This is a genomic window from Onishia taeanensis, from assembly GCF_003268885.1.
Lineage (GTDB): Bacteria > Pseudomonadota > Gammaproteobacteria > Pseudomonadales > Halomonadaceae > Onishia > Onishia taeanensis_A.
In genome coordinates this window covers 171,564-286,906 of record NZ_QLSX01000004.1, presented here as the reverse complement: position 1 = coordinate 286,906, position 115,343 = coordinate 171,564, and the positions used below count along the sequence as shown (strand labels likewise).

94 protein-coding genes and 1 tRNA gene (2 of these 95 cut by a window edge) are annotated in these 115,343 nt (G+C 63.0%); 76 read left to right on the top strand and 19 right to left on the bottom strand.

What is annotated here, in order from left to right; translation table 11 throughout:
- On the top strand, positions 1-26 hold the 3' portion of the coding sequence (locus BCL93_RS07915) for a TRAP transporter small permease subunit (RefSeq protein ID WP_112054730.1). It extends 592 nt beyond the left edge of the window; only the last 26 of its 618 coding nucleotides appear in the window; its start codon lies beyond the left edge, outside the window; the stop codon is at positions 24-26.
- Positions 26-1,327, top strand: coding sequence for a TRAP transporter large permease (locus BCL93_RS07910; RefSeq protein ID WP_112054729.1), 1,302 nt, complete (start codon positions 26-28; stop codon positions 1,325-1,327). The genes BCL93_RS07915 and BCL93_RS07910 overlap by 1 nt, the downstream gene beginning before the upstream one ends.
- Before the next feature lie 473 nt (positions 1,328-1,800).
- Here the strand turns inward: BCL93_RS07910 and BCL93_RS07905 are convergent, their stop codons facing one another.
- Entirely contained in the window at positions 1,801-2,412 is a 612-nt protein-coding gene (locus BCL93_RS07905) for a gluconokinase (protein WP_309251219.1), read from the bottom strand.
- A 259-nt stretch (positions 2,413-2,671) separates the two neighbouring features.
- Here BCL93_RS07905 and BCL93_RS07900 point away from each other — a divergent pair, with 259 nt between their 5' ends.
- From BCL93_RS07900 to BCL93_RS07860, 9 genes are all read left to right on the top strand, one after another.
- Positions 2,672-3,547: an HAD-IIB family hydrolase gene (locus BCL93_RS07900; protein ID WP_112054727.1), complete on the top strand. Its 876-nt coding sequence runs from the start codon at positions 2,672-2,674 to the stop codon at positions 3,545-3,547.
- A 79-nt stretch (positions 3,548-3,626) separates the two neighbouring features.
- Positions 3,627-4,847: a glycosyl transferase gene (locus tag BCL93_RS07895; protein ID WP_112054726.1), complete on the top strand. Its 1,221-nt coding sequence runs from the start codon at positions 3,627-3,629 to the stop codon at positions 4,845-4,847.
- 86 nt (positions 4,848-4,933) lie between these two features.
- Positions 4,934-6,370, top strand: a complete 1,437-nt coding sequence (locus BCL93_RS07890; RefSeq protein ID WP_112054725.1) for an MBL fold metallo-hydrolase RNA specificity domain-containing protein — start codon at positions 4,934-4,936, stop codon at positions 6,368-6,370.
- 268 nt (positions 6,371-6,638) lie between these two features.
- On the top strand, positions 6,639-7,505 hold the full coding sequence (locus BCL93_RS07885) for an MBL fold metallo-hydrolase (protein WP_112054724.1): 867 nt from the start codon (positions 6,639-6,641) through the stop codon (positions 7,503-7,505).
- A gap of 57 nt (positions 7,506-7,562) precedes the next feature.
- Positions 7,563-8,828, top strand: a complete 1,266-nt coding sequence (locus BCL93_RS07880) for an NAD(P)/FAD-dependent oxidoreductase (RefSeq protein ID WP_112054723.1) — start codon at positions 7,563-7,565, stop codon at positions 8,826-8,828.
- Between the two features lie 28 nt (positions 8,829-8,856).
- Complete coding sequence (locus BCL93_RS07875) at positions 8,857-10,632, top strand: SulP family inorganic anion transporter (protein WP_112054722.1); 1,776 nt, start codon at positions 8,857-8,859, stop codon at positions 10,630-10,632.
- Positions 10,629-10,820, top strand: coding sequence for a YgaP family membrane protein (locus tag BCL93_RS07870; RefSeq protein WP_112054721.1), 192 nt, complete (start codon positions 10,629-10,631; stop codon positions 10,818-10,820). Before BCL93_RS07875 ends, BCL93_RS07870 begins: the two co-directional genes overlap by 4 nt.
- A 165-nt stretch (positions 10,821-10,985) precedes the next feature.
- A complete protein-coding gene (locus tag BCL93_RS07865) occupies positions 10,986-11,444 on the top strand; it encodes a YeeE/YedE family protein (protein ID WP_112054759.1) in 459 nt (152 codons plus the stop codon).
- A complete protein-coding gene (locus BCL93_RS07860; protein WP_112054720.1) occupies positions 11,441-11,860 on the top strand; it encodes a DUF6691 family protein in 420 nt (139 codons plus the stop codon). Before BCL93_RS07865 ends, BCL93_RS07860 begins: the two co-directional genes overlap by 4 nt.
- 212 nt (positions 11,861-12,072) lie before the next feature.
- On the opposite strand, the gene BCL93_RS07855 is transcribed toward BCL93_RS07860, so the two are convergent.
- On the bottom strand, positions 12,073-13,857 hold the full coding sequence (locus BCL93_RS07855; protein ID WP_112054719.1) for a sugar phosphorylase: 1,785 nt from the start codon (positions 13,855-13,857) through the stop codon (positions 12,073-12,075).
- 164 nt (positions 13,858-14,021) lie between these two features.
- Here BCL93_RS07855 and nrdR point away from each other — a divergent pair, with 164 nt between their 5' ends.
- From nrdR to BCL93_RS07785, 14 genes are all read left to right on the top strand, one after another.
- Positions 14,022-14,501: a transcriptional regulator NrdR gene (gene nrdR / locus BCL93_RS07850; RefSeq protein WP_092522115.1), complete on the top strand. Its 480-nt coding sequence runs from the start codon at positions 14,022-14,024 to the stop codon at positions 14,499-14,501.
- A 42-nt stretch (positions 14,502-14,543) separates the two neighbouring features.
- Positions 14,544-15,677, top strand: coding sequence for a bifunctional diaminohydroxyphosphoribosylaminopyrimidine deaminase/5-amino-6-(5-phosphoribosylamino)uracil reductase RibD (ribD, locus tag BCL93_RS07845; protein ID WP_112054718.1), 1,134 nt, complete (start codon positions 14,544-14,546; stop codon positions 15,675-15,677).
- Positions 15,678-15,867: 190 nt separating this feature from the next.
- On the top strand, positions 15,868-17,049 hold the full coding sequence (gene ribBA, locus BCL93_RS07840; protein WP_112054717.1) for a bifunctional 3,4-dihydroxy-2-butanone-4-phosphate synthase/GTP cyclohydrolase II: 1,182 nt from the start codon (positions 15,868-15,870) through the stop codon (positions 17,047-17,049).
- A 119-nt stretch (positions 17,050-17,168) separates the two neighbouring features.
- On the top strand, positions 17,169-17,651 hold the full coding sequence (gene ribH / locus BCL93_RS07835; RefSeq protein WP_092522121.1) for a 6,7-dimethyl-8-ribityllumazine synthase: 483 nt from the start codon (positions 17,169-17,171) through the stop codon (positions 17,649-17,651).
- On the top strand, positions 17,648-18,157 hold the full coding sequence (nusB, locus tag BCL93_RS07830) for a transcription antitermination factor NusB (RefSeq protein WP_112054716.1): 510 nt from the start codon (positions 17,648-17,650) through the stop codon (positions 18,155-18,157). The genes ribH and nusB overlap by 4 nt, the downstream gene beginning before the upstream one ends.
- 40 nt (positions 18,158-18,197) lie before the next feature.
- Positions 18,198-19,151, top strand: a complete 954-nt coding sequence (gene thiL, locus BCL93_RS07825; protein WP_112054715.1) for a thiamine-phosphate kinase — start codon at positions 18,198-18,200, stop codon at positions 19,149-19,151.
- Positions 19,148-19,621 (top strand): phosphatidylglycerophosphatase A family protein, encoded by a 474-nt coding sequence (locus BCL93_RS07820; protein WP_112054714.1) that lies wholly within the window; start codon positions 19,148-19,150, stop codon positions 19,619-19,621. The genes thiL and BCL93_RS07820 overlap by 4 nt, the downstream gene beginning before the upstream one ends.
- 100 nt (positions 19,622-19,721) lie before the next feature.
- On the top strand, positions 19,722-20,969 hold the full coding sequence (locus tag BCL93_RS07815; protein ID WP_112054713.1) for a DUF945 family protein: 1,248 nt from the start codon (positions 19,722-19,724) through the stop codon (positions 20,967-20,969).
- 128 nt (positions 20,970-21,097) lie between these two features.
- A complete protein-coding gene (gene lon / locus BCL93_RS07810) occupies positions 21,098-23,530 on the top strand; it encodes an endopeptidase La (RefSeq protein WP_112054712.1) in 2,433 nt (810 codons plus the stop codon).
- Between the two features lie 101 nt (positions 23,531-23,631).
- Complete coding sequence (gene thiB, locus BCL93_RS07805) at positions 23,632-24,657, top strand: thiamine ABC transporter substrate binding subunit (RefSeq protein WP_112054711.1); 1,026 nt, start codon at positions 23,632-23,634, stop codon at positions 24,655-24,657.
- A gap of 42 nt (positions 24,658-24,699) precedes the next feature.
- Entirely contained in the window at positions 24,700-26,415 is a 1,716-nt protein-coding gene (gene thiP / locus BCL93_RS07800; RefSeq protein WP_112054710.1) for a thiamine/thiamine pyrophosphate ABC transporter permease, read from the top strand.
- Positions 26,415-27,113: an ATP-binding cassette domain-containing protein gene (locus BCL93_RS07795; RefSeq protein WP_112054709.1), complete on the top strand. Its 699-nt coding sequence runs from the start codon at positions 26,415-26,417 to the stop codon at positions 27,111-27,113. Before thiP ends, BCL93_RS07795 begins: the two co-directional genes overlap by 1 nt.
- A gap of 278 nt (positions 27,114-27,391) precedes the next feature.
- A complete protein-coding gene (ilvD, locus tag BCL93_RS07790) occupies positions 27,392-29,236 on the top strand; it encodes a dihydroxy-acid dehydratase (RefSeq protein WP_112054708.1) in 1,845 nt (614 codons plus the stop codon).
- A 416-nt stretch (positions 29,237-29,652) separates the two neighbouring features.
- Positions 29,653-30,720: an oxidoreductase gene (locus BCL93_RS07785; protein ID WP_112054707.1), complete on the top strand. Its 1,068-nt coding sequence runs from the start codon at positions 29,653-29,655 to the stop codon at positions 30,718-30,720.
- A gap of 36 nt (positions 30,721-30,756) precedes the next feature.
- Here BCL93_RS07785 and nudE read toward each other — a convergent pair whose 3' ends face one another.
- Positions 30,757-31,347, bottom strand: a complete 591-nt coding sequence (nudE, locus tag BCL93_RS07780; protein WP_112054706.1) for an ADP compounds hydrolase NudE — start codon at positions 31,345-31,347, stop codon at positions 30,757-30,759.
- A 73-nt stretch (positions 31,348-31,420) separates the two neighbouring features.
- Here nudE and yrfG point away from each other — a divergent pair, with 73 nt between their 5' ends.
- From yrfG to msrB, 5 genes are all read left to right on the top strand, one after another.
- Positions 31,421-32,104, top strand: coding sequence for a GMP/IMP nucleotidase (yrfG, locus tag BCL93_RS07775; RefSeq protein ID WP_112054705.1), 684 nt, complete (start codon positions 31,421-31,423; stop codon positions 32,102-32,104).
- A gap of 2 nt (positions 32,105-32,106) precedes the next feature.
- The gene (locus BCL93_RS07770) at positions 32,107-32,493 is read left to right on the top strand and encodes an RNA-binding S4 domain-containing protein (RefSeq protein WP_112054704.1); all 387 of its coding nucleotides are present in this window, start codon (positions 32,107-32,109) and stop codon (positions 32,491-32,493) included.
- A 61-nt stretch (positions 32,494-32,554) separates the two neighbouring features.
- Entirely contained in the window at positions 32,555-33,436 is an 882-nt protein-coding gene (gene hslO, locus BCL93_RS07765) for an Hsp33 family molecular chaperone HslO (RefSeq protein WP_112054703.1), read from the top strand.
- A 241-nt stretch (positions 33,437-33,677) separates the two neighbouring features.
- Positions 33,678-35,258, top strand: coding sequence for a phosphoenolpyruvate carboxykinase (locus BCL93_RS07760; RefSeq protein ID WP_112054702.1), 1,581 nt, complete (start codon positions 33,678-33,680; stop codon positions 35,256-35,258).
- A gap of 224 nt (positions 35,259-35,482) precedes the next feature.
- Positions 35,483-35,980 carry a peptide-methionine (R)-S-oxide reductase MsrB gene (msrB, locus tag BCL93_RS07755; protein ID WP_112054701.1) on the top strand — a complete coding sequence of 166 codons (498 nt, stop codon included), beginning with the start codon at positions 35,483-35,485 and terminating at the stop codon, positions 35,978-35,980.
- A gap of 82 nt (positions 35,981-36,062) precedes the next feature.
- Here the strand turns inward: msrB and BCL93_RS07750 are convergent, their stop codons facing one another.
- Positions 36,063-37,799 carry a methyl-accepting chemotaxis protein gene (locus tag BCL93_RS07750; protein WP_112054700.1) on the bottom strand — a complete coding sequence of 579 codons (1,737 nt, stop codon included), beginning with the start codon at positions 37,797-37,799 and terminating at the stop codon, positions 36,063-36,065.
- A 217-nt stretch (positions 37,800-38,016) separates the two neighbouring features.
- On the opposite strand from BCL93_RS07750, the gene BCL93_RS07745 reads away from it, so the two are divergent.
- The 4 genes from BCL93_RS07745 (at position 38,017) to rsd (ending at position 43,426) form a co-directional block, all read left to right on the top strand.
- A complete protein-coding gene (locus BCL93_RS07745) occupies positions 38,017-40,380 on the top strand; it encodes a Tex family protein (RefSeq protein WP_112054699.1) in 2,364 nt (787 codons plus the stop codon).
- Between the two features lie 172 nt (positions 40,381-40,552).
- Entirely contained in the window at positions 40,553-42,160 is a 1,608-nt protein-coding gene (gene gshA / locus BCL93_RS07740; protein ID WP_112054758.1) for a glutamate--cysteine ligase, read from the top strand.
- An 89-nt stretch (positions 42,161-42,249) separates the two neighbouring features.
- Entirely contained in the window at positions 42,250-42,780 is a 531-nt protein-coding gene (locus BCL93_RS07735; protein WP_112054698.1) for a disulfide bond formation protein B, read from the top strand.
- Between the two features lie 139 nt (positions 42,781-42,919).
- Positions 42,920-43,426, top strand: coding sequence for a sigma D regulator (gene rsd / locus BCL93_RS07730; RefSeq protein WP_112054697.1), 507 nt, complete (start codon positions 42,920-42,922; stop codon positions 43,424-43,426).
- Positions 43,427-43,664: 238 nt separating this feature from the next.
- Here rsd and BCL93_RS07725 read toward each other — a convergent pair whose 3' ends face one another.
- Both BCL93_RS07725 and BCL93_RS07720 read right to left on the bottom strand, forming a co-directional pair.
- On the bottom strand, positions 43,665-45,059 hold the full coding sequence (locus tag BCL93_RS07725) for an FAD-dependent oxidoreductase (RefSeq protein WP_112054696.1): 1,395 nt from the start codon (positions 45,057-45,059) through the stop codon (positions 43,665-43,667).
- Between the two features lie 540 nt (positions 45,060-45,599).
- On the bottom strand, positions 45,600-46,253 hold the full coding sequence (locus tag BCL93_RS07720) for an HAD family hydrolase (RefSeq protein ID WP_112054695.1): 654 nt from the start codon (positions 46,251-46,253) through the stop codon (positions 45,600-45,602).
- A gap of 224 nt (positions 46,254-46,477) precedes the next feature.
- Between BCL93_RS07720 and BCL93_RS07715 the strand changes: the two genes are divergently transcribed.
- Together BCL93_RS07715 and ptsP are read left to right on the top strand one after the other, a co-directional pair.
- Complete coding sequence (locus tag BCL93_RS07715; RefSeq protein WP_092522785.1) at positions 46,478-46,969, top strand: RNA pyrophosphohydrolase; 492 nt, start codon at positions 46,478-46,480, stop codon at positions 46,967-46,969.
- A 66-nt stretch (positions 46,970-47,035) separates the two neighbouring features.
- On the top strand, positions 47,036-49,297 hold the full coding sequence (gene ptsP / locus BCL93_RS07710; protein WP_112054694.1) for a phosphoenolpyruvate--protein phosphotransferase: 2,262 nt from the start codon (positions 47,036-47,038) through the stop codon (positions 49,295-49,297).
- Positions 49,298-49,389: 92 nt separating this feature from the next.
- Here ptsP and BCL93_RS07705 read toward each other — a convergent pair whose 3' ends face one another.
- Positions 49,390-50,187 carry an NRDE family protein gene (locus BCL93_RS07705; protein WP_112054693.1) on the bottom strand — a complete coding sequence of 266 codons (798 nt, stop codon included), beginning with the start codon at positions 50,185-50,187 and terminating at the stop codon, positions 49,390-49,392.
- Positions 50,188-50,548: 361 nt separating this feature from the next.
- On the opposite strand from BCL93_RS07705, the gene BCL93_RS07700 reads away from it, so the two are divergent.
- The 9 genes from BCL93_RS07700 to BCL93_RS07655 all read left to right on the top strand — a co-directional run bounded on the left by BCL93_RS07700 (position 50,549) and on the right by BCL93_RS07655 (position 60,953).
- A complete protein-coding gene (locus BCL93_RS07700; protein ID WP_181463057.1) occupies positions 50,549-51,850 on the top strand; it encodes an ATP-binding response regulator in 1,302 nt (433 codons plus the stop codon).
- Between the two features lie 102 nt (positions 51,851-51,952).
- The gene (gene lgt / locus BCL93_RS07695; RefSeq protein ID WP_092522170.1) at positions 51,953-52,762 is read left to right on the top strand and encodes a prolipoprotein diacylglyceryl transferase; all 810 of its coding nucleotides are present in this window, start codon (positions 51,953-51,955) and stop codon (positions 52,760-52,762) included.
- A gap of 225 nt (positions 52,763-52,987) precedes the next feature.
- Complete coding sequence (locus BCL93_RS07690) at positions 52,988-53,761, top strand: thymidylate synthase (RefSeq protein WP_258396123.1); 774 nt, start codon at positions 52,988-52,990, stop codon at positions 53,759-53,761.
- Positions 53,758-54,315 carry a dihydrofolate reductase gene (locus BCL93_RS07685; protein ID WP_112054691.1) on the top strand — a complete coding sequence of 186 codons (558 nt, stop codon included), beginning with the start codon at positions 53,758-53,760 and terminating at the stop codon, positions 54,313-54,315. Before BCL93_RS07690 ends, BCL93_RS07685 begins: the two co-directional genes overlap by 4 nt.
- 281 nt (positions 54,316-54,596) lie before the next feature.
- Positions 54,597-55,805, top strand: a complete 1,209-nt coding sequence (locus BCL93_RS07675; protein ID WP_258396099.1) for a ProQ/FINO family protein — start codon at positions 54,597-54,599, stop codon at positions 55,803-55,805.
- 387 nt (positions 55,806-56,192) lie between these two features.
- Positions 56,193-57,260, top strand: coding sequence for a porin (locus BCL93_RS07670; RefSeq protein WP_112054689.1), 1,068 nt, complete (start codon positions 56,193-56,195; stop codon positions 57,258-57,260).
- A 95-nt stretch (positions 57,261-57,355) separates the two neighbouring features.
- Positions 57,356-58,372, top strand: a complete 1,017-nt coding sequence (locus BCL93_RS07665; protein WP_112054688.1) for a hypothetical protein — start codon at positions 57,356-57,358, stop codon at positions 58,370-58,372.
- A 309-nt stretch (positions 58,373-58,681) separates the two neighbouring features.
- Positions 58,682-60,643, top strand: coding sequence for a diguanylate cyclase domain-containing protein (locus tag BCL93_RS07660; RefSeq protein ID WP_146742469.1), 1,962 nt, complete (start codon positions 58,682-58,684; stop codon positions 60,641-60,643).
- 100 nt (positions 60,644-60,743) lie between these two features.
- Complete coding sequence (locus BCL93_RS07655; RefSeq protein ID WP_112054686.1) at positions 60,744-60,953, top strand: hypothetical protein; 210 nt, start codon at positions 60,744-60,746, stop codon at positions 60,951-60,953.
- Between the two features lie 36 nt (positions 60,954-60,989).
- Here the strand turns inward: BCL93_RS07655 and BCL93_RS07650 are convergent.
- Together BCL93_RS07650 and BCL93_RS07645 are read right to left on the bottom strand one after the other, a co-directional pair.
- Positions 60,990-61,066, bottom strand: a tRNA-Arg gene (locus BCL93_RS07650).
- Positions 61,067-61,125: 59 nt separating this feature from the next.
- Positions 61,126-63,204, bottom strand: a complete 2,079-nt coding sequence (locus BCL93_RS07645; RefSeq protein WP_181463056.1) for a putative bifunctional diguanylate cyclase/phosphodiesterase — start codon at positions 63,202-63,204, stop codon at positions 61,126-61,128.
- 231 nt (positions 63,205-63,435) lie between these two features.
- On the opposite strand from BCL93_RS07645, the gene BCL93_RS07640 reads away from it, so the two are divergent.
- From BCL93_RS07640 to BCL93_RS07630, 3 genes are read left to right on the top strand one after another with little or no spacing between them, the layout of a single operon-like run.
- Positions 63,436-64,296, top strand: a complete 861-nt coding sequence (locus tag BCL93_RS07640; protein ID WP_112054684.1) for a methyltransferase domain-containing protein — start codon at positions 63,436-63,438, stop codon at positions 64,294-64,296.
- Between the two features lie 18 nt (positions 64,297-64,314).
- The gene (locus tag BCL93_RS07635; protein ID WP_112054683.1) at positions 64,315-65,349 is read left to right on the top strand and encodes a methyltransferase; all 1,035 of its coding nucleotides are present in this window, start codon (positions 64,315-64,317) and stop codon (positions 65,347-65,349) included.
- Between the two features lie 41 nt (positions 65,350-65,390).
- A complete protein-coding gene (locus tag BCL93_RS07630) occupies positions 65,391-66,104 on the top strand; it encodes an SIMPL domain-containing protein (RefSeq protein WP_220086250.1) in 714 nt (237 codons plus the stop codon).
- Between the two features lie 98 nt (positions 66,105-66,202).
- Here the strand turns inward: BCL93_RS07630 and greB are convergent, their stop codons facing one another.
- Positions 66,203-66,745, bottom strand: coding sequence for a transcription elongation factor GreB (greB, locus tag BCL93_RS07625; RefSeq protein ID WP_112054682.1), 543 nt, complete (start codon positions 66,743-66,745; stop codon positions 66,203-66,205).
- Positions 66,746-67,026: 281 nt separating this feature from the next.
- Between greB and BCL93_RS07620 the strand changes: the two genes are divergently transcribed.
- The 7 genes from BCL93_RS07620 (at position 67,027) to cysN (ending at position 74,592) form a co-directional block, all read left to right on the top strand.
- Complete coding sequence (locus tag BCL93_RS07620; protein ID WP_245696302.1) at positions 67,027-67,749, top strand: hypothetical protein; 723 nt, start codon at positions 67,027-67,029, stop codon at positions 67,747-67,749.
- Between the two features lie 134 nt (positions 67,750-67,883).
- Entirely contained in the window at positions 67,884-69,959 is a 2,076-nt protein-coding gene (locus BCL93_RS07615) for an alkaline phosphatase family protein (RefSeq protein WP_112054755.1), read from the top strand.
- 85 nt (positions 69,960-70,044) lie between these two features.
- Positions 70,045-70,686: an NUDIX domain-containing protein gene (locus BCL93_RS07610; RefSeq protein WP_112054681.1), complete on the top strand. Its 642-nt coding sequence runs from the start codon at positions 70,045-70,047 to the stop codon at positions 70,684-70,686.
- Between the two features lie 4 nt (positions 70,687-70,690).
- Positions 70,691-71,137 carry a DUF1249 domain-containing protein gene (locus BCL93_RS07605; protein WP_112054680.1) on the top strand — a complete coding sequence of 149 codons (447 nt, stop codon included), beginning with the start codon at positions 70,691-70,693 and terminating at the stop codon, positions 71,135-71,137.
- Positions 71,137-71,871 carry a metallophosphoesterase gene (locus tag BCL93_RS07600; RefSeq protein ID WP_112054679.1) on the top strand — a complete coding sequence of 245 codons (735 nt, stop codon included), beginning with the start codon at positions 71,137-71,139 and terminating at the stop codon, positions 71,869-71,871. Before BCL93_RS07605 ends, BCL93_RS07600 begins: the two co-directional genes overlap by 1 nt.
- A gap of 234 nt (positions 71,872-72,105) precedes the next feature.
- Complete coding sequence (gene cysD, locus BCL93_RS07595) at positions 72,106-73,023, top strand: sulfate adenylyltransferase subunit CysD (RefSeq protein ID WP_112054678.1); 918 nt, start codon at positions 72,106-72,108, stop codon at positions 73,021-73,023.
- A gap of 126 nt (positions 73,024-73,149) precedes the next feature.
- Entirely contained in the window at positions 73,150-74,592 is a 1,443-nt protein-coding gene (gene cysN, locus BCL93_RS07590; protein WP_112054677.1) for a sulfate adenylyltransferase subunit CysN, read from the top strand.
- Between the two features lie 136 nt (positions 74,593-74,728).
- Here the strand turns inward: cysN and norR are convergent, their stop codons facing one another.
- Complete coding sequence (norR, locus tag BCL93_RS07585) at positions 74,729-76,306, bottom strand: nitric oxide reductase transcriptional regulator NorR (RefSeq protein WP_112054676.1); 1,578 nt, start codon at positions 76,304-76,306, stop codon at positions 74,729-74,731.
- 302 nt (positions 76,307-76,608) lie between these two features.
- Here norR and hmpA point away from each other — a divergent pair, with 302 nt between their 5' ends.
- The 6 genes from hmpA to BCL93_RS07555 all read left to right on the top strand — a co-directional run bounded on the left by hmpA (position 76,609) and on the right by BCL93_RS07555 (position 82,553).
- Entirely contained in the window at positions 76,609-77,793 is a 1,185-nt protein-coding gene (hmpA, locus tag BCL93_RS07580) for an NO-inducible flavohemoprotein (RefSeq protein WP_112054675.1), read from the top strand.
- Positions 77,794-77,966: 173 nt separating this feature from the next.
- On the top strand, positions 77,967-80,102 hold the full coding sequence (locus tag BCL93_RS07575) for an LTA synthase family protein (protein ID WP_112054674.1): 2,136 nt from the start codon (positions 77,967-77,969) through the stop codon (positions 80,100-80,102).
- Between the two features lie 129 nt (positions 80,103-80,231).
- Complete coding sequence (locus tag BCL93_RS07570) at positions 80,232-80,687, top strand: globin (protein ID WP_112054673.1); 456 nt, start codon at positions 80,232-80,234, stop codon at positions 80,685-80,687.
- A 5-nt stretch (positions 80,688-80,692) separates the two neighbouring features.
- Complete coding sequence (locus BCL93_RS07565; protein ID WP_258396089.1) at positions 80,693-80,905, top strand: hypothetical protein; 213 nt, start codon at positions 80,693-80,695, stop codon at positions 80,903-80,905.
- A gap of 11 nt (positions 80,906-80,916) precedes the next feature.
- A complete protein-coding gene (locus BCL93_RS07560; RefSeq protein ID WP_181463055.1) occupies positions 80,917-82,149 on the top strand; it encodes an NnrS family protein in 1,233 nt (410 codons plus the stop codon).
- Between the two features lie 17 nt (positions 82,150-82,166).
- The gene (locus BCL93_RS07555; RefSeq protein WP_112054671.1) at positions 82,167-82,553 is read left to right on the top strand and encodes a SirB2 family protein; all 387 of its coding nucleotides are present in this window, start codon (positions 82,167-82,169) and stop codon (positions 82,551-82,553) included.
- Between the two features lie 116 nt (positions 82,554-82,669).
- On the opposite strand, the gene BCL93_RS07550 is transcribed toward BCL93_RS07555, so the two are convergent.
- From BCL93_RS07550 to BCL93_RS07540, 3 genes are all read right to left on the bottom strand, one after another.
- Entirely contained in the window at positions 82,670-83,374 is a 705-nt protein-coding gene (locus BCL93_RS07550) for a succinate dehydrogenase iron-sulfur subunit (protein WP_304526642.1), read from the bottom strand.
- 177 nt (positions 83,375-83,551) lie between these two features.
- Positions 83,552-84,205, bottom strand: coding sequence for a two-component system response regulator NarL (gene narL, locus BCL93_RS07545; RefSeq protein WP_112054670.1), 654 nt, complete (start codon positions 84,203-84,205; stop codon positions 83,552-83,554).
- Positions 84,192-85,544 (bottom strand): histidine kinase, encoded by a 1,353-nt coding sequence (locus tag BCL93_RS07540; protein WP_181463054.1) that lies wholly within the window; start codon positions 85,542-85,544, stop codon positions 84,192-84,194. The genes narL and BCL93_RS07540 overlap by 14 nt, the downstream gene beginning before the upstream one ends.
- 231 nt (positions 85,545-85,775) lie before the next feature.
- On the opposite strand from BCL93_RS07540, the gene BCL93_RS07535 reads away from it, so the two are divergent.
- From BCL93_RS07535 to BCL93_RS07510, 6 genes are all read left to right on the top strand, one after another.
- Positions 85,776-88,460 carry a nitrate/nitrite transporter gene (locus tag BCL93_RS07535; RefSeq protein ID WP_112054668.1) on the top strand — a complete coding sequence of 895 codons (2,685 nt, stop codon included), beginning with the start codon at positions 85,776-85,778 and terminating at the stop codon, positions 88,458-88,460.
- Between the two features lie 31 nt (positions 88,461-88,491).
- Positions 88,492-92,256, top strand: a complete 3,765-nt coding sequence (locus BCL93_RS07530) for a nitrate reductase subunit alpha (RefSeq protein ID WP_112054667.1) — start codon at positions 88,492-88,494, stop codon at positions 92,254-92,256.
- Positions 92,253-93,836, top strand: a complete 1,584-nt coding sequence (narH, locus tag BCL93_RS07525) for a nitrate reductase subunit beta (protein WP_112054666.1) — start codon at positions 92,253-92,255, stop codon at positions 93,834-93,836. The genes BCL93_RS07530 and narH overlap by 4 nt, the downstream gene beginning before the upstream one ends.
- The gene (gene narJ / locus BCL93_RS07520; protein ID WP_258396088.1) at positions 93,829-94,611 is read left to right on the top strand and encodes a nitrate reductase molybdenum cofactor assembly chaperone; all 783 of its coding nucleotides are present in this window, start codon (positions 93,829-93,831) and stop codon (positions 94,609-94,611) included. Before narH ends, narJ begins: the two co-directional genes overlap by 8 nt.
- A complete protein-coding gene (gene narI / locus BCL93_RS07515) occupies positions 94,608-95,285 on the top strand; it encodes a respiratory nitrate reductase subunit gamma (RefSeq protein ID WP_112054665.1) in 678 nt (225 codons plus the stop codon). Before narJ ends, narI begins: the two co-directional genes overlap by 4 nt.
- A 137-nt stretch (positions 95,286-95,422) precedes the next feature.
- Positions 95,423-96,244: a peptidylprolyl isomerase gene (locus tag BCL93_RS07510; protein WP_112054664.1), complete on the top strand. Its 822-nt coding sequence runs from the start codon at positions 95,423-95,425 to the stop codon at positions 96,242-96,244.
- A gap of 35 nt (positions 96,245-96,279) precedes the next feature.
- Here BCL93_RS07510 and cmoB read toward each other — a convergent pair whose 3' ends face one another.
- Together cmoB and cmoA are read right to left on the bottom strand one after the other, a co-directional pair.
- Positions 96,280-97,272: a tRNA 5-methoxyuridine(34)/uridine 5-oxyacetic acid(34) synthase CmoB gene (gene cmoB / locus BCL93_RS07505; protein WP_112054663.1), complete on the bottom strand. Its 993-nt coding sequence runs from the start codon at positions 97,270-97,272 to the stop codon at positions 96,280-96,282.
- Entirely contained in the window at positions 97,273-98,016 is a 744-nt protein-coding gene (gene cmoA / locus BCL93_RS07500) for a carboxy-S-adenosyl-L-methionine synthase CmoA (protein ID WP_112054662.1), read from the bottom strand. It abuts the gene before it with no gap.
- A 164-nt stretch (positions 98,017-98,180) separates the two neighbouring features.
- Here cmoA and pgi point away from each other — a divergent pair, with 164 nt between their 5' ends.
- The 5 genes from pgi to serB are packed head-to-tail and all read left to right on the top strand — an operon-like array spanning position 98,181 to position 106,059.
- Positions 98,181-99,947 carry a glucose-6-phosphate isomerase gene (gene pgi, locus BCL93_RS07495; RefSeq protein WP_112054661.1) on the top strand — a complete coding sequence of 589 codons (1,767 nt, stop codon included), beginning with the start codon at positions 98,181-98,183 and terminating at the stop codon, positions 99,945-99,947.
- Positions 99,948-99,975: 28 nt separating this feature from the next.
- Positions 99,976-100,626 carry a YqiA/YcfP family alpha/beta fold hydrolase gene (locus BCL93_RS07490; protein ID WP_112054660.1) on the top strand — a complete coding sequence of 217 codons (651 nt, stop codon included), beginning with the start codon at positions 99,976-99,978 and terminating at the stop codon, positions 100,624-100,626.
- Positions 100,627-100,681: 55 nt separating this feature from the next.
- Positions 100,682-102,562 carry a DNA topoisomerase IV subunit B gene (parE, locus tag BCL93_RS07485; RefSeq protein ID WP_112054659.1) on the top strand — a complete coding sequence of 627 codons (1,881 nt, stop codon included), beginning with the start codon at positions 100,682-100,684 and terminating at the stop codon, positions 102,560-102,562.
- Positions 102,563-102,569: 7 nt separating this feature from the next.
- Positions 102,570-104,822: a DNA topoisomerase IV subunit A gene (gene parC, locus BCL93_RS07480; RefSeq protein WP_112054658.1), complete on the top strand. Its 2,253-nt coding sequence runs from the start codon at positions 102,570-102,572 to the stop codon at positions 104,820-104,822.
- A 10-nt stretch (positions 104,823-104,832) separates the two neighbouring features.
- Positions 104,833-106,059: a phosphoserine phosphatase SerB gene (gene serB, locus BCL93_RS07475; protein WP_112054657.1), complete on the top strand. Its 1,227-nt coding sequence runs from the start codon at positions 104,833-104,835 to the stop codon at positions 106,057-106,059.
- Positions 106,060-106,217: 158 nt separating this feature from the next.
- On the opposite strand, the gene BCL93_RS07470 is transcribed toward serB, so the two are convergent.
- Positions 106,218-108,221, bottom strand: coding sequence for a sensor domain-containing diguanylate cyclase (locus BCL93_RS07470; protein ID WP_146742468.1), 2,004 nt, complete (start codon positions 108,219-108,221; stop codon positions 106,218-106,220).
- A gap of 388 nt (positions 108,222-108,609) precedes the next feature.
- Between BCL93_RS07470 and BCL93_RS07465 the strand changes: the two genes are divergently transcribed.
- Positions 108,610-108,867, top strand: a complete 258-nt coding sequence (locus BCL93_RS07465; RefSeq protein WP_112054655.1) for a TIGR02647 family protein — start codon at positions 108,610-108,612, stop codon at positions 108,865-108,867.
- 76 nt (positions 108,868-108,943) lie between these two features.
- Here BCL93_RS07465 and BCL93_RS07460 read toward each other — a convergent pair whose 3' ends face one another.
- The gene (locus tag BCL93_RS07460; RefSeq protein ID WP_112054654.1) at positions 108,944-110,623 is read right to left on the bottom strand and encodes a sensor domain-containing diguanylate cyclase; all 1,680 of its coding nucleotides are present in this window, start codon (positions 110,621-110,623) and stop codon (positions 108,944-108,946) included.
- 326 nt (positions 110,624-110,949) lie between these two features.
- Here BCL93_RS07460 and BCL93_RS07455 point away from each other — a divergent pair, with 326 nt between their 5' ends.
- Both BCL93_RS07455 and leuA read left to right on the top strand, forming a co-directional pair.
- A complete protein-coding gene (locus tag BCL93_RS07455) occupies positions 110,950-111,777 on the top strand; it encodes an ion transporter (RefSeq protein WP_112054653.1) in 828 nt (275 codons plus the stop codon).
- Positions 111,778-112,127: 350 nt separating this feature from the next.
- Positions 112,128-113,843 (top strand): 2-isopropylmalate synthase, encoded by a 1,716-nt coding sequence (leuA, locus tag BCL93_RS07450; RefSeq protein ID WP_112054652.1) that lies wholly within the window; start codon positions 112,128-112,130, stop codon positions 113,841-113,843.
- A gap of 135 nt (positions 113,844-113,978) precedes the next feature.
- Here the strand turns inward: leuA and epmB are convergent, their stop codons facing one another.
- Entirely contained in the window at positions 113,979-115,022 is a 1,044-nt protein-coding gene (gene epmB, locus BCL93_RS07445; RefSeq protein WP_112054651.1) for an EF-P beta-lysylation protein EpmB, read from the bottom strand.
- A 100-nt stretch (positions 115,023-115,122) separates the two neighbouring features.
- On the opposite strand from epmB, the gene efp reads away from it, so the two are divergent.
- A protein-coding gene (efp, locus tag BCL93_RS07440) for an elongation factor P (RefSeq protein WP_112054650.1) crosses the window boundary here: on the top strand, positions 115,123-115,343 show its start. 346 nt of this gene lie beyond the right edge of the window; 221 of the gene's 567 nt are visible here — the first part of the coding sequence; the start codon lies at positions 115,123-115,125; its stop codon lies off the right edge, out of view.

Below are 115,343 nucleotides of genomic sequence, written 5' to 3'. Positions count from 1 at the left end.
CCACGAACGCTGAGGGGAGCCGGTAATGGATATCGCCGACGGAACGCTGTTATTGGTTACCGCCATCTTTGCGCTGCTGGTGACGGGCCTGCCGCTGGCCTTCATCACTGGCCTGGTGGCCCTCGTTTTCACCTTCGGCTGGTTCGGCGGCAACGCCTTGCCGCTGGTCACCAGCCGGGTATTTGGCTTCGTTACCGAGTATTCGCTGGTGGCAGTGCCGATGTTCGTGTTGATGGCCTCGTTACTTGACCGATCGGGGATCGCCAAGGATCTCTTCAACGCCATGCGGGTCTTTGCCGGCCGCCTGCCTGGCGGGGTCGCCGTTCAGACCATCGTGGTGGCTTTCTTCCTGGCGGCGCTGTCCGGCATTATCGGCGGCGAGATCGTGCTGCTGGGTATTCTGGCCTTGCCGCAGATGCTGCGACTGGGCTATGACAAGCACCTGTCGATCGGTGTGGTCTGTGCGGGCGGTGCCCTCGGCACCATGATGCCGCCCTCGATCGTGCTGATCATCTATGGCCTGATTGCCAGCGTATCGATCGCCGATCTGTTTACCGCCGCGATCACGCCCGCGGTGATCCTGATGGGCTCCTACATCGCCTATGTGCTGGTGCGCTGCATGCGCAACCCGGCGATGGGGCCACCGATGACCGATGCTGATCGTGAAGACGGCTTCTCCAATCGTTGGCAGGCACTCAGGGCCATCATGGTGCCGGGGCTGATCGCCTTCATGGTGCTTGGCACGATCTACGGCGGTGTGGCCTCGGTCACCGAAGCGGCGGCGATGGGCGTGTTCGGGGTGCTGCTGGCGATCGTGCTGCGCGGTGAGTTTTCCTTCAAGACCTTGCACGCAAGCCTCGGCCAGACCATGACCACCTGTGGCATGATCATCTGGATCGGTATCGGTGCCGCGGCGCTGGTTGGGGTCTATAACCTGATGGGCGGTAACCGTTTCATCTCGCAGGTGATCCTCGGCATGGACGTTGAGCCGATCGTGATCCTGCTGGTGATGATGGCGATCCTGCTGGTGCTGGGCATGTTCCTCGACTGGATCGGGGTGGCGATGCTGGCCCTGCCGATCTTCGTGCCGATCGTCGTGCAGTTGGGCTATAGCCCGATCTGGTTCGGCATCCTGTTCGCGGTCAATATGCAGGTTTCCTTCCTGTCGCCACCGTTCGGCCCAGCCGCCTTCTACCTGAAGGGGGTGGCGCCACCCAGCATCAGCCTCAAGGACATCTTCGTATCGCTGCTGCCGTTCATCGCCATTCAGCTGTGCGTGCTGTTCCTGCTGCTGTTCTTCCCCGATCTGGCCATGTGGCTGGTCTGATTCACGACACTTCGTTCGTGATTGTCATGGAATACGCCTGAGCGAACGCCCCGACCATGCGAATGGTCGGGGCGTTTTTCATTTAAGGCTCTGCGGGGGCGCTGTTATCAATCAGTGATAACAAAAGACCAAGTTGATCAGCCGAAGGTGCATCAGTTGGGCAGCGAAAAATCATGCCTGGTGAAGCGTCGATGGCATGATATTAAGCACAGAATGAAGAGCCACATAAAGAGTGAAATCAGGAACGATTATTAAGAATAAGGCAAAGCAGCGTGCCGATAGAGACGTATTGCCTAAGAGGGTGCAGATCTATGAGGAAAATATCAGGTGGGAGGTGAAAAAGAGTAGGGAGTTGATGCCAAAAATTGAAGGTAAGCGCCATGTCGAGACTCATGGCACTTGGGCTTGAGGTTGTCTTTCGAGGTGCTTGTTTCGAGGATTTTCTTTTGAGGTTCTTCTTTCGAAGTGCTCGCTCAGCGCTGAATGCCGGATCGCGACAGAAAGTCCGTCACAATGCCTTCAGGCGACTGACGGATATCCAGGCGAACGGCCTCGGCTTCTTCCGGCATCTCGAGATCGGCAAGCTGGCTGTTCAGCATGTGTTCACCGGTAAAGAAGTGGCCGCTACGACCGCCCAAGCGCTCCATCAATACTTCCCGTGAGCCATGAAGATAAAGGATTTTCAGTTCGGGAGCGCCTTGGCGCAGCACGTCACGGTAGCGGTGTTTCAGTGCCGAGCAGCCGATGACGACATCTTTCCCCTGTTCGCGATAGTCGCGGTAAAGATTCGCAAGCGTCAGCAGCCAGCCTTGACGATCGTTATCATTCAGCGGCTCTCCTCGCGCCATCTTGGCGATACTGTTCTCGCTGTGATGGTCGTCGGCATCAATGAAGTCGGCATGGATTGCCTGGGCAAGCAGGTGTCCGATATGCGATTTACCCGAGCCGGAAACGCCCATGACGAGTAGAGTGAGTGGCGAGGTATTCATGCGTTTTTCTCGATAAATAGAACAGTGAACTTCAGGGGATAATAGCGAAAATAAGCCATTGATGGCCAGTAATAATATGGCGATATATTGTATCAATGTGGTGGCGTTATGATGGCCATTCAGCTCGTCATGTAGGCGTCTTTTGTGTCGACCAACGGCGCTCAGGTATATCCTGACCTAAAATGGTGCAAGGTGGCGGTGTGTTGCTGAAAGAATGCCTCATCGTGGTGCTAAAGGCCTCTGTCAGGACCCACAACACCCAGCGTTGCGCCACGCGTCATGGCGAATGCAGTAGTCTGGCACGCTGCGTGCTAGGGTTTTTTCATATTGGCACGCTCATGCCAGCCAGCAGGTAATGCCCATGTCCTCTGCCACGCCCTCCCTGCCTCGCCTGGTCTTCACCGACCTCGACGGCACCCTGCTCGACCACGACAGCTACGAGTGGCAGCCGGCCGTACCCTGGCTTGAACGTCTCCGTCACGCTGGAGTGGCGGTGATTCCGGTTACCAGCAAGACGCGAGCCGAGCTCATGCCGCTGCGTCGGGAGCTGGGCCTGAAAGATACTCCCTTCATTGCCGAAAACGGTGCGGTGATTGGCCTGCCACCCGCCTGGCAGCACGCCCGCCTGGATCGTGATCCGAACTTTGTCGATGGCCTGGCGGTCAAGACGCCGGGCATCGATATCAGTTTCCTGCGCACTCGGCTGGGCGTGATGCGCGAGCGCCTCGGCGTTCGCTTTCGCAGCATGGGTGAACTCAGCATCGACGAGATCATGTCGCTGACCGGCCTGTCGGAACCCCAGGCCCGTCTGGCCAGGGTGCGTGAGGGCTGCGAGCCGCTGGTGTGGGACGACACCGAGATGGCGCTCGTAGATTTTCGCCAGGCGCTGGAGGCGGACGGGCTATGCCTGCTTCGCGGCGGGCGCTTCTGGCATGCCATGGGACAGCTCGACAAAGGCGACGGCGTTCGCTGGCTAGTGGAGCGCTATCAGGCGCTGCGTGGCCGCCGGCCTCTGACCCTGGGGCTCGGCGACGGGCCTAACGATGTGCCGCTGCTCGAGGCAGTGGATCGCGCCGTGCTGATCCCGGGCCACCATGGTCATACTGTGAATCTTGGCAATGCCCACCAGTTTCACGCACGCCAGCCGGGACCCACGGGCTGGGCCGAGGGGCTTGATTACTGGTGGGGAGACGAGCTCCCCACGCCGTTCGACGAACAGTCGCCGCCATGACAAGACTCGATCACACAACACGATGACAAGACACGCTTACTGGAAACAGTGACAAGCACGATGATCAGGAGAGCCCCGGATGAGCGACTTTTACCAGAACGGTATCATCACCAACTTCCATAACCTGATGCGGCGCCCGGTGGAGGACATCGAGGCCGATCTGGTGCGCTTTTCCCGGCGCCGTCCGATGGGGCTGATTCTGCCTTCCTTGTACTCCGAGCTAGAGGGCCCGGCGCTTTCCCATATCGTCGATGAGCTGGCCAAGGTGCCCTACCTCTCAGAGATCGTGATCGGGCTTGATCGGGCCGATCGGGAGCAGTTTCTGCACGCGCGGGAATTCTTTTCGCGCTTGCCTCAGCACCACCGCATCCTGTGGAACGATGGCCCCCGGCTCAAGGCACTGGACGCCGAGCTGGCCGAGGAGGGCATCTCGCCCCAGGAGCCGGGCAAAGGGCGCAACGTCTGGTTCTGCGGTGGCTATGTCCAGGCCTCGCGGCGCACCGAAGCGGTCGCCCTGCATGACTGTGACATCGTTACCTACGATCGTGGCCTGCTGGCGCGGTTGATCTATCCGGTGGCGCACCCGCAGTTCAACTACGAATTCTGCAAGGGCTACTACTCGCGCATCGCCGAGGGCAAGCTCAATGGCCGGGTCTCGCGGCTGATGGTCACGCCCTTGATCAGGGCGCTGAAAAAGATCTACGGCCCGCTGCCCTATCTGGACTACCTCGACAGCTATCGCTATCCGCTGTCCGGGGAGTTCTCGATGCGCACCGATGTGCTCGATGGCATTCGTATTCCCAGCGATTGGGGGCTCGAGATCGGCGTGCTCTCCGAGGTGCATCGCAACTACTCCACCAAGCAGCTTTGCCAGGTCGACATCGCCGATGTCTACGACCACAAGCATCAGACGGTCTCTGCAGAGGATGCCACCACCGGACTCAACCGCATGAGCCTGGATATCGCCAAGGCGCTGTATCGCAAGCTGGCGACCCTGGGAGTGGAGATTCATGCCGAGACCTTCCGCACCATCAAGGCGACCTACTATCGCATCGCGCTGGACCTGATCGAGGCCTACGACAACGATGCCGCCATGAATGGCCTGAAACTCGACCGGCACAGCGAGGAACAGGCGGTGGAACTGTTTGCCTCCAACATCATGGAGGCGGGGGCGGCCTTCCTCGACAATCCCCGCGACAAGCCGTTCATCCCCAGCTGGAACCGGGTGCAGGCGGCGATTCCCGATCTTCTGGAGCGCATGCATGCGGCAGTGGAGCTCGACAATCAGGGCAAGGTCTAGCCGCGTCAAGGCGGTTGACTGACCTGGCCTGGCGGCGTCCTGCGACTATGCTGAAGGCGTGACCCCAGCAGCTGGAGGCAGGCCCGATGTCGACACTGACGTTTCTGGGTGCGGTCGGTGAGGTGACCGGTTCGCGCTATCTGATCGAAGTCGATGGCGATGATGATGTCATCGAGCCGGGCGAGAGCAGCGCCTCTCGGCGGCTGCTGCTCGAGTGCGGCATGCATCAGGGCGCAGAAGAGGCGGAGCGGGTCAATTCAGCCCCCTTCGGTAGCCTAGCCAAGACCCTCGATGAGGTCGTGATCTCCCACGGCCATCTGGATCACTGTGGGCTACTGCCCAAGCTGGTGCGCGAGGGCTATCGAGGCCCCATCCACTGCACGCCCGGCACCAAGGCGCTGCTGGAGATCACGCTGGCCGACTCCGCTTTCATCATGGCCAAGGATATCGAGTGGGAGAACCGCTGGCGGCATCGGGCCGGCAAGCCACTCCTCGAACCGCTCTACGACATCGATGACGTCGAGAGGACGCTCGATCTCTGCCAGGCCCATCCTTTCGGTCAGCCGGCGACCCTCGCCGGCGGCGTCGTCCTCGTGTATCACGATGCTGGCCATATCCTCGGTTCGGCGATCGTCGAACTGGCGGTTCCCTCGGGCGGGCGCACCCGGCGCCTGGTGTTCTCCGGAGACCTTGGCAATCCCGAGTCGGCGCTGATGAAGGACCCCGAAATCCAGCGTGACGCCGACCTGGTGTTGATGGAAAGCACCTATGGTGACCGTGATCATCGTCCGCTCAAGGAGACCATCGAGGAGTTTGCCCAGGTGCTCGCGGCGGCCTTCGAAGAGGGTGGCAATGTGCTGATTCCTGCTTTCGCCATCGGTCGCACCCAGGAGATTCTCTATCACCTCAGCATGCTCTATCACCAGGGCCGACTGCGCCAGCAGCGCATCTTCCTGGATAGCCCGATGGCGATCCGGGTGACCGAACTCTACGAGCGTCGCCGTTCTACCCTCGACCCCGAAGACCTGCATGCGCTCAACGTGGCGGCCCATGGCGACCCCGAACAATACTTGCCCGGGCTGCGACTGACCCGCAGCGTCGAGGAGTCCATGGCCATCAATCGGATTCGGGGCGGGGCGATCATCATCGCTGGCGCCGGTATGTGCAACGGTGGCCGCATCCTGCATCACTTCCGCTACAACATTGAGTATCCCAGTACCCGGGTCGTCATCGTCGGTTTTCAGGCCGCGGGTACCAACGGAAGGCGCCTGGTTGATGGCGCTAACCACCTCAAGGTGTTGGGAAAGGACCTGAAGGTGAGGGCGCACATCCACACCATTGGCGGCTTTTCAGCCCATGCCGGCCAGACCGAGCTGGTCGCCTGGGCCAGCGCCTTTCGTGATCGTCCACGGTTCTATCTGGTGCACGGCGAGCCTAAGGCACAGCTGGCCTTGCAGCAGATCCTTGCCACCACCGGCATTGATGCCGAGATTCCCGCCTACCAGCAGTGCATTGAGCTCTAGCGCGGCTCGCGCACGTCCTCTATTCCTTCATTCCTTCCGCCGCTTGACGCAGGTCAAGCGGCGCCTGCGATTGCCCGGTGATGTCGCCGCCGTTGCCTATGCTGATCGAAAGCCCGCCGATTTGCCGCAAATCCCAGCTCGGGGTAGCCTTCCTTTTATATATTAAAATGGTATAACGTTAGAACGTTATTTGCGTTATGCTGAGGCCAGTTGCGCTATCCATGCTCTTTTGGTTTCCCCATGTTTTTTGGTTGCAGAGGTATCCGCGATGAAAAGCCCGATCGTCACGTCTTTCTTTGACGAACCCACCAATACCTTTAGCTACGTGGTCCAGGATCCGGCGAGCCGGGCCTGTGCGATTCTCGACTCGGTGCTGGATTTCGATTACCCCGCTGGGCATACCGATGTGAAAAGCGCCGATGAGATCATTGCCTTTATCCAAGAACATCAGCTCGAGGTTGCCTGGATTCTTGAGACCCATGTCCACGCCGATCACCTATCGGCGGCCCCTTATCTGCATCGGAAGCTCGGCGGGCTGACCGGCATCGGTGCGCGCATCACCGAGGTTCAGGAGATCTTCGGTAAGGCCTTCAACGCCGGGACCGACTTCGCCCGGGATGGCAGTCAGTTCGATCGCCTGTTCGAGGAAGGCGATACCTTTGCCATCGGTGGCCTTGAGGGGCGAGTGCTGCACACCCCGGGGCATACCCCGGCCTGCCTGACCTATGTGATCGGCGATGCCGCCTTCGTCGGCGATACCCTGTTCATGCCCGATTACGGCACAGCCCGCTGCGATTTTCCCGGCGGCGATGCCGCTACGCTCTTCCGTTCGATTCAGAAGGTGCTGGCCCTGCCCGGTGAGACGCGGCTTTTCCTTTGTCACGACTACAAGAGCCCGGATCGCGATACCTATCATCACGAGACCTCGGTGGCCGAGCAGCGCGCCGATAATATTCATGTCCATGAGGGCGTGAGCGAGGAGGACTTCGTCAAGCTGCGCACCGAGCGTGACGCCACCCTGGGCATGCCACGCCTGATCCTGCCTTCTGTTCAGGTCAATATGCGCGCCGGCGAGATGCCACCGGCCGAGGAGAATGGACAGGTTTACCTCAAGGTGCCGATCAACCTGTTGTGAGGCGGTTGGCCCCGCAGCTCGGCGCTGCCTTCATGAATCGCTGTTCTGGAGTATGTAATGACCGATCACTCTTCTGAGGTTTCCCCCGCCGGCCAGGTTCGCCGCCATACGGTGCTGATCATCGGCGGTGGCGCCGCCGGCATCTCGGTGGCCGCGAGTCTGCTCAAGCGCCGGTCGAGTCTGGATGTCGCCATCATCGAGCCCGCCGAGGAACACTATTACCAGCCGGGCTGGACTATGGTCGGCGGCGGTGTCTTTACGCCGGAAGTGACGCGTCGCCCGATGCGTGAAGTGATGCCCGACGCTGTGACCTGGCACGCCAGTCGGGCCGAGCATATTGACGCAGAGGCCCGCCTGGTCCGCCTGGAGAGCGGCGAGTCGGTAGCTTACGAGCGGCTTGTAGTGGCGCCGGGACTGGTCTGTGATTGGTCCGCCATCGAGGGCCTCGAGGAAGCGCTGGGTCAGAATGGCGTCACCTCCAATTATCGCTATGATTTGGCGCCTTACACTTGGTCGCTGGTGCAGTCGCTTGAAAAAGGCAAGGCACTGTTCACGCAGCCACCGATGCCCATCAAGTGCGCCGGCGCGCCGCAGAAGGCGATGTACCTGGCCTGCGACCACTGGCGCCGCGAGCAGCGTCTGAACGATATAGACGTGAGCTTCTGTAACGCCGGCGGGGTGCTGTTCGGAGTGGCCGACTACGTGCCAGCGTTGCAGCGTTATATCGAGCGCTATGACATCGAGACGGCCTTCGGGCATCGCTTGGTGGCGGTGGACGGTCCGTCGCGTACCGCCCGCTTTGCGGTGAGCGATAAGGACGGTGAGCGCGAAGAGGAGCGGGGCTTTGACATGCTGCACGTCGTGCCGCCCCAGAAGGCCCCGGCCTTTATCGCCCAGTCGCAGCTGTCGAACGAGGCCGGCTGGCTGGACCTGGATCCGGCCACACTTCAGCACAGGGCATACGCCGACATCTTCGGCCTGGGTGATGCCAGCGGCACCGCCAATGCCAAGACTGCCGCCGCCGTGCGCAAGCAGACCCCGGTGGTGGCAGAGAACCTGTTGGCCTCGCTGGACGATACCCCGCTGACGGCAGCCTATCTGGGCTATGGCTCCTGCCCCCTGACAGTGGAGCGCGGGCGAATCGTGCTGGCCGAATTTGGCTATGACGGCGTGCTTCAACCGACGTTCCCGCGTTGGCTCAACGACGGCACGCGCCCCACGCGACTGGCCTGGTGGCTCAAGGCCAGTCTGCTGCCCTGGATCTACTGGAACGGCATGCTCAAGGGACGCGAATGGCTGGTGCGTCCCGCTCGCCGTGATTGAGCAGGATGCCCCAGGTAATGAGACGCTCATGACCCCTTCACGCTGGATTCCCCTGATCGGCTGGTTGCACGGCTACCGCCGGGACACTCTGGCCCGCGATTTGCTGGCAGCGGTGATCGTGACCCTGATGCTGGTGCCTCAGGCGCTGGCCTATGCCCTGCTGGCGGGCCTGCCGCCGGAAGTGGGGCTCTACGCCAGCATGTTGCCGCTGGTCTTCTATGCCGTCTTCGGCACTAGCGCCACCCTGGCAGTGGGGCCAGTGGCGGTGGCATCGCTGATGACCGCCGCGGCGCTGTCGGGCATCGCCGCGCCGGGCAGTGCCGAGTATGTGGGGGCGGCGCTGGTGCTGGCCGCGCTATCGGGGCTGTTGCTGGTGGCCATGGGGCTGCTGCGGCTGGGGTTTCTGGCCAATTTTCTGAGCCATCCGGTGATCTCGGGGTTCGTCACTGCCTCAGGCATCCTGATCGCGGCGAGTCAGCTGCGTCATCTGCTGGGCGTGAAGGCCGCTGGCGACAACCTGGTGGAGATGGTCACGTCGCTGGTCGCTTCGCTTGGCCAGGTCAGCCTCATCACGCTGGCGATCGGCCTCGGCGTTTGGGGCTTTCTGCTGTGGTGTCGGCGCCGGCTCAAGGGCATCCTGCACCGCCTGGGGCTGTCGGCCACAGCGGCCGATCTGGTCGCCAAGGCGGCGCCGGTCTCGGCGGTGATCGTGACCACGCTGCTGGCCTGGTCCCTGGGGCTCGGCGCCCGAGGCGTGGCCTTGGTCGGCGAGGTGCCAAGCGGGCTGCCCAACCTGGCCTTGCCGAGCCTCGATTCGGGACTGTGGACGAGCCTTGCTCCTGCGGCGGTGCTGATCAGCCTGGTGGGGTTCGTGGAATCGGTCTCGGTGGCCCAGACGTTGGCCGCCAAACGCCGCCAGCGCATTGATCCCAACCAAGAGCTGATCGCGCTGGGGCTTGCCAACCTCGGCGCGGGTGCCAGCGGCGGATCGCCGGTATCTGGCGGTTTCTCCCGTTCGGTGGTCAACTTCGAAGCCGGCGCCGCTACGCCACTCGCCGGTGCCTTCACCGCGCTTGGCATCGCCCTGGCGACGCTGACCCTGACCACCCCACTGGCGTTCCTGCCCAAGGCGACGCTGGCCGCCACCATCATCGTCGCCGTGGGTACCCTGATCGACCTGCCGGCCATCAAGCGCACCTGGGCGTATTCCCGGGCCGACGGCGTGGCCATGCTGGCGACCCTGGTGCTGACCCTGCTGCAAGGGGTGGAGAGCGGCATTCTGGTCGGCGTCGCGCTGTCGCTGGGGTTGCATCTGTATCGCACCAGCCGGCCGCACAGTGCCGTGGTGGGCCGGGTGCCGGGCAGTGAGCACTTTCGCAACGTCAAGCGCCACGAAGTCGAGACTGACGAGCACTTGGCGATACTGCGCGTCGACGAGAGCCTCTACTTCGCCAATGCCCGCTACCTGGAAGACACCGTGATGGCGCTGGCCAGCCGCCAGCCCGATCTCAAACACATCGTGCTGGCCTGTCAGGCGGTCAACGTGATCGACGCTTCCGCCCTGGATAGCCTGGAGGCCATCAATGGCCGGTTGAAGGACTCAGGCGTCTGCCTGCATCTGGCCGAGGTCAAGGGCCCGGTAATGGATCATCTCAAGGGCACGCATTTGATCAAGGCGCTGACAGGACGTGTGTTCCTGAGCACCTTCGATGCCTGGCACGTGCTTCACGGCGATGCCGCCGGGGTTTTACACGCACCGGGCGAGACGCCCGACGCGTCCCTCAAGCAAGGAGTGGGACCATGAAGAAGAACATAGGCAGTATCGACAAGATCGCTCGCATCGTGATCGGCGCCATCCTGATCGGCCTGGCCGTCACCGGCACCATCGGCGTCTGGGGTTGGATCGGTGTGGTGCCGGTGGTGACCGGGTTGTTGGGCAGTTGCCCGCTCTATTCGATGCTGGGCATCCGTACCTGCAAGCCGGGGCCCTGAGTCGAGCTGGTGATTGACCCTCGCTAGGCCACGCGTTAGGGCAATCACCTGGCGCAGCCGCTTGGAGCAAAGCAGTAGTACAGCTGCTTAAAGCACCGAAGTAGCGCAATGACCCAGGGAAATCAGTTACGGCAACCTATGACGGAAACCACGGAGGAGACGATGTTGGATTGGACTTCGAGTCTGTATGGCCTGGCCGGTGGCGTATTGATCGGCCTCTCGGCGGTGTGGTTGATGGCCACCCTTGGCCGCATCGCCGGGATCAGCGGCATTCTCTCGGCGCTGGTACTGGAACGGCCCAAGGGAGATACCGCCTGGCGCCTGACCTTTCTGCTGGGGCTGGTCAGCGGGCCGCTGATCTTGATGGCGCTCGGCGGACAGGGCAACGTCGCCGGCGAGCCGGGAGCCGTGATCGGCGCACCCGCCGGCGGGGTGGGGCTGATGCTGATCGCCGGACTGCTGGTGGGGTTTGGTACCGGTATCGGTAGCGGCTGCACCAGCGGCCATGGCGTTTGCGGCCTGTCGCGGCTCTCGCCGCGCTCGATGGCGGCGACCCTGACGTTTCTGGTCACCGGTATCGTCACTGTCTATGTGGTGCGGCATCTGCTGGGAGGTGGGGCATGAAGACAGCGATGCTCAAGCCCGTCGCGGGCTATCTCGCCGGCCTGTTGTTCGGCCTGGGGCTGGCGCTTGGCGGTATGACGGACCCTGCTCGGGTGATCGGTTTTCTCGATCTGGCCGGCGGCTGGGACCCGACGCTGATGTTCGTACTCGGCGGGGCGGTGGTGACCACCTTCATCGGTTACCGGTGGGTGCTGCGCCGTCCCGCGCCACTCTTCACGGGCGCCTTCCAGCTTCCGACGCGCCGCGACCTGGATACCAAGCTGCTGGGCGGTGCGGCGCTGTTCGGCATCGGCTGGGGGCTCTCCGGCTACTGCCCGGGGCCGGCTTTCGCATCGCTTTCGGGCCTGAGCCTACCGCTTGCGGCCATGCTAGCCACGATGGTAGCCGGCTGGTGGCTTGCCCGGCGCCTGGGGTGATTGATAAGCGCTACGTGCTTTCGGCCTAGTTTAGTCCAGCCTCGCCTTAATTTGGCTTAATTTGGCTGAGCCAGGCTTATTGCGCCTCAGTTAGGGTCAGATTGGCGCTGTTCGGACTGGCACCGCCCTTCAGGCGTGGCTCAGTCCGCTTTGCCTAGTTCTTTTGGCTTAGTTCTTTTGGCCTAGTTCCCTTGGTTCAGTCTGCTTGGGGCTCAGTTATGGCCCGGCTGCACCAGCCACAGACTGCGGTAAGGGCGCAGTATCTCGCGCTCTTCCGGTGCCCAGACCGCGCCGTCGGCGAGCACGTCGAGCCATTGGCCCTGATCCAGCTCAGGCATGCTGAGCGGCTGGCGCTGGTCGCTGATGTTGTAGATCGCCAGCAGCCGGCGGCCATCCGGCAGTGGGCCGCGCTCGATGGCGAAGAGCCCCGGCGGCGTATCGAGAACCCGCTGAGGCGCCTCGGGGTGGAAGCAGGGTTCCGCGGCGCGCAGCTTGAGGCGCTCCTTGAGCGAGCCGAAGGCCTCGCGGGTCGGGGTGCTACGGCTGTCGATCAGTTCGTTGAGCTCGGAAAGCTGCCAACGGCGGCGGTTGATGGCCCGCAGCTGGCCCTTGCGCTCCACGCCCTCGTTGTCATTGAGTGTCGCGGTCAACGAGTGCAGGTAGATACCGGGGATGCCCTGCAGGGCTAGCAGCAGGTTCTGGCTCAGCAGGAAGCGTTCGACCTGCCAGGCATCGGCGCCGCGTCGGGTGCCCTTCATGGCGTCGAAGTAGGCGATGTTGATTTCGTAGGGGGAGTCCTGGCCGTCCGGGTTGGTCTTCATGCTGACGAAGCCGCCGAAGCGGTGCATGAGATCCAGCATCACGTCGACCTCATGCTGCGGGAGCAGCCCTTCCAGGGCGCGCACGCCGATGCCGTCGTGGCTGGCCGTGAAGTTGAAGTAACTGCAGCCCGGCGGTAGCGACGGCAGGCTGCTGGCCCACTGGGTTAGCGCCGTGGCATCGCCGCTGGTCAGGGTATGCACCAGCAGCGGTGGCAGGGTGAACTGATAGATCAGGTGCGCCTCGTCCGGTGACATGCCTTCCATGGTTGCCCGCTCGAGCCCCAGGTAGCTCATGTTCTCGCGGTGCGGCACATTGGTCTCGGTGATCAGCCGCGTGCCCGGCGCCACGTAATCGACGACTGCCCGCAGCAGTCGCACGATGGCGTGGGTCTGGGGCAGGTGAATGCAGGAGGTGCCGACTTCCTTCCACAGATAGGCGATGGCATCCAGGCGAATGGTGCGGGCTCCCTGCTGCAGGTAGAAGAGCAGGATGCCGACGAACTCGATCAGTACGTCCGGGTTGTCGAAGTTGAGATCGATCTGGTCTTCCGAGAAGGTGGCCCACAGGTGGCGGGTGCCGCGGCGGGTGCTGACCGGCACCAGCAGCGGCGAGTTGCGCGGCCGCGTGACCTGAGACAGGTCGGTCGCCGGGTCCATTTCGATGAAGTAGTCGCGCCCGGGCTGGCTGTCGGCCAGGTAGTCGACGAACCACAGCGAGTCCCGAGATACATGGTTGATCACCAGGTCGACCATCAGGTCCCGGCGCTCGGCCAGCGAGCGGATATCCGGCCAGTCGCCGAGCTCCGGGTTGACCTCCCGGTAGTGCACGACCGAGAAACCATCGTCGCTGCTCCACGGAAAGAAGGGCAGCACATGCACCCCGCTGAAGGTGTCTTCCATGCGCTCATCGAGAAATCCCTTCAGCACCTCCAGCGGCGCGCGATCACCGTCAAGCAGGCTGTCGCCGTAGGTGATCAGCCACTGGTCACGCTCGCTCCACAATGGACGCGGCGTGGCATCGATGGCACCACGCTGGTGCGAAATCAGGGTGACCAGGCGGCGCATGATCGCCTCGCTGCGGGGGCCGTAGACTTCCTCCAGTCGTGCGCGAGCGGCGTTGACGAAGCCGGCTTCGTCCAACTGGCGTGGGGGCGTGGGGGGCAGGGATGAGCTCATGGTCAATTCCTCGAGGGGCCGAAACGCGCACCTGGCCGGCGGCGGGGCATATCCTTGGCATCATGCAGGGCTCGTGCCAATCGTGAAGAGTGACTGGGCGCCATGCGGCCAAATCGTTACAATAGAGCAATAGTTGTTGTGTCGAACAGGCCGGAATCCAGCCGATGCATTGTCCTTTCTGCGGTACCCATGACACCAAGGTCACCGATTCGCGCCTGGTCGTCGAGGGCGACCAGGTTCGTCGTCGACGTCAGTGCGCCGCCTGCGGTGAACGATTCACGACCTATGAGACCGCTGAGCTGGTCATGCCGCGGGTCGTCAAGGCGGACGGTTCGCGGGAAAGTTTCGATGAGGCCAAGCTGCGCGCCGGCATGCTTCGGGCGCTGGAGAAGCGCCCGGTGAGCGCCGAATCGATCGAGGCCGCCGTCGAGCGGATTCGCCAGCGCCTGCGGGCACGGGGCGAGCGTGAGATCAAGGCCATTGAGGTCGGCCAGGAAGTGATGGATGCCTTGAAGCGTCTGGATCAGATCGCCTATATCCGCTTCGCCTCGGTCTATCGCCGCTTCCAGGATATCGACGAGTTTCGTGCAGAAATCGACCGCCTGGCCCAGGAGCCGAGCTTCTCGCCTCAGGACGATCACTGACGCCGCACACTTCTCTTGCCTGCTCAATTGCATAGGATGCTCATGGCCACTGCGACCCCGGAAGCCTTCATGGCCCGTGCCCTGACCCTGGCACGCCGCGGCCTCTATACCACCGACCCGAATCCTAGGGTCGGCTGCGTGCTGGTCAAACGCCGCCAGATCGTCGGCGACGGCTATCATGTCCGCGCCGGCGAGCCCCATGCCGAGATCCATGCCCTGTCTGACGCCGGCGACGCCGCGCGGGGCGCCACTGCCTATGTGACTCTGGAACCCTGCGCTCATCACGGCCGCACCGGGCCCTGCGCCCAGGCGCTGATCGAGGCCGGCGTCAATAAGGTGGTGGCCGCCATGCAGGACCCTCATGCGGCGGTGGCGGGGCAGGGCTTCGCCATGCTGCGCGAGGCCGGTATCGAGGTGGAGTGCGGGCTACTCGAGGACGAGGCGAGGGCGCTGAACCCGGGCTTTGTGTCGCGCATGACCCGCGGGCGACCCTTCGTGCGCATGAAGATGGCGATGAGCCTCGATGGGCGCACCGCGATGCGCTCCGGGGAATCACAATGGATTACCGGGCCTCGCGCACGCACCGAGGTGCAGCGTCTGCGCGCTCGTTCCAGTGCGGTGATCAGCGGCGTCGACTCGATCATCTTCGACAATTCACGCCTGACGGTGCGCGCCTCCCAGCTCGACCTCGAGGACGGCGAGGCGATCGCCCGCCGCCAGCCGCTGCGGGTCATCGTCGACACCACCCTGCGCCTGCCGCTGGCGGCGGCCTGTCTGAGCGAACCGGGGCGCACGCTGGTCGCCACCTGTTCCCGGGACGGCGAGCGCCGGACAAGACTCGAGGCGGCCGGCGCCGAGGTGTTGTGCTTGCCGTCAGGCGTCGATGGCCGAGTGGACCTGGTCGCGCTGCTCGAGTATCTGGCCCGCGAGGAGCAGGCCAACGAGGTGCTGCTCGAGACTGGGGCGACGCTGGCCGGCGGCATGCTTGATGCCGAGCTTGTCGACGAGATGCAGCTGTTCGTTGCGCCGACCCTGCTTGGCGGCGAGGCACGCCCGTTGGTGGCACTGCCCGGGCTCGAGCGCATGGCGCAGCAGCGGCCGCTGGATATACTCGACATGCGTGCCGTGGGACGCGACTGGCGGATCATCGCTCGCCCCCAGCGCCAGTCATCCTGAGGGTGGGCTTGAGAGTAGCGCCGGGCTGCGGCCCAATGCTGGCGCCGCGCGGCTTGCCAAGGTACCCTGAGCGCCGATCTGCTGCCGGCATCATTCATCGGCAGCCCGTCGGCGCCAGCTTTCTATTAGCGGCGCCCCGGTATGCGGCGCCTACCGTTGACGCCAGCACGCACAGTAATTCGGAGATCCCATGGCGCTTTCCAATGACCTGACCAAGGACCTGTCTGCTCAGACCGCGGACGACCAGAGCGAGTCGGCCAGCGATCTGGCGCGTATCGAGGACCTGATCGAGGACATCCGTCAGGGCAAGATGGTGATCCTCATGGACGATGAGGATCGCGAGAACGAAGGCGACATCATCATGGCCGCCGAGAAGGTCGAGGCCGAGCACATCAACTTCATGGCTCGCCACGCCCGCGGCCTGATCTGTTTGCCGATGACCCGCGAGCGCTGCGAGCGCCTGCAGCTGCCGCTGATGGTGCACGACAACGGCTCCGGCTTTGGCACCAAGTTCACGCTGTCCATCGAGGCCGCCGAGGGCGTGTCCACCGGGATCTCTGCCGCCGATCGCGCCCGCACCGTGCGCGCGGCCTCGGCTCGGGATGCCAAGGCATCCGATATCGTCCAGCCGGGCCATATTTTTCCGCTGATGGCCGAGCCAGGTGGCGTGCTGCGCCGCGCCGGCCACACCGAAGCGGCCTGTGACCTCGCGGCGATGGCCGGGCTCGATCCCAGTGGCGTGATCTGCGAAGTGATGAACGACGACGGCAGCATGGCGCGTCGTCCGGAGCTCGAGCGCTTCGCCGCCGAGCACGGCCTGAAGATGGGTACCATTGCCGATCTGATCCACTATCGCATTCACACCGAGCAGACCGTGGATCACCTCGAGGCGACGCCCGTGGAGACCGCCTTCGGTGAGCTCACTCTGCACGTCTTCCGCGACAGCATTCAGGGCGCCCATCATATGGCGCTGGTCAAGGGTACGCCCCGCGCCGAGGAACCAACCACGGTGCGCGTGCACCTGGCCGACACCCTGCGCGACATCCTGACGCTTACCCGTCCGGGCAGCCAGAGCTGGACCGCCCAGCAGGCGCTGGCCGAGATCGCCGACGCCGAGAGCGGTGTCTTCGTGCTGCTTGACGATGCCCGCCAGGCTTCTGACCTCAAGGATCAGCTCGATGTGCTGCTCGAGCGCAAGCGCGCACCGCGCTCGAGCGACTCCGATGGCGCCGGCAATTATCTGACCATCGGCACCGGCTCACAGATCCTGCGTCATCTGGGCGTCGGCAAGATGCGCCTTTTGAGCTCGCCCTGGAAGTTCTCGGCCCTTTCCGGCTTCGATCTGGAAGTGGTCGAGCGGTTGAGCCCCTGAGCCCTTGATATCGTAATATCCGGGGCGTCCGCTCGAGGCGAGCGGACGCCCCGGCGACGAACGCAACACCCGAGAAGCGCCCTCCCGGGCGCGTAGAAGATTCAAGCAGGAAGACAAGCATGCAACCGATCTCCCAAGTCGAAGGTAACTTCACCGACGTCGATGGCCGCTACGTGATCGTGGTCGGCCGGTTCAACCACCATGTGGTCGACAGCCTGGTCGAAGGTGCCGTGGACAGCCTGGTTCGCCATGGCGTGGACGCCGAACATATCGACATCGTCCATGTGCCGGGCGCCTGGGAGCTGCCGCTGGCGGTCAAGCGTGCCCTCCAGGTGGCGAGTCCGGATGCGGTGATCGCTCTCGGCGCGGTGATTCGCGGCGGCACGCCGCACTTCGAGCATGTCGCCGGCAGCTGCAACACCGCTCTTGGCTCCTTGCAGCTGCAGTTCGATACCCCGATCGCCAATGGCGTGCTGACCGTCAACTCCATTGAGCAGGCCATCGAGCGAGCCGGTACCAAGGCCGGCAACAAGGGCGCCGAGGCCGCCATGGCCGCCATGGAAATGGTCTCGCTGCTCAAGCATTTCGGAGGTGAAGAATGAGCCGTTCCTCGGATAACGAGCGTCGGGCGCCGTCGAAGAGCCAGATCTCCCGCCATGCGGCTCGCGAGCTGGCGGTGCAGGCCATCTACACTTGGCAGATGACCGGCAAGCCGGTCAGCACCATTGAGGCTGAGTTCCGCAGCCAGATCGCCGATGAAGATCTCGAGGACCATGAAAACTGGCACAAGGTCATGGAGATCGCCGACCTGGCGCTGTTCCATGAGCTGGTCCACAACGTGGTGCGCTTCCAGGCGGATCTGGATGCGTCGCTGACCCCGCTGCTCGACCGTCGCCTCGAAGATCTCGACAGCATCGAACTGGCGATCCTGCGCCTGGGTACCTACGAGCTGTCCCGGCGCCTCGAGGTCCCGTATCGGGCCGTGATCAATGAGGGTGTGGAGCTCGCCAAGTCCTTCGGTGCCACTGATGGTCACAAGTACATCAATGGTCTGCTCGACAAGCTCGCGGCGCGTCTGCGCTATGCCGAGGTCAGCGCCCGCCGCTGAAATGTCACTCGCGATGCAAAAGCCGACGCCAGGCCAGTCCATGGGTGCCTCGCCGAGCGAGTTCGACATGATCGCCCGCCACTTCACGCGGCCTGCGCGCAGCGCCGGCGTGGTGCTGGGCGTAGGCGATGATTGCACCCTGCTGACGCCTACCCCCGGCCACCAGCTGGCGGTCAGCGTCGATACGTCGGTGGCCGACGTCCACTTTCCCCACGCAGCGCCCGCCGCGGCCATCGGCCATCGGGCGCTGGCGGTCAGCCTGAGCGATCTGGCGGCCATGGGCGCCGCCCCCCGCTGGTGCCTGATGGCGCTGACCCTCGACCATGCCGACGATGCCTGGCTCGAGCCTTTCGCTCAGGGCTTCGATGCCCTTTGCGCCCGCGCCGGGGTCGATCTGGTCGGTGGTGATGTGACCCGCGGCCCGCTTTCGGTTAGCGTCACCGTGCAGGGTGAGGTTCCGCCCGGCGAGGCCCTGACCCGCGATGGTGCCGGTGAAGGTGACCTGCTCGCCGTCACCGGCTCGCTGGGTGGCGGGGCCGGCGGTCTGGCCGCCTGGCAGTCAGGCGAGCGCTCGCTGGATGATCCGCTGCTGGCCGCCTACCTGCTACCCGAGCCGCGGCTGGCTGCCGGGCAAGCGCTGCGTGGCTTGGCCAGTGCGGCAATCGACGTCTCCGATGGTCTGCTCGCCGACCTTCAGCATCTCTGCGATGCCTCGGCGCTTGGCGTGGAGTTGGATCTTGAGGCGCTGCCGCTGGCCGAGGGCCTGGTCGAGCGGCTGGGAGAGGGCGCCCGCCAGGCAGCGCTTACCGGAGGTGACGACTATGAGTTGCTGGTCGGCCTGCCGGCGGAGGCCCTTGAATCGGCTCGCCAGGCGCTCGGCACTCTTGGGGTGCCGCTGACGGTCATCGGACGCTTCACTATTACACCCGGCATTCACGGTGTGGAAGCGAACGGCCCAGGGGGCTGGCAACACTTTTCAGGAGCAACGCCATGAATCGTGCACCGGGCAGCGTCTGGCGACGCCCCAGCCATTTCCTGGCTTTTGGTCTGGGTAGCGGCGTCGTCCCCTTCGCCCCTGGCACCTTCGGGACCCTGGCGGCGATCCCTTTCTATTGGTTGATGACGGATCTGCCGCTGTCCTGGTACCTGGGCGTCGTGGTGGTGGCCTATTTCCTGGGGATCTGGCTGTGCGATCGCACCTCGCGGGATCTCGGCGTCCACGACCATTCCGGTATCGTCTGGGACGAGTTCGTCGGCTACTGGATCACCATGGCGGCGGTGCCGTTTTCCTGGGAAGCGGCGCTATGGGGCTTCGCCATCTTTCGGGTCTTCGATATCTACAAGCCTTGGCCAATCCGCTGGGCCGACCGGCGAGTGGCCGGTGGCTTCGGCATCATGATCGATGACGTGCTGGCCGGCATCTATGCCTGGAGCACCATCCACCTTTGGCTGTGGTTGCACTAGACCCGTACCGGTGGGTGACCAGGGCGGCTTGCCAATATAGCGTTTGATAAAAATTCATTCATCATCGCCAAGCGATGATCATTGCCAGTGAGTGAGCACGATGCGCAAGGGACTGTTGGCCGTGACCGCGGTTGTACTAGTGGGGGGCGGCTATGTCGCCGCTCAGGTCTACTCGAGCGAACGATTCGACGACGAGCTGACGCGGGGCCTGAAGTCCCTCGAGGAAAGCGATGATGTCACGATCGAGCGCCAGAACATCAAGCAGGGCTGGTTTACCTCCAGCGGTGAGATCGTCATCACGCCCAAGCTCGACGAGGGCTGGAACCTGAGTCTTCCCTACAGTGCCCGCCACGGGCTTTCCAGCACGCGGCTTTCGGGAGAGCTCGAGCTTGCCATGAGCGACCAGGCGCTGTTCGCCGACAAGCTCGAAGCGGCGCCCCCGCGCTGGCATGCCGAGATCGAGACCCTGAGCGGCAACTTCACCGGGCGGCTCGATCTCGCCGCTATCGATAGCCAGGTCACCGATAGCCGGCTGATCAGCGAAGGCGGCTTCCTGACCCTCGAGGGGCAACCCGACGACGTGCGTCTGGCCGGTGAGATTTCGCCCTGGGAGCTTCGTGGAGAGGAGGGGGATCTCAAGGTGGGACGCCTGACGCTGTCTTCTCGCTACCAGCAGGACGAAACGGGCCAGGAACGTGATCAGCAGGCGAGTTTCGCACTGGATAGCCTGATGATGGCTCGTGATTACAACCCCACGGTCGAACTCGCCGACCTGAGTTATCAGGGCGACCTGAGTCTCGGTGCAGAGGAGTTGCAGCTGGGCGGCACCCTAAAACTCGGCGAAGCGCGGGTCGACGATGAACCCCTTCTCTCCGGTGAGCTTGCTTTCTCGCTGTCGCATATTAACGCTGAAGCGGTCCGCACCCTCGAAGCGGCCATCGATGATGAGACAGCCCGCGGCACGCCTATCGAAGAGCTCAGCGATGCCGAATTCTCCGCTCTGCTTGAACGCCTTGAGCCCCAGCTGCTGGCGCTGTTCGTTGATTCGCCAACACTGACGCTCGATCATCTCGCCGTGCAGAGCGACATGCTCTCCATGGACACCGAGCTGAGTGGTGAGCTGACCTTCGATGGCGAAGGCGCCGAGAACCTGTCGCTCGAGGATCTCGGCCAGACCAAGCAGCGCCTGCGCTGGGTGCGGCGACTCAATGGCCAGTTTGACTGGCAGGGTGTGCCGCCGATGGCGGTGATGCAGCTGGGCCTGCCGATGACCACCGAACGCCTGAATATCCTTATCGAAAACGGACGGCCGACCGTCAACGGCCGCCCCCTGCCGCCGCTGCTGTGAGGCACTCGGGCCCAGCTCATTGGCTGGGCCCGGTTCGTTCTCGACGCAGAGCATGACTTGAAGTTCGTCACCGCCGCCCGCATTCCATGGCCTAGGGTCATTCGGCCAACCGGATCACAGGATGGATCATGAGCGAGCGCGACGACGATCTTCAGCAAGTCTTTTACGAACGCGATGACCGGGCCTCTGACGAGGAGGCGCCGGACGAAGATGCTCACATCGAAAGTGGCGCAGTGGTGCCGACTCGGGACTATCTTCCCGAGCGGATCTATCTGTTGCCGATTCACAACCGTCCCTTCTTTCCGGCTCAGGTACAGCCGCTGGTGATTCATCGCCCGCGCTGGGAAGAGACCATCAAGCGCGTGGGCAATACGCCGCATCATACGGTTGGCCTTGCCTATGTGGGCGATACCGAGATCGACGAACTGGACTACGGCCACTTCCCGGTCACCGGCACCGCCGTGCGCATGCACAAGGTGCAGGGCGAGGATGATCAGATTCAGTTTATCGCCCAGGGCATGCGGCGCTTTCGCATCCAGCGCTGGCTGTCGAAAAAGCCGCCCTACCTGGTCGAGGTCAGCTATCCCAAGGAGCCGGTCAACGCCGACGAGGACGAGACCCGCGCCTACGCCATGGCGATGATCAACGGCATCAAGGAACTGCTGCCCATCAACCCGCTCTACGGCGAAGAACTCAAGCACTATCTCAACCGCTTCAGCCCCCATGAGCCGGGGCCGCTGACCGATTTCGCCGCCGCCATGACCTCCGCCAAGGGCCCTGAGCTGCAGGCCATTCTCGAGACCTGGCCGGTGATGGAGCGCATGCAGAAGGTGCTGCCGCTGCTGCGCAAGGAGATCGAGGTCGCTCAGCTACAGAGCGAGATCAGCGACCAAGTCAACGCCCAGATGCAGGATCGCCAGCGCGAATTCTTCCTGCGCGAGCAGCTGAAGGTCATCCAGCGCGAGCTGGGAATTTCCAAGGACGACCGCGACAACGACGTCGATACCTTCAAGAAGCGCCTCACCGAGCTCGAGGTGCCCGAGCGGGTGATGCGCCGCATCGACGATGAGCTCGACAAGCTCTCGGTGCTCGAGACCGGCTCGCCGGAATACGGCACAACCCGCAACTACCTCGACTGGCTTACCTCGCTGCCCTGGGGCATCACCAGTCAGGATCAGCTCGATCTGAAGCACGCGCGCACGGTGCTGGATCGCGACCATGACGGCCTTGCTGACGTGAAGGAGCGCATCGTCGAGTTTCTCGCCGAAGGCACCTTCAAGGGCGACGTGGGCGGCTCGATCCTGCTGCTGGTGGGGCCTCCAGGGGTCGGCAAGACCTCGGTGGGACGCTCCATCGCCGAGGCGCTGGGTCGCGAGTTCTATCGCTTCTCGGTGGGCGGCATGCGCGATGAGGCCGAAATCAAGGGCCACCGCCGCACCTATGTGGGCGCTATGCCGGGCAAGCTGGTTCAGGCCATCAAGGAAGTGGAAGTCGAAAACCCGGTGATCATGCTTGACGAGATCGACAAGCTTGGTCAGTCGTTCCAGGGCGACCCGGCCTCGGCGCTGCTCGAAGTGCTCGACCCGGAGCAGAACGTCGACTTCCTTGATCACTATCTCGACGTGCGGCTGGATCTGTCGAAGGTGCTGTTCGTCTGCACCGCCAACACCCTGGACTCGATCCCCGGGGCGCTGCTCGACCGCATGGAGCAGATCCGCCTGTCCGGCTATATCGCAGAGGAAAAGATGGCCATCGCCAAGCACCACCTCTGGCCGAAGCTGCTCAAACGCGACAGGATCCCCAAGAAGCGCATCAACCTCACCGATGCGGCGCTGCGCCAGGTGATAGAGGGCTATGCCCGCGAGGCCGGCGTGCGCCAACTGGAGAAACAGCTGCACCGCATCGTACGCAAGGCGGCGGTCAAGCTGCTCGAGCACGACCAGCAGACGGTCAAGGTATCGGTCAACAACCTCGAGGAATTCCTTGGTGCGCCGCCGTTTCGCAAGGAGACGGTGCTCAAGGGCGAGGGCGTGGTCACCGGACTTGCCTGGACCTCGATGGGCGGCGCGACCCTGCCGGTGGAAGCCGGCAAGGTCCATGCCTTGGATCGCGGCTTCAAGCTTACCGGCCAGCTCGGCGATGTGATGAAGGAGTCCGCCAACATCGCCTACAGCTATGTGCAGGGCCATCTGGGTGAATTCGGCGCCGATGCCGACTTCTTCAACGACGCCTTCATTCATCTGCATGTCCCGGAAGGGGCGACGCCCAAGGATGGCCCCTCAGCGGGGGTGACCATGGCCACGACGCTGCTCTCGCTGGCGCGCCATCAGTCCATCGATCGCTCGCTTGCCATGACCGGTGAGCTGACCCTGACCGGCCAGGTGTTGCCGGTGGGCGGTATCCGCGAGAAGATCATCGCCGCACGGCGCAGCGACATCTTCGAGGTGATCCTGCCCGAGGCCAACCGGCGTGACTACGACGAGCTGCCGGACTATCTGCGCGAGGGCATGACGGTTCACTTCGCCAAGCAGTACAAGGACGTGGCCAAAGTGGTCTTCTAGACACCGGCGTCCTTGTCGGTGCCTGAGTGAGGCACCGGTCACGCTTTCATCACGGCAGGGCCCCGATCTCGGGGCCCTGCGCATGAGGGGACACTACCATCATGAACGCCAAGGCGATCCGCACGGCACTGGGAGTCACGGCAGGCCTTGCGGCAGGGCTGGCCGCCGCTTCGGCGATGGCCGACGAGCCGCGCACCCTGACGGTCTACACCTACGATTCCTTTGTCGCCGAATGGGGCCCGGGCCCCGGTATCAAGGAAGCCTTCGAGGCGCGCTGCGGCGATTGCCGGCTCGAGTTCGTAGCACTCTCCGGCGGCGTCGATATTCTGCAGCGGCTGCGCCTGGAAGGCGAGGGCAGTGCCGCCGATCTGGTGCTGGGTCTCGACATGAACCTGATGGCAGAGGCGCGTGACCTGGACCTGCTGGCCCCGCACCAGGCGGATCTGTCGCGCCTGGAACTGCCGATCGCCTGGGACGACCCCGTCTTCCTGCCCTATGACTGGGGGCGCTTTGCCTTCGTCTATGACAGCGAGGCCCTGCCCAACCCACCAACAAGCTTCGCCGAGCTGCTGGCGGCGCCTGACGATCTCAAGGTGATCATTCAGGACCCACGCACCAGCGTTACCGGTCTTGGGCTCCTTTTGTGGATGAAGCGGGTCTACGGCGACGAGGCGCCTGCGGCCTGGGAAAAGCTCAACGATCACGTGCTGACCGTCACCGGCGGCTGGAGCCAGGCCTACTTCTCGCTGTTCATGAACGGCGAGGCGCCGATGGTGCTCTCCTACAGCACCTCGCCGGCCTACCACATGGCCGTCGAGGACACCGATCGCTATCAGGCCGCCGAATTCGCCGAGGGGCATTACCTGCAGGTAGAAACCGCCGCGATGCTCAAGACCAGCGAGCACTCGGCGCTCGCGAGAGAGTTTCTCGATTTCGTGCTGACCCCGGACTTCCAGCGCCATATACCGCTTGGCAACGTCATGTATCCGGCCATCGAGCTCGGCGAGGAGCGCCCCGCGGTCTTCGATCGACTGATCGAGCCTGAGAGCTTCACCTTCACCCCCGACGAGGTGCAGGCCCATCGCCGCGAATGGATCCGTGAATGGCTCAATGCCAGCACCCGATGACGCAGGTAAAGCGCACCTATGCTCAGGTCTTGGCCGTGCGCCATGGCGTCTGAGGCGCTAACGGCGAGCGAGGCGACCCCATATGGCCGCCGGCGGCTGACCCGCCTGCCACTTTGGGCGGGGCTCGCGGCCCTGACGGCGCTGGTCGGGCTGGGGCTTGGCAGCCTGGGGGCGTTGCTGGTGCAGGCGCCCGGTATCTCGCCGTCGAGCCTGTGGCGGGAACCGTATCTGGCCGGCGTGCTGCGCTTCAGTCTCTGGCAGGCCAGCTTATCGACGCTTGCCTCGCTTGCCCTGGCGGTGCCAGTGGCGGCGGCCCTGGCCCGGCGACCGCGTTTTGTCGGGCGTCGCCTGTTGCTGCGGGCCATGGAGCTGTCGCTGGTGATCCCCAGCCTGATCGCGCTGTTTGGACTGGTGGCGGTGCATGGCCGTCAGGGCTGGGCGTCGCCGCTGTGGGAGGCACTGACGGGGACGCCGGCGGGCTATCTCTATGGCCTCTCCGGGATCGTGCTGGCGCATGTCTTCTACAACCTGCCGCTTGCCGCTCGGCTATTGCTGCAGGAGCTCGAACGCGCCCCCGCTGCCCATTGGCGCCTGGCGGCGCAGCTTGGCCTGTCGCGCTGGGCCATCTGGCGCACCCTCGAATGGCCGGCGCTCAAGCGGCTGCTGCCGCGACTCGCCGCGCTGATTTTTACCCTGTGCTTCACCAGCTTTGCCATCGTCATGACCCTGGGCGGTGGGCCTTCTTCGACGACGCTCGAGGTCGCCCTCTATCAGGCCCTCAAGTTCGACAACGACCTAGCGCTGGCGGCGCTCTTGGCGCTGACTCAGCTGACGATCTGCCTGGGACTCTGGGCCCTGGCGCTGAGCCGTGGCGGAGCCCCCTCGCTGGTGGCCGGCGACGGCGCAATGCCGATCAAGGGGCGCTGGCAGCGCCGCGACGCCCTGGGTGTCTCACGGATCACGGATAGCGTCTGGCTCTTGGGCCTGGCCTTACTGTTGCTGCCGCCCCTGGCGGCGGTGGTGCTGGCGGGGCTCGGCGGGGTGACCGATCTCGCCGGTCAGTCGAGCCTGTGGCCGGCGTTGGGGCGAAGTCTTGTCATGGCCGCCGGGGCGGGGAGCCTGGCGCTGATGCTGGGGCTTGCTCTGCTCGCCGGTCGCGGCTGGCTGGCCGCACGCGAGCGTCGCCTGGCGGCGGGGCTGATGGAGGGCAGCGGCCAGTTGATCCTGGTGCTGCCGGCGCTGGTGCTGGGTACCGGGCTCTTCTTGTTGCTGCGCCCGCGGCTCGGCGGCGGCTGGCAGGGCTATGGTCTGGTGATGCTGGTCAACGGCTTCATGGCACTGCCGTTTGTCATGCAGGTGCTGCGCGGGGCGCTGCTCGGCCTGCCGCTGGCCCAGCGGCGACTCGCCGACCAGCTTGATATTCAAGGCCTGGCGCGCTTTCGCTGGCTGCTGTGGCCGCGGCTGCGACGCCCGGCGGCGCTGGCCCTTGCGTATGCGATGACCCTGTCGCTTGGGGACTTCAGCGTTATCGCCCTGTTCGGCAGCCCCTCGGCGCCGACGCTACCGATGCTGCTCTACCAGCAGCTCGGCAGCTACCGCTGGCAGACCGCCGCGGCCACAGCGCTGGTGCTGCTGACAACGGTGGCGGCGCTGTTCGTGCTCTTGTCCTGGCTGACGCGTCGCCTGCCGCGCTATCCATTTCCTTATCCGCATAGACCTCATTCCCGTAAGCCTCACGCGGACCGACCGGAGCCTTGATGCTTTCCGCCGATTACCTGAGTTTTCACTACACCCGCTGCGATCCGGGCGAGACCCCGGACTTCGCCTTCACCTTCCGCCTGGCGCCGGGGGAGTGCCTGGCCGTATCCGGGCCCTCCGGGGCGGGCAAGAGCACCCTGCTTAATCTGTTGGCGGGGTTTCTTACCCCAAGCGATGGCCGGCTCTCATGGTTGAGCGAGGGGCAGGGCGAGCGCCTGACCAAGGGCCTGAACGAGGAGATAGGCGAAAACCTGATCGAGCAACCGCCCTGGGCCCGGGGCATGACCACGGTTTTTCAGGATCACAACCTTTTCGAACATCTGCCGGTCTGGATCAACGTCGGCCTGGGGCTAGCTTCGGACCTTCGCCTCTCGGAGGCCCAGCGTGGTCGCATCCTCGATGGCCTCGCCGAGGTCGGCTTGGACGGACTGCATGATCGGTTACCCGGCGAGCTCTCTGGCGGTCAGCAGCAGCGAGTGGCGCTGCTGCGCTCGCTGTTGCGCGAGACCCGCGTGCTGCTGCTCGATGAGCCCTTCAGCGGTCTGGATCGCGGTAATCGCGAGGCGCTCTGGGGCCTGGTGCGCCGCCAGCAGGCCATGGGTGTCGCGGTGCTGCTGGTCAGTCACGATCCGGAAGACGTCGAAGCCCTGGCCCAGCGCCGTCTGCAACTGCTGGATGGCCGCCTGGAGGCGTTGTAGCGCTGGTCGAAGGCCGTCGTTGCCCAGGGCGTCGCGGCGAGCGTCGTTGAGATCGTCGTTGAGGACGTCGTTGAGAACGTTGCTGAGAGCGTTACGGAGAAGTGCAGCGGAGAATGTGGCGGAGAGCGCTGCGGGAAGGGGCGGGCGCTTCCATGCCAACCGGGCTCATGTAAGAATCGTCGGTTCACTGGACACCGAGCGCCCGGCAACGACCGTGGCGCCAGGACGACGAAAACGACGTCTCGAGACACGAGACGCGCAAGAAGACAGAGGATCGCATGCCCGAATATCGCTCTCGCACCACCACCGCCGGTCGCAACATGGCCGGCGCCCGGGCCCTGTGGCGCGCCACCGGAATGAAGGACGACGACTTCCACAAGCCGATCATCGCCGTCGCCAATTCCTTCACCCAGTTCGTGCCGGGCCATGTGCATCTCAAGGACATGGGCCAGCTGGTGGCTCGCGAGATCGAGAAGGCCGGGGGCGTGGCCAAGGAATTCAATACCATCGCGGTGGATGACGGCATCGCCATGGGCCATGACGGCATGCTCTATTCGCTGCCGAGTCGCGACATCATCGCCGACAGCGTCGAGTACATGGTCAACGCCCACTGCGCCGATGCCCTGGTGTGTATCTCCAACTGCGACAAGATCACGCCGGGCATGCTGATGGCCGCCATGCGCCTCAACGTGCCGGTGATCTTCGTCTCCGGCGGGCCTATGGAAGCCGGCAAGACCAAGCTGCTGGATCACGGCCTGGACCTGGTCGATGCGATGGTCATGGCCGCCGACGATAGCGTTGACGACGAGACGCTGAACGAAGTCGAGCGCAGCGCCTGCCCGACCTGTGGCAGCTGCTCAGGCATGTTCACCGCCAACTCGATGAACTGCCTGACCGAGGCTCTGGGTCTGGCGTTACCCGGCAACGGCACGGTGCTGGCCACCCACGCCGATCGCCGGCGGCTGTTCGAGACTGCCGGGCATCGCATCGTCGAGCTGGCCAAGCGCTACTACGAGGGCGACGAGGCACATCTGCTGCCCCGCGCCATCGGTGCCAAGGCGGCGTTCAAGAACGCCATGACCCTGGATATCGCCATGGGCGGCTCCACCAACACCATCCTGCACCTGCTGGCCGCAGCGCAGGAGGCCGAGGTCGACTTCACCATGGACGACATCGATCGGCTGTCCCGGGAAGTGCCGCAGCTGTGCAAGGTCGCGCCCAATACCCAGAAGTACCACATCGAGGACGTGCATCGGGCCGGCGGCATCATGGCGATCCTCGGCGAGCTGGACCGGGCCGGCGTGCTGGATACCCGGGTGCCGACCGTCTATGGCGATAGCCTGGCCGCGGCACTCGATGAGTGGGACATCATGCGCTTACCGAGCCCCGAGGTGGTGGAGTTCTTCCGCGCCGGCCCCGGCGGTATTCCCACCCAGACCGCGTTTTCCCAGAGCGCCCGCTGGCCGAGCCTGGACGGTGATCGTGCCACCGGCTGCATTCGCGATCTGGCCCATGCCTTCTCTACCCAGGGCGGGCTTGCGGTGCTCAAGGGCAACATCGCCGTCGATGGCTGCGTGGTGAAGACCGCCGGCGTCGATGACGCCATTCTGGTCTTCGAGGGCCGCGCCCATGTGGTCGAGTCACAGGATCAGGCGGTCGAGCATATCCTTGCCGACAAGGTCAGCGAGGGCGATGTGGTGGTGATCCGCTACGAGGGCCCGAAGGGCGGCCCGGGCATGCAGGAGATGCTCTATCCGACCTCGTATCTGAAGTCCAAGGGGCTGGGCAAGGCCTGCGCGCTGCTGACCGACGGGCGCTTCTCTGGGGGTACGTCGGGACTCTCCATCGGCCACGTCTCGCCGGAGGCGGCCGCTGGCGGTGCCATTGGCCTGGTCGAGCAGGGCGATCGCATTCGCATCGACATCCCCAATCGCCGCATCGACGTGCTGCTGGATGACGCCACCCTGGCGTCGCGTCGCGAGGCGATGGAGGCGCGCGGCAAACAGGCCTGGAAGCCTGCCATCGAGCGCGTTCGCAAGGTGTCGGCGGCACTGAAGGCCTATGCGCTGCTGGCAACCTCCGCCGACAAGGGCGCGGTGCGCGATCTCGACAAGCTGGACTGAGGCGCTCGCGAACCATCAATGCGCTTGACATCAGTGATAAGGCCCGCGCCTTTCGGCGCGGGCCCCAATGAAATCCGGCAGTTCCTGGCTTTCCGCCGCCAGGGGGCGCCTACGCCGCCTCGAGAATCTTCTCTTCCTCATTGAGTGGCGCATACAGTTCACATTCCAGTTCATACCACAGCATCAGCTGTGCAAGACTTTCTTCGCTGTAACACATCAAACCAACCTCCCTCGATCATGGGCAACCACCATGGTGGAACAGAACAGCCACACTTCAGTATGGTTGACTCGACCAAGGTCGATATGACGTTTCTCTGACCGTTTGATGATATGCATGGGCGCGACGGCTCTATAGGTCGCGACATCTTCAGGCCCATGAGGGCCCTTATCTTCTCGACATACCTCAAGGATCCTCGATGAAGCAGAAGTTTACGGTCGGCGTGGTGGGCTTCGGCTTTGCCAGCCAGACCTTTCACGTGCCATTGATCCAGGCTACGCCCAATCTGGAACTGGTGGCGATTTCCTCGAGTGACGCCGACAAGGTGCACGCAAGGCTGCCCGAGATGGACGTGGAGGCTAAGCCTCAGGCGCTGTTTTCGCGCAGTGACATCGACCTGGTGGTGATTCCAACGCCCAATCAGAGCCACTTTCCGCTGGCCAAGGCAGCACTCGCCGCCGGCAAGCACGTGGTCGTCGACAAGCCGTTCACGGTGACCCTGTCAGAGGCGAAGGTGCTGCGTGGGTTGGCCGAAGAGAGCGATCGGCTGCTGTCGGTATTCCACAACCGCCGCTGGGACAGCGATTATCTGACCCTCAAGGCGCTGCTGGATGCTGGCGAGCTCGGTCGTCTGGTCTCACTTGAATCACGCTTCGATCGCTTTCGCCCCGAGGTGCGCGATCGCTGGCGGGAACAGGCCCAGCCCGGCGGCGGCATCTGGTATGACCTGGGGCCGCACCTTCTCGACCAGGCGCTGGAGCTGTTTGGCATGCCGCGGGGCATTCTGCTCGACCTGGCGGTGAGTCGTGACGGTGCCCAGACCGATGATGACTTCGTGGCCCTGCTCGATTACGACGAGCGCCGCGTGACGCTCAAGGCCAGTGCGCTGATCGCCGAGCCGACGCCACGCTTCGCCGCCCACGGCACGAAGGGCAGCTATGTGAAGTATGGCCTCGACCCCCAGGAAGATCGCCTCAAGGCCGGCGATACGCCGGGGCCAGAGTGGGGTGTCGATACGAACCGCGGCACCTTGCGGACCTGGGACGAAGCATCGCAGGAACTGGTTTCCCGGGAGCATCCGACGCTGCCCGGTGACTACCTGGCCTACTATCAGGGCATTGCCGATGCGCTGGCGGGTCAGGCGGCGAATCCTGTCGATGCCGGTTCGGCGATCAAGGTGATGACGCTGCTGGAGGCGGGCCTCGACAGCTATCGCCAGCAGCGCTGGGTCAAGTTGCGCGAGGGTAATGGCATGCGCCAGCGCTAGTCTGCGGGCAGCCGTCGCCGCCCTGTGAAGCCAGGGCTACCAGAGATCCATCGACGGGCTGGCCTCGCGCAGCCGGTCTCTGGCGATGTAGAGCGCGGCGATGGCGCGGGCCTCGTGGAAGTCTTCACGGGCGAGCAGGCTCGGTAGTGATTCGATGGCGTGAGTCTCGACGATCAGCGGCTCCGGCTCGTCGCCGGGCAGGCGCTGGGGGTAAAGGTCACTTGCCAGCATCACCTGCATGCGGTGATGCATGTAGTTGGGCGCCAGCGACAGCTCCACCAGCGGTTCCAGGCGATGGGCGCCGAAGCCGCATTCCTCCATCAGCTCGCGATTGGCCGCACCGACGATATCCTCGCCGGGGTCGACCACCCCCTTGGGCAGCGTCAGCACGTAGTCGTCGAATCCGGCGGCATACTCGCGAATCAGCAGCACATGCTCGGGGTCGGGCATGGCCACGATCATCACCGCGCCCACGCCGTTGCCGCGTGGCATCAGGCGCTCGAAGGTGCGCTCGGCGCCGTTGGCAAACCGCAGCTCCATTTCCTCGATGGCGAACAGTCGGCTCCTGGCCACCTCGCGGCGTGCCAGGGTGCGGGGTTTCTGTGGCCAGTCGGCGTCTTGTGGCATGGGGGCTCCGTGGGCAGCGATGGCATGAAGGGGTACAATAGCACTCTATTCATTGCTGCGGAGCCCTTGGCCGATGATCGACTGGCGCGCCATCGATACCGTGTTGCTGGACATGGACGGTACCCTGCTGGACTTGCATTTCGACAGCCACTTCTGGCTTGAGCACCTGCCACGCCGCTATGTCGAGTTGCACCGCCTGGATGCCGCCAGCCAGGAGGAAATCCGCTCGCGCATCATCTCGGAGCAGGGCACTCTCAACTGGTACAGCCTGGCCTACTGGAGCCGCGAACTGGGCGTCGATATTGTCGCCCTGAAGCGTGAGGTGCAGCACCTGATCGGTCTGCGTAGCGACGCTCTGGACTTTCTTACCTGGCTCAAGCATGCCCATCCGCGGGTGGTGCTGGCGACCAATGCCGACCGCGAGAGCCTGGCGCTGAAGCTGCCGCTGACGGGGCTCGAGGATTTCCTCGATGCCATTGTCTCCTCGGCGGATGTCGGCGTTCCCAAGGAGGCGCAGGAATTCTGGTTCGCCCTGCAGGAAATCGAGCCCTTCGATCCCGCCCGGACGCTCTTTATCGATGATAATCCGGCGGTGCTCGAGAGCGCTCGTGAGTTCGGCATCCGCCATTTGCTGGGCATCAAGCAGCCCGACAGCCGACGCCCGGAACGCGATCTCGAGGAGTTTATCGCCCTGGATCGCTTCGCGAGCATCCTGCCAAACGAGCGGCCCGGCGATCAGCAAGACGAGGAGGGGTAAGCATGGGCGACGTACGACTCGACAAGTGGCTGTGGGCGGCGCGCTTTTTCAAGACCCGCCAGCTCGCCAAGAAGGCGGTCGAGGGCGGCAAGGTGCACTACAACGGTGGCCGCGCGAAGACCAGCAAGACGGTGGAGGTGGGCGCCCTGGTTCGCGTACCGCAGGGCTTCGACACCTACGAAGTCGAGGTGCTTGATCTCTCTGGCCAGAGACGCGGCGCCCCGGAGGCGCGCACCCTGTACCGCGAGACCGAGGAGAGCGTCGCGCGCCGTACTAAGGAAGCCGAGCAGCGTCGGCTGGCCAACCAGGCCATGCAGCACCCCCTCAAGCGGCCCGGCCGGCGCGATCGGCGCGAGATCAAGCGCTTCATGCGTGACTCGGGCGACTAGGCGCCGACAGCGCTCTGCAGAGCCCGCATTCCCCAGATTCGACGTTACCGGAAATCTTCACATGACCGACCAGATCCAACGCTTCCTGCTCGACGACACCAACGTTCGCGGCGAGCTGATGACCCTCGACGCTGCCTATGCGGCGGTGCTCGATACCCAAACCTACCCAGCGCCGGTTGCCCGGCTGCTGGGCGAACTGCTGAGCGCCGCTGCGCTGCTCACCGAAACCGTCAAGCTCGACGGCACCCTGAGCCTCGAGGTGCGCGGTAACGGGCCGCTGGGCCTGCTGATGGCCGAGTCCAACCCCGGTGGTGAGCTGCGGGGCATCGCGCGCCTGGCCGAGGATCAGTCCCTGCCCGATGACGGCGCCGGCTTCCGCGAGCTGCTGGGCGATGGCCGCATCGTGATCACCCTCGACCCTAAAGAGGGCAACCGCTATCAGGGCATCGTCGAGCTTAGCGAAGACAGCCTGGCCGGCTGCCTGGAAGATTACTTCGCCCGCTCTGAACAGTTGCCGACCAAGCTCTGGCTGGCGGCGGATGCCGAGCAGCATCGGGCCGGTGGGCTCTTGCTGCAACGCCTGCCCGACGAGAGCCAGAACCAGGACCAGGACGCCTGGGAACGCTCCGTGCATCTGGCCAGCACCCTCAAGGATGAAGAACTGCTCGGCCTCGAGCAGCGTGAGCTTCTGCATCGGCTCTACCATGAGGAAACCGTGCGGGTTTTCGATCCCAAACCCTTGTATTTCGCCTGCAGCTGCTCGCGGGAACGCATCGCCCGGGCACTCCACAATCTGGGTGAGGCGGAGCTGCGCAGCATCCTCGAGGAGCAGCAGGCCGTCGACACCCAGTGCCACTTCTGCCATACCCGCTATCATTTTGGTGCTGCGGAAATCGAAGCGCTGATCGAGTCGCCTGACGCGCCTTCGCCGACCCTGCACTGAGCGATGCGCGCCATCGTCGGATAAGTGCTTCTATGTAGTAGAAAAACTACACGAACGATAGCGAAACGGGGCGTTTTCCCACGCGTCCCTTTTTGCCATAATGCTCGACCATTCGAGCCGCCCGGCGCCGTTTCCCCAAAAGAACAGGCCCACCTGTCACCGGCGCCGGCGCGAACACAGAGGGCGCGTCATGACGCGCCGGCCATCGAGAGAGAAGTGCCTTCGGGCCCAGGACACCTAAATGACCACGAACCAAGCCGTCCCACGCGTCGACGCGACCGCCAGCCACCAGCAATTCACCAACTTGAGCAGCGCTGAGCTGGTCGAGCATGCCCTGCTTCGCGGCGAAGGGCGACTGGCCGACAACGGCGCCCTGGTAGTGAACACCGGGGCGCGCACGGGGCGCTCACCGGCGGATCGCTTTATCGTTGAGGAGCCGTCGACCAGCCGCCAGATCGACTGGGGCAGCGTCAACCGTCCCTTCGATGCGGCCGCCTTCGAGGCGCTGTGGCAGCGGGTCGAGACTTACCTGGGCGAGCGCGACAGCTTCTTCTCTGAGCTGCACGTGGGGACCGATCCGCAGTACTACCTGCCGGTGCGCATGACCACCGAGACGGCCTGGCAGAACCTCTTCGGTCGCACCATGTTCGTGCGTCCAGAGGGCTATAATCCGGCCACCAAGGACGAGTGGACCATCCTCAATGCCGCTCATTTTGCCTGCGACCCGGCCCGCGACGGCACCAACTCCGAAGCGGCGGTGATCCTGGATTTCGCCGGTCGTCGGGTGCTGATCGCCGGCATGCACTACGCCGGCGAAATGAAGAAAGCCATGTTCTCGGTGCAGAATTTCCTGCTGCCGGCTCATGACGTGTTGCCGATGCACTGTAGCGCCAACGTCGGTGAAGACGGCGAGACCACCCTGTTCTTTGGCCTGTCCGGCACCGGCAAGACCACGCTGTCAGCCGACCCGGCACGCTACCTGATCGGCGACGATGAGCATGGCTGGGGCAAGGGCACGGTGTTCAACATCGAGGGCGGCTGCTACGCCAAGTGCATCGACCTGTCCGAGAAGAACGAGCCGGTGATCTGGCAGGCCATCCAGTTCGGCGCGGTGCTCGAGAATGTGGTGCTCGATGACCGTCGCAGCCCGGACTATGCCGATGACAGCCTGACCCAGAACTCGCGTGCCGCCTATCCGCTCGAGCACATCGAGAAGCGCGTGCCGGAGAATCGGGCCGGCGAACCCAACGCCATCATCTTCCTGACCTGCGATATGTCTGGCGTACTGCCGCCGGTATCGGTGCTGTCCAAGGAAGCCGCGGCCTATCATTTCCTGTCCGGCTACACCGCCAAGGTCGGCTCCACCGAGATGGGCTCTTCGGCAGGCCTGGAAGCGACATTCTCAACCTGCTTCGGTGCGCCTTTCTTCCCGCGCCCGGCCCGCGAGTACGCCGACCTGCTGATCAAGCGCGTCGAAGAGAATGATGCGCGCGTCTACCTGGTCAACACCGGCTGGACTGGCGGTGCTTATGGCGAAGGCGGCTCGCGCTTCGCGATCCCCACCACCCGCGGCATCATTAGCGCCATTCAGTCCGGCGTGCTGCGCGACGTCGAGACCCGCACCGTCGAGGGCCTGAACCTCGAGGTGCCGATGGCCGTGCCGGGCGTCGACTCGAGCCTGCTCGATCCGCGCGAGACCTGGGAAGATCGCGCCGCCTATGATCGCCACATGAAGGACCTGGTGGCCAAGTTCGTCGACAACTTCAAGAAGTTTGCCGGCGTCGACGAGGCGATCGTGCAGGCCGGTCCGCAACTGACGTAAGCGCCTTTAGGCGTAAACGTTAGCGCACCGGGGCGAACCCCGGCGCCGATCAAGAGTCAGAGAAGGGAGGCTGCGGCTTCCCTTTTTTGTGGGCGTCGCCTTTCAGGCAGCTGTATTCGGATACCTGTATTCAAGTGCTTGCTTATATCCAGGCCTTAAGTACCGGGGCTTCCTGGCGAACCGTCGCCATGTTGGATGAACCGGTGCCATCAGTGGAGGTAGTAATGCAACGTCGACACTTTATCGGTCTGCTTGGCGCCGGCGGCATAGCAAGCCTGTTTCCCGCACTGGCCAGTGCCCGGCCCAAACTGGACCTGGAGCGCGCCGCGGGAATCGAGGTGCTTGAACTCAGCGAGGCGCAGTGGCGTGAGCGGCTTAGCGAAGCGCAGTTCAACGTGCTGCGCGAGGCGGGTACCGAGCCTGCGCATTCGAGCCCCTTGGACAAGGAAACCCGAAAAGGGGAGTTCCGCTGTGCGGGCTGCGAGTTGCTGCTCTTCAAGAGTGACATGAAGTACGACTCCGGCACCGGCTGGCCGAGCTTCTTCACCCACGTGGAAGGCCACCTGTTGACCGAGGTCGACTACTCGTCGATCTGGCCGCGCACCGAGTATCATTGCGCGCGCTGCGGTGGGCACCAGGGGCACGTATTTGAGGACGGGCCAGAGCCCACCGGCCTGCGCTGGTGTAACAATGGCCTGGCGCTGACCTTCGTGGCTGCCTGATCCGGTTAGCGTGCAGCATGGACAAGAAACAAGACGGCCCGAGCAATTGCTCTGGCCGTCTTTCTTCAGGTTACGCGTGTGTCTAGAACTCCTCCCATTCCTCGGCCGGTGCTCTGGACGGCGTGGGTGATGACGTTCGGGTTGTCCGGGCGGGGGCGGCTTGGGCGTGGGAAGTCTGGGCGTGGGAAGTCTGGGCGGAAGAGTGTGTTGTGCCGGCGCCGGCGCCGGTGGCTGAGGGGGAAGGCAAGCTTTCGCTCAGATCATTGCCCAACCGGAACGAGGCGAGCAGCTCGTTGAGACGCTCCGCTTGCTCTTGCATTCCGGACGCGGCGGCATTGGTCTGTTCAACCATGGACGCGTTCTGCTGGGTCATGGCGTCGAGTTCGCTCACTGCCGTGTTGACTTGGCCAATGCCTAGACTCTGTTCCTTCGCGCCGGCGCTGATGTCGCCGATAACGTCGGTGACGCGGCTGATGCTCTTGACGATCTCCTCCATGGTCTTGCCCGTTCTTTTTACCAAGTCGGCACCGAACTGAGTGCGTGTGACCGACGTGTCGATCAGATCGCGGATGCTCTGAGACGCATCGCTGGAACGACCGGCCAGCGTGCGTACTTCCTGGGCCACAACGGCGAAGCCACGACCGTGCTCGCCGGCGCGCGCCGCTTCGACTGAGGCATTGAGTGCCAGGATGTTGGTCTGGAAAGCTATCCCATCGATGAGGGCAATGATGTCCTTGATCTGGGCCGATGAGGCGCTGATGTCGTCCATGGTCTGCTCGACTTGGCTCATCGCCAGCTGACCCTCATGGGCGACGTTCGACGTCGACTGTACCAGCTGATTGGCCTGCTGTGCTGCGTCGGCGGTGTTGCTTACTGTGGATGTGATCTCCTCCATGGAGGCCGATGTCTCCTGCAGATTGGAGGCCGCTTGCTGGCTGCGCGAGGCCAGATCCTGGCTGCCCTTGGCGATCTCATCGGAGGCATGTTGTACGCTATGGGTGCTGGCGCGAACAGCTTGTAGGGTCCGGTCGATGCGCGTAACGAAGACATTGAATTGAGAGGCGAGTTCGCCAATTTCGTCTCTGCGCTTTGACTGGATGCGCGCGGTCAGGTCGCCATCGCCTTCGGCAATCTCTTTGATGCGATGTGTGATCTGGCGGATCGCCCTGGACATCATCAGTGGTCCCCCCAGGGCGATGGCGATGGCGACGATGGCCACCACCAATGTAAATAGAGTGACCGCATATTGCTGAGCTTGGACCTTCTCGAGGGTGGCCGCTTCAAGCGCTTGGGTCTTGTCGGCGACTGCCTCGCCCCCGATATCATAGACGTTGCGTAGGGCGCCAAAGGCCTGACTCATGGGACCTTCGAAGTGGGTCTCTGCATCATCCCGTCGGCCGTTGTCGTGCAGGGAAATGACCTGGTCACTCTGACTGCGCCAGTCGGTATAGAGCTGCTCGAATCCATTCAGCTTGGCGATGATACTGGGGTAGTTGGCCAGCAGTTGCTGGAAGTTCTGCATCCTGTCATAGGCCTGCTGGGCATTTTCGCGATAATCGTCGAGCTGGGCCTTGGCTGAAGGGGTGCCCGGCTCCTCGCCCAGGTATTCCAGGATGGCGACATGCGCTTGATAGAGGTCGCGGTCGGCATTGAGAACATTGGATGTTGCGTTGTTAAAGGTGCTGCTGAATTCGGTCATTCGTTCCTTGACGGTATTGACCAGGAGGAAGTCGACCGTGACGACGGCGATCAACGACAGTGCCACGCCGATGAAGGCAATAGCGTATTTAACGCTTATCTTATTTAATTGCTCTAACATGGGCTTTTGTATCCTGAGCCGACAGAGGAAGGGGCATGTGGAAAGTCAGGTCCACATGGTCTTCTTATCGGCCGGCGCCGAGCCGCCTTGAGGACAGCTTGCGCCGACAGGTGCCACACGGAGACGGGCGACTTGGGGCGCTGCTGGGATACCAGCGATGTCCAAGCGTTTATGGTACCTTGTCGCGATCTTTCGTCGGTCGAACGTCAAGGACTCCATGGACGCACAAGCCAAGATCAATGCTCGCCTCGCCGAAGAACTCGCCGTTCGCCCCCAGCAGGTGGCGGCCACGGTGGAGCTGCTCGACGGCGGGGCCAGCGTGCCCTTCATCTCCCGCTACCGCAAGGAAGTCACCGGCGGGCTGGACGACACCCAACTGCGCCAGCTCGATGAGCGTCTGCGTTACTGTCGCGAGCTCGAAGAGCGCCGCGAGGCGGTGCTTGCCGCCATCGACGAGCAGGGCAAGCTCGACCCCACGCTCGCCAAGCAGATTCGCGATGCCGACACCAAGCAGCGACTCGAAGATCTTTACCTGCCCTATCGCAAGAAGCGCCGCACCAAGGCACAGATCGCCCGTGAGGCTGGCCTGGAGCCGCTGGCGGATGCGCTGCTTGCCGATCCTTCTCTTGATCCCCAGCAGGAAGCTCAGGGCTACCTGCGCGCCGCTGAGGGCGATACCCCGGCCATCGAGGACGCCAAGGCGGCTCTCGACGGTGCCAAGCAGATTCTCATGGAGCGCTTCGCCGAGGATGCCGAGCTGGTCGGGCGGCTGCGCGAGCGATTCTGGGAGGAGGGCGAGCTCAGCGCCCGCCTGATCGAGGGCAAGGCCGAGGAGGGCGCCAAGTTCTCCGACTACTTCGAGCATGACGAGCGGCTGGCCAAGGTGCCATCGCACCGTGCCCTGGCGATGTTCCGTGGCCGCAACGAGGGGGTGCTGGCGCTGGCCCTCAAGCTACCCGGCGAGGACGAAGCGCCGGTACACCCGGCCGAAGTGGCTATTGCCCGCCAGGCCGGTATTCAGGACCATGGCCGCCCAGCCGATCGCTGGCTGCGCGAGGTGGTGCGCTGGACCTGGCGGGTCAAGCTCTACACCCATCTTGAGACCGAGCTGATGGGCCGGCTGCGCGAGCGCGCCGAGCTCGAGGCCATCAATGTCTTCGCCGCTAACCTGAAGGATCTGCTGCTGGCGGCACCCGCGGGCCCGAAGGCCACGCTGGCCCTCGACCCTGGGCTGCGGACGGGCTGCAAGGTCGCGGTGGTTGACGCCACCGGCCAGTTCCTCGAGCATGCCACCATCTACCCCCACGCGCCCCAGAACCGCTGGGATGAGGCGCTTGCGGTGCTTGGCAAGCTGGTCGAGAAACACGGTGTGGCGCTGATCGCGGTAGGCAACGGCACGGCCAGCCGCGAAAGCGACAAGCTGGCCGGTGAGCTGATAAGTCGTCTGGGCGGCCAGGGTGGTCGCAAGATCAGCAAGGTGATGGTCAGCGAGGCCGGCGCCTCGGTCTATTCCGCCTCCGAGTATGCGTCGCGGGAGTTCCCCGATCTTGACGTCACCATCCGCGGTGCCGTCTCGATCGCCCGTCGGCTGCAGGACCCGCTGGCGGAACTGGTCAAGATCGAGCCCAAGTCGATCGGCGTCGGCCAGTATCAGCACGACGTCTCCCAGGTGCAGCTGTCCAGAAGCCTCGAGGCGGTGATCGAGGACTGTGTCAACGCCGTGGGCGTGGATCTCAACATGGCCTCCAGCGCGCTGCTTTCCCGGGTCTCGGGGCTCAACCCGGGGCTTGCCGAGAACATCGTCGCCCGCCGCAACGCCGAAGGTGCCTTTTCGAGCCGCCAGGCGCTGCTCGAGGTCAGTCGCCTGGGGCCGAAGACCTTCGAGCAGTGTGCCGGCTTCCTGCGCATCATGAACGGCAACAATCCGCTGGATGCCAGCGCCGTGCACCCGGAGGCCTATCCGCTGGTCGAGCGCATCGCCAAGGCCGGTCGCCGCGAGGTGGCGAGCCTGATCGGCGACAGCGCCACTCTCAAGGCGATCAAGCCCGCCGACCATGCCGATGAGCGCTTCGGTGTGCCCACCATCAGCGATATCCTGAAGGAACTCGACAAGCCGGGCCGCGATCCACGTCCGGAGTTCAAGGCCGCTGAGTTCCGGGAGGGCGTCGAGACCCTGAAGGATCTCGAGCCCGGCATGTTGCTCGAGGGCAGTGTGACCAACGTCACTCACTTCGGCGCCTTCGTCGACATCGGTGTCCACCAGGATGGCCTGGTGCATATCTCGGCGCTGTCGCACAGCTTCGTCGAGGACCCGCGCAGCGTGGTCAAGGCCGGCGACATCGTGCGGGTCAAGGTGATGGCAGTGGATATTCCGCGCAAGCGCATCGGCCTGTCGATGCGGCTGGACGACGAGCCCGAAGCGCCCGAAGCCGAAAGCAGCGGAGGACGTGGCGGAGAGTCGCGGCGCGGCAGCGCTCGTGACCGTAAGCCGCGCCGCCAGGGCGGTGAAGCCCCGCGGAGCGACCAGTCGGTGGGCGCGCTGGGTGCGGCCCTGCTGCAGGCCAAGCACAAGACCAAGTGATGGCCTGCTGACGGCGCCTTGAAAGCCGCCGTCGAGGCCGCATAATTATTTGTTTGAGATCCCGATTGTGGGAACCCGTTTCGTGCGAGCGTCACGACTATGGCGCTCGCCCCGTTTTCAAGAGCGAAGAGAGGGGCCTGGCCCCGCCCTTCCATGACATGGGGTGTTCACCTTGTCCGAGCAACTCGCCACCGTCCTCTCCCGTCTCAAGGGGCCTGCCCGCAAAGGGCTGATCGGCCGACTGCGTCGTGGTATCGAGAAAGAGGGCCTGCGCGCCGATGCCCACGGCATGATTGCCGCGACGCCACATCCCCGTCGCCTGGGGTCGAAGCTGACGCATCCGTACATCACCACCGATTACTCCGAGGCGCTGCTCGAGTACATCACACCGGTGCATTGTCGGCCGGCGGATGCACTGGCGTTTCTTGGTGACTTGCATCGCTATAGCTATCGCTATCTGGGCGAAGAGCTAATCTGGCCAGCCAGTATGCCCTCACGGCTCAATGGCAACGATAGTGTGCCAATCGCTGACTATGGTGACTCCAACGTCGGCACCATGAAGCATGTCTATCGCAAGGGCTTGGATGTGCGCTATGGGCGCATCATGCAGGCCATCGCCGGACTGCACTATAACGTCTCGGTGCCGGACAACCTCTGGCCGCTGCTCAAGGAACTCGACCGCCAGGCGGGTCGTGACACCGAGGGTGATTATCGGTCGCTGCGTTATTTCGGGCTGATCCGGCATTTCCGTCGCAATAGCTGGCTCTTGATGTATCTGTTCGGTGCGTCGCCTGCCATCGATGAGAGCTTCCTCGAGGGCCGGCTTGCCTCCGACAAGCTCCACCGTCATGGCCGCCATACGCTGTTGTCCGACTATGCCACGACGCTTCGCATGTCCGATCTGGGTTACCAGAATAAGGTGCAGGAGCAGCTCAAAATCTGCTTCAACTCGCTGTCGAACTATGTCGGCACGCTTCGCCATGCCATCTCGACCCCCTGGCCGGCCTATCAGGAGAAGGGCGTCAAGGAAGACGGGGAATGGCGGCAGCTGAATGCCAATATCCTGCAGATCGAAAATGAGTACTACAGCGACATTCGCCCTAAGCGGGTGGCGCGCCACGACGAGACCCCGACCCAGGCCCTGGAGGCGCGTGGCGTCGAGTACATCGAGGTGCGCTGTCTCGACCTCAACCCCTTCATGGCGCTGGGCCTGGACGAGACGCAGATGCGCTTCCTCGATACCTTCCTGCTGTGGTGCCTGCTTACTGAAAGCCCGTGGATTTCCGATGAGGAGTGCGATCGGCTCGACGACAATCGCCGGCTCGTTGTCGAGCGCGGCCGTGACCCCGAGCTGTGCCTGACCATCGACGGCCAGTCTCAGCGTCTTGCCGAGCGCGGCCACACGATCTTCTCGGAGCTCAGGGGCGTGGCCGAATTGCTCGATATCATCGAAGGTGGCGAAGCACATGCCCAGGCGCTGAACGCACTGGAACCGCGTCTCGATGACCCGCGCTTGACGCCTTCCGGGCAGTTGGCGGCTCGACTGCGCGACAACGACGAAGACTTCGTCGAGGCGACCCTGGCGCTTGCCAGGGAGCAGGCTGAGGCCTGGCGCGCCGAGCCGATGGATCGCGCCCGTGATGCGCTGCTTGAAGAGCTTCGCGAGACCTCCCTGCAGCAGCAGGGCGACATCGAGGCAGCTGACGTGGAGAACTTCGACGACTTTCTGGCTCACTATTTCGCCCGGGCGCGGGAACCTCGTCCCATCGGCGAGGCCTGAACCCTGGCCGGGCCTCGCCATCTCGCCATCTCGCCATGTAGAGCGGGCGAGGTCCTTAGTCTCTGATTCTCTTTAAGGATGTTTTCCGCATGATGCGATCTCTCGAGGTGTGGACGCCGCGACGCTTTGCGTTGGCAGGACTGGGTTTCTGTGTGCTGATGATGGGCGTTGCGCTGTTCCTTGAGCACGCCATGGGGCTTGAGCCCTGTCCGCTGTGCATCTTCCAGCGTGTCGCGGTGCTGGCCACTGCTCTGGTGCTTGCCCTGGCCGCGCTGCATGGGCCCCGTGGATGGGGAGGAGTCGTCTACGGGCTACTGGGGCTCGTCACGGTGGCGGCTGGGATAGGGCTTGCCGGCCGCCACCTATGGCTCCAGTCGCTGCCGCCCAGCGAGGTGCCGAGCTGTGGCCCGGGGCTTGATTACATGCTGGAGATTCTGCCGCTCCAGAAGGTGTTGAGCATGGTGCTGGTAGGCTCCGGAGAGTGTGCGGAAGTCGGCGGACGCCTGCTTGGCCTGTCGTTGCCGGGTTGGACCCTGATCGGCTTTCTGGTGCTGGCACTGGCGCCGCTGGGCATGCTGCGCGCTGCCTTGAGCGGGCGTCGTCGTCAAGTGACTGCTTGAAACGCTCGTGCGTTGACTAAGTGTTGTTCTGGATCAACAGAGGCGGCATCTTTGCATTGACAGGCCATCCACGGAAGCGGAGTCTTGCTCACAACGGAGTTACGTCAGTGGGCATAGAGCCCGGGCTTGGGAGGCCACTATGCTGGAAGATTGCCAAACCGCATTGGAGCGCTGGGGGGGAGTTCATCGGCTGATCGATCGATGGCTCGAGGAGCGTCGGGTAATGCTGAACAGCTTCGTCGCTCTCAGAAAGGACTGCGACGATGCTCTCGAGTCGGTTGAAAAAGCGCAGATCGATGGCTTCAGTGAGCTGCTCATGGACTACATCAGCGCTGGCCATTTCGAGATTTACCCGCAACTGCGTGAGGAGGCCAAGGCCTTCAGCGACGACGAGGCGCTGACCATTGCCGACCAGTTGCTCGAGCGTCTGGAGATGTCCACCGAGCTGGTGCTGTCCTTCGATGCCGACTATGCAACTCCAAGCCGTTGCGACTACTATCTGAGTCGCCTACCGGCCTGGTTGGATCGCCTGGCCCGGGGCCTGGAATCACGGTTCGATCTGGAAGATCAACTCATTGGTCGCCTGCACGCCGCACACTCGCCGCCCACAGAGGCTCAGTGCTCTATCGGCGTCACGAGTTCCTGAGGCCAGTCCCAAATGGGGTCATGAGCTAGTCCCTGACCTGGCCCTTACCCTGATCGAGACGTCTAGGTGTAGGCGCCTCTGCCGCACGACTCATGGCAGGTGAGGCGTCCCGAATAAGACCTGTTGCTGACAATCAAGCACCAACGAAAACGCCCCGGCATATGACCGGGGCGTTTTGCGTTCTGGACTTGCTATCCTCGGCCCTTATGTCTTGGGCCTTGTGTCATGGACAGTGAGATTACATCAGCGACGTGGCCTCGGGGCGCTCCAGCTCAGTCAACGGCACTTCGCCGGTCAGCAGGTCACGTTCGAAGGCCTCGGTGTCGATGTTGAAGCCGAGGAATTCCTGAGCCAGGAACATGTCTTTCTCCGCGTTGCCAAGGCAGCTGGTGCCACCGGGAGACGGTGTCATGTTGAAGACGATGCCGGTACCCGGGTTGATCTTGGCCTCGCCCATGACCAGCTTCTGCTTTTCCTTGTCGATCAGCTGCGGGCGAACGCCGCCGAAGCCCTTGGCGAAGCTGACGTCCTTGACGGTCAGGCTCGGCACGATCTTCTTCACGTCCTTGAGGAACAGGCGCTCGCGCAGCACCGGCACTTCGAACATGAAGTTCTTGAAGATGTAGTTGCGAATGTCGCGCACCTTGAGCAGGTCCCACAAAGCCTTGACCACGTTCTGATCCAGGCGCAGCACCTTCAGAAACTCGATGAACGTCTTGCCGTTGTAGCGCTCGAGCAGCGGCAGCATCAGGGCGGTAGGGCCGAAGCGGGTCTTGTTCTCGACCAGTACATCCGGGTCGCCGTGCACGGCGGCGAAGGGCAGGTTCTCGTTCTGGACGGTGTAGACCTTGCCGTTGAGCACCTTGGGCGTGAAGTAGAAGGAGCCGGCCATCGGCAGGCAGGACTTGTCCAGGCCATAGCCCATCTGATGGGCGAACAATAGCGAGTGGCCGCCGGCGCTTACCACCACGTAGCGGGCCGTGAGGGTGCCCTTGTTGGGCGTCTCTATCTTGAAGAGATCCCCTTCCTGATGGACCTTCTCGACGGCGGTCGAGAGGTGCACGTCGAAGTCCATGCCCTTCTCGTCGGCGGCCTTCTGGCCTTCTTCAACGAAGGCTTCGGAAAGGGTGGTGTAGTTGACCGCGGTATATTCGCCGGTAGAGCCCATGGCCACGATCGGCTCTTCCGGGCGACGGCCTTCCACCAGCTTGGGCTCGAGCTCGGCGATGTCGTCGCGCTCGAGCAGCCTCATGTTGGGGAAGAGTTCGGAGAACTTGGTGAAGCGGTTGCGCAGGAAGTCGACTTCGCGGTCGCCCACGCCCAGCACCATCTTCGGATACTTGTAGACGACCTTGTCGCGCTTAACCGGGGTCAGCTTGGTGGCGAAATTGATCACCATGCCGGCGGTCCGCTTGGTCACTTTGGCCTTGTCGAGGGTGTAATTGGTTTCGATGTCGCCACAGTGAATGGTCTGGCTGTTGTTGCGACCATGGGAGTTGACGATCGCCACATGATCGTACTTCTCGACCAGACCGACGGCCTTGAGGTCAGTGTAACGGGCCAGTTCATATAGCAGGGCGGTGCCGGAAACGCCGCCTCCGACAATCAGCACATCGTAGGTCGGGGTAGTCATGGGGTCTCTCGCTTGTCTTGGTGCGGGACGAACCCTCCGAGACAGTCTCGGAGGCCCTGAGCCTGCAGGCGACGCGCTGTCGCCTGCAGGGTCGACATGAAGTATCTGAGCGCATTATAGCGACTTCGCAGACAAATAAAATCCATCCCAAAGCTCGACTTTATGCTGAAGAGGAACCCTATAAGGAATACCTTGGGTTCATGTTTTGCAATTTATTGCATAAAAATCAGGGGCTTGCTGGCTTTTTAGGACAGGCAATATTTGCTGCATTGCACCAATGGATAAAATTCATCATAGCCATGAATTGTCGAAACGCCATGCCGGTCCGTGCTATCGGCAGGGTGATAGGTTACTGAAGGAGGTCGGGCGGGTGAGGGGAGGCAGTAGCCGGCTGGGCCCAGGGCGGGCGCTTGCTGCCCTTCATTGCTGCTCTGGCTTGCCGACCTTGTTTGCGCCGCCCTATCTGGCCACCGAGAGAAGCATGGCCGAGCAGGGCGGTATGGACGTGAGCGGAAGGGCGCGCCTTGGGGCGCCGGGGAGTCAGCGCAGGCTGATGAGGCGCCAGCCCTGGTCCAGGGCGTGCTGGCGCAGCGTGGGGTCGGGGTCGACGGCCACCGGATGGTCGACCTGTTCCAGCAGCGGCAGATCGTTATGAGAGTCGCTATAGAACCAGGCGCCGTCCATGGTCACGCCGCGCCCCTCGAGCCACTGCTCAAGGCGCACGACCTTACCTTCTCGATAGCTTGGTGTGCCGGTCACACGGCCGGTGTAGCGCCCGTCGTGAATTTCCGGCTCGACGGCAATCAGGTTATCGATACCCAGTCGCTCGGCGATGGGGCCGGTGATGAAGCGATTGGTTGCCGTAATGATCAGCAGGGTGTCACCCCGCGTACGGTGGCGTGCCACTAGTTCTTCGCCGCGCGTCAGTATGGCTGGCTCGATTTTGCTGGCCATGAACTGCTGGTGCCAGGCGGCCAGTTGCTCGGGGGTGTTCTCGGCCAACGGCTTGAGGGCGACTTCAAGGAAGGCATGCATGTCGAGCGTGCCGTTCTCGTAGTCGCGCATGAAACGTTCGTTGGCCTCCCGGTAGGCAATCGGGTCGACTGCGCCCTGTTCGAGCAGGAACTCTCCCCAGGCATGATCGCTGTCGATGCCGATCAGGGTGTTGTCGAGATCGAAGATGGCCAGGCTCAAGGCACACTCCTTGTAGTGTTGGCGATGGACGACAGGGTTTGCGCCAAAAGGGCTTGCGCCGCAGGGCATATACCTGTCGCCGGGAGGCAGCTGAATCAGAGGCGGATTATTGCAGAGTGGTTCGGCATTGAACACCGCTGCAGGCGGGCGCTGTGAAGTGTATTGATGCCCTTTCCAGCTTTGTGGAAGAATGGCTTCAATATTGGATTCATAAGGTGATGTCCGTGATCGACGCTGACGGCTTTCGCCCCAATGTTGGCATTATCATTGCCAACCACGAGGGCCAGCTGCTTTGGGCGCGTCGGGTAGGACAGAATGCGTGGCAGTTTCCCCAGGGAGGCATCCAGGCCAACGAGACACCGCAACAGGCCCTGTACCGGGAGCTGGAAGAAGAGATCGGCCTCACCGAAGCCGATGTCGAACTGCTCGCCTGTACCCGAGGGTGGCTGCGCTACCGTCTGCCACGACGCATGATACGAACCCATTCACGGCCGGTATGCATCGGCCAGAAACAGAAGTGGTTTTTGCTGAGGATCCGCTGTACCGACAGTCGGGTCTGCATGGATACCACCCCCAAGCCTGAGTTCGATGGTTGGCGATGGGTGAGCTACTGGTATCCCCTGGGGCAAGTGGTGCCCTTCAAGCGAGAGGTCTATCGCCGCGCCCTGCGCGAGTTGGCCCCCCGCGCACAGCGACTGGCTCTGGGGGGCGACTGACCCCGGGCCGGGCGCCGACATTCAAGCCGGCTGCAATTCAAACCGACAATGACAAGAAGAACGCTCATGCTCGACGTGCTACGTCGTATCGTCCAAGAGGTCAACGAGGCGCGCAATCTCGATGCCGCGCTCTCGACCATGGTGCGTCGCATCCGCAAGGCCATGCGCACCGACGTCTGTTCTTTCTATCTTTACGACGTCGAGCTGGAGCGCCTGGTGCTGATGGAGACCATTGGCCTGCATTCGCGTGCCGTGAAGCAGGTCAGCATGCCCCTGGGCGAAGGCCTGGTAGGGCTTGTCGGTCAGCGCGAGGAGCCTCTCAACCTGGAAGATGCCCCGGCGCATCCGCATTTTCGCTACTTCGAAGAAACCGGCGAAGAGCGCTTTTCGAGTTTCCTCGGCGTGCCGATCATCCATCAGCGCCGCATGCTTGGCGTGCTGGTCGTGCAGCAGCAGGACAAACGGCGCTACGACGAGGGCGATGAGGCTTTCCTGGTGACCATGGCGGCCCAGCTCGGCGGGGTGCTGGCCCATGCGCTGGCCACCGGCGCCTTGAGCCGTCCGGTGAGGGCCGACGGTCAGGCCATGTTCACCGGGGTTGCCGCTTCGCCAGGCATGGCGATCGGTGACGCCGTGGTGATTGCTCCTCCCGCCGACCTGGACAGCGTTCCTGACCTGATTCCTACCGATATCGACTACGAGATCGCCAGGCTCAAGGAGGCGATTCTCAAGGTGCGTGATGAACTGCGTGCCACTGGCGAACGCCTGGCTAGCCGGATCAGTGCTCAGGAGCTGGCGTTGTTCGAGGTCTATCAGCAAATGCTCAGCGAGGCGGCGCTCGGGCAGGAGGTCGAGAAGCGCATCCGCGAAGGGCAGTGGGCGCCCGGCGCTCTGGCCGACGTGGTGCGCCGCCATGTGCAGTACCTTGAGCGAGTCGACGATAACTACCTGCGTGAGCGCGCCGCCGACGTACGCGATCTGGGGCGGCGTGTGCTGGCACACCTTCAGGAAGAAAGCGCGTCCACTCCCTCCACCTATCCCGAGCGTACCATCCTGGTCGGCGACGAGATCAGCGTGGCGACCCTGGGCGAGGTTCCTCGCGGCAAGCTCGCCGGCCTGGTATCGATCCGCGGCTCCAGTACCTCGCATGTGGCGATCCTGGCCCGGGCGATGGGCGTGCCGACAGTGCTCGGCATGGTCGATCTGCCGCTGACGCGCCTCAACGGCGCGCCGGTGATACTTGATGGGCACCGTGGCCGGCTGTTCGTGCGTCCCGCCGAGGAGCTCGGCCGGCACTATCAGAACCTGATCGCCGAGGAAGAGGCTCTGGCCGAGGTGCTCGAACACGAGCAGGACCTGCCCAGTGAGACACCTGATGCCCATGTGATGAAGCTCATGGTCAACACCGGCTTGGCCGTGGATGCGGTAGCGTCACTCAAACCACGTGTCAGCGGGGTGGGGCTCTATCGTACCGAAGTGCCGTTCATGATCACCGAGCGCTTCCCCGGTGAGCAGGAGCAGACTCGGCTGTATCGCGACCAGCTCGAGAGCTTCGCGCCGTTGCCGGTGGTGATGCGCACCCTGGATATCGGCGGCGACAAGGACTTGCCCTATTTCCCCATCGAGGAGGCCAACCCCTTCCTTGGTTGGCGCGGCATCCGAGTGACGCTGGATCACCCCGAGGTGTTGATGGTCCAGCTGCGCGCCATGCTGCGGGCATCTCATGGCCTGGATAACCTGCAGATCCTGCTGCCGATGATCACCAACGTCGAGGAGGTCGACAGTGCTCTGCGCCTGATCGACCGAGCCCAGGCCGAGCTAGAAGAAGATGGCATGCTGATCGAACGCCCGCAGATTGGCGTGATGATCGAAGTGCCGGCCACGCTCTTTCAGCTCGAGGCGCTGGCCGAACGTGTCGATTTCTTCTCGGTCGGCAGCAATGACCTGACCCAGTACCTGCTGGCGGTGGATCGCAACAACCCGCGGGTGGCCGAGCTCTATGATCCTTGCCATCCGGGAGTTTTGTCCGCACTAGCGCGTCTGGCCGATGAAGCCTCGGCGCTTGGTGTGCCGACGTCTGTCTGTGGCGAGCTGGCCGGGGACCCGGCCGGTGCACTGCTGTTGATGGGCATGGGCTTCGATACCCTGTCGATGAATGCTCCCAGCTTACCGCGTGTGCGAGCCGCCATTCGCCGCGTGACGTTGCCGGCGGCCCGGGGACTGGTCAAGGAAACCCTGTCGCTGTCGACGCCTTCGGCGGTGCGCATCCACCTCAATGCCCGCCTGGGTGAGTGGCAGCTTGCACACCTGCTTCCGCCCAGGGACTAGGCCGGTTTATCGAGTGGGCCAAGACGCCCTCAGCTGTGCGGCCTGACATAGCAGCGCGACCAAGCGACGAGCCCGGCAAAGGCGGCGAGAGGTTACGCCTGCAGCGTTCTGTCCCAGTGCTCTGTCGAGAGCGAAAGATGTGTCTCGCCGAGGTTGCTGGCGTTCGGGCCAAAGCGGCGCTCGCTGAGCTCGAGGTGGCCGTTCTGGTGCCATTCCAGCCAAGTAGTGGCACGGGTGCCATAGGTCTCGCCAAGAATGAAGGGAGGCGCCAGCTGGCGCTCCAGGGTGAGGCCGACCCCGGTGTCGGGCAGTGCCTGATCGTCGATGTCGAGGCATTGCCGGTGCATTACTGCCAGCGCCGATTGTGGCCAGCCGCCGTCGAGGAGGCTGTCGGCCAGTCCCTGGCGCGCAAGGGTAAGCTTGGGCCAGGGTGTGTCGAGTCTTGCATTGGAGAGGCCGTGAAGGCCTGCGGTCAGCCGGTTTAGCTGAATGGCGCCCCGACCGCGGTGCAGATGCCAGAGGCCTGAGTGATCGCCTACTAACAGGTTAAAACCCGCGTAACGATAGGCCTCGCTGCTCGCCAGGGCATTGAGCCAACCCGAGAGGTCGTCAGTCTTCAGCGCCTCGGGTACCAGATGTCCTCGGCTGGGGCCGTCGGGTGGAGACTCGGTGGCGGGATCGCGGACATTGGTTACGGCAGCAAAGCGTCCCCGGCGGTGCACGGCGAACCAGCTGCCACCAGCGACCAGGTCGCGGCCACCGATGATGTCCGGCTCCTCGGGCCATGCCCCTAAGGGCGCACTGGGTCGCGCAAAGGATTCATCGCGGTTGGCCACCAGGTGCAACCAGGCAGAGGCTTGGGGTCGGTAGTCGAAAGCGATCAGGCACATTGCGCTACCTTACCCTGCGACGCTGAAGCCGCAAAGCCCGATGCCCGTGTGGCTATCCTGGTGTCTTTTTCTGCCCATGCGCTTGTCTTCACCCTAACCGTAGCGGTGCTTGGCAGAGAGGCAATAAGAAGGCAATAGATGATAGGAGGCATGCATTGTATGTAGGCGATTGCCGACAGCGGCAATCGGTTTCATGACAGGGTTCCCGCAGCCACGTACACTCACCCTATCTTGGTCAGACGAACCGAAAAGGCAGTCAATGCGAGTGGAAACGCGCCCAGATAGCTTGTGGCGGCGGCTGATATGGCCGGTGTTATGGCCACTGTTGCTAGCAGAAGCATCATTGGTGACGCTATGTGCCGTGGCTTGGTTCACGATATGGCCTGCATCGCTCTCGGTGCAGAATACGTCGCTTGCCTTAACCGTATTGCTGCTGGTGCTGTTGGTGGGCACTGGGCTTATCGTCAGTATTTTTCTCGTCATGATTCGCCACCGTCTGCAGCGCTGGGAAACCCATCTCAGCGTGCCCTATGAGCGCCTCGAAAGGCTGCTACGCGAAGTCCAGAAAGAGCTACCTAACTGGCTCAAGCCCAAGCGCGTCCGCTTGGGGGCTGTGCCGGCGGGGAGCCCTGTGACGCGTTTGGAATCCCTTCTCGATAGCCTCGATACCTTGCTGAGCAGGCTGACCGAGCGCCCTCAATTGGAGCAGATGTTGGCAGGCTTGTCGGTCCCGGCCTTCATGATGCGTAATGATGTACTGGTAGATGCCAATACGGCCTTTGAGCAGCTGATGGGTTGTAGTAAGAGCGATATCAAGGGCCTGAGCGCCCAGTGCATGTTGCGCTGCGAAGCCTCCAGTGCCGGCTGGGCCAAGGTGCGGCTGCATGATAGCAAGGGCGGTTGGCATGGCCTGCGCATGCTGTCACTGCGCGACCATCATGACCATGAACTATGCATGCTCGAGCCCCTGGATAGTGCGCCGGACTATGCCGGTCAATTGGTCCAGGCGCGTGACCGCGCCCGCGAAGACTCGCGACTCAAGTCGACCTATATGACCTTGTTGCAGCGTGAGCTCGAGCCCATGATTCAGGAGCTCAACCAGTTCTTCAGCGACGCTGGCGCGCCTCCGGGGCAGGAGCGTTTGCGTGAGCGCTTGGCCGATATTACCGCCTTGGTCACGAGCCTTTCGGAACCAATGCCGGAGTTGTTGGGTCAGCCTGCTGGGGCCGCTGAAAAAATTGACAAGGGGCCGCATTGGCCCAAGGTACTGGTCGTCGATGACGGCCCGGTCAATAGCATGCTGGCGCGTAATGTGCTCGAGGCCGAGGGCTTCGACGTCGATGTGGCCGAGAGCGGCGAAGAGGCGCTGAAACTTGCCGCCGAGCAGTTCTACGACCTGGTGTTCATGGATATCTACATGCCGTCGCTCGATGGCTTGGAGACCAGCCGTCGCTGGCGAGCACGTGAGACGCTACGCGAGACCGAAAGTGGCGAGAGTGAGCGAAGCGTATTGATCGCCCTGACGGCAAATGCCAGCGAGGCCGACTGCAAGAACTTTAAATCCGCCGGCATGGACGACTACCTGGCCAAGCCCTATCGTCCGCAGGCCCTGATCAAGATGATCCGGCGCTGGCTGCCGGAGCTGGGGCGAGCGTCTGGCTGACGTGCCATTCACTCTCCGGCCTTTCTCTGATATCAAGCCTTGATATCAACCCCAGATAACCACGCCCTGACCCCTCACTCCCTTAATTCACCTGGATGCATGATGCTGAATTACCCCTCGATCGACCCAGTCGCCATCGCCCTAGGCCCTTTCAAGGTTCACTGGTACGGCCTGATGTATGTGATCGGCTTTATTGCCGCCTGGTGGTTAGGCCGCCGTCGTGCCAGCCGAGTAGGACTGACCGGTGATGATGTGGGTGATCTGATCTTCTATGCCGCCATCGGTGTCGTGGTGGGTGGTCGGCTGGGGTATGCCTTCTTCTATGGCCTTGATCGGCTGCTCGCCGACCCGCTTTGGCTGTTCCAGGTCTGGGACGGCGGCATGAGCTTCCACGGCGGACTGCTTGGCGTACTCGTGGCGGCCTTGTTGTTTGCCCGCAAGCACCGTCTGGCCTTCTTCCAGTTGACCGATTTTGTCGCGCCGCTGGTGCCGATTGGCCTTGGTGCCGGGCGCATCGGTAACTTCATCAATGCCGAGCTCCCCGGTCGCTTGACCGACCTCCCCTGGGGGATGCCTTTCCCCGGCATGGGGCCGGCGCCTCGTCACCCTTCGTCTCTCTACGAGGCCCTTCTCGAAGGGGCGGTGCTGTTTGCCATCATGTGGTGGGTGTCGGCGACACCGCGACGTCGCGGCCTGGTGTCGGGACTCTTCCTGGCCTGCTACGGCTGTTTCCGCTTCCTGGTCGAGTTCGTGCGGCTACCCGACCCACAGCTTGGCTTCATCGCCTGGAACTGGCTGACCATGGGGATGCTGCTGTCGTTGCCGATGATCCTGGCCGGCGGGTTGCTGATGCTGTGGTCGCGTCATCGCCCGGTGGATGATGCCCGCCAGACCGAGCCGGCGAGCGCCTGAGCGGCGTGCGCCTTAACCTAGGTGCAGCCGCGAAGGTGTTTCATTCTGGCGTCGCTGCTTGCCCTGGGGTTGGCGGCTGATTCGCTGACTCAGTACACTACGCCTTTTGTCACAACCTTCGGCGATACCGTGATGTCAGACGACGCGCATGAGACGGCTCTTCAGACTGAGCTGAATGATCAAGCCTGCGGCGCCCCGGCGCTTGAGCAACCCTACCTGGATTTGATGCGCTATGTGCTCGAACATGGCGCAATCAAGCATGATCGCACCGGCGTTGGAACCAGGAGCGTATTTGGCCACCAGATGCGTTTCGATCTGGCCCGCGGCTTCCCGCTGCTGACTACCAAGAAACTGCACCTACGCTCGATCATTCATGAGCTCTTGTGGTTCCTGGCCGGCGATACCAATATCGCCTATCTGAAAGAAAATGGCGTACGGATCTGGGACGAGTGGGCCGATGAGGACGGCGACCTGGGGCCGGTCTATGGCTATCAATGGCGCAGCTGGCCGCATCCACAGGGTGGGCATGTCGATCAGATCGCCAAGGTAGTCGAGCAGATCAAGCATAACCCGGACTCGCGTCGCCTGATCGTCTCGGCATGGAACCCGGCGCTGGTCGACGAGATGGCTCTGCCGCCCTGCCATGCGCTCTTCCAGTTTTATGTCAGTAACGGTCGCCTTTCCTGCCAGCTCTATCAGCGCAGTGCCGATATTTTCCTGGGCGTGCCCTTCAATATCGCCAGCTACGCACTGCTGACGCAGATGATGGCTCAGGTCTGCGACCTCGCGCCGGGGGAGTTCGTGCATACGCTGGGAGATGCACATCTGTATTCGAATCACCTGGAGCAGGCCGAGCTACAGCTGTCTCGAACGCCCCTGGCTGCGCCCACGCTTTGGCTCAACCCTGAGATCGATGATCTGTTCGCCTTCCGCTTCGAGGACATTCGCATCGATGGCTATGAGGCGCACCCCCATATCAAGGCCAAGGTGGCAGTATGAGCGATACGACCACGCGTGATGCCAGAGAGGCGATAGAATCGATCGAGACCGTGGTGCCGGTGGCGATGATCGCTGCCATGTCCCGTAACCGGGTGATCGGAGTCGATAACCAGCTACCCTGGTATCTGCCCGAGGATCTCAAGTTCTTCAAGGCCATGACCCAGGGCAAGCCACTTGTCATGGGCCGCAAGACCTTCGAGTCGATAGGTCGGCCGCTGCCGGGGCGTCGCAATATCGTGATTACCCGCGACCCGTCCTTCGAGCATCCCGGGGTGAGCGTCTGTCATGACTTGGCCAGTGCCCTGGACCTCGCCGACCAGCAGGCGATCATCGATGGCGTTGAGGAAATCATGGTGATGGGCGGCGCCCAGATCTATGCTCAGGCTCTGCCGTACGCCAGTCGGCTCTACCTGACCGAAGTCGATATCATTCTCGAGGGCGACGCCATCTTTCCCGAGTTCGAGGGGCCTTCGTGGCGGCGGGAGCAGACTGTCGAGGGCACGCCTGCAGAAGGGCAGCCGGCCTATGCCTTCTGCGAGTATCGGCGCGTCTAGCGCTGCCGTTCAGTGTCAGCACCTGCCAGCGCGGGCATTGTCGGTGTAAGGCTGGCATGGCAGAGCCTGACGATTAGCTGTGAGAACGCGTGCATCGGCTTGTCGTCGAGCCCTGCATCGTTTGTCAGAAAGGCCAGGGTGGCACACACTTGCCCAGAGTGGCCCTGGTCAGCGTCGGGCCGGGTTTTCCAGGTCCGCCTTCGAGCGGCCGGCATACGGCCTCTCTGGTCGGGTCAAGTGAACTGGCCCATTACCGTGAGCCGCGCATGGAGGGGCATGCCTTGAACAATGAACGTACCGCCACCTTGCTGGCGACGCTTGAAGCCTGTGCCACAGCCCAGGCCAACGAGTTGGCGAGCGCGCGAGGTCGGGTGGCGGCGCTTCGGGAGCAGAATCGCCGGCTCGAAGCTCGCAATCGTGAGCTCGAAGATTACAGCCATGAGCTTGAGCGCCAAGCTCATGAGCTGGAACAGCAGCACCATGAGTTAGCCCTCAAGCACCAGGCGCTTGAGGCCAAGTGTCGCGAGCTGGAAGAGAAGTTTGCGCGCGCACCGCACACCGCCGATGGCCATGCGCACCCCCGCAGCCAGGGGTTGGCCGCCTTGCTTTCCCACCGCGTTCGGCCGGCGCCCCAAGGACCACCTTCACAGGAAGCGGCTTTCCAGGAGCCGTCCTTCCAAGAAGAGGCGCCTTCGCCGGTCTTTCATGCGACACCTGGTCTAGCCGCTTCATCTGGCGGTGCTCCTGACGTCTCCGACACTTTTCCTTCAAAGCAAGAGCCAGCCGCGGAAGAAGTCGACGCAGCTGACCAAGTTGGCGATGCGCAAGCCGACGATGGGAGTGCTCAGACCTCTCTGCCGATTGGCGAGGCTCCATCCCCTCAAGCGCTTCTGAGTCAATGGTACCGCCGCTACCCGGATGCCTTTTTCAAAGGCCACACCCGGCCTCTGAAGGTCGGTATTCACGAAGATCTGCTGGCCCGCGAGCCCTGGCCGGAAAAGTTGGTGCGTCGCGCACTGGCTTGCTACGTGCATCTGCCCCGTTATCTCAAGGCGGTGCGAGAGGGCGCCGAGCGGGCCGGGCTTGACGGCGAGGCCGCCGGCCCGGTTTCCGAAGGCGAGGCACGCTATGCGCGCAAGAAGCTCGAGGAACTGCGAGCTCAGCAGCAGGCAGAGCGCTCAGGCCAAGCCATGTCGTCTGAGGGCAAGCCGCGGGTCGATAAGAAGGGTGCTGATAACAAGCGTGCCGACAAGAATGGCGCCAACAAGCAAGGTGGTGGGAAAAAGCGCCAGCCGCCAGGGCGCCAGCAGGGGAGTACAGGCCTAGGAAGCGCGCCGGGCGGCGACGCTGCTTCACGCCAAGGCGCCCCGCGCCAAGAGGTTACTGCGGCGTCATCTGAAACGGCCGTTGCCGGCTCATCGTCAGAGGCTCCCGCCGAGCGCCTGGAGCGCAAGCTGGGAGCGCTGCTTGCCAAGCACTCTTCACGCTGAAATACGCGAAAGTCGATAAAGCGTTGATGAGCACGACTTTGCGTTGACGTGATCCCTGTGCATGATGGGCGCCGCTGAACGTCATCGGGTTGTCACACTGGCGTGCCACTCTCGAGCCGCTGAATGACCCGCGAGAGGACAGCAGTCAGCAGAAAGCGTTCCATGTGCTTTGTGCATCGAGATTAAAAACAGTGTTTTTTCTTGTTGCACTCCGCAAAATCCCGGTATATGGTTTGCCTGCGAGCATTGGATTATAACAAGGCCAATATCGGATAGACGCTTGGGGATTAAGCAAATAAGCCCAGGCGGGAAAAACCGAAAGGCCGGCTGCATTAAGCAGCACTCACGATCGAAACCTGAAGCTAGTCACACAAAGGACTTATCGCGATGAAAAAGACACTCTTAGCGACTGCTATCGCCGGCGCCATGGTAGTTTCCGCCTCTGCCTCCGCTGCTACCGTCTACAACCAGGACGGCACCAAGCTGGACATCTACGGCAACATCCAGATGGTTTACGCCAACGTCAAAGACGAAAACGGCGACTCCAAAGATGAAGTTGGTGACAACGGTTCTACCTTCGGCTTCGCCGCTGAGCACGCCATCACCAGCGACGTAACCGGTTACCTGAAGCTCGAGTTCGACGACTTCAAGGCCGATGAAATGAAGACCGCTGGCCGCGATTCCGGCGACCAGGCTTACGTCGGTGCCAAGGGTTCCTTCGGTGACGTGCGTCTCGGCTCCTACGATCCGCTGATCGACGACTGGATCCAGGATCCGATCACCAACAACGAATACTTCAACGTTTCCGATTCCTACTCTGAAGCGGTCGATAACGGCATCGTCGAAACCGACAAGCTGACCTACACCTCTCCGTCCTTCGGCGGCCTGCAGTTTGCCGTTGGTACCCAGTACAAGGGTAACGCAGAAGGCGAGAACGTCACCGATTCCGGCGATGCTTCCTTCTTCGGCGGCGCCAAGTACACCGCGGGTGCCTTCTCCATCGCGGCTGTCTACGACAACCTCGACACCTTCGAAAGCCGTAACGGCGGTGGTAATGGTGAATTCTCTGTTGATCCGGACACCGGCGCCATCACACAGGCCGCAGCTCCTGAAGCAAACGGTAAGTTCGGCGACCAGTATGGTGTGACCGCTCAGTACACCATGGGTGCACTGCGTGTTGCCGCTAAGTACGAAACTTTCGACTCTGATTTCGACGATAGCGACATCGATTTTGCCGCACTGGGTGCGCGTTACGGCTATGGCATGGGCGACGTCTACGGCGCTTACCAGAACGTCAGCTACGACGCAGACAACATCGACGATCGTGACGAAGTCGTTGTGGGTGCCACCTACAACATCTCCAGCGCCATGTACACCTACGTCGAGGTTGCTACTGACGACCGCGAAAACGACAAAGGCGACGGCGTTGCTACCGGTATCACCTACCTGTTCTAAGTCTTTCGCTTTTGGGGTTTGACCCCGCAGCCTCAGGCTTATATAACGAAAGCCGGCCCCTTGGGCCGGCTTTTTTCGTCTTGATGAGAGGTTCCATGAAACAGCCCATTGTCAGCGGGGTGCTGGTCGCCCTTGGTCTTTCGCTGATCAGCAGTGTCAGCCTGGCCAGTGCCGTCGAAGATCGCTTTCGTGAGGAAGGCAAAGCGATGGATTTGACCGGTTTCCTGCAGTCGGAGAGCGACGCTCGCAGCCAGAGTTTTCAATATGACCGCGTGTACGAGCATGCCTTCAGCGTCGATACGGCCGGCGACTATCGGTTCGAGAGCGATGTGCCCGGTGGCCAGTCGGAAGACTATCGGCTCAAGGCGACGTTGCTCGATAGCGATGGGGGGGTGATTGCCCGCGCCGATGCCCTGGGCCAGAACGGTGGCCTGGACATGCGCAAGCGCCTCGAGCCCGGTGACTATGTGCTGCGGGTCGAGGGGCAGAAGTATGGGTCCAAGGGCTCTCAGGGCAATAGCTACTATGTCACCGTGGTGGGTATCGACGATCAGGGCAATCGTACCAATGTGCTGGATGATGGCGGCACGGTCACGACGAGCGTCGATCGCGATGGCAATCGCAGTGCCTTCGTGAATGACGATGATGCGGTGACTGCCCTGGCGGCGCCAGCCGCGACGGCTGCTAGCCAAGCGGGCCGGCCGAGCCAGCCTGAAGCCCCGGAAGCTTCCGCGACGCCTGAAGAGCCATCACAGCCGGCTGCGCCTGCCGCGGCGGCTCAGGCACAAACCTTTCAGACCATCGTCACCGATGTGAAGATTCGCGCGCGCGGTGAGGTGCTGTCGTTCGAAGTGCAGAACGCGGGTGCCGTGGCGATTACCACCTCGACCTACCCGACCGGTTATGAAGGCACCTACCGGATCGAGCTCGAGGTGCGGGATCAGGCCGGTAACGTGGTGGCCCGCGATGCGGGAGAGGGTTTCGATGGCGATGTCGATCTCGAAACGCGCCTCGAGCCCGGCCAATACCGTATTTGGGTCAATGGCCAGAAGTTTGGCTCGGCGATGACTGGCGTCAACAACTACGAGCTGCGCGTCAAGCAGCTCGACTGAAGCCCAGTCGATGCATCTTGCGCTGTTTGATAGTGCATCAAGGTGAATGCAGTGAAAGATAAAGGCCTGCCATAGTGGCAGGCCTTTTTATATGACAAGCACCCAGCATGTGGCGAAGGCGTTTAGTCAGCCATGCTCCTCATGGTAGCTAAGGCGCCATTAGGTTACTCGAAGCGTCAGCCTTTCGGCAGGAAAGCGGTGTTTCATCTGCGCTCTCATCAGCTAGCATAAGAAGGTGGGAGAATATTTCATGATGGCGTTCATGATAAAGTGCCAATTCGTTTTAAGGGTTTAGTGGGTGGCACCGGCATGATGCGAATCTTGGGCACGCTTCATTCCCGCCTCATGCTGTGGATCGGCATCGGTTGGAGTGTATTGGTCGTCGCGACGCTGGCGTTTACCTATCTGACGGGCAGTGAACTAATTCGTCAGGCCAATATCAGCCACCTCAACTATGAAGCCGGGCTGGTCGCCCGTCAGGTTGACCGCTCAATCGAGCAGCGAATTGAAGCACTTGAACGCCTTGCAGATGGCATCAGTCCGCGGCTTGCGAGTACATCTGGCGAAGCAATGATCACGAGCCCCCCGTTGCTTGCCCTGTTCGACCGCCTGGCGCTTGTCTCACGAGAGGGCAAGATCACCGCCAGCTATCCCTATCTTGAAAGCCTGAATGGCGTCGACGTCACGGATCGCGACTACTTTCGTTTTGCTCGTGCCGTGGGTAGGCCCTATGTCAGCGATCCGCTTCTAAGTAAAGCCTCTGGCAAACCGTTCGTGACGGTGACAGTGCCTCTTGAGGATGAGAAAGGAGGCTTTGCCGGTCAACTGATTGGTGCGGTGAACGTCGAGACCAGCAGTTTCTTCGATAGCCTCAGGCGTATTCGCATCGGCACTGACGGCTTTGCTTCCCTGATCAGTGCCTCAGGCACCGTGCTGTCGCATCCAAAGAATAGCCGGGTCATGGATGAATACGAGAATCAGAATGGGGAAGGGCTTCTCGACATGGCGCTGTTGGGCTGGCAAGGCGCCGGCCAGGGCTTCATGGCCGATGGCCGGCAATCCCTCGAGGCCTATGCCCAGGCATGGAATGCGGGGTGGGTCGTCAAGGTTGTCCGGCCGATGTCTCAGGTGCAGGCACCCATTGGGCAACTGGTGGAAAAACTATGGTGGGTGGGCCTGGTGACCATCGTGCTAATGCTGCCGCTCTTGTGGTGGTTGCTGAAGCTTGTTCTGAAGCCCTTGCGCCGCCTGGAGCGCCAGATCCGCGAGGTGGCCAGCGGAGAGCGCGAGCGGGTCAAGATCCACACGAGAATGAGCGAATTGAGCCAGCTGGCGACGACATTTAACCGCCTTCAGTGCCAGACCGAAGAAGCTACCGCCAGCCTTCATGAGCGCCAGGCTTTCCTCGATGCGGTGCTGGCTTCGTCGCCGGTGGGCATGTTCGTGGCGTCACCCGATGGCGAGGTGGAGTACATGAATCCCGCGCTGGCTGAATTGACTGGCTACAAGGGCGACGATCTCCATAGTAAAAATTGGATGCAGCATATTCACCCCGAAGACCGCGACGACTTCGTTGACCTGTGGCGCGATGCCATGCGTCACGGCCGCGATTTCCTGCGCCAGGTGCGTTACGTGTCACCCGATGGTGAGGTGCTCTGGCTTGAGATTCATGTCGGCCAGGTGCTCAGGCAGCAGGCGTTGCTGGGGCATGTAGGATCCGTAAAGGATATTACCTTGCGCCGAGAGCAAGAGGCCTTGCAGCGTTGGGAGGCTGAGCATGATCCCCTCACGGGGCTGCTCAATCGCCGAGGCTTCGAGCGTCGCCTTGAAGAGGCCTTGATCGAATGGCAGCAGCGGGACCAGCAGTCTGTGCTGATGATTTTCGATCTAGATCACTTCAAGCCGATCAATGACGAAGGTGGCCATGCGTTGGGCGATGAGATGCTGCGGGCCATTGCCGGCGCGATTACGCCGCTCGTGCGCAAGAATGATTATGTGGCTCGTCAAGGGGGGGATGAGTTTGCAATCCTCATGCCGAGCTGCACTCTTGCACAGGCGCGAACGGTGTCAAGTCGACTGCTGGAGACGGTGGCAGGCCTGAGCGTATCGGCGGAGGGCAAAGACTATCGTGTCACCTTGAGTCTGGGCGCTGCGTGTTTCCTCGTTACTGATACATCGATCGACGAGATTCTGGCTCGTGCCGATGACGCCAGCTATCAGGCCAAGCGGAAGGGACGTAACCGGACCATCGAGAGCCAGGTGTCAGCCTGATTGGCCAAGTTGAGGTGAATTGAATAGTTGAGTTGAATAGGGCGAGGGCCTGGTCTCCTGCCATACTTGGCATCGAGAGCTCAACGCATAGGGGGATTCAATGCCGCATGATGAGTACACCAGTATCGAGCTGCTGCCTGACGGTGGCTATCGTATCACCTGCCGTAACGATCATCACGGCCACCCCGTCGTTGAGCGTGTTCATGACATTGACGGCGGCGAGACGCCAGTATTCATGATCAAGAACGAAGACGGTCAACGCTGGGTTCACTGCAAGCAATGCCAACGAGGCAATTACTGCGATGTGTGAGGCAGGCGTCAGAGGAGTGACGATGAGGTCCAGAAGTGGCGCCCCCTGAAGGATTCGAACCTTCGACCTATCCCTTAGGAGGGGATTGCTCTATCCAGCTGAGCTAAGGGGGCGTCGTTAGGGCGATCATTATAAGCGTCTGATGGCACGAGATAAACCCGTATCTTGAGGCTCATAGCTTGCGCAGCGGGTAGCGGGGAGACGCCGTGGCGCTAAGGTAGCGTTCCTGTAGCTCGCTCAAGGGCATGGGCTTGCCAATCCAGTAGCCTTGGGCCATGTCGCAGCCCAATTCCCGGATGCTTGTCAGTTGGGCTTCGGTTTCGATGCCTTCAGCGAGTACCTCGCGTTGCATGGCGTGCCCCATGGCGACGATCCCGCTGATGAACTGGTGTTGAGCTGGGCGCGTATCCAGGTGCATCACTGCACTGCGATCGATCTTGATGGTGTGCAGAGGCAGCTGGCTGGCGTAGGTGATCGAGGAAATGCCGGAGCCGAAGTCATCCAGGGCAATGTGTGCGCCCTGGTTGCGCGCCTCATTAAGTAAGCTGCAGGCCAAGTCCTGGTCATGGAAGTGCGTGGATTCGAGCACTTCAGCAATCAGGAATGGTGCGCTGAGATCATAGCGGTGCCGGGTGGCCGACAAGGCCTCGATGAAGGCTCCTGTTTCTATCTGGTCTTGACTCAGGTTGACGCCGATCAAGGCATGATAGCCTTGACGGCGCAACAGACTGGCTACTTGAGCCGCTTGGTCGATGAGCCAGCGCCCGAAAGGCAGGCTCATCGAGGAGTGGATGATGGTGTCGATAAAGTGCCGGGGGCCAAGGACCCCCTTTTCGGGGTGTCGCCAACGGGCCAAGGCCTCGAAGCTGATGATCTCATTCGTCGCCAGGGACAGAACGGGTTGGAAAAAAAGCTCGATTTCGCCTCGCTCGAAGGCGGCTTTGATCCGCATGTGCGCATCTTCGGCCATTGACTCGGTGAGTCGAGAATCGGCGACGGCAATGCAATTCTTGCCTTGCTGCTTGGCTTCATACATGGCGGCATCGGCGGCGTCTAACAGCGCCGAGCTTGTCGTTTCGCTACTGGTCGTAAAGGCGATGCCCACCGATGCGGAGATCGTTACCTGTTCGCCGCTCTCGAGAACATGGGGTTGGACAATATCGTCGAGCACCTTTTTAGCGACCTTGCGCGCCTTTTCGGCCGTGCCGAGCCCGCTCAGCGCAATGACGAATTCGTCACCGCCGAAGCGGGCCGTCAGGTCATTGGCGCGCATCAGGTACTTGAGCCGACGGCTGATCTCCACCAGCAGTTCGTCACCGCTGGCATGGCCAAAGGTGTCGTTGATTGGCTTGAAGTCATCGAGGTCAAGAAACAAAACGGCAATGCCGGTTTGGGTGAACTCCAGGCTCGCGAGTTGGCGCTCCAGCAAGATATTGAAATGGCCGCGATTGAACAGGCCCGTCAGGGTGTCGTAGCTTGCCATGCGCTCCAAGCGTGCCTGGTTCAAACGACGCTGGGTAATATCGCGGAACACGCCTATGTAGTTGATGATCTCGCCATCGTCATTGTGAATAGCCGAGATAGTGGTGTTCTCGATCAGTTGGCTGCCATCCTTGCGCGTATTCCAGATGTCTCCGGTCCAGAAGCCTCGCTCTTCGACGGCGGCAAACATGCTTTGATAGAAGCCCGAGTCGTGCTTGCCCGACGACAGCAAGTTGGGGCGCTTGCCCAATACCTCTGCCTGGGTATAACCGGTCAGGCGAGTGAAGGCAGGGTTGGTATCGATGATGCGCTTGTTGGCATCAGTGACCAGGATGCCGTCGTGAGTGTTGTGAAAGACCGCCTGCGTCAGCTCCATTTGCTTCCAGGCCAGCTCGCGATGACTGACATCGCGCTGAACCCCCACCACGTAGCGACGACCCGACTCGGTGTGTATCGTCGAAAGGCTGAGCTCATTCCAGAACTCCGTTTTGTCTTTGCGCCTGTTTTTCAACGTCAGCGTGATCGGAGTGCCTCGTTCAATGGCGATGCGTAGCTGTTTGATCGCTTCCGGATCGGTATCAGTGGCTTGCAGAAACCGGCAGGAGTGGCCAATTACTTCGTCGCGATGAAATCCGGTCAGGCATTCGAAAGCGTCGTTGATGTAAATCAAGGGGTTATCCTGCACGTCGCCGTCGGCTACTGAAATGGCCAGGCTAGGCAGTTCCAGCAGTTTGGTCAGTTGGTCGGGCAGGGTGGCAAGCTGAGTCAATGGTGGGGTTCCCGGCATAGGAAAGCACATCGATCCCTTGCCCTTAGTGCAAGCGATTGATGATTATTGATTGTTAGCTAATTAAAAAATATGAGGTTTTGGTTATAATTAATCAGTGCCCGAATCATATCGCATCCCGTAGATGTCGACCATGTATGTCATCCAGTGCGATGAGTCAGTGGGCGTTTCCAGATAGAATGAGCGTCTGATTTCTTCTTGTTCGGAGCCCTGATGGTCGCCAACTCTTCCTCTCATTCCCCGGCGGCGTATCTGTCCGAGCATGGTGATCGCTACTTTGACGGTTTGGCCGATAAGTTCGCTGCAGGGCTATACGGCAGCGCACGGGGCGATATTCGCCTCGCCGTGCTTGACCATTGGCTACCACGCCATCTCGAGCTCGCTCGCCAACCGGTACTGGATGTAGGCGGGGGGCTTGGGCAGATGGCGCGCTGGTTCGCTCAGCGCAACCATCCGGTAACGCTGCTCGAGCCCTCCGGAGAGATGCTGGCACTCGCTCGGCAAGCACTGGCCGATACCCAGGTCGAGCTGATCCAGGCTCCGCTGCAGGACCTTGCCGAGCTGGCACCGGGACCCTGGCCGCTGATCGTCTGTCATGCGGTGCTCGAATGGCTGTTCGATCCGCGTGATGCCTTCATGCGACTGGCAGAGGCACTTGCCCCTGGCGGCCAGCTGTCGTTGATGGTCTTCAATCGCGATGCCCTGCGACTCTCCAACGTGGTTAAAGGTAATCTCGACAAGGTGCTGGCGGATCGTCTCGCGGGCACCGGCCAGCGACAGCGCCTCACGCCGATCTCGCCGCTGACAAATGGCCAGATCGAGACCTGGGCCGGCGAAGCGGGGCTTACCATTAAGGCGCGGGCCGGGGTGCGCATCTTCCATGACTACCTGCAGACCCGCGAGCTCGATTCCGCCGCCCTTGCCAAGCTGGTGGAGCTCGAGCGGCGCTACTGCGATGCCGAACCCCATTGGCGTCTGGGCCGCTACCTGCTGTACACCCTGACTCGGCCGGCCGCTGCCGTCGACGCTACCTCATCCTCCTCTTCATCGCCCTCTTCATCGCCCTCTTCATAATCCCAGGGAGCCTGACAGATGCCCGCCGAGACCGCCGTTTGCCAGCTGCTGGAACGCCAATCCATGGACTACCGCGACTGGCTGTGGGTGGCGCCGCCCCGGGATGCGTGGCTGGAAGAAGCCGAAGGGCGCCTGCTGTCTGCCGATCACAGCGTCGTGGAAGCCTGGCGGAACCGCGGTAAGGTGGCGCTATCGGCCTTGCAGGAGACCCCGGATGTACCGCCCGGGGCAGTGCTGTTCTGGCCCAAGAGCCATGCGCTGGGAGAGTGGTGGCTACTCAGGCTCTGCCAGGCCTTGCCGGCCGGCACGCCCTTGCAGGTGGTCGGCGAGAACAATGGCGGCGTTAAGCGTGCCCTCAAGGTGCTGGCGTCTCTGGGGCTTGGTTGTCGCAAGCGCGACAGCGCCCGCCGCTGCACCCTCTTCGAAACGCACCTCGAGCCGGTCGGCCTGGACCCGGACCTGGCCTGGACCCGCTTCGAGGCTGAGGGGCTAACGCTTGCCAGCCACCCGGGCGTGTTTGGTCACGGCAAGCTCGATGATGGCACTCGGCTGCTGCTCGATACCCTGCCGGAGGTGTTGCCGGCTATTGATGCCGCTGCCAAGTGCCAGAGCGAGGGCGAAGCGGAAGACTCGGTGCTGGACGTGGGCTGTGGCGACGGCATCCTGGCGGCCTGGCTGGCACGTCGCGGTGCTGTGGTCACGGCGGTGGACGTCAACGCCTTCGCGGTAGAGGCGACACGTCGCACCCTGGCCGCCAATCAGCTTCCCGGTGAGGCGCTTGAAAGCGATGTTTATTCCCGGCTCGAGGGCCGGTGCTTCGATCTCATCGTCAGCAACCCGCCGTTCCACCAGGAACGGGCCATTGACTATGGCCCGGCGGCGCGGCTGATCCGCGAGGCGCCGGCGCATCTGGCCGCCGGTGGGCGACTGGTGCTGGTTGCCAATGCTTTTTTGCCTTATCCGGACCTGCTCGAGGCCGCTTTCGGCAACTTCCAGATTCTCGCCGATGACCGGCGGTTTCGGGTTTATCTGGCGAAAAAAGCCAACGGGTAGCATGCTTAGGCGATCCGTTTATCGTGCAAGGAGTGCTCGTCATGACCATGGGTCGGATCATTGGGGCCTTGATTCTAGGCTGCCTGTTGATGCTGGGGCTGGTGTGGGGTGGCAGTTATATTCGCGCCGCCGCTCAGGTGTGGAAACAGGCCGATCGCGTCGTGACGGTCAAGGGGCTGGCCGAGCGGCAGGTACCCGCCGATCTCGCCCTGTGGCCGCTTCACTTCAGCGTAACGGGCGACCAGCTGGGGCCCTTGCAGGCGGAAATGGCGGCCTCTGAGGAGCGCATCCGCGACTTTCTGATCGCCGAAGGGTTTGACGCCGGCAACATCAGTGTCACGCCGCCCAATGTGCGTGACCTGCAGGCCGAGAGCTACGGTCAGCCGCCTCCCGAGGAACGCTATCGCGCCGAAGCTACCGTGCTGCTGCGCACGCCCAAGGTGGCGAGGGTCAAGGCTGCCATGCCCAAAACCGGCACCCTGGTGGGCAACGGGGTGTTGTTGTCACCCAACTACGAGTATCGCATCGAGTTCTTGTTTACCGGGCTTGAGGCCATCAAGCCCGAGATGATCGCCGCTGCTACCCAGGATGCACGGCGTGCCGCCGAGCAGTTCGCCAACGATGCTGGCAGCGCCGTGGGGCACATTCGAAGTGCTAGCCAAGGGTATTTCTCCATCAACGACCTGGACAGCTATACCCCGGATATCAAGCGGGTCCGGGTGGTCACGACGATCGATTACGCCTTGGACGACTGAGGCACCCTATCAAGTCGTTAATACGACCCGCAAAGCAAGGCTGAGCGCTTCAAGGAGCGCCCCATTTCAGTGGTAGAGGGCGTCGTTTCGCAGGCGCCCTAGCTCGGCTTGGGCGTGCGGTACTGGATCGCGGTGATCACATAGGTGGTCTGGCCAGCGGGGGCGGCTACCGTTGCTTCATCGTCCAGCGACTTGCCGATCAGCGCCTTGGCCAGCGGGGCGTCGACGCTGATCCAGCGCAGGTCGCTGCGGGTTTCGTCGTGGCCGACGATGCGAATCTCGAGCTCCTCTCCCTGCTCATCTTCCAGGGTCACGAAGGCCCCGAAATAGACCTTGCCGGTATCGGCCGGCAGGCGATCGACCACCTGCAGCTCATCCAGTCGTTTGGTGAGGTAGCGGATACGCGCAATGACGCGGTTCAATTCCTTCTTGTTGTAGGTGTAGTCGGCGTTCTCGCTGCGATCGCCAAGCGCCGCCGCTTCGCCGACCTTGGTCGAAAGTTCCGGGCGCTTGACTCGTGAAAGATGATCGAGGATGCCCTTCAGGCGGGCATGACCCTCGGCGGTGATCAGTTGGCTCTTGGGTTCCTGCCGCGGATCCTTGGAAGGGTCCCGCCAGCGCGTCATGTTGCGACCCTTCATGGCATGGCTCTCTTCAGGTCTAGCTTCAGATGTCTCATCATCTCTTTCTCCACCGCTAGCTACACGGCTCTCTATTGGAAATAGTGCTCGTGGGTAGGCTCTCGGGCACCCTAATCATGACATGTCGATACGCCAAGCCTCGTTTAGCTTAGGCCCGGGGGCAGACAATGCCATGCAAAGAGCGCGACTACGACGCAAGTCGAGCAGGCATAAAATCAAACGTTCGTTAGAATGCAGTGAAGACAGTATCCCCGCCATCTGCTCGTTTGAGGATGTTTGCCATGCTAGCTCGATCGTCTCGCTTTGCCGCCCTGCTACTGTGTGGCTGTCTGGTTGCACCGCAGCTTGCCCAGGCCGACGTCGTTACTCAAGACCCAATGGCGGCCAGTAGTACCAGTACGCAGGCATCCCAGCTCGATACTCAAGCGACAGCTGATACCTGGAAAGCCGACTTGAGTGCGTTGGTCGAACGCTTCGAGCGTGTCAGTACCGAATTGCCCGAGTCAGAGCAGGCCAAGGCCCTCGAGAGCCTTGCCGCCGATGCCCGAGCGCTGAGTGAGCGCTACCCCAACCAAGCCGAGCCGCTGGTATGGCAGGGGATCATCCTGGCGTCCCAGGCGCGCGCCGAGGGCGGACTTTCGGCTCTGGGGCTTGCCAAGGACGCCCGAGCGGTGCTCGAGCGCGCCGTCGCGCTGGACCCAGATGGGCTCCAGGGCTCGGCCTATGTGACGCTGGGAGCGCTCTATGATCGGGCGCCGGGCTGGCCGCTGGCCTTTGGCGATGACGCCACCGCCGAGCGCATGTTCAAGCGTGCGCTGACCATTCGTCCCCAGGGCATCGACGTGCATTTCTACTTTGCCACCTTCCTTGAGGACCAGGGGCGCATGGATGCTGCCCGCATGCATCTCGAGCAAGCCGTCAATGGCCAAGCTCGTCCGGCGCGCGCCGCCACGGATGCGGCCCTGCGCGAAAAAGCCCGCCGTCTGCTTGCCGATCTGGGATAGCAAGTTGAGATGGCAAGTTGAGATGGCAAGTTGGGATAGCCAGCGGCACCCGGGGCATGATCTAGGCAACAAGGTGTAAACGCCATTGCGGGCAAGACGCGGTGCCAGTGGCTGCGCTACTCTTGGTGCCCATGATGACGACTGATGACCAAACCCCTTTGCCTGATGTAATCGCCGGCCCGCTGCTGCGTCGCTCTAGCCCTGAGCGGCTGGTGCTGTGGTTGGTGGGCAGTCGTGAGTTGCCCCTGGAACTCATCCTGATTCCAGCCGACGAAAGCGAAGAGCGGCGGCTGCTGCTCGATGAATCCTGCTGCCGCTGCCTGCCGGTGGGCCGCCATGCAGTCGTGCATCTGATCGACGTGACGCTCGTGACGCCACTGCCACAGGACGTGCGCATCGACTACGACCTGGTGATTCGGGATGCGCCGGCCAACGCCCGCAGTATCACCGAGTGGGCGCCTCACCTCGGTTATGAAGATACCCGTTGTGCAGCTGCCGGCCATCGAGGTAGTCGTGATGGAGCCGGGCTGCCCGGCTTCGTGATCGCGTCCCGTATTCGTCAGCTGCTGCACGGTTCCTGTCGCAAGCCTCACCATCCTGGCGGTGACGGTCTCGTGCGTGCCGATGAGTGGCTGGGCGAGCGCTGGAATGAAGCCGACGAGCGGCCGGCCTGGCTGTTGATGACCGGCGACCAGGTATATGCCGACGATGTCGCGGGGCCCATGCTCGCCGCCATTCATGCGCTGATCGCGCGCCTGGGACTGGTCGATGAGACCCTTGAAGGCGCCGAGGTGAAAAGCAGTACTGATCTCTATGCCTCGTCCAAGGGCTACTATGCCCGCGAAGCGCTGCTGCCCGACGTTTACGCTACCGAGGCTCTGCGAGAGCGCTTCTTCGGTGGGGTGCGCAAGCCGATCTTTACGACCGCGAATGCGCACAATCATCTGATCACCTTCGCCGAAATGCTGGCCATGTACCTGCTGGCCTGGTCGCCGGTGCCCTGGTGGTTGATCACTCCGGCCGTGCCAGCCCTCGAGGCAAGTAACCGCGAGCAGTACGACCAGGAAGCGTCGGTGGTCGAGGCGTTCGTGGCGGGTTTACCGTCGGTGGCACGGTTAATGGCCAATGTGCCGACCCTGATGATCTTTGACGATCATGACGTCACCGATGACTGGAACCTCACGGCGGCCTGGGAAGAAACCGCTTACGGCCATGACTTCTCGCGTCGCATCATCGGTAACGCGCTGCTGGCCTATTTGCTCTGCCAGGGCTGGGGAAATGACCCTGACCGGATGGCGACGCCAGTCGATGACCTAGCCAATCTGCTGGCCAAGGCAGAGACGCCAGTCGATGACCTAGCCAATCTGCTGGCCAAGGCAGAGACGCCAGGCGACGGCCAGGATGCAAGCCCTGGGGTATCAACCGAGATACCGGCAAGCGCTAGCGTGGGCTGGCTTGAGGCCGCATCTCAGGATGCGGTGATCGCCCGATTGCTGCGCTTCCAGGGCTGGGAGGTCATCGTCCCCGGCACGCCCAAGCTTTTGATGCTCGACACCCGCACCCGACGCTGGCGCAGCGAGGTGCGACGCCATCGCCCCTCGGGGCTGATGGACTGGGAGGCCTTGTGCGATCTGCAGCAGGAGCTGCTCGATGAACCCTCGGTGCTGATCGTGTCGCCGGCGCCGATGTTCGGCGTCAAGCTGATCGAGGCCGTACAGAAGCTCTTCGCTTTGGCCGGCAAGCCGCTGCTGGTGGATGCCGAGAACTGGATGGCCCACCGCGGGGCGGCCAGCGTGATGCTCAACATCTTTCGTCATTCGCGCACGCCAGGGAACTACGTGATTCTGTCCGGCGACGTGCACTATTCCTTCGCCTACGATATCGAAGTGCGACACCGTCAACGGGGGCCGCAGCTTTGGCAGATCACCTCGAGCGGGCTGAAGAACACCTTCCCCGATACCCTGCTCGACTGGTTCGATCGCCTGAATCGCTGGCTGTATGCACCGCGCTCGCCACTCAACCGACTCACCAAGCGTCGTGCCCTGCGTATTCGTCCCCGTGATCCTGACCGGGCCAACGCCGGCGAGCGGCTGTGGAATGGCGCCGGTATTGGCCTGGTGCGGCTCGATGAGCAGGGCCGTCCTCAAGAGGTGCGCCAGCTCGATGCGCGCGGCTTCGACGTGCGTTTCCCACCCCGCGACGAGCCCTGAATTGCGTCGCTGACGTTATGGCCAAGGTTGGCAGGGCGTGGTCGGGTCAGGATAATGACTTCTTTGATTTCGACCCGGAGGCCCGATGGGCGAGCATCACGACCCGACTCCCGAGCTTGACCCGCCGCGTTTCGGCCCGGCCGACGTCGAGCGTCTGGAAGACGAATGCCTTCACCAGGGCTTCTTTCGCCTCGAGCGCCGGCGCCTTCGCCATCGGCGCTTCGAGGGAGGATGGAGCGATGAGGTGGTGCGCGAGGTGCACGTGCGCTTCGATGCTGTGGGCGTGCTGCTTTACGATGTCGAGCGCGATGCCGTGGTGCTGGTCGAACAGATCCGCGCTGGCGCCCTGGATGATGCGGTCAGCCCCTGGAAGCTCGAGCCCGTGGCGGGGCTGATAAAGCCTGGAGAAAGCCCGGCCGAGGTGGCAAGACGTGAAGCCATCGAAGAAGCCAACTGCCCGATCGGCGAGCTGATCGAGCTACACAGCTACTACCCGAGCCCCGGCGCCTGCAACGAGCGGGTCACCCTGTTCTGTGGCCTGGTGGATAGCGCTGGGCTTGGCGGCGTGCACGGGCTCGACGAGGAACATGAGGACATTCAGGTGCATGTGATACCGTATCTGAAGGCTTGGGAGCTGCTCGACGCCGGCCGACTCGACAATGCCATGTGCCTGATCGCCTTCCATTGGTTGGCGCGCGAGCGGGCCTCACTGCGCGCACGGAGGTAACCCTGTGGCCAGAACCGCCTATGTCACCGATCTGAAGACCCTGCAGGGCGAATGCAGCGCCAACTACCTGCGGCTCAGCCGCCTGTTGGGCGAGCTGGGTGCCGGAGAGCGCCGCGAGGTCGCCCTGTCCGGGCGCGAGCAGCGCTTTGGCACCCTGCATCTCGAGGTGCTCGAGTGCGCCCCCTACACCACCATCGTGCGGGTCAGCCAGTCCGGGGTTCTCGATGCCGTCATCGATCCGCCCTGCATGCGGGTTCACCTCTACCATGACGTGCGCATGGCCGAAGTCACCGATTTCCAGCGTCAGCGCCATTTCCATGGCCGCTATCGCTACCCCAACGCGCGCATGCACCAGCCCGATGAAAAGCTCCAGCTCAACCGCTTCCTGGGCGAATGGCTCGAGCACGGCATGGCGCATGGTCACTCCCTGGACGCCCCGGTGCTGCGCTGATGCGACTGGTTCAGGTCACCGATACGCATCTCCACGCCGATCCCGAGGCGCGCTCACGCACCGGCTTTCCGCTGCGCCAGCTGCATGCGGTGCTTGAGCATGCCCAAGCAAAGCGCCCGGACGTCCTGCTGGTGACCGGTGACGTCAGCCAGGATGAGACTCTGATGTCCTACGCTCACGCCCAGGCGGCCTTCGCGTCTCTGGGCTGTCCCTGGTTCTGGCTGCCCGGCAATCACGACCAGCCCGAGCTGATGGTAGAGCATCGCGAGCTCAACGCTGAAGTCGATCTGGGCCACTGGCGCCTGCTGCTGCTCGATACCCGCGTCAACGGTCAGCCCCACGGCGAGCTTGGCCAGGCCAAGCTGCAGGCGCTGGCCGAACATCTCGAGGGCGATGAACGCCCGACCATGCTGGTGATGCACCATCCACCGGTGGCCATCGGCTCGGCCTGGATGGACGCCATCGGCCTTCAGGATCGCGAGGCGCTGTGGCAGACCCTCGCCGCCTATGGCCAGGTGAGGGCCATCCTCTGTGGACATATTCACCAGGCCTTCGCCAGCCGCGAGTCGCTGGCCGAGGGCGAAGTGGCCGTTTTCGGCTGCCCGTCCACGACCGATCAGTTCCTGGGCGGCTCACCGCATTTCGCCGTCGACGAGGCCTCTCGCCCCGGCTATCGAGTGGTCGATTTCCACGCTGATGAATTGACCACCTGGGTCGAGCGGGTCGATCTCTAAGCTCACTGTTTCGTCTTATCCCATCGTTTCATCCCCTGAGCGGCCGCCCATGCGTCGGGGTAAGATCACCTAACGCGGATGTCGTTATAGCGATTAAAGCTTAAAAGATAGTTCTTCATTCTTTGACGTTATCAGCGTCGCCTCGTTACCCTAGCGCTATTACGCTGCCGCGAGTCCGCCAGAAGCGGAGCTTTACCGGCCGTTCGTCTCCCATCAATAGAGCCCGAAACGCCGATGACTGAGTTAACCCCCGAACGCTTGACCCATCTGAAGCAGCTCGAAGCCGAGTCGATTCATATCATCCGTGAGGTGGCCGCCGAGTTCGCCAACCCGGTAATGCTCTACTCGATCGGCAAGGACTCCTCGGTGATGCTGCACCTGGCGCGCAAGGCCTTCTATCCAGGCACGCCGCCGTTCCCGCTGATGCATGTCAATACCACCTGGAAATTCCGCGAGATGATCAAGTTCCGCGACCGCATGGCTGACGAGGCGGGCATGGAGCTGATCGAGCACATCAACCAGGAAGGCGTCGCGGCGAACATCAATCCGTTCGATCACGGCAGCTCCAAGTACACCGACATCATGAAGACCGCCTCGCTCAAGCAGGCGCTCGACAAGTACGGCTTCGATGCCGCCTTCGGCGGTGCGCGTCGCGACGAGGAGGCCAGCCGCGCCAAGGAGCGCGTCTACTCCTTTCGCGACAAGTTCCACCGCTGGGACCCCAAGAAACAGCGCCCGGAGCTGTGGAACATCTACAACGCCAAGGTCAACAAGGGTGAGTCGATCCGCGTCTTCCCGCTTTCCAACTGGACCGAGCTCGACATCTGGCAGTACATCTACCTGGAATCGATTCCCATCGTGCCGCTGTACTTCTCTGCGCCTCGCCCGGTGGTGCATCGCGATGGCATGGATATCATGGTCGACGATGATCGCCTGCCGCTTGAGGAAGGCGAAGTGCCCGAAGAGAAGTGGGTGCGTTTCCGCACCCTGGGCTGCTACCCGCTGACCGGCGCCGTGGAATCCAAGGCCACCACCCTGCCCGAGATCATTCAGGAGATGCTCTTGACCCGCACCTCCGAGCGCTCGGGGCGTGCCATCGACCACGACCAGGCCGGCTCGATGGAGAAGAAGAAGCGCGAGGGCTACTTCTAGAACCAGCTGGATGCCATGCCCGGGGCCGTTGCGCCCCCTGTGTCTACGTTCGCCTTTTTCCGCCGGTTGACCCTGGCGCCTGCATCAGGCGCCGAGCCCGCCGGCCCGACTTTTTCGGGATACGTCATGTCTCACCAATCAACTCTGATCGCCGACAATATCGAGCAGTACTTGCACGAGCACGAGAACAAGGACCTGTTGCGCTTCATTACCTGCGGCAGCGTCGATGACGGCAAGTCCACCCTGATCGGGCGGCTCCTGCACGACTCCAAGATGATCTACGAGGATCAGCTTGCCGCCATCACCCAGGCCTCCAAGACCAGCGGCACCACCGGCGATCAGGTCGATCTGGCGCTCCTGGTCGACGGCCTGCAGTCCGAGCGGGAGCAGGGCATCACCATCGATGTCGCCTATCGCTTCTTCTCCACCGACCGGCGCAAGTTCATCATCGCCGACACACCGGGCCACGAGCAGTACACCCGCAACATGGCCACCGGTGCCTCCACCGCGAGCCTGGCGGTGATCCTGATCGATGCCCGTTACGGCGTACAGACCCAGACCCGCCGCCACAGCTACATCGCCGACCTGCTGGGCATCCAGCACCTGGTGATCGCGGTCAACAAGATGGACCTGGTCGACTACTCCGAAGACCGCTTCAACGAGATCGTCGCCGAGTATCGGGCCTTCGCCGAAAATCTCAACGCTCCGGACATTCGCTTCGTGCCACTGTCGGCGCTGACCGGCGACAACGTGGTCAACGCAAGCGACAACATGCCCTGGTACCGTGTTGATGGAAAACCGGGCACACCGCTGCTTTCGTTGCTGGAAACCGTCGAGGTCGCCCACGACTCGAATCTCAGTGATCTGCGTCTGCCGGTGCAGTATGTCAATCGCCCGAACCTCGACTTCCGCGGTTACTGCGGCACGCTCGCCGCCGGGATTCTGCGTCCCGGTCAGGCGGTCAAGGCGCTGCCGTCCAACAAGACGAGCAAGATCGAGCGCATCGTCACCTTCGAAGGCGACCTGGAAGCAGCCTACCCGGGCCAGGCGATCACCGTGACGCTGGAAGACGAGATCGACATCTCTCGAGGCGACTGGATTGTCGCTGCCGATGCCGAGGTGCCGATGTCCAACGCCTTCGAGGCCGACATCGTCTGGATGCACGAGGCGGCGCTCGAGCCCGGCCGCCCCTATGACCTCAAGCTCGCCACGCGTGACCTGACCGGTCAGGTGAGTCACATCGACTATCAGGTCGACGTCAACACCCTCGAGCACAAGGATGCCGAGCGCCTGGAGCTCAACGCCATCGGTCGCTGCCAGGTGGAGCTGACCGCCGAGGTGCCGGTGGATGACTATCGCAAGAGCCCGGGCACCGGCAGCTTCATCGTCGTCGACCGTCTGACTAACGTCACCGTCGGGGCTGGCATGATTCGCGGCACGGCCAAGGGCAGCGGTCAGGTCGGTGGCGACGTCGACTGGCAGGGCTTCGAAGTCGAGCTCAACGCCCTGGTGCGCAAGTACTTCCCGCATTGGGAAGCCAAGGACGTGAGCACGTTGCTGGGTCGCTAAGGCGCCGCCAAGGCCAGCATCTTGCCAGCCAAAAGCCCCGTCCCCCTTGGGTGGCGGGGCTTTTTCATGCCCTGTTAATGTCCTTTTGATGCCCTTGAATGTCCTTTTGATGCCCTTGGGAGCTACGCTGTATTGCCTAGTCCTTTAAGCCCAGGCGCCTGGCCAGGCGGTGCAGGTTGCCGGCATCGATACAAAGTCCTCGGGCGGTGGCCGCCCAGTTGCCGGATTTCGCCTCGAGGTGGGCCTGGATATGGCGGCGTTGGAAATCGTCGGTGGCCTCGCGCAGGGGTAAGGCGACCGCATCATCGAGCGTGGCTTTTTTGGCTCCTGTGGGGGGGGCTGGTGTCTCGCCGCAGGTGGGAATTTCGTTTGCGGGTAAGCCGGGCAGCGCCAGGTGGTGGGGCGATAGACGGAGTACTGACTGGCGTCTCATCTGGGGGCTTACGGCTCCCTGCTCGCCAAGGACCCTCAGCGCCGCTCTGCCCAGAGTGTGTTCGAGCTCGCGTATGTTGCCCGGCCACTGCCAGGCCGTCAGCGCGGCCATGGCGTCAGCGTCGAGGCGCAGGTTGGCAATACCGAGCCGTATCCGATTGTCCTCGAGGAAATGGCCGGCCAGCAGTGAGATATCCTCAGGCCGCTCGCGCAGGGGCGGAACGGTAAGAGGAAAAGCGTTCAGGCGGTGATAGAGGTCCTCGCGGAAGCGGCCGGCCTCGACCTCGCTTGACAGGTCACGATTGGTGACGGCGATGATGCGCACATCAATGCGTTCAGCACGCTCGCTGCCCAACGGCTGAATCTCGCCTTCCTGGAGCACTCGCAGCAGCTTGGGCTGCAGGCTCAGTGGCAGCTCGCCGACCTCATCGAGCATCAGGGTGCCGCCATCGGCCATAGCGAAGTGCCCGCGGCGTTCGGCGTGTGCGCCCGAGAAGGCGCCGCGGCGGTGGCCAAACAGCTCACTTTCGATCAGGTGCTCGGGAAGGGCGGCGCAGTTGACCTGCACGAGTGGGCCGCGGTGGCGTTGGGAGCGGACATGCAGGGCGCGCGCCACCGCTTCCTTGCCGACCCCGGTCTCGCCATGCAGTAGCACGCTCATGTCGGTAGGTGCCACCAATGACAGGGCGTTCATCAGGCGCCCCATGACGGGGCTGTGCCACTGTTGAAGAGGGACGCTGCGTTGCTCTTCCTCCAGGGCCTCGCTGAGCTGCTGGCGGGTGGTGCTGAGCTGCTCGGCCACTCGCAGACAGGTGCCAAGCAGGCGCGCGGCGGCCAGCAGCTCGCCATCATCCAGGCTTGCCAGCCCCTGGACGTCCAGAGCATCGAGCGTCAGCAAGCCGATCAGCCGATCGCCGTCCCTGAGTGCAACGCCCAGGCAGTCATGGACCTGGCTCATGTCCTCGTCGATCAGGCCATCGAAAGGGTCGGGCAGCTCGCTGTCGGGCGGAAAGCGACAGATGCCCGGATGGGAGGCGATGGCAGCCAGGCGAGGGTGTTCCTGCAGCCGGAAGGGGCGGCCGCGAACGTCATCGGGCAGGCCCAGGACCGCCACCGGCCGCAGGCTATCCTGGTTCATCACCATCAGGGTGCTGGCATCGGCTTGGGTATCACCGACCAGCGCATGCAGAAGCCTGGTCCAGTCATCGTGGTAGGTATCCTCGGCATCGCCTGTGGAAAGGCGAGCGAGCAGGTCACGTAGGGCATCGAGAAAGTCAGTCATGGAGATGTCCTTATGACAATTTATGGTCATAAAGACATCATGTTTACTGTCAATTTGTCAATCCGGGCTGGCACCTCTCATGCCTAGGATCATTGATTGGTCAGGAAGGACATTGCCGAAAGCCGCATGAGGCGCGTGCAGCGAGAGATTTGGTAATGTGCGGCGCACTTCTGGCATGAAGATTGCTTATTGATAAAGAAGCAGGGCACGGAGTGTTACCTCGATGCCCCGCCGTTGCTGTAACTCAACGGGTTGCAGCCAAGCATCTTTATCAACCGTCTTTACCAAGAGTGAGAGCCTGAATGCTGACGAAAGACCAGGAAAGTCTGATCGATGCGACTGCGCCAGTGGTGGCCGAGCACCTCGGTACCATTACGTCACGCTTTTATCCGCTGATGTTCTCCCGTTACCCGGAAGTCTCTGTGCTGTTCAATGCGGCGCATCAGGCCGACGGTGCCCAGCCGCAGGCGCTCGCTGGGGCGGTGCTGGCCTATGTGCAACTGCGCAGGGAGCCCGCTCGTGCCCGGCAGGTGCTGGCCACGGTGGTCAGTAAGCATGTCTCGCTGGGTATTCGTCCCGATCAGTACCCGATCGTCGGCGAGTGCCTGATGGCGGCCATCGGCGAGGTGCTGGGCGATGCCGTGACGCCCGACGTCGCCGATGCCTGGGGAGCGCTCTACGAGGAACTGGCAGGCTTGCTGATCGAGCTTGAGGACCATCGCTATCATGAATTTGCCCAGCGTGAGGGCGGTTGGCGGGGCACTCGGACCTTCCGCATCGACGCGACCCGCCAGGAGAGCTCGGTGATTCGCTCCTTCGTGCTGGTCCCAGAAGATGGCGGGCCCGTGGCCGATTTCGTGCCGGGGCAGTTCATCGGGGTGCGGCTCATGATCGACGGTGCCCCTGTCTATCGTCACTACAGTCTTTCGGCCTCGCCCAACGGTGAGCGCTACCGGCTGTCGATCAAGCGTGAGCCTGAGGGTCGGGTCAGCCGGCATCTGCACGATGTGCTTGGCGTCGGCGACACTCTTGAACTGCTGCCGCCGGCCGGGGAACTAACCCTCGAAGAAAGTGACACGCCGCTGATGCTGATCAGTGGCGGTGTTGGCCAGACGCCGATGTTGCCGCTGGCAGCGCAGGGGTTGGAGCAGGGCCGTGAGGTCGTCTACCTGCATGCCGCACAGGAGCGCGCCCAGCATGCCTTCGCCGAGGAGCTGGCATCGCTGAAGGCGGCCTATCCCGAGCGTTTGACCTGCGCGGTCGTCTACGAGCGCGCTGAGACGGGCAATACCGAAGCGGATCATGTGGGGCGTCTCGATCGCGAGCTGCTCGCTCGCTACCTCCCGGCGGGTCAGCCGCACTGCTTCTTCGTTGGCCCTCAGGGCTTCATGACGGCGATGGATCAGTCACTGACATCACTGGGGGTCGACGAAGACCATCGCCACTACGAGCATTTCGGGCCTTCTCGCCCGCTTGAGGCCAGATAAGTCCTTGGCTGGAGTGAGGCGCGCGCCTTGCCTGTCTTCCATCGTGTGGGCATGCCTGCGTTAAGCAGGGCCTTTCGAGGGGGCTTTCGAGGGGGCTTTCGAGAGCCCTTGAGGATCGTCAGACCTTGAATGGGCCGTTATAGTACGCGTCGCCTAACACGATGGAATGACCAATGATTGACAATGGAATGACAGTCTCGCGCTGGGGGCATTGGCGCGAGATCAATCGCCAGCTATGGCGCCTTGGGCTGGTCGGGGTGGCGATGCTGACCCTGATGCGTGGCCTGCTGTTGTGGATGAATGCCCCGACGCCGCTCACCGCTCCTACCTCTGATCTGCTGCAGGCGTTCTGGATCGGCCTGCGCTTTGACGCCAAGATCATGGCGGTACTGCTCGGCCCCTGGCTGCTAGTGGCGACTCTGCTGCTGGTGCTGCCACGGCCTTTCATCGCCATATGGCGGCGGCTGTGGCTTCCCTGGGCGCTGGTGTGCATGCTGCTGGTCAACTTGCTGTCATTGGTCAATCACTTCTTCTTCAGCTTTTATCAGGGACCAATCAACTCACTGATCTTTGGCCTGTTCGAAGACGACACCCGGGCGGTGATCGATACGGTGTGGAGCGACTATCCCTTGCTGGCACTGCTGGTGGCGCTGGCCGGCATGACCGGCGCCCAGCTTGCCTGGATGCGCCGCGGCGGTCGTCGCGATGGCCGTCGAACGGGTCGTCAAAAAGGTCGTCGAGACAGTATTCGAGACAGTCGTCGCCGATCGCACCATCTGGGCTGGCCGCGTGCGAGCGTGATGGTGGTAGTGAGCCTGGTCGCGCTCATCGGGCTCGGACGCGGAAGCCTCGGGACCTTCCCGCTGCGTGAGATGAATATGGCCGTCTCGGCCAATGCCTTCGTCAACGATCTGGTGCCCAGCGGTCCGCAGGCGCTGTACCTGGCATGGAAGGAGCGCGAACTCAATAATATCGGCGACAACCCCCGGGCGGGGCTCGAGCATTACGGCTTCTCATCGCCGGTTGAAGCGGCCCGGGCGCTGGGTTGGACCGAGGTCGACAATGCCGATGAGGTGCTTGAGCGCATGACCCTGACCACGCCTCGCCGGCCGGCGGCCGAAGAGGCTCCACCCCATGTGGTGGTCAGCCTGATGGAAAGCTGGGGACGCCGACCGCTGGATTTCGATGACCCCGAGAGCAACGACCTGCTTGGCCGGCTGCGGCCCTGGCTCGAGGGTAAGGCGGACTATTTCCCTCATGCCCTGTCGGCGGAGAACGGCACCCATCCGAGCCTCGAGGGGCTGTTGTTGGATACGCCGATCAGCCCGCTGACCCAGAGCCGCTATGGCTATCGTAGCTTCTCGACCTCGGCGGCCCTGCCGTATCGGCGAGACGGCTACCGCACGGTGTTCCTGACCGCGGGCTCGGTGCAGTGGCGTGACCTCGACGATGCCCTGAGACGCCAGGGTTTCGATCAGGTGCTCGGTTCCAGCGCGATTCGTGAGCGCTTCCCCGAGGCTACCGGTGGCACCTGGGGACTGGATGACGAGTGGATGTTCCGCACCGGCGCCGAACTCTTGCGTGAGGCCGATGCCAGGGGCGAGAAGGTGATGCTGGTGATGCTCTCGATCACCAATCATCCTCCCTACCATGTTCCTGATCACTACACGCCGGCGCCGCTGGATGTCACGCAACTGGGGGATTCGTTGGCGGTATCGCCCGAATTTGGCACCTCGATTCTCGAGACCTATCAATACGCCAACGATGCCATGGGCGGCTTCCTGGACCGTCTCGAGTCAGATGGCCTGCTCGGGCATACGCTTTTTGCCGCGACCGGCGATCACAACTCCCGCTCGATCATTCAGTACCCGGATGCCCATGATCTGTTCGATCAGTTCGGCGTGCCGATCCTTGTGTGGCTGCCGCCGCGCTATCGCCAGCAGGCCACGGCCCAGCGCGAGGATTGGACCAGTCACCGCGATATCTTCCCCACCCTGTGGGCGCATTCGCTCTCGAAGGCCGAGGTGCCCTGGGTCGGGCGTGATCTCTATGCACCGGTCGAGAAGCCGATGGCGCTGTCGTTCAATCGCCAGGACGGTGGCGCAGGTTTGTTGGTGAGCAAGCAGGGGGCGGCGACCAACCTGGCACAGCCGACCTTCTATGACTGGCAGGAAGGGCGAGGGCTTGCCGCCACCGAGACGCCCTCCGACGCCCTGCGCGAGCAGGCGCGCCAGGCCCGGGCACGGCTGGCGCTGGAGGACTGGCGGATTCGCCGCCAGGCGCTGGGCGAGGCCGGCGACGGAGGTTGAGAAAGCGCTCCGCTTTCCTTGCCCTGGGTCATGCTCCATCGCGGACGAGGTGGCGCCGCGCCAGCCTGCGGCTAGGCTTTAAGCAAGGGATACCCGGCTCTGGATAGTCTGTGTGGGTGGTCAGGGAGAATGCCTTGGATTATCGAGACGATCTTCGACGGCAGCTATGAGAGAGTGCTGGCGCGCCACATCTCAGGGAAGGGTTTCTTCGAGGCTTTCTACCTGAGGTTCGTCGCGGCCTCCGAAGAGGTGGCAGAGAAGTTCCGCATCACCGACATGCTCCGTCAGCAGGCGATGCTCAAGAAATCCTTCTACCACCTGCTGGCCTTTTATGGTTCGTGCCATGCCGACTATTATCTCGACCGGGTCGCCATAAGTCATAACTGCCAGTATCTCGACATTCGCCCGGCGCTCTTTGATCTGTGGATGGAAACCTTGGTCGAGATCCTGCGCCACTTCGACCCGCACTATGACGACGAAGTAGAGCTGGCCTGGTGCCTGGTCATGGCGCCGGGCATCGTCTACATGAAGTTCCACTACGAGCGCGAAACGCCGGTCGGCCAGCGGGGCAGTTCATCGGGGTGATACTCGTGATCGATGGCAAGCCGGTCTGCCGCCATTACAGCCTATCAGCGATGCCCAACGGGCGTAGCTATCGGCTGTCGATCAAGCGTGAGCCCGAGGGGCGGGGCAGCCGGAATTTTCACGATATGCTGGGTGTCGGCGGTATCCTGGCGCGGCTGCTCCCGGCCGACAATCGCTGCCACTTCGAGCATTTCGGGCGCTCGCTCGATGCCGCTTGAGGAGCATTACCATGGCTGGAGAAAGTAGTCTGCCGATTTCGTCGACCCTGAGCCGGGTCATGCCGCTGTGGCGGCTGGCTTTTCGCCCCTTCTTCCTGTTCGGTGCCCTGTTCAGCCTGCTGGCCATGTTGGCCTGGGGCGCCTTCTGGCACGGCAGCCTGCTGTTTGAGCCCTTGGGCGGTATGGTCTGGTGGCATCAGCACGAGATGCTGTTCGGCTTCGTGGCGGCCATCGTGGCGGGCTTCCTGCTGACCGCAGTGCAGAACTGGACGGGGCAGCGCAGCCTGCATGGCTGGCCGCTGCTCGCCATCGTGCTGGTGTGGCTGGCAGGTCGCCTCGTGATGGCCTTTCCCGGCCTAATGAGCCCGCCCGGCGCGCCGAACGGGCTCTCGGTCGCGCTGGTCGACCTGGCCTTCCTGCCGCTGGTGGCGGGGGTGATGGCGCGGCTGGTGATCAGGGCGAAGCAGTGGCGCAACCTGATCTTTGTGCCGGTGTTGGTGCTGCTGGTGGTGGCCAACGCCCTGATGCACTGGGGGCTCGCCCGCGGTGACGGCACCCTGGTGCGCGCCGGTGCCCACCTCGCGGTACTGCTGATCACCCTGTTGATGGTGGTGCTCGGGGGGCGGGTGATTCCCTTCTTCACCTCGCTGCGTCTGAAACGGCCGAAGGCCCAGCCCAGCGCCTGGCTGGAGCGACTGGCCATCGGCGGCGTGGCGGCGCTGGTGCTGATCGGACTGCTGGGGGCGGCGGGGCTCGTCATGCCGGCGCTCCTGACGGCGGCGTTGGCCATTTCCGCCGGCCTCGCCAATCTGTGGCGCCTGGCGCGCTGGGAAGGCGGGCGCACGCTTCGCGAACCGCTGCTGTGGGGGCTTCACGCGAGCTACGCCTTCGTTGGCCTGGGGCTCGTCATGTTCGGCCTGGCCGCCCTAGGGGCGCTGCCGGCGACGCTGGCGATCCATGCCCTGACCGTGGGCGGCATGGGCACCATGATCCTGTCGATGCTGTCGCGGGTCTCGCTGGGGCATACCGGCCGCCCCATCAAGACCCTGCCGGGGATCGGTGTGGCCTTGGGCATGATGCTGCTTGCGGCCACGCTGCGGGCGCTGGTGCCGACGCTATGGCCCCAGGTCACCCACTGGATGCTGAGCCTGAGCATCCTGCTGTGGTGCCTCGCTTATGCGGTCTTCCTGATGCACTACGCCTGGCCGCTGCTGTCATCGCGGCCCGACGGTGGGGAAGGCTGAGAGGCTCAGGATAAGGGATGTCGTCGTACCTGCTGATCAAGTACCTGCACATGAGCGCCGCTGGGCTCAGCCTTTCGCTGTTCGTATTGCGTGCCTGGTGGTCGGTGCGCGCGTCGCCGCGACTGCAGGCACGCTGGGTGCGCATCCTGCCTCATGTCATCGATACCGCACTGTTGACACTGGGGGTGTCGCTGATGCTTATGCTGCGCGCCTGGCCGCACCAGCAGCCCTGGCTGGCGGCCAAGCTGCTGGGCCTGCTGGCCTATGTCCTGTTGGGTAGCGTCGCCATCAAGCGGGGCCGAACGCCGGCCAAGCGCGGCCTGGCAGCGCTGGCAGCGGTGACGGTGTTCCTTTACATCGTAGGCGCTGCCCTGCATCACAGCCCGTTGTCCTGGTTGGCCTGAGAGACACCCCACGGCCCGGCCTGATTCCGATGCTTAGCCTGCCGATCGTGTGGTCGCCCTGACCTAGATCGAGGAGATCACCGCGACGTTGATGAAACGTCGCTGGCAGCATGGCGTTAGCTGCCGCGACTAAGTAGCAGGGCCTTGATTCGGCCGATGGCCTGCATCGGGTTGAGTCCCTTGGGGCAAACCCAGGTGCAGTTGGCGATCTGCCGGCAGCGGAAGACGCTGAACGGGTCTTCCAGCTCGGAAAGGCGTTCGTCGGTGGCGGTGTCACGGCTATCAATCAGGAAACGATAGGCCTGCAGCAGGCCCGCTGGTCCAATATATTTCTGCGGGTTCCACCACCACGATGGGCAGGCTGAGGTACAGCAAGCACACAGGATGCATTCGTAGAGGCCGTCGAGCCGGTCCCGGTCCTTTGGGGCTTGTAGGCGCTCGATGGCCGGCTCAGGTGTGTCATTGATCAGATAGGGGCGGATGCGTTCCAGTTGCTTGAAGAACAGCTGCTGATCGACGACCAGGTCGCGGATCACCGGCATACCGGGCAGCGGACGCAGAATCAGGGTAGTTGAACGGCCTAGTGCCTCGGCCATCGGCGTGATGCAGGCCAGGCCGTTTTTACCGTTGATGTTCATGCCATCCGAGCCACACACGCCCTCGCGACAGGAGCGCCTGTAGACGAGGGTGGGATCCTGCGTTTTCAGATATTCCAGCACATCCAGCACCATCGCCTTACGAAAGCACTCGTCGAGCTCGACCCGCTCGAGATGCGGTGTCCTATCGGTGTCGGGTTTATAGCGAAACAGCTCGACGGTAATCATCGATACGTCCCCATCCATTCGACTTGATCGTCAGCCAAATTGTAGTCATTTTCGTCCCGGCCATCTTACTGCCACTGTTTGGCAAACGATTGCCCCGGGGGCGTTGCGGGGCAGCACCGGGTCAGGGCGGAAGGGGGGCTGTCGGATCGTCAAGCTTGCTGTCGCGCTGTTCGGCTATCCCAGCTCTTGCTGGGCGGCCCACACGGCGGCTTCGGTGCGCGAGTGCATCTCGAGCTTCTTCAGCAGGTGGCGCATGTGCACCTTGACCGTGCCTTCGCGGATGGCCAGGTGCTGGGCGATCTGCTTGTTGGCGTAGCTCTTGGCCAGCAGGCGCAGGATTTCGCGTTCCCGACGGGTAAGATGATCGAGAGTCGGACCGCTGACCGTGGGCCTGCGGCGCAGGGCGCCGGCCATCAGGGCGGTGAGACGCGGGTCGAAGAGCATCTCGCCATCGCCTTGCCGTTCCAGAGCCTCGAGCAGTCGATCGGGCGGCATGTCCTTGAGCAGGTAGCCGTCGGCGCCGGCGCGAATGGCGGCGATCACGTTCTCCTGGTGATCGGAAACACTCAGGATGATCACCCGCGTGTCGAGGCCGGCCTCCCTCAGGGCCCTGAGGGTGGCGATGCCATCCATGGCATGCATCTGCAGGTCCAGCAGAATAAGATCCGGCGACAGCGCCTCGGCCTTTAGCAGGGCCGCCTCGCCGTCATCGGCCTCGCCGAGGCAGGTCAGTCGCTCGCTCATCTCGAGCAGTTGGCGCACCCCCCGCCGAAACAGGGGGTGATCGTCGACGATTAGGACGCCGCGGCGGCCATCAGGTGGCATCATGCGGTTCTCCGTGCGGGGTGAAGTGGAGCTCGAGACGTGCGCCGCCCCAGTCGCTGGCAGCGAAGTGCAGCCGGCCACCCAGGCCCTGCGCACGCTCCTTCATGATGATGATGCCATAGTGCTCCGGACGAGTGAGATCGTCCGGCAGGCCGCTGCCGTCATCGTCCACCCGCAGCGTCACGCCGTCGGCGTCACCGGTCAGGTGAATGGCCGCCCGCGAGGCACGTGCGTGCTGCACGACGTTGGCCAGTGCCTCGCGCAGGATCTGAACGACGTGCAGTTCCTCGTCGGGACCCAGGACGTCGTCGGCCAGCGTCACCTCCTGGTGGATCCAGATGCCGCCGCGTTGGGTGAAGCTCTCGGCGGCGTCCTCGACCGCCGCCCTGAGGCCATGCTCGGTGAGCCGGGTGCGGAAGGTCGTCAGCAGCTCGCGCAGCTGGCGGTAGGCGTGCTCGATGCCGCCACGCAGTTCCTCGACGATGGCGCCGCTATGCGGGTCACCATCGCTGGCGGCCAGGCGCCGTTGCAGCCGCAGAGCCTGGATGTTCTGGTAGCTCAACGCCTGGGCCAGGGAGTCGTGAAGCTCCCGGGCCATCACCGCGCGCTCCTCCATCAGCGCCAGGCGTCGCGCCTGACGCTGCCGGGCGCGCTCGGCGATGGCCGCCTCGAGATGGGCGGCCATGTCGTCCACGGTGGTGGCCAGCAGGCCGATCTCGTCCTGGCGACGGTAGCCGCTGTGGGCCGCGAAGTCGCCCTGGCGCAGGCGCTCTATGACACCCAGCAGGTCGCGTAACGGCATCAGCACATGGCGGAGCAGGCGATAGCCGCCGTAGGCCAGCAGCGGCAGGGTCAACGTCAACAGCGTCAACTGCAGCCACTTCAGCCAGCGCAGACGCTGCTCGGCGGCCGCTTCCAGGCGGCCGACCAGTGCATCCAGCGCGTCGACGTGGGCATCGAGTCGCGCCGTCGGCAGCTCTCCTCGCTCGCCAGCGGTCAGGCGCGGGGCCAGCTCCTGTTGCCATTGCCGGCGGATCGTCGCCAGCCGTCGTGCGATATCCCCGTCGCCGTCTTGCACCAGGCGCGTCTCGCCCAGGCGAGCGTGGCTCTCCTCGATGCCCGCCAGGTAGCGCTGGCGGGATGCCGGCGCGTCGGCTGTGGCCAGCGCCCGCCAGGCCTGCATGCGCAGCGACCCGGCCAGGTTGATGGCGCGGGCGTCGCCCTCGGCGGTATCGGCCAGATACACCGTCGACAGCATGCTCGCGATCGCCAGCAGCGAGATCATCCCGAATACCAGGGTCAGCGTCAGGGTCAGCGAGTAGCGGCGGCGCTTGATTATCACCAATGAAATCCTTCTCATCTTTAACTACCTATAAAGTAATAGGTATATTTTTTATTGGCATTTTATTCAATAACTTATCAACTTCCATTATATACCCAGTTGGTCATAAGTCGTTGATTTACCTATCAAGGTCCTGTCTCTCCTTTGATCTGGATCAAGAATGTCCGCGGTGCCCACCGGCAGAGTACCCCTACAGCAATCTGTTTTATTGCGACCTGAGGGGGTGGCATCGTGACATCACTCGCCGTAACACGCCGCGAGCAGAATCGAGCGCTGGGGCTGTCGACCTTGGCGTTCACCCTGTGCTTCGCCGTCTGGACCATCTTTTCGATTCTCGGCCTGCAACTCAAGGACGACTTCCTGCTGTCGGACACCCAGCTGGGGTTGTTGATGGCTACCCCGGTGCTCACCGGCTCCATCAGCCGGCTGTTCCTGGGCCTGCTCACCGACCGTTTCGGCGGGCGGTGGGTGTTCGGCCTGCTGATGCTGGCCACCGCCGTCTGCGTCTACCTGCTGACCTTCGCCACCAACTACCTCATGCTGCTGGTCGGCGCCTTGGGCATCGGCCTGGCCGGCGGTTCCTTCATCGTCGGGGTGGCCTACACCTCGGCCTGGTTCGAGAAAGAGAAGCAGGGCACGGCGCTGGGCATCTTCGGTGCCGGTAACGTGGGGGCCGCCGTGACCAACTTCGGTGCTCCCTTCCTGCTGCTGGCGCTGGGCTGGCAGGGTACCGCGTTGGTCTATGCCACGGTGATCGCGGTGATGGGCGTGGCCTTCATGCTGCTGGCCCGCATCGATCCGATGAGCGCCCAGCGCCGGGCCAACCCGGTGCCGCTCAAGGAGCAGCTGGCGCCGCTGGCCGAGCTGCGGGTATGGCGTTTCTCCCTCTACTACTTCTTCGTGTTTGGCGGCTTCGTGGCGCTGGCGCTGTGGCTGCCGCACTACCTGGTCGAGGTCTACGGCCTGGGTATCGCCGCTGCGGGCATCGTTGCCGCCCTCTATACCATTCCCGCCTCGCTGTTTCGCGTCCTGGGGGGCTGGATGTCCGACCGCTATGGCGCGCGGCGGGTGATGTACTGGACCCTGATCGCCTCGGTGATCACGACTTTCCTGCTCAGCTATCCGCCGACCGACTATGTCATCCGCGGCGTCGCCGGCGAGATCCGCTTCTCCTTCGCCATGTCCCTGGCCGGCTTCGTGGCCCTGACCATGGTGCTGGGGTTCTTCATGTCGCTGGGCAAGGCGGCGGTGTTCAAGCATATCCCCGTTTACTATCCCCAGAACGTCGGCATCGTGGGGGGCGTGGTCGGCATGGTCGGCGGCCTGGGCGGCTTCTTCCTGCCGCTGACCTTCGGCATGCTCAATGACGTCATCGGCATCTGGCAGAGCGCCTTCATGCTGCTGTTCGTGGTGTCCGCGGCCGCCCTGGCCTGGATGCACTACGCGATCCTCAGGGTCACCCGTATCGAGTGGGAGGCCCAGCGAGAGACCACCGATCTGCCGGAATTCGCCACCCCCAGCAAGTTCGTGCTCGAGGACTGGCGCCCCGAGGACCCGACGTTCTGGGAGGAGAAGGGCAAGCGCATCGCCTCGTGCAACCTGTGGATCTCGATCCCCAACCTGCTGCTGGCCTTTTCGGTGTGGATGGTGTGGTCGGTGGTGGTCGCCAAGCTGCCCCAGGTGGGCTTCGACTACAGTTCCAATCAGCTGTTCTGGTTGGCGGCCCTGCCGGGCCTGTCCGGCGCCACGCTGCGCATCTTCTACAGCTTCATGGTGCCGATCTTCGGTGGTCGGCGCTTCACGGCGATCTCCACCGCCTCGCTGCTGCTGCCGGCCCTGTGGATTGGCTTCGCGGTGCAAAATCCCGAGACCCCCTATCTGGTGATGCTGATCCTGGCGCTACTGTGTGGCTTCGGTGGCGGCAATTTCGCCTCCAGCATGGCCAACATCTCCTTCTTCTATCCCAAGCAGGAGAAGGGCAAGGCGCTGGGCCTGAATGCCGGCCTGGGTAACCTCGGGGTCAGCGTCATGCAGTTCCTGGTGCCCCTGGTGATCACCACCGGCGTGTTCAGCGCGGTCGCCGGCGGCGCCCAGTCGGTGAGCGGCGGCGACTCGCTGTGGCTGCAGAATGCCGGCTTCGTCTGGGTCCCCTTCATCGTCATCGCCGCCGTGGCGGCCTGGTTCGGCATGAACGATATCGCCAGCGCCAAGTCGTCGTTCAAGGATCAGGCGGTGATCTTCACCCGCAAGCACAACTGGCTGATGTGCGTGCTCTACACCGGCACCTTCGGCAGCTTCATCGGCTACTCGGCGGGCTTCCCGTTGCTGGCCTCCAACCAGTTCCCCGAGGTCGACGTGCTCAAGTTCGCCTTCCTGGGGCCGCTGGTCGGCGCCTTGAGCCGGGCGCTGACCGGCGGGATCTCCGACCGCTTCGGCGGTGCGCGGGTCACCCTCTGGGTGTTCGCGGCGATGATCGCCTGCGTGGCCGGGGTGCTGTTCTTCCTCGGCATCAAGGACCAGTCGGGCGCCTTCTGGGGCTTCTTCGCCATGTTCCTGCTGCTGTTCTTCTTTACTGGAGTAGGCAACGCCAGCACCTTCCAGATGATTCCGGCGATCTTCCGCGAGGAGATTCCCCGCCTGATGCCGCACCTCTCGGCCGACGAACAGCGCCAGCAGGGCGAGAAGGAGGCGGCGGCCACCATCGGCTTCACCTCGGCGATCGCCGCCTATGGCGCCTTCTTCATTCCCAAGACCTTCGGCAGCTCCATCGCCCTGACCGGCGGTGCCGAGATGGCGCTCTACGGCTTCATCGCCTTCTACGCGATCTGCGTGGGGCTGACCTGGTTCTACTACACCCGTGACAACGCCGAGATTCGTTTCAGCGAACGCCGTGTCGCCACGGCCGTGACCCAGTGACAGCGGGCCGACCGCTGAGGAGGAGAGACACATGAGTCATTTTCTGGACCGTTTGAAGTACCTGGCCAAGAGGCCCCCCGCGTTCGCCGGCGGGCATGGCGAGACCCGCGACGAGACCCGCGACTGGGAAGACGGCTATCGCGCCCGCTGGCAGCACGACAAGATCGTGCGCTCCACCCATGGCGTGAACTGCACCGGCTCCTGCAGCTGGAAGATCTACGTCAAGAACGGCCTGGTCACCTGGGAGACCCAGCAGACCGACTATCCGCGCACCCGGCCGGACCTGCCCAACCACGAGCCGCGTGGCTGCCCGCGAGGCGCCAGCTACTCCTGGTACCTGTACAGCGCCAATCGTCTCAAGTATCCGCTGGTGCGCCAGGCGCTGATCACGCTGTGGCGCGAGGCGCGTAAGCAGCATAGCGACCCGGTGGAGGCCTGGGCCTCGATCGTCGAGGACCCGGCCAAGGCCCGCCAGTACAAGCGCGCCCGCGGCATGGGCGGCTTCGTGCGCGCCGACTGGGACGAGATGAGCGAGCTGATCGCCGCCTCCAACGTCCATACCGCCAAGCAGTACGGGCCGGATCGCATCATCGGCTTCTCGCCGATTCCCGCCATGTCGATGGTCTCCTACGCCTCCGGCGCCCGCTACCTGTCGCTGATCGGCGGGGTCTGCCTGTCGTTCTACGACTGGTACTGCGACCTGCCGCCGGCCAGCCCCCAAACCTGGGGCGAGCAGACCGACGTGCCGGAGTCCGCCGATTGGTACAACTCGGGCTACATCATCGCCTGGGGCTCCAACGTGCCCCAGACCCGCACCCCAGATGCCCACTTCTTCACCGAGGTGCGCTACAAGGGCACCAAGACGGTGGCCATCACTCCGGACTACGCGGAAGTCTCCAAGCTCTGCGACGAGTGGCTCTCCGCCAAGCAGGGCACCGACGCGGCGCTGGGCATGGCCATGGGCCATGTGATCCTCAAGGAATTCCATCTCGACAACCCCAGCGCCTACTTCACCGACTACGTGCGCCGCTATACCGACATGCCCTGCCTGGTCGAGCTGGAAGCGCGTGACGACGGCAGCTACGTGCCGGGCAAGCAGCTGCGCGCCAGCGACTTCGACGCCAACCTGGGCCAGGACAACAACCCCGAGTGGAAGACCCTGGCCTGGGACGAGACCGCCGACCGCCTCGTCGTGCCGCGGGGCTCCATCGGCTTCCGATGGGGAGAACAGGAAGGGGGGCAGGGCAGGTGGAACCTGGAGCCGCGGGATGCCGACGGCAACGAGGTGTCGTTGGCCCTGTCGCTGGCCGAGCGCCACGATGCCGTGGCCAGGGTCGGCTTCCCCTACTTCGGCGGGCTCGAGCATGAGCACTTCGACCATGTGGCCGGTGACGACGTCCTGCATCACAGCCTGCCCGCCAAGCGCCTGACGTTGGCCGATGGCCGCGAGGTGCTGGCGGTGACCGTCTTCGACCTGATGTGCGCCAACTACGGGATCGATCGCGGGTTCGGTGCCGACGGCGAGGACGACGGTGCTACCGCCTACGACCAGATCAGGCCCTATACTCCGGCCTGGCAGGAAAAGATCACCGGGGTGCCGGCGGCCCAGGTCATCCGCATCGCCCGGGAGTTCGCCGACAATGCCGACAAGACCCGTGGCCGCTCGATGATCATCGTCGGTGCCGGCATGAACCATTGGTATCACATGGACATGAACTACCGCGGCCTAATCAACATGCTGGTCATGTGCGGTTGCATCGGCCAGAGCGGCGGCGGCTGGGCGCACTATGTCGGCCAGGAGAAGCTGCGCCCGCAGACCGGCTGGACCCCGCTGGCCTTCGGTCTCGACTGGCAGCGTCCGCCGCGGCACATGAACGGCACCTCCTTCTTCTACAACCACTCCTCCCAGTGGCGGTTCGAGAAGCTCGACGTTAAGGAGATTCTCTCGCCGCTGGCCAGGCCCGAGGACTATCGCGGCAGCCTGATCGACTTCAACGTGCGCGCCGAGCGCATGGGCTGGCTGCCCTCCGCGCCGCAGCTCGATACCAATCCGCTGCGCCTGGCCGAAGCCGCCGCCGAGGCGGGCATGAGTACCGCCGACTATGTGGTCGAGCGCCTCAAGAGCGGTCAGCTGCGCTTCGCCGCCGAGGATCCGGACAGCCCGCAGAACTTCCCGCGCAACATGTTCATCTGGCGCTCCAACCTGCTGGGCAGCTCGGGCAAGGGCCACGAATACATGCTCAAGTACCTGTTGGGCACCCGTCACGGCATCCAGGGCAAGGACCTGGGGGAGATGGGCGGCAAGATGCCCGAGGAGGTCACCTGGCGTGATGACGCTCCCGAAGGCAAGGTCGACCTGCTGGTGACCCTGGACTTCCGTATGTCCACCACCTGCCTGTACTCCGACGTGGTGCTGCCCACCGCGACCTGGTACGAGAAGGACGACCTCAATACCTCGGACATGCACCCCTTCATCCACCCGCTGACCGCGGCGACCGACCCGGCCTGGGAGTCGCGCAGCGACTGGGAGATATACAAGGGCATCGCCAAGGCGTTCTCGCGGGTCTGCGTCGGCCACTTGGGCGAGGAGACCGACTTGGTCACCCTGCCGCACCAACACGACTCCCCCGGGGAGCTGGCCCAGCCCGAGGTCAAGGACTGGAAGCGCGGCGAGTGCGAGCCGCTGCCAGGCAAGACCATGCCGGCGCTGATCGAGGTCAAGCGCGACTATCCGGCCACCTTCGAGCGCTTCACCTCGGTGGGGCCGCTGCTCGAGTCCATCGGCAACGGCGGCAAGGGCATCGCCTGGAAGACCGAGACGGAAGTCGAGCTACTCCGGGGCCTGAACCATGTCAAGCGCGACGGCCCGGCCAAGGGGCAGCCCTGCATCGACTCGGCCATTGACGCCGCCGAGATGATCCTGACCCTGGCGCCGGAGACCAACGGTCAGGTGGCGGTCAAGGCCTGGGGCGCGCTGTCGCAGATCACCGGCCGCGATCACACCCACCTGGCCGAGCCCAAGCGTGACGAGAAGATTCGCTTTCGTGATGTGGTTGCCCAGCCGCGCAAGATCATCTCCAGCCCCACCTGGTCGGGCCTCGAGGACGAGCATGTCTCCTACAACGCCGGCTACACCAACGTCCACGAGCTGATCCCCTGGCGCACGGTGAGTGGTCGTCAGCAGCTCTATCAGGATCACCCCTGGATGCGCGCCTTTGGCGAGAGCCTGCTGGTCTACCGCCCGCCCATTGATACCAAGGCGGCGGCAAGCTTAGCCACGCCCAAGGGCAACGGTAATCCTGAAATTGCGCTCAATTTCTTGACGCCACACCAGAAGTGGGGAATCCACTCGACCTACTCGGACAACCTGCTGATGCAGACCCTGTCGCGAGGCGGTCCGATTATCTGGCTGTCGGAGGACGACGCGCAATCAATTGGCGTAGAAGATAACGACTGGATTGAAGCCTACAACGCCAACGGCGCCATCGCCGCGCGGGCGGTGGTCAGCCAGCGGGTCAAGGTCGGCATGGTGATGATGTATCACGCCCAGGAGCGCATCGTGAACGTGCCGGGCAGTGAAGTCACCGGCACCCGAGGCGGTATCCACAACTCCGTGACCCGGGTGTGTCCCAAGCCCACTCACATGATCGGTGGCTATGCGCAGCTCGCCTATAGCTTCAACTACTACGGCACGGTGGGCTCCAACCGCGACGAATTCGTCATCGTGCGCAAGATGAAACATGTCGACTGGCTGGATGGAGAAGGCAGTGACAGCGTACAGGAGGTCGTGAAATGAAGATTCGTTCCCAGGTTGGCATGGTCCTCAATCTCGACAAGTGCATCGGCTGTCACACCTGCTCGGTGACCTGCAAGAACGTCTGGACTAGCCGCGAAGGCATGGAATACGCCTGGTTCAACAACGTCGAGACCAAGCCCGGCATCGGCTATCCCAAGGAGTGGGAGAACCAAGCTAAATGGAAGGGCGGCTGGCTCAGGCGCCAGGACGGCCGGATCGAGCCGCGCATCGGTGGCAAGTGGCGAGTGCTGGCGAACATCTTCGCCAATCCCGATCTGCCGGAGATCGATGATTACTACGAGCCGTTCACCTTCGACTACCAGCATCTGCACCAGGCCAAGGCCGGCGAGCATCAGCCGGTGGCCCGGCCGCGCTCGCTGATCTCCGGGCAGCGCATGCAAAAGATCGAGTGGGGCCCGAACTGGGAGGAGATCCTCGGCACCGAGTTCGCCAAGCGGCGTCACGATGCGAACTTCGAGCAGATCCAGGCCGACATCTATGGCCAGTTCGAGAACACCTTCATGATGTATCTGCCCAGGCTCTGCGAGCACTGCCTGAATCCGAGCTGTGTGGCGTCCTGCCCGAGTGGCGCGATCTACAAGCGCGAGGAAGACGGCATCGTGCTGATCGATCAGGACAAGTGCCGTGGCTGGCGGATGTGCATCTCCGGCTGCCCGTACAAGAAGATCTATTACAACTGGAAGTCCGGCAAGTCCGAGAAGTGCATCTTCTGCTACCCGCGCATCGAGTCGGGCCAGCCGACGGTGTGCTCCGAGACCTGCGTGGGGCGCATCCGCTACCTGGGCGTGCTGCTTTACGATGCCGACCGCATCGAGGAGGTGGCCGCCTCCGAGGACGAGCGCGACCTCTATCACCGCCAGTGCGAGATCTTTCTCGACCCCCATGATCCGGCGGTGATTGCCCAAGCGAAGCAGGACGGCATTCCCGACAACGTCATCCAGGCCGCCCAGGCCTCGCCGGTCTATAAGCTGGCCATCGATTGGCAGCTGGCCCTGCCGCTGCACCCGGAGTACCGCACACTGCCGATGGTCTGGTACGTGCCGCCGCTGTCGCCGATCCAGTCCGCGGCGGAGGCCGGCCATGTGGAGCATGACGGCGTGTTGCCGAAGATCGAGTCACTGCGCATCCCGGTGCAGTACCTGGCCAACCTGCTCACCGCCGGCGAGGAGGCGCCGGTGGTGCTGGCCCTGAAGCGGTTGATGGCGATGCGGGTCTACATGCGCGGCAAGCATGTGGAGGGCGCGGCCGAGACCTCGGTGCTCGACGAGGTGGGCCTCAGCGAGGCGCAGGTCGAGGAAATGTATCGCTATTTGGCCATCGCCGACTACGAGGATCGCTTCGTGATTCCTACCAGCCATCGGGAAACGGCTCGCGATGCCTTCCCCGAGCGCGGCGGCTGCGGCTTCAGCTTCGGCAACGGCTGCCAGGGCGGCAGCAACGAGGCGAGCCTGTTCGGTGGACGCAAGCAGACCACGACCCTGGTCAAGCCGGTGGGCACCTTCGATCCTCAGAACGATGGTCGGAGCGAGCAAAAGAGTGAGGAGGCGCGCAATGACTAGCCATGCACGCGACGACCGAGCCCCGGACATGCTGAGCCTGCGGGCCCTGGCCCGGTTGCTGGATTACCCGACCGCCGAGTTGCAGGCAGCGGCCGGCGAGCTCGAGGCCGTCATCGCCGCGGAGCCGCGCCTGGCGGGCGCACTGCGCTCCCGGCTGGGTGACTGGTGCCGGCGGCTGGCCGAGGCGGACCTGCTCGACCGGCAGGCCGAGTATGTTGGCTTGTTCGATCGAGGGCGTTCGACCTCGTTGCTGCTGTTCGAGCACGTGCACGGCGAGTCCCGGGATCGCGGCCAGGCGATGGTCGACCTGCTGGCCGAGTACCGGGCCGCCGGTTTCGAGCTCGACGCCCGCGAGCTGCCCGACTACCTGCCGCTGTTCCTCGAATACCTCTCCACACGACCAGAGGGCGAGATCGGCCGCTGGCTGGGCGAGATTCGCCATATCCTGGCGCTGCTCGCCGCCCGTCTCGAGGAGCGCGAGGCCGACCACGCCCTGGTGCCGCTGGCGCTGCTGGCGCTGATCGGCGCCGAAGACGACATTGACGCCCATCGCCCCCAGGTTCGCGAGGAAGCGTCGGATCATACTCCCGAGGCGCTGGACGCGGTCTGGGAGGAAGAGGCGGTGCGCTTCTCCGCCGAGTCGGACCAGGATTGCGCCCTGCAGTCCGCCGAGGGGCGGCGCCTCGCCGAGCGCAAGCACGTGACGCCCAGCGAAGCGGTACGGGTCCTCGACCCCACTGTCTCCGTGTCGCGGCCTCAAGGAGATCAGCCATGAACTACCTCAACACCCTGCTGTTCGGGCTTTACCCCTATCTCGCCGGCACCGTCTTCCTGATCGGCAGCCTGGTACGCTTCGATCACGGCCAGTATTCCTGGAAGACCGGCTCCAGCCAGATGCTGTCGTCGAAGCATATGCGGCTGGCCAGCAACCTCTTCCATGTCGGCATCCTGGTGATCTTCTTCGGCCACCTGGTGGGGTTGCTGACCCCCCACTGGGTCTATGCCCCCTTCATGAGCGCCAGCGCCAAGCAACTGGTCGCCATCGTGATCGGCGGCCTCGCCGGCGTCATGTGCCTGGTGGGGGGCGCCATGCTAGCGCATCGACGCCTCACCAACCCCAGGGTGAGGGCGTCCTCCAGTTCGATGGATACCGCCATCATCCTCCTGCTGGTGATCCAGGTGACCCTAGGGCTATTGACCATCATTCCCGCCCTAGGGCACCTGGACGGCGGCGTGATGCTCCGGCTCGCCCACTGGGCTCAGTCCATCGTTTTCTTCCAGGGCGGGGCGGCGGCGCATCTCGCCGGGATCGGCCTGATCTACAAGCTGCATATCCTGCTGGGCTTGACCATCGTGCTGATCTTTCCCTTCACTCGCCTGGTGCACGTCTGGAGCATTCCGTTAGGTTATCTGGGCAGGCGCTATCAGATCGTCCGCCGCCGTGGCTAAAACTGGCTTTGCTCGGCCATGCGTTGTTGGAGATCGGCTCAAAATGCTCATTTACAAACGCGTAAACTCCGCTTTTTCGCCGATCTCCGCCTAGTCTGGCCGTCGCACGCTCAGTTTTAACGTTGAGGATAATGACCATGCAGAAGATCGATATCGAGCAACTGCCGGGCGGCCAGAGTGCCCCCCCGGTGCAGGTTGGGCGGGTGGTGATCGACGAGGATGCCATCGCCCGGGAGATGCAGTATCACCCGGCCGAGTCGGCGGCCGAGGCGCAGCTCCTGGCCGCCAGGTCGCTGGTGGTGCGCGAGCTGCTGAGCCAGCGCGCCCGTGAACTCGGCCTGCCGTCGGTGGTGGATGACCAGGGCATCGAGAACGATGCCGCCATGACCGAACTGCTGGAGCGCGAACTGGAGGTGCCCGAGCCCGATGAGGCGGCCTGTCGCCGCTTCTTTACGGCGCACCCGACGCGCTTCAGTACGCCCACCCAGCGCCATGTTCGCCATATCCTGCTGGCGGCCGCGCCCGACGACGCCCGGGCCCGCGACGCCCAGTACCAGCTGGGCGAGCGCTTGATCGCCGAGCTGCGTGAGGCGCCTGAACGCTTCACCGAGCTGGCCCAGCGTCATTCCGCCTGCCCCTCGAAGGATGAGGGCGGAGAGCTCGGCTGGCTGGTCTCCGGCCAGACGGTAGCGGAGCTCGACCGGGCGCTGCAGCACCTGACCGAGGGCACCCATGAGCGGCCGCTGGCCTCGCGCTATGGTTGGCATCTGGTCTGCATCAATGCCTGTCGGAAAGGCCGACGTTTGCCCTATGAGGCCGTGGCCGACCGAGTGCGTCATGACCTGCACGAGCAGGCGACGCGCCGGGCGTTGCGCCATTACCTGCTGGCGCTGGAAGAGACCTATGGAGTCGAGGGGGTGGCGCTGGACGACGATGCCGCGGGTGCCCTGATGCAATGAAGTAGGAGGGAGCGCCAAACGTCCCGCGCCTGCTCTTACGCGGGCTTGGTGGCGATCAGCACGGCACGCCGCGGCGCCGGGTGGCCCTCGATCGTGAGGCGGGGGTCCTCGGGGTCGAGGAAATCGGCAAGCGACTGGAAGCTCATCCACTCGGTCGCGCGCTGCTCATCGAGGCTGGTCTCGGCCTCGTCGACCACCCGCACGTCGCTGAAGCCGCAGCGTTCGAGCCAGTGGCTCAAGGCGGCGGAGGAGGGCAGGAAGTAGACGTTGGGCATCGCCGCGTATCGCTCGCCGGGCATGAAAACGGTGGTGGTGTCGCCTTCCACTACCAGGGTTTCCAGCACCAGTTCACCACCGGGGCGCAGGGCATCCTTCAACTGCTGCAAGTGCTCGAGGGGTGAGGGGCGATGGTAAAGCACGCCCATCGAGAACACGGTGTCGAAAGCCTCGAGTTTCTCGGGTACGTCCTCGATGCCCACCGGCAGGAAGTGTGTGCGGCCGCCATCGCCGTCGCCGATGAAATGACGCACCGCCTGGAACTGGTAGAAGAAGCGCGGCGAGGGGTCGATCACCAGCACGAAAGAGGCACCGGCGCCGGCCATACGCCAGGCGTGATAGCCGCTGCCGCCACCTACGTCCAGCACCCGGCGACCGGCCAGCGCCGAGAGGTGCGGATATACTCTTTGCCACTTCCAGTCCGAGCGCCATTCGGTATCGATATGGATGCCGCCCAGCGAATAGGGGCCCTTGCGCCAGGGAGCGAGCTTTTTCAGGAGGTTATGGCACTGTCGCCGTTGAGGCTCAGTCAGTGCCACGTTGACGCTGACCGTGTCCTGATCCAGGTCTGCCCGGCGTTCGTCGGCCAGCGCGGGCAGCTTGGCCACTGCCTTTTCCCAGGCCGGCAGGTCACCGTGGCGCTTGCGGTCAAGGCCACGGGCTAGCTGTTCGGGAAGGCGGGCCAGCCAGGGCTCGAGGCCCTGATCGACGAAGGCGTGATAGAGGCGGCGGTGGGAATCCGGTGACAACACTCAGGCGTCCTTGAAGGCGATGATCGAGGCGAAGTTAAGGTACTGAAACCAAGTGTGGCTGCGCGGGAAGCCGGCGCCGGCAAGGCGCTCATGGTGGGCGGCGAGGGTGTCCGGCACCAGCACGTTCTCGAGCGCGGTGCGCTTCTGGCTGATCTCCATGTCGCTGTAGCCGTTGGCGCGCTTGAAGTCGTGATAGCGCTCGACCAGCCAAGCATTCTCCTGCTCGTCCTCGGCGACGATCTTTTCCGAGAGCACCAGCACGCCGCCGGGCTCCAGGGCGTCGTAAAGTGCCTTGATCACCGCTTCGCGATCGGCGGGCGGCAGGAACTGCAGGGTGAAATTGAGCACGATCATGCCCGAGGAGCGGTAGTCGAGCGCGCGAATGTCGCCCTCGACGACCTCAAAGGCATGCGCCGGGCATTCGGCAGCGAAGGTCTCGCTGGCGCGGCTGACCATCGCCGGCGACAGGTCGACCCCGGTCAGGCGGAAGGCGTCCGCCGGCAGGCGCCCGGCCAGCGCCAGGCCCACTGCGCCTAGCGAACAGCCGAGATCATAAACGTGGGCGCCATGGCGCAGGTGACGTTCGGCGATCACCCCGAGCATGCCCAGTATCTGGCCATAGCCCGGCACCGAGCGACGGATCATGTCAGGGAAGCAGGCCACCACCTGTTCGTCGAAGGAGAAGCGCGCTACCCGGTCCAGGGGTGTCGAAAAGATCGCGTCACGGTAAGATGCGTCAGTCATGGCGTCATGTCGGGGTCATAGCGGAATTTCCGGCATTCTACGCCCCGCGCCGCCCGGCTGCACCCGTTGCGCCGGGCGGCCGTTGTGTACGTGAGTGGTGCCCGTGAATGGTGTTAGTTAATGGTGTTCGTCAACGCGTCGCGCTCGTCAAGGAGAGAGAGTTCATGAGCCATCCGACCCCGATCGATCAGCGGCCCGCCTGGAAGGCGCTGGCGGAGCATGCGCGGGAGATGCGCGAGGTGCATCTGAAGACGCTGTTTCGAGAGGCCGCGACGACGGGCGAGCCTCGCTATCCCCGTTTCTGCCGCCGGGCGGCGGGACTGACCCTGGATCTTTCCAAGCAACGCTTCAGCAACGAGACCTTCGAGGGGCTCCTGGCGCTGGCTCGGGAGGCCGGTGTGCCGGCAGCCATTTCGCGACTGCTGGCCGGCGAACGGGTCAACCATTCCGAGGATCGCCCAGCGCTGCACACCGCGCTGCGCCTGCCGGCGGATGCCCATCTCGAGGTCGAGGGCCAGGATCTGGTGCCCGCGGTGCACGAAACGCTGGATCGCATGGAGGCGATGGTCGACAAGTTCCACGCCGGCCAGTGGCGCGGCGCCACCGGCAAGGCGGTCAGCGATGTGGTCAACCTGGGGGTCGGCGGTTCGGATCTTGGCCCGCTGATGGTCACCCATGCCCTCGCCGACTATCGGCCGCGCGACGTGCACGAGATCAAGGTGCATTTTGCCTCGACCATGGACGGCTCCCAGCTTGCCGATTACCTGTCGCGGCTGAATCCCGAAACCACCCTGTTCGTACTGTCGTCGAAGTCCTTCACCACCATCGACACCTTGTCGAATGCCCGCACCGCCCGGGATTGGCTGCTGAGTCGACTGGTCCACGATGATCACGAGGAGCCCAGCGCCATCGACCGGGCTCTGGTGATGCGTCAGCACTTTATCGGCGTCTCGGCGAGTCTTGAGAAGATGGCCGAGTGGGGCATCGCGCCGGCCAATCAGCTCGAGTTCTGGGAGTGGGTCGGCGGACGTTACTCGCTGTGGGGGGCCATCGGCCTGCCCATCGCGCTGGTAGTGGGCATGGCCAATTTCCGGGCACTGCTGGGCGGCGCCTATGCCATGGACCGCCATTTCCAGGAGGCGCCCCTCGAGGATAACCTGCCAGTGCTGCTGGGCCTCGCCGGTATCTGGAACGTCAATTTCCTGGATATTCGCGCGCACTCGATCCTGCCCTACGACGGCCGGCTCGAGTACTTTGCGAGCTATCTCGAGCAGCTCGAGATGGAGTCCAATGGCAAGTCGGTGACCAACGAGGGGCAGGTGACCGCTTACTCCACCTGCCCGGTGCTATGGGGGCAGCTCGGCCCCAACGCCCAGCACGCCTTCTATCAGCTGCTGCACCAGGGCACCCAGTCGGTGGAGTGCGACTTCATCGCGCCGCTGCGCCGCTATGATCGCGTCGAGGACGCCGAAACCCGCGCGCACCTCAAGGCTCAGCATCGCCTGACGCTCGCCAACTGCTTCGCCCAGTCGCGCCTGCTGATGCTCGGCGATGACGCCATCGAAGACGACGGCCCGCGGCCGAACCACAAGCGCTATCGCGGCAACCAGCCTTCTAGCACCGTGCTGCTCGACCGCCTGACGCCTCATACCCTGGGCGCGCTGATTGCCCTCTATGAGCATAAGGTCTTCGTGCAGGCCACCATCTGGGACATCAACCCTTTCGACCAGTGGGGCGTGGAGCTCGGCAAGCAGATCGCCGGCGAGACCGAGCGTATCCTGGGCTCCCGCGAAGGCCTGGAGACCATGGACGATTCCAGCCAGGGCCTGATCCAGGCGCTGTGGGCCGCCGAGGACCAGGCGAGCAGCGAGGCCAGCGAAGCCAGGGCAGGAATCTCGCGGGCTGGCGCGTCTCGGCGTGAGGTGTCTTGATGCTGGATGCGTATACAGGAAATGCGGTATGCTGAGCGCCGACATCGATCGTGAATCGACCCCGGCGAGCGGCGTGCTCTACCTGCACGGCTTCAATAGCGGCGTAAGTTCGCCCAAGTCGCAACTGATGCGCGCGGCCTGTAGCGTCGTGGAAAGGGCCCCCTTGCCCTGTGAGGCCCCGCAGCTCTCGCATCGCCCCAATGAGGCCCTGGCCACCGCCGAGGCGGCACTCGAGGCCCTGGGCCCACGGCCGCTATTGGTGGGCAGTTCCATGGGCGGCTTTCTGGTCAGTTGCCTTGCCGAGCGGCTGGGCCTTCCCGCGGTGGCCATCAACCCGGCGGTGCGGCCGGCACGTCTGATGCAAAGCTGGATCGGCGAGGCCTTCGTCAACGCGGATACTGGCGAGCGCTTCGTCATCGACCACCGTCACCATGAGGCGCTTGAGGCCCTGACACCGGCCCGGTTGACGCCTGCGCATTACCTTCTGCTGCTGGGTACCGCTGACGAGACGCTGGACTGTCGCGATGCCTTCGAGGCCTACGCGGGATGCTCGACGATCCTGCATCCTGGCGGCGACCACGGCTTCAGCGCACTTGCTGACTATCTGCCGGCGGTGCTGGCCCACGGCGGTCGTCGCCTCGCACCGGGCCGGGTGACCACGATCTTTCATCACGCATGACGACGCCTGGCGGCGTGCCATCCGCCCCGTTCACTGCCAAACACCTGGACAACGCATGACGCAATACAGTGCTAGTTCCATCGAGGTTCTTTCCGGGCTCGAACCGGTGCGAAAGCGCCCGGGGATGTACACGGATACCTCGCGACCCAATCACCTGGCTCAGGAAGTCATCGACAACAGCGTCGATGAGGCCCTGGCCGAGCATGCCCATCACATCCAGCTGCGCCTGCTTGCCGATGGCGGCATCGAGGTTTCGGATGACGGCCGCGGCATGCCCATCGATATTCACCCCGAGCACGGCGTCTCGGGGATCGAGCTGATCCTCACCAAGCTGCATGCCGGTGGCAAGTTCTCCCAGTCGAGCTACCGCTTTGCGGGCGGCCTGCACGGGGTCGGTGTGTCGGTGGTCAACGCCCTGTCGCGGCGCCTCGAGGTCGAGGTGTGTCGCGACGGTAATCGCCACGCCATCGCCTTCGAGCACGGTGAAAAGGTGTCGGACCTGGCCGTTATCGGCAGCTGTGCCAAGCGTGCCACCGGCACCCTGGTGCGCTTCTGGCCCGACGAGAGCTATTTCGACAGCCCCAAGCTTGCCCTGCCGCGGCTGAAGCACCTGCTGCGTGCCAAGGCGGTGCTCTGTCCAGGGCTCAAGGTAACCCTTACCGAGACCGATGGCAGCCAGAGCGAGTGGCAATACGAGGATGGCCTGCGCGACTATCTGGCCCAGGCCACCGACGGCTTCGAAGTGCTGCCGGCCTCGCCGTTCGTTGGCCACTTCGCCGACGACGAGCAGGGCGTCGACTGGGCGCTGCAGTGGCTGCCGGAGGGTGGCGAGCCGCTGATGGAATCCTACGTCAACCTGATCCCCACTCCGCTCGGCGGCACTCACGTCAATGGCCTGCGCTCGGGGCTGCTCGAGGCACTGCGCGAGTTCTGCGAGTACAGAAGCATTCTGCCCCGGGGCGTGAAGCTGACCGCCGACGATTTGTGGGAGCGGGTCAGCTATGTGTTCTCGGTGAAAATGCTCGACCCACAGTTCGCTGGCCAGACCAAGGAGCGGCTGTCCTCCCGGGCGGTGGCGGCCTTTGTCTCCGGCGTGGTCAAGGATGCCTTCTCGCTGTGGCTCAACCACCATGTCGATCAGGCCGAGGCGCTGGCGGAGCTGGTGATCAGCGCCGCCCAGCGCCGCCAGAAGAGCGCCAAGAAGGTCGCTCGCAAGAAGGTCACTTCCGGCCCTGCGCTGCCGGGCAAACTTGCCGACTGCTCAGGTCAGGATCCGGCCGCCAGCGAGCTGTTCCTGGTCGAGGGTGATTCCGCTGGGGGTAGCGCCAAGCAGGCTCGTGATCGCGAAACGCAGGCGATCCTGCCGCTGCGTGGCAAGATCCTCAATACCTGGGAGGTGGAGTCCCACGACATCTATGGCTCTCAGGAGGTTCACGACATCGCCGTGGCCATCGGCATCGACCCGGTCAGCGATGATCTCTCGAAGCTGCGCTACCACAAGATCTGCATCCTTGCCGATGCCGACTCCGACGGACTGCACATTGCTACCCTGCTGTGTGCGCTGTTCGTGCGCCACTTCCCGGCGCTGGTGGCCGCTGGCCACGTGTTCGTCGCCATGCCGCCACTGTATCGCATCGACCTGGGCAAGGAGGTTCACTATGCCCTCGACGAGAGCGAGAAGGCGGCGATTCTCAAGCGCCTGGAAGGCAAGCGCGGCACCGTCAACGTCCAGCGCTTCAAGGGCCTCGGCGAGATGAGCCCGCTGCAGTTGCGCGAGACCACCATGGCCGCCGATACGCGCCGTCTGGTGCAGCTGACCCGTGAGGATGGCGACGGCACCTTCGAGATGATGGACATGCTGCTCGCCCGCAAGCGCGCCAGTGATCGCAAGAGCTGGCTCGAGGACTACGGCAATCTCGCAGACATAGAGGTTTGATTCCCCGATGACCATGGATATTCAGGTGGCGGAGGGGGACGTCGAGCGTCTTTCCCTTCGCGAGTACACCGAAAAGGCGTACCTCGACTACTCGATGTACGTGATTCTCGACCGTGCGCTGCCCCACATCGGCGACGGCATGAAGCCGGTGCAGCGGCGCATCGTCTACGCTATGCGCGAGCTTTCGCTCAGCGCCAACGCCAAGTACAAGAAGTCGGCGCGCACCGTCGGCGACGTACTCGGCAAGTTTCACCCGCACGGTGACAGCGCCTGCTACGAGGCGATGGTGCTGATGGCCCAGCCGTTCAGTTACCGCTATCCGCTGGTGGATGGCCAGGGCAACTGGGGCAGCCCCGACGACCCCAAGTCCTTCGCCGCCATGCGCTACACCGAGGCGCGGCTGTCCAAGTTTTCCGAGGTGCTGCTCAGCGAACTGGGGCAGGGCACCGTCGACTGGACGCCCAACTTCGATGGCACCATGAACGAGCCGGTGGTGCTGCCGGCCAAGTTGCCCCATGTGCTGCTCAACGGCGGTACCGGCATCGCCGTGGGCATGGCCACCGATATACCGCCCCATAACGTCAACGAGGTGGTCGAAGCGACCTGCCACCTGCTGCGCCACCCTGAGGCGACGACGGCCGATCTGCTCGAGTATGTGCCGGCGCCGGACTTTCCCTCTGCCGCTGAAATCATCACCCCGCGCTCTGATCTGCGTAAGCTTTATGAGAGTGGCCGTGGCTCGGTCAAGCTGCGTGCCCGTTACACCCTGGAAGAGGGCAAGGTGGTGATCACCGCGCTGCCTTACCAGGTAAGCGGGTCCAAGGTACTCGAGCAGATCGCCGCCCAGATGCAGGCCAAGAAGCTGCCGATGGTTGCCGACCTGCGCGACGAATCGACCCACGAGACTCCGACGCGATTGGTTATCGAGCCGCGCTCCAACCGGGTCGATATCGAGGCCCTGATGGCACACCTGTTCGCCACCAGCGATCTCGAGAAGAACATCCGCGTCAACATGAATGTGATTGGCCTGGATGGCCGGCCGCGGGTCATGCCCCTGCCGCAAATGCTTGGCGAATGGCTCAACTTCCGCCGCACGACCGTGCGCCGGCGCCTCGAACATCGCCTGGGCAAGGTCGAGGATCGCCTGCATATTCTCGAGGGTCTGCTGGCGGCCTACCTCAATATCGATGAGGTGATCCGTATCATTCGGGAAGAGGACGAGCCCAAGGCCGCGCTGATCCAGGCCTTCGATCTCTCCGAGCGTCAGGCAGAGGCCATCCTTGAGCTGCGTTTGCGCCACTTGGCCAAACTCGAGGAGTTCAAGATTCGCGGCGAGCAGGACGAGTTGGCCGCTGAGCGTAAGCACCTCAAGACGCTGCTGGGTAGCGAGGAAGCACTCACCGACCTGATCGAAGATGAGTTGCGCGAGGCTGCCAAGGAACACGGCGATGATCGCCGTGCGCCGCTGGTCGAGCGCGGCGAGGCCAAGGCGCTGTCTGAAGTCGAGCTTCTCGGCGCCGATCCGGTCACCGTGGTGCTGTCCGAGAAGGGCTGGATTCGCTCGGCCAAGGGGCACGAGATCGACCCCGCCGGGCTCAGCTACAAGTCCGGCGACCGCTTCCACCTGGCGGCGCGAGGCAAGACCAATCAGCCGCTGGTGCTGCTTGACGATACCGGGCGAGCTTACACCCTGGCCGCCCATAACCTGCCCAGCGCCAGAAGCCAGGGCGAGCCGATTACCGGTCGCGTCAACACCGCGGCTGGGGCGCATATGGCCGGGCTGATGCTGGCGCCCCCCGAGACTCGCTATCTGCTGGCGTCCGACGGCGGCTATGGCTTCATTGCCCGGCTCGAGGACCTGATCGGCAAGAACAAGGCCGGCAAGGCCATCCTCTCGGTACCCAAGGGCTGTGCTGTGATTCCGCCGCTGGCGGTGCCGAGCGGTGAGGGCGTGCAGGTTGCCGCCGTCTCCAACGAAGGGCGCCTGCTGGTGTTTGCCCTCGAACAGCTACCGGAGATGGCCAAGGGCAAAGGCAACAAGATGCTCGATATTCCCGGCACCCGAGCCACCCAGCGCGAAGAGTTCATGCGCGACCTGGTGATGCTGCCTGAAGGGGCCGCGCTGGTGGTGCATGCCGGCAAGCGCAAGCTGACGCTCAAGCCGAGCGATCTCGATTACTATACCGGTGAACGCGGGCGTCGCGGCAGCAAGCTGCCTCGCGGCTTCCAGAAGGTTGACCGCCTCGCCATTGAAGACTGAGGGAAGGCTCATGACACGACGACTCTTGATTCGCGCCACGGGCCAGGCCCATCCCGGCCAGCTCGCCGGCCTAGGAAGCGCCCTGGCCCGCGCCGGGGCCCGCCTGTTGGACATCAATCAGAGCGTGACCTTCGATATCCTGTCGCTGGAGGCGCTGGTCGGGCTTGATCATGACAGCGACCTGGAGGCGATTCTCGCTGAGGCTGGCGATACCTTGGGGCTCGACATCCAGGCGGTGCAGGTGGGTGCCGAGGACTATCAGCGCTGGAGCGCCCAGGAAAGTCGGCCACGGCTGATCCTGACCCTGCTGGCGCCGCATCTCCCTGCGGGCATTCTTGCCGAGGTCGGCGCCCTGACCGCCGAACATGACCTGACCGTCGAGCTGATCCATCGTCTGTCAGGCCGTGAGCCGCTGGATGGCAGCGTGGCCGGAGAGGGCAGCGATCGTCACCCCATGGGCGCCTGCGTCGAGTGTTGGCTGCGCGGTGAGGAAGTCGACCTGACCGCCTTGCGTGAAAAGGCCCTGGCGCTGGGCGCCATGCACGGCGTGGATATCGCCATTCAGGAGGATTCGATCTGGCGTCGCCACCGTCGGCTGGTGTGCTTCGACATGGACTCGACGCTGATCCAGACCGAAGTGATCGACGAGCTGGCCCGGCGCCACGGCGTGGGCGATGAGGTGGCAGCGGTCACCGAACGGGCGATGCGCGGCGAGCTGGATTTTCAGCAGAGCTTTCGCGAGCGGATGAGCAAGCTGAAGGGCCTGGACGAGGCGGTGCTCGCCGACATCGCCGAGAACCTGCCGTTGATGGACGGCGTCGAACGCCTGATGGGCCACCTCAAACGGTTGGGATATCGCACCGCCATCCTCTCCGGTGGCTTTACCTACTTCGCCGATTACCTGCAGCAGAAGCTTGGCTTTGATGAAGTCCATGCCAATGAGCTGGTCATCGAGAATGGCAAGGTCACCGGCGAGGTGCGTGAGCCGATCCTCGATGCCGAGCGCAAAGCCTATCTGCTGCGCGAGATCGCCCGCCGCGAGGGGCTGGCGCTGGAGCAGACCATTGCCGTGGGTGACGGCGCCAACGATTTGAAGATGCTAGCCACAGCGGGACTCGGTATCGCCTTTCGGGCCAAGCCGCTGGTGCGTCAGCAGGCCAGTCATTCGCTTTCGACACTGGGTCTCGATGCAGTGCTCTATCTGATCGGCTATCGCCAGAGCGATCTTGAGGGCTGAGGGCTTCTGGCGCGAGCCTCATCCTCCAGGCGAGCTGCATTCACTATGCGAGCCAACAAGCGAACCATGGGTAAGCCGCTCAGCTGTTGTCCGATCGGGTGTTGTTCTAACCCGTTACGCCTGAGCTTACGTGCTCAAGTCGGTTCCCGGGGCTGTCATCAGGTGTCGCCGGGAAGGCTCTCCACGCGATTACGCCCCCGGCGCTTGGCTCGATAGAGCGCCTCATCGACGGCTTTCCCCGACTCCGCTAGGGTCATACCGCGATGGAACTCCACGACCCCCAGGCTCACGGTCACGCTGCCGACATCGTCGAAGGATGTCGCTTCGATGCTGGCGCGAACCCGTTCTGCCAGCTTGATGGCGCCGTCCAGGTGCGTGTGGCCGGCCAGCAGCATGAATTCATCGCCGCCCCAGCGACCGACTTCGTCACTGTCACGCAGCTGCCGGATGATGACATCGGTCAGTGCCTTGAGCACACTGTCGCCGACATCGTGTCCGTACTCATCATTGATGTCCTTGAAACAGTCGATATCGAGCATGATTAGCGAAAAAGGCGTGTCGTAACGCTCGAGGTCGTTGATAGCCTGCTCCTGCAGCCGATAGAGTCGGGTGCGGTTGCAGATGCCGGTCAGCCGGTCATGTTCGGCGAGATGCTTGAGCTCTTCTTCCAATATCTTCTGCTTGCGGATGTCATGGAAGACGTAGATATAGTGCTCGATCTCACCTTGGCCGTTGGTCAGGGTGGAGATGGACTGCCATAAAGGCAGAGTTTCGCCGTTTTGATGTCGATACCAGTATTCTCCCTCCCAGTACCCGCTGACCGACAGAGTGAATTGGACACGCTGGTAGAAGGTGGCATCGTGCTGGTCGGATTGCAGCAACTGAGGGGACTGGCCAACGGCTGCTTGAAGCGTATAGCCGGTGATCGAGGTAAAAGCATCGTTGACGCGTTCGATGATCTGCTGTCGGTTGACGATCATTACCCCTTGCCCGGTATGAAAGGAGACAGCCATCAGCCGGTGCTCGGCCTCAAGCGCCTTGTGCTGCGTCAGGTCATGCATGATGGTTGAGAAGTGCGTGGTCTCGCCTTGCGCGTTGCGGTGAGCGATCAGCGTCTGCTGAACCGGGATCTCTTCGCCCAGGGCATTTCGAATCTTGCCTTCCCCCTGCCAATAGCCGTTTCTCAGCGCCTCCGGTATTGCGTTCTCACGTAGGTGCTGCCAGATATCCGCCAGCTGATGGAAGACGATATGCTCATCGGGAGATGACGAGGCCAACTGGTGGCCTATCAGCTTCTTGCCGGCTGGGTTGTAATAGAACGGCCGTGCCTCGGTGTCCGCCATGGAGATCAAGTCGGGGGTTGCTTCGATGATTTCGCTCAGCCGTCGATGCTCCTGCTCGAGCATTCGACGTTCGGTAATATCGATACCTACGCTCTGGAACTCCCTTGGCGTGCCGTTCTCATCACAGAAGGCGCGACTGGTCCAGTGCACCCAGCGCGTCTTACCCTGGCTATCGGTTACCTGGTTCTCGAACGCGCGAATCGGTGTCTGGTCACTGAAGTCAGCCAGGTGTTCTCGGATGGCGTCCTGCTGTTCGGCGGGCAGCAGGTCGCCCCAGCGCTTGCCGACCAGGGCGTCTTGATGCTTACCGGTCAGCTTAGACAAGGGAGCGTTGATGAAGAGAATCGTGGTGTCGGGCAGGTAACGCACCACGAAATGAGGGTGCTGCTCGATCAGGTCGCGATACTCGGCTTTCTGGGCGGCCAGCTCGGCTTCTGCTCTGGTGCGTTCGGTTACGTCATGGATGATCGAGTGAAGCAACTGGCATCCGTGGCGCGTCATCGGGCTACTGTAGACCTCGACATCACGCAGCTCGCCGTTGGCCAGGCGGTGCTGGAAACGGAAAAAGCGCCGCTCTTCGCGCTGCGCTAATTGAAGTTCCCGCCTGAGGGCCGCGTCATCAAGAGGATTGATGTCGCGAATGTTCAGTCGCTCGATCGCTGATCGGGAATAGCCGTAAAACGAAAGCGCCGACTCATTAGCATCGATGATCTGTCCGCTATCGACCTCTATCAACAGCTTGGGTGCGGTATTTTGCCGAAACATGGCGTCGAAGAGCTGATTCGATTCCCGCTTCCACTGATCGCGCTCTAGTCTCATATGCTCAAGATCAGCCTGCAGTCGCTTTATCTGACCTTCATCATCCCGCTGGCCTGCGTCTAAGGAAGCGTCACTGGCTTGGTTCTCGTTTTTCCCTTGGGAGGTCACAGCGCACTCCTTACTGTCAGATCCGTCTGATGATCCGCATCTTTGGCTTATATATTCCTGATGCTATACCGGTATTTTTCTATTCAGCGTGTCCCTAGAGATAGCGTGGTGCATTCCGCCCATATTCACCTGCGCATCGTGACTATTGCGTTGAAAAAAGTCTCCGGGTCACAGGATCGTAATCGATGGGACGATATTGGCGTTTGCGGATGAGGTAGCTCTGGTGCCGTGGCGGATGGCGGGCTAGTTTGTGAGAGTCACTTACTTGTATGAGGTCGCCATGCCCACATCCCGTTTCTCGCCGGAGCTGTTCGAGGAAATGAAGATCCTTGGCCTGTTCAACCTGACCACGACCCAAGAAGGCATCAAGGTACATTCGAACGCTACGCCGGAAGCCATTTCGGCTGCCCGCCGGCTTCATGACAAGGGCCTGATTACGCAGGACGACGGCGGATACCTGACGAGCCTCGGTCACGAAGCCGCCCAGCACGCTCAGGATTTGCTGACCATCCTAGTAACCGAGAAGCTAGCCAGCTAGTCCGCTGCAGGTCTCGCATTACACGCCCCGTCCCGCCATGCTGCAGGGCGGGGCGTTTGATTATGGTTATGGCGGTCTAGAGTACTTCGATCCTATTGCGCCCTCGGTGCTTGGCCATGTAGAGGGCGTGATCGGCACGCTGATAGAGACTGGCGGCATCGTCGTCCTGTCGCCCCTGGGTGAGGCCAAGGCTGATGGTCACCGACAGCGGCGGTTCCGGGTCCATTGGCAGCGAGAAAGATTCGACGGCCCGGCGCAGCCGTTCCGCTACACGACGAGCCGTAAACAAGGGAGTGGCGTGCATCAGCAGCATGAATTCCTCACCGCCCAGTCGACCGATCAGATCTCCCTCACGTACGCCTTCCGCCAGTGTGTCAGCAACTCCGCGCAGTACTCGATCGCCAACGTCGTGCCCATGACGGTCGTTGATACGCTTGAAGAAGTCGATATCGATGATCGCCAAGCTGATGGCATAGCGTCGGGTGATGGCTTCATCCAGGGCCCGGTCGATTCGAGCGCGGTTGGGTAGCCCGGTCAGCGCATCGGTCAGCGCCAGATGGTTGATGGCTTCCCGTTCCTTGGCCCAGCGTTCAGAGGTGAGATACCTGGTGATCAGATGCTCAACAGCATCGCCGACCAGGCGCACCAGCTCGATTTCCAGCGCGGTGAACGACATCTGTCGTGCTTTAGGGCTCGAAAAGTTGAGGGTGCCCCACACTTCGCCGTTGATGATCAGCGGGACGCCAATGTAGCTCTCCAGCGGGAAGCGCTGATAGCAGGGGTGGCCCTGAAAAAGCGGGTTCTCGCCGGCATGGACGGTGCCCAGCACATCGTCAGCTTCTAGCGTCAGGCAGCAGAACGTCTCCCCCAGGGAAAACTGTGCCCCAGGCTCTAGCCCGGATTGCTGGCTGACCACATGACGCACCTTGTAGATGTCGCCGCTGACTTGGCTGACGATGCCGATCTCTAGGCCCAGGAAGTCGAGCGCCAGGGTCAGGAGGTCATCGATAGTGCTGTCATGCTCGTCGGGTCGATTGTGGACAATGTGATGAATCTGCTTCAGTAGACGTATCGTGGCGCCGTATTCGCTGACGTCCTCGATAGCGGCGAAGAACCCTTTTACGCTGCCATCCGCGGCCATGTCCGGCACATACTGGACGCGGCACTCCAAGACACTGCCGTCTTTCAAGGGTAGGGTCTCTTCGTACTGCACGCGTTCGCCGGATAGGACCCGCTCGTAGAACGGGGTCAGCCGCTTCCACGTTGCCTCGCCGAGGATCACTTCGATATGTTGCCCGCACAGTGTGCCACGGGTCTTTCCGAAGAAGGCCTCGTAGCTCGCGTTGACGAAGCGGTAACGCAGCTCGTTATCGATGCTTGCCACCATGACTGGCAGGGCATCGATCATCGACACCAATGAGTCATGTCCCAACCCCGCTTGGCGTTCTCGTACCCGGCTTAACACCAGCCCCGCGGTCGGCGTCGGCATGGCTTTCCAATGCGTCTGGTTACCGTTGGGCCAGAGCGTCGTGACTTCACCAGGCAGGCGACGTATCAGCAGTGCCGACAGGGTCGTCTCCAAAGCCGCCATGCCATCGGGGGCGACGCAGTCAGTCAGCATCTGACCCGACAGATCCGTGGTGTCTACATCGGTCAGGGTGCCCAGCTGTTCGCTGATCCGCAGTTGGTGATCTAGCAGCAGGTAGACGTCGTTATGAAGTGCGGCAGCGCAACGAAGCCAGCTGTCATGAGGCATGGCGAACTCGCTCGATCATATGTTCAAGCCTCTTGGGGTGGACTGGCTCATGGCGCCTGATGAATGGTATATCGTATACCGCCGAGTGAAAGAAGAGGGGGAAAGTACGGTATCCCTGTGATTGCCATCACGACCCCGTGCTATTCTCGCGGGCGCTAGGCCCAAGGCCGATGAGCATGGTCGATGACGGCCAGTGATTAATGCCTAGGCCCACGCCCGATCAGACCAGGTCGACTTGTAGCGAGCCCCTTGGAAAGAGTCGCCAAGAGAAAGTCGTCAAGAAAAAGTCGCCAAGAAAGAGCCCCCGAAAAGAGACCCCATCCCCGATGAGCGAACCCTTCAACACCTGGCAGGCCCGCTTCGAGCGGCTGCGCGCCAATAAGCTGTTCGAGACCTGCGTGATCGCCATCATTCTCGTCTCGGCATTGTTGATCGGTGCCAAGACCTATGAAGAACAGACTAGTCGCTTCGAGCAGGCGCTGTACTACTTCGACTGGGCGGTGACGCTTTTCTTTCTTGTCGAGATTCTGATTCGCCTGGCCGCTGAACGCTCGGTCAAGGACTTCTTCAAGAGCGGCTGGAACATCTTCGATACCCTGATTGTCGTGGCAAGCTTGATACCGCTGGACGACTCGGAAATGGTGTTGCTGGCACGGCTGTTGCGCGTCTTCCGGGTGCTGCGCCTGGTATCGATGATTCCCGAGCTGCGCATTCTGCTGGCGGCGCTGATCAAGTCGATTCCCCGCATGGGCTACGTGGCCCTGCTGATGTTCATCATTTTCTACATTTATGCCGCGCTCGGCAGCTTCCTGTTTAATGACGTCGATCCTTTCCTGTGGGACAACATCTCGGTGGCTATGCTGACACTGTTTCGCATCGCGACCTTTGAGGATTGGACCGATGTCATGTACGCCACCCAAGAGCTGTATGCTTGGAGCTGGCTGTATTATTTAACCTTTATCTTCCTGACTGCGTTCATCTTTCTCAATATGATGATCGGTATCGTGCTCGACGTGATGCAGAAGGAAAGCGTGCAGATGGAGATCGAGAATGGCACTGGCGAGGCCGGCGAACTGCATGCCTTGCGTCGTGATGTCAGGGCCCTGAGCGAGCAGATCACTCGGTTGGAGGAGGGGCTGTCCCGGGATCGCTAGTTGACAAGCACTCGTCAGCCTGATTTGCTTGGGCACATGAATACGACATCTTTTGACCTCCGCCTAGACCTACGACTACTACTAGCTGGCCTTTGAGCCCGCCGGGCGACGCCTCGCGTTGCATTTTAGAGTCCAAGTTGTTCAGGTCGTTGAGGTAGCAAGATGTCAGTCAGCCACATGTCTACAAACGTATGCGCCGTCGCTTCTTTTTGGGCTTTCATGCCTCGAAGCCACCGCTGCGTGTTCGTATACCGCTATATTTCCGCGACCGACGCCCCGGCCTGCCCTCAGCAGCCGGGGCGTCGTCGTATGTGCACGCCATCACTCACCCCGCGCCAGGAGTTCACGCCATGATGCTCGCCGACCCGTCCAGTAAATACCGCCCCTTCGTTGCCGTTGATCTGCCCGATCGCCAGTGGCCCAGCCGGCGCATCGAGACGCCGCCGCTGTGGTGTAGCGTTGACCTTCGCGATGGCAACCAGGCGCTGATCGATCCGATGGATCTCGAGCGCAAGAAGCGTTTCTTCGATCTGCTGGTTCAGGTGGGGTTCAAGCAGATCGAGATCGGCTTCCCGTCCGCCTCGCAGATCGACTTCGACTTCGCCCGCGAGCTGATCGAGGACGACCTGGTGCCGGATGACGTGACCATCCAGGTGTTGACCCAGGCGCGCCCGCATCTGATCGACCGGACCTTCGAGGCCTTGAAGGGCGCGAAGAAGGCCATCGTGCACGTGTACAACGCGACTGACCCGGTATTTCGCCGCGTGGTATTCAACGTCGACAAGAGCGATTGCATCAAGATCGCCTGCGATGCCACTGCCCTGATTCGTCAGCGCATGGAAGAGTCCCCGGAAACCGACTGGACCTTCCAGTACTCGCCGGAGCTCTTTACTACCACCGAGATGGATTTCGCGGTCGAGATCGTCGACGAGGTCATGGCGACCTATGGCGCCACGGCCGAGAAGCCGATGATCGTTAACCTGCCGGCGACGGTGGAGTGCGCGACCCCCAACAACTATGCCGATCAGGTCGAGTGGTTCTGCCGTCACATCAGCCACCGTGATCACCTGATCGTCAGTGTTCACCCGCACAACGACCGGGGCACCGGCGTGGCCGCCGCCGAATTGACCGTGATGGCCGGCGCCGATCGCGTCGAGGGCACCCTGTTCGGCAACGGTGAGCGCACCGGTAACGTCGATATCGTCACCCTGGCCATGAATCTCTATACCCAGGGCGTGCACCCGGCGCTCGACTTCTCCAACATCACCCCGATCATGCGTGAGGTCGAGCACTGCAACCAGTTGCCGGTTCACCCGCGTCACCCCTATGTCGGCGATCTGGTGTTCACGGCCTTCTCAGGCTCTCACCAGGATGCCATCAAGAAGGGCATGAACGCGCGCCGCGATAACCCGGATGCGGTATGGGAAGTGCCTTATCTGCCGATCGATCCGATGGACGTTGGCCGCAGCTACGAGGCAGTGATCCGCGTCAACAGCCAGTCAGGCAAGGGCGGTATCTCTTACCTGCTCGAGCAGGAGCACGGCATCGAGCTGCCGCGCCGCCTGTCCATCGAATTCAGTCAGGTCGTGCAGGAAGTGGCCGATCGTACCGGCCGCGAAATCACCTCAAAAATGATCTACCAGGCCTTCAGCGACGAATACCTGGACAAGGCCGCCCCCTATGGTCTGATCAACCATCGTCTGTCTTCAGAACCGGACAGCCCGCGGGTACACCTCGAGGCGCTGATCGAGCACAAGGGCGAGCGCGAGACTATCCGCGGTGAAGGCAACGGGCCCTTGGCCGCCTTCATCAAGGCGCTGGTGGCTCACGGTGTGGATGCCGAGATCATTGACTATCACGAGCATTCCCGCGGGCAGGGCGCCGATGCCGAGGCCATTGCTTACGTCGAGGTGCGTGTCGGCGAGAAGGCGATCTTCGGCGTGGGGATTGACGAGAGCATCACCGCCGCGTCCATGAAGGGTGTGATCGGCGCACTCAACCGCCACCTGGCCGACGAGCCGGTAGCGGCCAACGTCACGGCGGACAGCCTGGCGGCGGCGAAGTGATCGGTATGACGCGATAATGTGATGGCAAACCAGCGCCCCCGCGACCGAATGGTCGCGGGGGCGTTTCGTTGGGCGGCTGAAGCTGGTCGAGCAGAGGCTTGGCGCCGTGATGCCTGGTGAATCTGCCTTGAATCGCTAGAGCGGCGTCTTGCTGGCGGCGCCGGGCACTTCACGCACCAGTCGCGGCATCAAGAACCCGGGCAGCCGATCTCGCAGCGCCTCCACCAGCGAGCGCGCTTCCTCATCGGCCACGTCGAAATGGGCGGCACCGCTCACCGGGTCGAGCACATGCAGGTAGTAGGGCAGTACCCCGGTCTCGAAGAGTCGCTCTGAAAGTGCGGCCAGGGCCGCCACGCTGTCGTTGACGCCGCGCAGCAGCACGCTCTGGTTGAGCAGGGTGACGCCTGACGCCGTGAGTCGCTTACAGGCCGCCGCCACGTGCTCGTCGATTTCCTGGGCATGGTTGGCGTGCAGCACCACCACCTTCTGCAGTCGCGTGCTGCCCAGCCAGTCGAGCAGTGCTTCGTCGATGCGGGCTGGAATCACCACCGGCAGCCGCGTGTGGATGCGCAGCCGCTTGAGGTGAGGAATCTCCTCGAGGCGTGCGACCAGCCAGGCGAGCTGGCGATCACTCGCCGCCAGCGGATCGCCGCCGGAGAGAATCACCTCATGAATCGAGGCATCCTCGCGCAGGTAATCGAGGGTTGCCTGCCACTGGGCCCTGGAGGGCGAGTTCTCCTGATAGGGGAAGTGGCGGCGGAAACAGTAGCGGCAGTTGATGGCACAGGTCGGGCTCGCGATCAGAAGCACACGGCCGGCGTACTTGTGAATCAGCCCCCGGCGCGGGGTGTGGTCGGCTTCCTCGAGCGGGTCGGCGATGAAGCCGTCTACGGCATCGGTTTCGGCGACCAGCGGCAGTACCTGGCGCAGCAGCGGATCGTCCGGGTCGCCCGGGCGGATGCGGGAGAGGTAGGCCTCGGGTACGCGCACCTCGAACAGGGCATGGCCGTCTCGCGCACCGGGCAGGGCCTCGTCGCCAAGCCCCAGGCGGCGGCACAGTTCGGCGGGGTCGCGGACCACGTCAGCCAGCTGACGCTGCCAGGCCGGCGAGGTGGATGTAGGGGACGACGAGGCAAGGTCGCTTGCAATCTGCACATTGGCAGGGCTTCGGGTTATCATGCGCACACACTATCAGAGGGCGAGGGCTTGGGCCCGCGTCACATTTTCGATTCACGTCCGGCAAATGGCCGGCGTGACCAACAATTATCGGTGAGGAATCATGGCGAGCTATTCTACCAACGAATTCAAGGGCGGTCTGAAGGTGATGCTCGATGGCGACCCCTGCGCGATCGTTGAGAACGACTTCGTCAAGCCGGGCAAGGGCCAGGCCTTCAACCGGGTCAAACTACGCAACCTGATGACCGGTCGTGTCTGGGAGCGCACCTTCAAGTCTGGCGATTCCCTTGAAGCCGCTGACGTCCTCGAGCTGGAAATGGAATA

Excerpts from the sequence above, each read along its gene's own strand:
- BCL93_RS07640 (WP_112054684.1), top strand. The coding sequence starts at position 63,436 with ATGGTCGCCAACTCTTCCTCTCATTCCCCGGCGGCGTATCTGTCCGAG.
- narI (WP_112054665.1), top strand. The coding sequence starts at position 94,608 with ATGAACTACCTCAACACCCTGCTGTTCGGGCTTTACCCCTATCTCGCC.
- BCL93_RS07690 (WP_258396123.1), top strand. The coding sequence starts at position 52,988 with ATGCGCTATGTGCTCGAACATGGCGCAATCAAGCATGATCGCACCGGC.
- BCL93_RS07750 (WP_112054700.1), bottom strand. The coding sequence starts at position 37,799 with ATGTTAGAGCAATTAAATAAGATAAGCGTTAAATACGCTATTGCCTTC.
- BCL93_RS07570 (WP_112054673.1), top strand. The coding sequence starts at position 80,232 with ATGCCTTGGATTATCGAGACGATCTTCGACGGCAGCTATGAGAGAGTG.
- BCL93_RS07725 (WP_112054696.1), bottom strand. The coding sequence starts at position 45,059 with ATGACTACCCCGACCTACGATGTGCTGATTGTCGGAGGCGGCGTTTCC.
- BCL93_RS07670 (WP_112054689.1), top strand. The coding sequence starts at position 56,193 with ATGAAAAAGACACTCTTAGCGACTGCTATCGCCGGCGCCATGGTAGTT.
- cmoA (WP_112054662.1), bottom strand. The coding sequence starts at position 98,016 with ATGACTGACGCATCTTACCGTGACGCGATCTTTTCGACACCCCTGGAC.
- narH (WP_112054666.1), top strand. The coding sequence starts at position 92,253 with ATGAAGATTCGTTCCCAGGTTGGCATGGTCCTCAATCTCGACAAGTGC.
- BCL93_RS07900 (WP_112054727.1), top strand. The coding sequence starts at position 2,672 with ATGCCCATGTCCTCTGCCACGCCCTCCCTGCCTCGCCTGGTCTTCACC.
- BCL93_RS07575 (WP_112054674.1), top strand. The coding sequence starts at position 77,967 with ATGATTGACAATGGAATGACAGTCTCGCGCTGGGGGCATTGGCGCGAG.
- ribD (WP_112054718.1), top strand. The coding sequence starts at position 14,544 with ATGGCCACTGCGACCCCGGAAGCCTTCATGGCCCGTGCCCTGACCCTG.
- BCL93_RS07460 (WP_112054654.1), bottom strand. The coding sequence starts at position 110,623 with ATGCCTCATGACAGCTGGCTTCGTTGCGCTGCCGCACTTCATAACGAC.
- narL (WP_112054670.1), bottom strand. The coding sequence starts at position 84,205 with ATGATGCCACCTGATGGCCGCCGCGGCGTCCTAATCGTCGACGATCAC.
- parE (WP_112054659.1), top strand. The coding sequence starts at position 100,682 with ATGACGCAATACAGTGCTAGTTCCATCGAGGTTCTTTCCGGGCTCGAA.
- BCL93_RS07815 (WP_112054713.1), top strand. The coding sequence starts at position 19,722 with ATGCGCAAGGGACTGTTGGCCGTGACCGCGGTTGTACTAGTGGGGGGC.
- BCL93_RS07600 (WP_112054679.1), top strand. The coding sequence starts at position 71,137 with ATGCGACTGGTTCAGGTCACCGATACGCATCTCCACGCCGATCCCGAG.
- BCL93_RS07655 (WP_112054686.1), top strand. The coding sequence starts at position 60,744 with ATGCCGCATGATGAGTACACCAGTATCGAGCTGCTGCCTGACGGTGGC.
- BCL93_RS07860 (WP_112054720.1), top strand. The coding sequence starts at position 11,441 with ATGAAGACAGCGATGCTCAAGCCCGTCGCGGGCTATCTCGCCGGCCTG.
- BCL93_RS07665 (WP_112054688.1), top strand. The coding sequence starts at position 57,356 with ATGAAACAGCCCATTGTCAGCGGGGTGCTGGTCGCCCTTGGTCTTTCG.
- BCL93_RS07760 (WP_112054702.1), top strand. The coding sequence starts at position 33,678 with ATGACCACGAACCAAGCCGTCCCACGCGTCGACGCGACCGCCAGCCAC.
- BCL93_RS07705 (WP_112054693.1), bottom strand. The coding sequence starts at position 50,187 with ATGTGCCTGATCGCTTTCGACTACCGACCCCAAGCCTCTGCCTGGTTG.
- BCL93_RS07660 (WP_146742469.1), top strand. The coding sequence starts at position 58,682 with ATGATGCGAATCTTGGGCACGCTTCATTCCCGCCTCATGCTGTGGATC.
- BCL93_RS07820 (WP_112054714.1), top strand. The coding sequence starts at position 19,148 with ATGAATCGTGCACCGGGCAGCGTCTGGCGACGCCCCAGCCATTTCCTG.
- BCL93_RS07635 (WP_112054683.1), top strand. The coding sequence starts at position 64,315 with ATGCCCGCCGAGACCGCCGTTTGCCAGCTGCTGGAACGCCAATCCATG.
- epmB (WP_112054651.1), bottom strand. The coding sequence starts at position 115,022 with ATGATAACCCGAAGCCCTGCCAATGTGCAGATTGCAAGCGACCTTGCC.
- serB (WP_112054657.1), top strand. The coding sequence starts at position 104,833 with ATGACACGACGACTCTTGATTCGCGCCACGGGCCAGGCCCATCCCGGC.
- BCL93_RS07880 (WP_112054723.1), top strand. The coding sequence starts at position 7,563 with ATGACCGATCACTCTTCTGAGGTTTCCCCCGCCGGCCAGGTTCGCCGC.
- BCL93_RS07455 (WP_112054653.1), top strand. The coding sequence starts at position 110,950 with ATGAGCGAACCCTTCAACACCTGGCAGGCCCGCTTCGAGCGGCTGCGC.
- parC (WP_112054658.1), top strand. The coding sequence starts at position 102,570 with ATGACCATGGATATTCAGGTGGCGGAGGGGGACGTCGAGCGTCTTTCC.
- thiP (WP_112054710.1), top strand. The coding sequence starts at position 24,700 with ATGGCGTCTGAGGCGCTAACGGCGAGCGAGGCGACCCCATATGGCCGC.
- BCL93_RS07875 (WP_112054722.1), top strand. The coding sequence starts at position 8,857 with ATGACCCCTTCACGCTGGATTCCCCTGATCGGCTGGTTGCACGGCTAC.
- BCL93_RS07630 (WP_220086250.1), top strand. The coding sequence starts at position 65,391 with ATGACCATGGGTCGGATCATTGGGGCCTTGATTCTAGGCTGCCTGTTG.
- BCL93_RS07855 (WP_112054719.1), bottom strand. The coding sequence starts at position 13,857 with ATGAGCTCATCCCTGCCCCCCACGCCCCCACGCCAGTTGGACGAAGCC.
- BCL93_RS07465 (WP_112054655.1), top strand. The coding sequence starts at position 108,610 with ATGCCCACATCCCGTTTCTCGCCGGAGCTGTTCGAGGAAATGAAGATC.
- leuA (WP_112054652.1), top strand. The coding sequence starts at position 112,128 with ATGATGCTCGCCGACCCGTCCAGTAAATACCGCCCCTTCGTTGCCGTT.
- BCL93_RS07490 (WP_112054660.1), top strand. The coding sequence starts at position 99,976 with ATGCTGAGCGCCGACATCGATCGTGAATCGACCCCGGCGAGCGGCGTG.
- BCL93_RS07770 (WP_112054704.1), top strand. The coding sequence starts at position 32,107 with ATGGGCGACGTACGACTCGACAAGTGGCTGTGGGCGGCGCGCTTTTTC.
- msrB (WP_112054701.1), top strand. The coding sequence starts at position 35,483 with ATGCAACGTCGACACTTTATCGGTCTGCTTGGCGCCGGCGGCATAGCA.
- ilvD (WP_112054708.1), top strand. The coding sequence starts at position 27,392 with ATGCCCGAATATCGCTCTCGCACCACCACCGCCGGTCGCAACATGGCC.
- BCL93_RS07890 (WP_112054725.1), top strand. The coding sequence starts at position 4,934 with ATGTCGACACTGACGTTTCTGGGTGCGGTCGGTGAGGTGACCGGTTCG.
- cysN (WP_112054677.1), top strand. The coding sequence starts at position 73,150 with ATGTCTCACCAATCAACTCTGATCGCCGACAATATCGAGCAGTACTTG.
- BCL93_RS07735 (WP_112054698.1), top strand. The coding sequence starts at position 42,250 with ATGATGCGATCTCTCGAGGTGTGGACGCCGCGACGCTTTGCGTTGGCA.
- thiB (WP_112054711.1), top strand. The coding sequence starts at position 23,632 with ATGAACGCCAAGGCGATCCGCACGGCACTGGGAGTCACGGCAGGCCTT.
- BCL93_RS07555 (WP_112054671.1), top strand. The coding sequence starts at position 82,167 with ATGTCGTCGTACCTGCTGATCAAGTACCTGCACATGAGCGCCGCTGGG.
- nusB (WP_112054716.1), top strand. The coding sequence starts at position 17,648 with ATGAGCCGTTCCTCGGATAACGAGCGTCGGGCGCCGTCGAAGAGCCAG.
- BCL93_RS07610 (WP_112054681.1), top strand. The coding sequence starts at position 70,045 with ATGGGCGAGCATCACGACCCGACTCCCGAGCTTGACCCGCCGCGTTTC.
- cysD (WP_112054678.1), top strand. The coding sequence starts at position 72,106 with ATGACTGAGTTAACCCCCGAACGCTTGACCCATCTGAAGCAGCTCGAA.
- ptsP (WP_112054694.1), top strand. The coding sequence starts at position 47,036 with ATGCTCGACGTGCTACGTCGTATCGTCCAAGAGGTCAACGAGGCGCGC.
- hslO (WP_112054703.1), top strand. The coding sequence starts at position 32,555 with ATGACCGACCAGATCCAACGCTTCCTGCTCGACGACACCAACGTTCGC.
- rsd (WP_112054697.1), top strand. The coding sequence starts at position 42,920 with ATGCTGGAAGATTGCCAAACCGCATTGGAGCGCTGGGGGGGAGTTCAT.
- ribH (WP_092522121.1), top strand. The coding sequence starts at position 17,169 with ATGCAACCGATCTCCCAAGTCGAAGGTAACTTCACCGACGTCGATGGC.
- BCL93_RS07795 (WP_112054709.1), top strand. The coding sequence starts at position 26,415 with ATGCTTTCCGCCGATTACCTGAGTTTTCACTACACCCGCTGCGATCCG.
- nrdR (WP_092522115.1), top strand. The coding sequence starts at position 14,022 with ATGCATTGTCCTTTCTGCGGTACCCATGACACCAAGGTCACCGATTCG.
- lon (WP_112054712.1), top strand. The coding sequence starts at position 21,098 with ATGAGCGAGCGCGACGACGATCTTCAGCAAGTCTTTTACGAACGCGAT.
- ribBA (WP_112054717.1), top strand. The coding sequence starts at position 15,868 with ATGGCGCTTTCCAATGACCTGACCAAGGACCTGTCTGCTCAGACCGCG.
- hmpA (WP_112054675.1), top strand. The coding sequence starts at position 76,609 with ATGCTGACGAAAGACCAGGAAAGTCTGATCGATGCGACTGCGCCAGTG.
- lgt (WP_092522170.1), top strand. The coding sequence starts at position 51,953 with ATGCTGAATTACCCCTCGATCGACCCAGTCGCCATCGCCCTAGGCCCT.
- BCL93_RS07620 (WP_245696302.1), top strand. The coding sequence starts at position 67,027 with ATGCTAGCTCGATCGTCTCGCTTTGCCGCCCTGCTACTGTGTGGCTGT.
- BCL93_RS07530 (WP_112054667.1), top strand. The coding sequence starts at position 88,492 with ATGAGTCATTTTCTGGACCGTTTGAAGTACCTGGCCAAGAGGCCCCCC.
- BCL93_RS07785 (WP_112054707.1), top strand. The coding sequence starts at position 29,653 with ATGAAGCAGAAGTTTACGGTCGGCGTGGTGGGCTTCGGCTTTGCCAGC.
- nudE (WP_112054706.1), bottom strand. The coding sequence starts at position 31,347 with ATGCCACAAGACGCCGACTGGCCACAGAAACCCCGCACCCTGGCACGC.
- yrfG (WP_112054705.1), top strand. The coding sequence starts at position 31,421 with ATGATCGACTGGCGCGCCATCGATACCGTGTTGCTGGACATGGACGGT.
- BCL93_RS07910 (WP_112054729.1), top strand. The coding sequence starts at position 26 with ATGGATATCGCCGACGGAACGCTGTTATTGGTTACCGCCATCTTTGCG.
- BCL93_RS07745 (WP_112054699.1), top strand. The coding sequence starts at position 38,017 with ATGGACGCACAAGCCAAGATCAATGCTCGCCTCGCCGAAGAACTCGCC.
- BCL93_RS07685 (WP_112054691.1), top strand. The coding sequence starts at position 53,758 with ATGAGCGATACGACCACGCGTGATGCCAGAGAGGCGATAGAATCGATC.
- BCL93_RS07615 (WP_112054755.1), top strand. The coding sequence starts at position 67,884 with ATGACGACTGATGACCAAACCCCTTTGCCTGATGTAATCGCCGGCCCG.
- BCL93_RS07560 (WP_181463055.1), top strand. The coding sequence starts at position 80,917 with ATGGCTGGAGAAAGTAGTCTGCCGATTTCGTCGACCCTGAGCCGGGTC.
- BCL93_RS07870 (WP_112054721.1), top strand. The coding sequence starts at position 10,629 with ATGAAGAAGAACATAGGCAGTATCGACAAGATCGCTCGCATCGTGATC.
- BCL93_RS07510 (WP_112054664.1), top strand. The coding sequence starts at position 95,423 with ATGCAGAAGATCGATATCGAGCAACTGCCGGGCGGCCAGAGTGCCCCC.
- BCL93_RS07885 (WP_112054724.1), top strand. The coding sequence starts at position 6,639 with ATGAAAAGCCCGATCGTCACGTCTTTCTTTGACGAACCCACCAATACC.
- pgi (WP_112054661.1), top strand. The coding sequence starts at position 98,181 with ATGAGCCATCCGACCCCGATCGATCAGCGGCCCGCCTGGAAGGCGCTG.
- BCL93_RS07895 (WP_112054726.1), top strand. The coding sequence starts at position 3,627 with ATGAGCGACTTTTACCAGAACGGTATCATCACCAACTTCCATAACCTG.
- greB (WP_112054682.1), bottom strand. The coding sequence starts at position 66,745 with ATGAAGGGTCGCAACATGACGCGCTGGCGGGACCCTTCCAAGGATCCG.
- norR (WP_112054676.1), bottom strand. The coding sequence starts at position 76,306 with ATGACTGACTTTCTCGATGCCCTACGTGACCTGCTCGCTCGCCTTTCC.
- thiL (WP_112054715.1), top strand. The coding sequence starts at position 18,198 with ATGGGTGCCTCGCCGAGCGAGTTCGACATGATCGCCCGCCACTTCACG.
- narJ (WP_258396088.1), top strand. The coding sequence starts at position 93,829 with ATGACTAGCCATGCACGCGACGACCGAGCCCCGGACATGCTGAGCCTG.
- BCL93_RS07470 (WP_146742468.1), bottom strand. The coding sequence starts at position 108,221 with ATGAGACTAGAGCGCGATCAGTGGAAGCGGGAATCGAATCAGCTCTTC.